Source organism: uncultured Psychroserpens sp. (assembly GCF_947494225.1).
Classification (GTDB): Bacteria; Bacteroidota; Bacteroidia; order Flavobacteriales; family Flavobacteriaceae; genus Psychroserpens.
Genome location: NZ_CANLUG010000001.1, coordinates 230,686 through 346,028, shown reverse-complemented (window position 1 = coordinate 346,028; position 115,343 = coordinate 230,686). Strand labels below are relative to the sequence as shown.

Genomic DNA, 115,343 nt, shown 5'->3' with positions numbered 1-115,343 from the left:
CTAGGAGTAGAAAGGCGGACTTTAGCATAATTTATTATAGTTAGGTTGCAAATATTAGTTATATAAATGTATTAGTGTTGTAGTATTTTAATTTTTTTTTAAAAGTGATAATTTGTTCCGTGTAAAACTAAGTAGGTGTGATTTAATAAATGTCAAAAAACTGCAAAAGAAATGTCAATTATTTTAAAACGTGTCTATAATCTACTTAGATGTTGTTTTGGAGTTTTAATAATGGGCTTAATTTGAAATACTAGGGATTAATCCTCTTAGTCCCATATCTACTACCTGTTCTCCAGCTTGGGGTTCGTATTTTCCGTCTGAATTTACTTCAATCCATTCAAAACTATTGTTTATAGAGAATGATAGTGTTACTACAACATCTTCGGTTTCTGCTCCAGAAATGCTTAATCCATTTTGAAATTCACCTGTAACTACACAAGATCCTTGTGGTATTGGAGATGAATTAAACAAAGGATTAGGTACTGTTGTTGCGCCTTCTGGAGCTTGACCTTGCGAGGTAAACCCTAAGGCTTCAAAGACCCAAAACCCTTGAGCTTTATTTTCATTTACAGCGATAGTATTTCCATTGAGATCAAATGATGTGATGTATGAATTGTATCCTACAAAACTTGCTAATGTTCCAGAAATATCTTGATTGTCTACTAAGACATTGATAGTGCCTTCTTGGTAGGCTAAAGACACCCTTACCCATTTATAATTTCCTGCAGAAACAGTACTTAATGGAAGGGTTAGAAATGTTTCATTATGACCAGCAAAAACGGCATTTTGAAAATCAATGGCTTGATCACCTCCGGCATTTGTTTCATTACCTTCAAAAATAATTTCGCCAGTTCCTAATGCGGTTGTTGCTAAAGGAGCAAACTCAATATAATTAGCACTCATTCTATTAATTGTAGGTGATTGTGCCGCATTGCCATCTGCTACAGATACTGGTTGACCAAGATTACCTAAGCGTTCTTGATTAGGGTTAAATTCTAGTTTAATGATGAGGTTTGGGCCAGTAACTTGTGCGGTGTCATCTTGGTCTTCACTACATGAAAAGACTAAAAGAAATACCAAGGCACAAATTAATCTTGATGTATTCATATATTTCTGTTAGAGTTTCTAGTATAACTCCTAAGCCCAAGCTTTATTTTATTTCGAATCTTGTTTTTTCGCCGTCAACTTGAATGGTGTATAGCCCTTTTGGAAGGTAATACTTACCATTTTTTGCTTTATTTATTATGATTCCAGAATTTTCTTTTAGAAGTGCTTTTCGACCTTTTTGATTGAGAGACAAGTCGTAACTAGTATAGTTAAACCCTTTATCTGCTGTCATTTTTATTTCGTTTAATACTGCACCTTTTTCTGAAAGTACTTTCATTGTTTTTTCTCCTGAAACATTAGAAAAGAACGATATTTCTATTTCCGGTTCAAAAGGGCTAGACCATTGACTAAATGAATCTCCCCATCGTGATGAATACCTAGTGTCATTAACCTTAAACAGCGTGATTGGTTGAGACATCATTTTAGTGTCCATTTGTTGAAGAGGAGCAATATCAACTTTGTAAATACTTCTTCCATGGGTTCCTATTAGCAAATGTTTTGCATCGGGTTGTACTACAATATCGTGCACAGCAACGTTTGGAAGTCCGTTACTAAACGCTTCCCAGTGTTGTCCCTGATTAAAAGAGACATAAGCACCATTATCTGTTCCTAGGTATAAAATGTTTTCATTTTCAGAATCCTCCCTTATAACATTAACAGGAGAAGCAGGAATGTTTGAACTAATGTCTTTCCATGTTTTTCCATAGTCATCGCTCATATAAGTATAAACTTTAAAATCGTCCCAGCGATAGCCATTAAGTGTAACATAAACACGTTCTTTTTTATGTTCAGAAGCGACAACACGACTCACCCAAAGATCTTTAGGTAATGTACTAGAAATGTTTTCCCAGCTTCCTCCAGCATCTTTGCTAATATAGACCAGGCCATCGTCACTTCCTGTATAAATTAAACCAAATTGAAAAGGAGATTCGCTTAGTGTTGTTAAAGTACCATAGGCAACGTTCCCTTTTTTTCCTCCATTAGTTAAATCATCACTTATTGCTGTCCAGTCTGAACCTTGATTCATAGAACGCATGAGTTTATTCCCTCCTAAATAAAGAATGTCTTGATTATGGGGAGACAATAATATAGGTGTTTGCCAATTAAAACGATATGGATTTTCTCCCAGTTCATGTTTCGGTTGTATGTAGCTCTGTTCATCAGTTTCTAGGTTTAATCTAAAATAATTTCCAAATTGAAAACCAGTGTACACAACATTGTGATCTCTATTATCTATTTGAATTTGCATACCATCACCTCCCATTATACTTTCCCAAGGATACTGTCCGCTTTGATGCCATCTTTTATTTTCTCGGGCATTATTAGCACCAACCCAAACCCCATTATCTTGAAGTCCGCCATACACGTTATAAGGCTTTGCGTTGTCAACATTAATTGCATAAAATTGCCCTACAGAGGGTGAATTATTTTTAATCCAGTTCTCACCATCATCATAGGTGATATTTACCCCACCATCATTACCATTAATGAGGTGATTAGGGTTTTTAGGATTAATCCAAAGTGCGTGGTGATCTGCATGAACGTTTTCAGCACTAATAGATTTGAACGTTTTTCCTCCGTCTTTAGATTTTACAATAGGTACGCCGTAAATGTAGATATTGTTCGCGTCATTTGGCGCCACATAAATATGCCCAAAGTAATAGCCATAACTGTAATAAATATCATCTAGGTAACCATCATGGGTTTTCTTCCAAGTTATTCCCCCATCGGTACTTTTATACACTTCTGTTCCAATAACAGGGGTGTCAAACAATAATGAATTGGCGTTTTCCAAATATTTTGCAAGGTCAATAGGTTTCACATTTCCACTACGAACCATGTGTTTAACATTGTCTGCTCTATACTTTTCTTGGAAACCGTTTCTTTTTAAGTACGCGTTTAGCTTTTTATTATCTAATGTTAAAAATGTTTCGGTAGACATGGTTTTGAAATCTTCCTTAGTTAAACTATTAGGAGTCTCTTTTTTGTCTTCGGAAGCGCGTCGAAATTGACTATCATGAATAGCATAAATAATGTCATTATCAAAAACTGCTAGACCAATTCGGCCTACACCTTTACCTGTTGGGAAACCACTTTTTTCGACAGAAACTTTTGCCCAAGTATCTCCACCATTGGTACTTTTGTAAATCGCAGAATTATTACCACTTCCGTCGAAATTCCATGCTTTACGATCTTTTGTCCAAGACGACGCGAACATAAGATTGTAATTATTTGGGTCGCGCTGTACATCTATAATGCCGCTCATGTCGTCAACAAATAATTTTTGAGACCACGTTTTTCCGCCATCTGTAGTTTTATAAATACCTCGCTCTTGATTTGGAGAATATAAATGACCGGTAGCACCAACTACAACTTCATTTGGATTGTTAGGGTTTATTAAAATTCGACCAATGTGATGAGAGTCTCTAAGTCCCATATTTTGCCATGTCTTTCCGTTATCAGAAGACTTTAAAATTCCAATTCCAGCATAACTTGATCGGGATGAATTGTTCTCTCCTGTTCCAACCCAAATAGTTCCATTGTTCCAGTCTACTGCGATATCACCTACATTTTGGGTGTTTGATGAATCTAGAATAGGCTTAAATGTTGTACCATTATTGGTTGTGTGCCAAACACCTCCAGAGGCATAGCCAACATAGAACTCTGTTGGGTCTTCTGGATTAACATCTAAATCTGTTACTCTACCGCTCATAATTGTTGGTCCGATATTTTCGAGCATAACATTTTTAACTAAAGACGTTTTTGAGAGTTGTTCCTTTTGGGCAATAGCATTCTCAATGGTTTGTGATGAGGTTGCAGGTTGTTGAGCAATTACTGTAGTAGTACTAAGAATAAGCGCAAATGAAAGAAATCTTGAATAGAACATATTGGTTAGAATTTTATTGGCATGAAATTACCAATTTTTTAAATAACAACTATGATTTTGGACTGTATTTAACGCTTATGCATTATAAATATTTAGAACACTTTAAAGCTGTCTTTTGTTAATAGCTTCAAAGAATTTTTTCCGATAAGTGTTGCCTATTGGTAGTTGTTTTGCACCAATCCATACACTATCATTATCAATCTTATCTATATGAGAAAAAGCAATAATATATGACTTATGAATTTGAATAAATTGGGTTTTAGGCAATCTATCTGATAGATGCTTTAAGGTAGAATAGGTTATAATTTGTTGACCACTTAACTGCACTGAAACATAATTTTTTAAGCCTTCAATAAACAGAATATCTTCAATAAAAACCCGATTAAAATTATGCTTGCCATCCGTTTTTATAAAGATGTAACCCTCTTCATTGTCTTCAGTTTTAGAAGGATGCAAAGCATGTTTTTGCGCTTTTAGAACTGCTTTGTAAAAACGTTCAAAGGCGAACGGTTTTAATAGGTAATCTGTAGTGGCTACGTCATAGCTATCTAAGGCAAACTCTGAATATGCCGTAGTGAATATAATTTGGGTGTTTGGTGTAATTATTTTTGACAATTGAATGCCTGTGATTTGTGGCATCTGAACATCTAAAAACACTAAATCTATTGTATTAGACTCTAAAAAAGCTAGTGCTTCCAAAGGTTTGGTAAATGTCTCTTGTAACCTTAAAAAGGCTACATTAGACACATAGCGCTCTAGCAACCGTACAGCTGCTGGTTCGTCATCTATAATAATACATTTTAATTGTTGCATTAAAGCGGTATTTTTAAATAAGCGAAGTACATATTGTTTTCGTTTTCGGTATTCAATGTGTAGTTTTTATCAAATAAAAGCTCTAAACGTTTTTTAATATTATGAGATCCAATTCCCTTGTCCATATAATTTTCAGAAGCATTTACTTCATTTGTGGTTTGAATTTCCAAAAATTGATCTTCCACATTAATTTTAATAGATGCTGGGTGTTTTGAATCGTTTATGATGCCATGCTTACATAGGTTTTCGACAAAATGAATAAGCATGAGTGATGGGACTTTTTGGGTGCTTACGTTTCCTTTTATTGATAAATCCACATAAAATTCGTCTTCATATCTCCGTTTATAAAAGTAAAGATAATCTTGAATGAAATTGACTTCTTTAGCTAATGGCATAAAATTATCTTTAGAGTCATACGTGACATATCGTAATAATTTAGACAGTTTTAGAATATCATCTGCGGTTTCGGTTTGTGTTTCATATAATTCTGAGTAAAAACTATTTAAAGTGTTGAAAAGGAAGTGTGGGCTTATTTGAGATTTTAGCATTGCCATTTGAGCTTCTTGATGCTGTAATTCTAATTGATGCATTCTAGATTTATTTTCTGCGAATCTAAAGAACAAAAACATTAGACTACTAAATAGACAGGGCCTTAAGGCGTACAAAGCGCTATCTGTGAGATAAATGGCTACGATATTTTGTCTTTCTAGGTTATAATTATGGAAATTAAACAACTCTAAAATTAAAACCTCTTCTAAAAGAAACCTAACAACAGCAAAACATAAGGTCATTATAACAAATGAAAACAGGTATTGCACAATTTTATTAGGCTTTAGAAATCGCGGAGCGAAAATCAGATAATTTAAAATGTAAACAGTAAAATAGGCAATGTTATAGGTAAAAAAGAGTATAACTGATCCTGGTTTAAACCAAGTTGTTCTTCCTTGATTAAAAATTAAGTCGTTAGAATATTCCCAGGTTTGCCCTATTAAAATGAGTAATAACCCAAAAATAATATTGTATTTAAGTTCTTTAGATAACCGCATGCAACGAATTTAATACCATTCTATAGAGTTGTTTGTTTAATTATACGAACAGGTTGTTTTTTTACACCAATACCGATATTTATGGGATCACTTCAAAAATAGAATAAAACAAGGCATTGACATAATCTACATATGCGTATATCATATTTTGAAAACCCTCAAAACATAACGTACTAATATTACAATAGCGTTTAACATAAACTTTTTATCACATGAAAAATACTTTTATATTATTGCTTGCTATTATTGTATGTCACACTGTAGAAGCTCAAAACGAACCACCCAATTTAGATACAGAGATTTTAAGATCATACACTCATTATTTCTCCATTAAAGACAATACAATTTCTGGAGAAGGTAAATCGGTTATAGAAGCTATTGCTAATCAATCACAATTTGTGGTTTACGGTGAAATGCATGGTTCAAATCAAACTTCAATTTTTAATAAAGCATTTATTCCTTTACTTTCTGATGCTGGATTTAAGTATTTTGCCATTGAGGTTGGACCACATTCTGCAACTAAACTCGCCGAATTGTCTACACCAGCGTCCAAAACGGTTGAAAACTTAAACTCCTTTTATTCAAAGTATACGGTAGTTCAAGGCGAAGAGGTTGCCGAGCCCATTCCATTTTTTACGAGCATCTCAGATGCCGAATTTCTAAAAGAAGCACGTGTTCGAAATATGCAACTTTGGGGATTAGATCAAGAATTTTATTTCTCGGCTTTTTTCTTAATGGATGAGCTAACAAAAACGGCAAAAGAGCATCCAAATTACAGCAACATAGTTTCGCTTCAAAACCAAGCTAAAGCAATTATGTTTAAGCACTTTTTAGCCGAATTTAAGAACGAAATCGATGGCGCCTATAGTCGCATTAAAAAAGAAAAGGTAGTTAGGGACTATTTTGATGCATTTGATAAGTCTAATGAAAAGGCACAAGCTCTTATTAAAGATTTAATTATTAGTTGGGATATTTATATTAATTGGAGAAATGACTCTCATGTAGATCGAATTAGCTACATGCGTAATAATTTTATGAGCCATTATAATCAAGCGACAAAAAAAGAAAGACAACCAAAGGTTTTTACGAAGATAGGGAGTCTACATGCTAAAAAAACATTTTCAAATGGTGCATATGACATAGGTGAACTTGTAGAATCTTTAGCACAGAAAAACGGAACCGTTGCAACAACCATTAACTCATGGAAACCATATGAAATTGGAAGTGACGGAAAAATCATCGACAATTTTGAAAGGTATAAAAGAGGGTATAAGCGCTATAAGGTATTTATGCCATTGGCAAAACAAGATTCTTGGGGTATTATTAATTTGAAAGCAATAAGAGAGGCACTAGAGAACAATGAAATTCAGCTACCTAAAACAGGAGATTATCATAAATTGAAAAATCTCATATATGGTTATGATTTTCAGCTTTTATTGCCTGTAGATGAAGATCCAGTACCAAATAGATCAAATTAAGTCCATTAAAAACAATAGAATTAAATGGGTCATTGTTTTTAAATTTGTAATAAAAATGTTAATTAAATTGAATGGTTTTTATTTTTTTAACTAAAAAAATCACTATTTTTCAAAATATTAACTAATAACTTTATTAAAAATGGAAGAGTATTTACCTTTAATTATCCAATTAGTCAGCGGTGCTGTTGGTGGAAATCTGGCAGGATCACTAATGAAGAAGTTTTCTTTAGGAACACTTGGTAACTCAATTTTAGGACTCCTTGGAGGAGGGCTTGGCGGTCAACTTTTAGGAATGTTAGGATTAGGAGGCGCAGAAGCAGCCGCAGCTTCAACTAGCATGGATTTATCAAGCATACTTGGTAGTGTTGCTGGAGGTGGTGTTGGAGGTGGCGTTCTCATGGCAATCGTGGGAATGATAAAGAATGCTATGGGTAGTAAATAACTCTATAGTAATACTATAAAAAGGCGTTCAACATGTAATTTGAACGCCTTTTTTGTGCTTTAGCATTATTTAATTTATTCTACAATGAATTTTTTGCTTATCGTTAAATGGTCCATTTGTATTTTAATAAAATAAACTCCCGAATTTAACTGACTTACATTAATAGTGTTTAAGTTATTCGATGTATCTCCACTTTCAGTAAGTATATGTCTTCCTCTAACATCATAAATACTCATATTTTCTATCGAAATACTAGACGCATTACGAATATTTAAACTGTTTTTAGCTGGATTAGGAAAAACAGATATATTTTCGATTAAAACACTTTCGTCTACGCCAAGTGTAGAACATGCCGAATAGGTCATTTGAGGTTGAGAACATACCGAAGTATTGATGTTAGTATTCATAACATTAGTTCCTCCTGCTAAGTCGCTTGCACCAAGATCTCTACTGTTTTGACCATTTGCAATGGAGTAATGCATTACTTCTCCAGAATCAATAATATGGGCTAATTGGTGACCATGTCCTAATTCGTGTACGGCAACACTTTCAAAATCTACTTCAAAACCAGTAGCAGTACCAGGACCATACTCCCAAGAGAGAGCAGATAAACTTCCAGTAAATGTATCGTTAAACACAATATCCAATTCGGTAACAACCGCTTCGAGTCCACCACAAGAACCAAATCTTGATGTACAACGTCCAAGAACACCTTGAGGTAATTCTGTACCATTATCAAAACGAATAATGTTTATTCCATCTGATGCAATAACATCTGTTGTTGTAACTGCGCCAATTTCCCAATTAATACCTGTGGTACAAACCCATGTATCAAAAGCTCTTAAGAACGAAGCCTTAGCACTCGCATTGGCATCAAAATCTGTAAACATTTGCCATGTGTATCCGCCATTTCCATTAGTGTCAAAATGTTGAGAAGAAAAAGCGTTAGTCCCATTAGAAGGGTTGATTTGAGAATAAAAGACTGTTAATGTTTGACTTGATACGTCAGAAGACCCACCACCATTAGTAGTTACTCTAATGTCACCAGTTCCAGCTCTAGAAGGAACTTCTACGATGATTTCAGTATTTGACCAGCTTACAATTTGAGTAGAAAGGGCAGCATAATAAACAGGAGTTCCCATATTGTCTTCCCCACCAGCATTGGCATCTCTAAATTCTACTGTACCTTCTGTAGCTCCAAAACCAGCTCCAGTAATTGTTAATTGATCTTTTACACCTCCATTTAAAGTTGTAGGAGCGAAACTTGTTATTGAAGTCGTACCATTTACATTTCTGTTGGCATTATTACTTTCGAAAATAGCATCCACATCAAAATCAGCAACCTCGAGAATAGCTGTATGATTCGTTAGGGTTCTAATTTGATTATAAAAAGTACTTGTAATACCTTCTTTAGCTTGAAAAGGATTATGAACGGTATTGTTATTTAGATTATACTTATAAAACCCTTGCGATGATGCAAATGGTTTAAACGTGGCTTGGGTACTATTATTAGTTAAAGACACATCGTTATTGTGAAGCATAAAAACACCAAGATCTCCAATATTTAATGTTAAACTAGGAGTTACGATCTCAGATTCTGACCCAACTGTACCTCCTGGAGTAATAATTTCGATGGTTTCAGTTATAGATTGACCTTTAAAAATTTTATAGACCTCTACAGTATTCACAGTATATATATTGTGATGGTCATTATCCCAAAAAGAAGCCTTCGAGATTACTTTTCCTTCTATAATTTTTGAAGAAGATTGTACTTGTGTCTGCAATGGAACCTCATATAAAAGTTCTTGAGCATTGGATGTGTTTACTACTAATAGGGATAAGCATACTGCTAATAACACAGTGGTTAGTGTAGTTTTTTTCATGTCGTAAATTTAGGGTTAGTAATCGAAATTTGCATTTCAACGAACAAATATAACATTTTAACGACAAAATAAAAGAATTAGTTAATCTATTTATCTTTACGTCACTTTAGGTTTCATCCTATCAATATATTGGAATAAAAATGTCAAAAGCCAATTTCGAAAATTATTTAAGACTTGTTATGAACGACAATCGGTTAGAAGACGGGGTTTCTGAAATATCTGGGGTTTTTCAAAAGATAAGTTTAAAACGAAATGATTTTTTCGTTAAAGAAGGTGAGGTCTGCCCTTATTTCTGTTTTATAGAAGCAGGTGTTCTACAACATTCTATTTTAGTGTCAGGCGAAGAAAAGACAACGTATTTAGCTATGACGAACTCTTGTACATCGGCATTAAAAAGTTTTATCAACAATGAGGCTTCAAGAAAAAGTATAAAAGCGATTAGTGCGTGCGAACTTTGGGTAATTAATCTTGATGGATTCAACTATTTATTAGAAAATAACACTGGGTTTTATAAGTTTTATTACAATCTAATTGAAAATCAAATTTACCTTATAGATGATTATCGAATTGATTTGTTGACACTTTCTCCAGAAGAACGATATAAGAAGTTATTGAGTAATGACTCCAAATTACTACAACAAGTTCCTTTACACTATTTGGCGTCTTTTTTAGGGATTTCAGACCGACATATGAGTAGAATTCGGAAAAATATAAATTAACGCCATTTGGCTGGTTAAATACATTTTTCTTTAATTATTTTTGAAGAAATAAGTATTCATTGATTCCTGCTTTGTTGGGAATATAAATTCATAACCTCATGAAATATCACAAAATTGATCGTAACCTTTTTATTAAAAACCGAAAAAACTTCATGTCAAAAATGAAGCCAAATAGCTTAGCGGTTTTTAACTCTAATGATATTTATCCGATAAGTGCAGATAGTACAATGCCATTTGAACAGCATCGTGATATATTTTATTTAAGCGGAGTGGATCAAGAGGAAAGTATTTTGGTTTTGTTTCCAGATTGCCCAAAAGAACAACATAGAGAAGTTTTATTTTTAAAAGAAACTAACGAGCATATAGCAGTTTGGGAAGGTGAAAAATTAACCAAAGAGTCAGCCTTAGAAACAAGCGGGATTAAAACGGTGTATTGGCTTCAAGATATGGAGAAAATCATGTTTGAACTTATGACACAGTGCGATACTGTTTATATTAATACTAATGAACATTATAGAGCTTCAGTTGAAACAGAAACAAGAGAAGATCGCTATACAAAATGGTTACGAGAAAAATATCCTGCACATAGCGTAGCAAAGAGCAACCCAATATTACAACGACTACGTTCTGTTAAAGACACTATAGAATTAGACTTATTACAACAGGCCTGTAATATCACCGAAAAAGGATTTCGTCGCGTTTTAAATTTTGTTAAGCCTGACGTTTGGGAGTTTGAAATTGAAGCTGAATTCATGCATGAATTTCTAAGTAATCGTTCTAAGAAATTTGCATATACACCGATAATTGCTTCAGGAAATAATGCCAATGTCTTACACTATATTGAAAACAATCAGCAATGTAAAGCAGGCGATTTAATCCTAATGGATGTTGGAGCCGAATACGCTAATTATGCTAGTGATATGTCTCGTACAATACCAGTTTCAGGTCGTTTTACAGATAGACAGAAAGCCGTATATAATGCAGTAAATCGCGTGAAAAATGATGCCACGAAGTTGTTGGTCCCAGGAACAATATGGGCAGATTACCATGTTGAGGTTGGGAAGTTAATGACTTCAGAACTATTAGGATTAGGTTTATTGGATAAGGCCGATGTTCAAAATGAAAATAAAGATTGGCCTGCCTATAAAAAGTATTTTATGCATGGTACGTCTCATCATATGGGATTAGATACACATGATTATGGAATTTTAACAGAACCAATGCAAGCCAATATGGTATTTACTGTAGAACCTGGAATTTACCTTCCCGACGAAGGGTTTGGTATTCGTTTAGAAGACGATGTTGTGATTCAAGATTCTGAAGAGCCATTTAATCTTATGAGGAATATTCCAATTGAAGCCGATGAGATAGAGGAACTTATGAATTAAAATATGGAGATATATTGATGCTGGTTTTATGTTTGCGATTATTTAGCAATGTATGAATCTTAAGCGTAGAAACACAACTCAAAATGATTAGGCCATAATAATAGTTTAGATATCAGTTGTAACATTTTCTTCACCTTAGCGTCTTAAATATATAACATCTTGTAACAGTCGTTTTTCAGCATGAGGAAGAAATAGGAAAAATGACATCGTTAAAATTTGTGTAGTAAAATGCACATACCTCTTTTTTAGGAAGAGGTATGTGCATTTTTTTTGTTTAAAAAGCTATTGTATAATTTAAAATAAAAGAAAAATGAAGAATGTATTAATTACCACGTTTTTAGTAGTAACATCTTTGTCCTGTAGCGGGCAATTGAATGTAAAGGAACTATCAAAAACCTATAATGTAACAACAAAAAAGGAATGTGATAATAACAACGGTTATTGGTATAACAATAAATGTTGGGCAAACTTTGAAGATGAAGGCATATCAAAAAAAGACATAGATCGCGTTGCAAAAGAGCAATTTAAGCTGATAAAAAACACAAAGATAAAAATCAATGGGAAGAACTATCCTATAATCTTTTTTATGCCAGAGGAAGACGGAAATGAACTCTTTTTAATTACAGTATTTAAAGAAGGAGATAACGAAAAAACGCTATTACAGATTGCAGAAAATGTGTCTATATTTAATGATAAAAACTTCGAAACGCATGGTTTAATATTTAATGGAAACCTTGTTAAACTATCTGAAGAGGAGAGTCCAATTTTAGAAGATTTGTACAATAATCCAAAAGCCATTGGAAACATTAATGTAATCGTAAATGACATAGAAGAATTAGATGTATCATTTAAGGGGAATCTTAACGATGTAACTTCAGATTCGACATATGATATTTCCTTTACCACAAACGAAGCCATTATGGGAGCAGGTGATAGCACCATAGAGATTAAGGATAATGAAGCACATATAAATGGAACTTTAGGGACGCTTACTTTTATACAGCTAAAAGACGTCATCAAGAATCACCCTAATATCAAAACTTTAGTTTTAGGAAACATCTCGGGTTCAGTAAATGATGAGGTTAATATGCATACTGGACGTTTGGTTAGAGAACATGGCTTCACTACAAAAGTATTGAGCAATAGTGTTATTGCTTCTGGTGGTGTCGACTTATTTTGTGCAGGTAAAGAACGTATTGTTAATAAAGGTGCAAAAATTGGTGTACATTCTTGGGGAGCTGGAGCATATACAGCAACAGATATTCCAAAAGATCATCCTGCCCATCAATATCAAATAGAGTTTTTCACAATGTGTATGGGTAAGGAAGATGGTCCAGAATATTATTTCTATACCTTAGATTCTGCTAGTTTTGATGACATACATTGGATGAGTGATAATGAGATTAAAAAGAGGAAAGTAGCCACAAAATTTATAAATTAAGAAACAAGTTTAACTATAAAAACAAATCCTTAAAAAAGGTAAAACACATGAAAAAGATAATTGTATTAAGCGTATTTGTATTAGCCTCAATCTTTGGTTTAGATGCTCAAGAGCAGGATACAGCAACAAAAACCACCCCAAAATGGGAAGTAAAGGTAATAACAAGTGTAGAGTCTATAGTACCAAATGGCCTTGGTAGATCAAGATTGATTTCTGCAAATGAAAACAGAGATTATAAAAAATTCACATCAACGCAAACGGAAGATGATAATGGGAGGAATAAATCGAAACGGAAAGACATTCGAGTTAAAGATTTTGAAGAAACCAAATTGTTAAATTTTTATAACCTTGGTGGTATTCGTTTTCAAAATATTGCTGCCAATGACGCCGTGATTTCATCAAAACTAACCTCTATGATTGCAGAAGGTTGGGATCTGGTTTTTGTCACGAGCGCAGTAGAAAGTGACGCGGGAGGAGAAGATGGCCAAGGCATCTTTATAACACGTTATATTTTTAAAAGGAAACTTTAAGCATTTTTAAAAGCCGTATAATGATTTATACGGCTTTATTGTTTTTAGACAACAAGCCTACACCTAAGCAAGTCACAATAGCAGGTAAAACCCAGCCCAATTGGTGTTTTGCAAACGGAATATATGGAGTGACATTTGATAAACCATCTGACGGACTTACTTGTCCTAATACGTCTGGAATACTAAATATAAAAGTGATTATAACAACGGCTCTAAATACTAGTGGTGTTGCAAAGCGTTTAGGCAGTATATTCAGAATAATCAAGACAATAGTTATGGGATAAATAAACAGTAATACAGGATAAGCGATAACGATTATAGAATGAAAATCTAACTGACCAACAATAACACCAAACACACAACTAATAATTGCTGTCATAATATATACCAATTGCGAGTTACCCAGCAAGCCTTTAAAATAATCTGCAGTTCCTGCAACAATACCAACAGCAGTTGTAAAACAAGCCAATGCTAGTAAAATACTTAATACAGTGTTTCCAAAACTTCCTAACGCGTCAATACTAATTCCTCTTAACAAATTGGCACGTTGCATATCACTGCTCAATTCAGAATTAATAATAATCTCAGAGCCATAATAGGCACCAACCGAAATTAAACCTGCATAAATAACAAACAAACCTAATCCTGCAATCCAACCAGATTTTGCAATAAGAGATCTTTTCTCTTCAAAGTTTCCTTTATTTCTAAAGTTAACAGAGATAATAACAACAGCGCCTACAACAACAGCACCAATGGCGTCAAAAGTTTGGTATCCTTCAAGAATACCACTTACTATTGGAGTTTCAAACTGGGCGGCGCTTGTGGCCATTTCAGAAGAAAACAAACCTATGCCAATAACCATTAACAACATAATAACGATTAATGGAGTTAAAAACTTTCCTATAAAACTCAATATTTTAGAACGGTTAAGTACAAACACTAAAACTAAGGCGAAATAAATGGCGCTGGTAAGTAAAGGACTAGTGCCAAATGTTGGATGAATAGCTATTTCGTGCGTTGCTGCCGCTGTTCTGGGAGAAGGTATAGCAATAGAAATGATATAAACTAGAACACAATAAATAAGACTAAATTGAGGAGAAACCTTTTTCCCAAAGTCATATAAAGTGCCTTGCAATTTTGCATGCGCCAATATCCCAATAATTGGAATGACAACAGCAGTGATCATAAAACCGACTGCTACCCAAAGCCATTTTTCGCCCGCATTATATCCTAATAAAGGCGGCAGTAACAAATTACCGGCTCCAAAAAACAAGGAGAATAATCCAAAGCCTGTAATAAAAAGTTCTTTTCGAGAATTCAATTAGTTAGTCTTTTTAAGGTTAAGGTCGTGAAAATCAAAACTAAAATCTGTAATTGGTGCAATATAAGACATCGTCGCTCCTGTGGCATTGCTAGATTCATCAAAAGAAAAATGCACATAAACATCAGCGTCATAACTCCTATTGTCCCATTTGGCTACATATGTGGTCGCATTATAAGGCAATAATTCTCCAGACAAATAAGGAGAACGTTCACAAGTGATTGTATGGCGTTTTCCGTCGTGAGCTATGAGTACATTTCCAAACCAATCATCGGTATAGGTTCCTGTTATTTGCGATGGTTGAGGTAAGTTTTGATTTTGTTTCGCAAGCGCTACTTTATTATATACTGCAGTTTTAATACTGTCATTGTATTTAATATAGTCTGAGTTTCTCGTACCATAACGTTGAAGCCAGTTTCTATTGTCATAACCTAAATAGCTATCTTTTATCGTATTTGTAATGGTATTAAATGCAGAGCCAACCATCTGATTGGTTAAGACAACAATAGCCAAATCTAAATCAGGAATCATTGTAAATTGAGTTACTGTACCAATTAGGCCTCCAGTATGATAAACTTGTTTGTGACCTCCTTTAACATCGGTTAAAAACCAACCTAATCCGTAACCTCTAAAATTAGAATCGTAAGCATCACCTTTCCTAACTCGTAAAGGCGTTTGTAATTGCCAAAGTTCATGCATTTGTCGTTCACTAATAAGGCGCTTGCCATTTGCAGTAACACCATCGTTCATTAAAAATTTTGCCCAGATTAACATATCTGGCACATTACTCATAATACCTCCGGCTGGATTAGCGGTAGCGCTCCAATCATGTGGGATTTGAACAACTTTTCCGTCAGCTCTGGTATGAGCATCTATAATATTTGATTTGTCAGTAACACGATTATAGGATGCTTTGCTGTGTGTCATCCCAACAGGTTTCATAATTTTGGTTTCAATAAATTCTTCCCAAGACAACCCACTTACTCGTTTTAGAACTTCGCCTGCAATGATGTACATGTTATTATTATACTGAAACGTGCTTCTAAAAGAGCTTTCAGGCTTTAAATACTTTACATTAGCAATCACGTCATTAACGTCAAAATCATTGCCTTCTGGAAAAAACATCAAATCACCAGCACCAAGCCCTAAACCACTTCTATGTGTTACTAAATCCCTTACTGTAAAGGCTTCTGTAACCCAAGGATCGTGCAGTTGAAACTCTGGAATATGTTGGCGAACTTTGTCATCCCAATTAAGTTTTCCTTCATCAACTAACATGGCCAAGGCAAAGCAAGTAAACCCTTTACTGTTTGATGCCACACCAACTAAAGTATTAGAATTCATGTCTTTTTCGCTGGTTAGTGATCTTATACCATGACCTTTAGAATAAGTAATCACACCGTCTTTTAAAATGCCTACAGAAATTCCTGGAACGTCAAATGTTGTTAATGTTTCTTTTATAAGAGCGTCAAGTTTTTCCTCTTCAATTTGTGCATAGGACGAAAAACAAAAAACACAACTAACTAATAGTGCAAGGCTTTTAAGGCGCATGAGATTAATTTTTATTTGATTATGCTCAAATATAGTAAATACTTACATGCAAAATATATTCAAATAGTATCTTTGCAATCTATGGTTTTAAGGTATAAAAATGTTCCGGTATTTTATGAAGATGAAGGTCATGGACCTCCTGTCATTTTGCTTCATGGTTTTCTTGAAAACTCAACAATGTGGCATGCAGTCAAAGCCGAACTTTTACAAAATCATAGGGTCGTGAGTGTCGATTTGTTGGGTCATGGCCAAACGGGATGTCTTGGGTATATACATACCATGCAAGATATGGCAGATGCTGTATTGGCAGTTGTAAATGATTTGAAATTAAGCAACTATAGTTTAATTGGTCACTCAATGGGTGGTTATGTGGCGTTGGTAATTGCTCAACGTTTTCCAGAACGTGTACTTGGTTTGTGTTTAATGAACTCCACCTATCATGCCGATGACGCCCAACGAAAACAAATTAGAAAAAGAGCCAACATTATGGTGCAATCTAACTATGAGGCTGTAGTACGAATGTCATTTGTTAATTTATTTTCGCCTGAAAGCAGAAGTACATTTAAGATCGAACTCGAGGAGGCCCTAAATGAGGCACTGCAAATTCCATTACAAGGATATATCGCTGCGCAGGAGGGAATGATGGTTAGAAGCGACATGTATAGTTTTTTTAAGGCTTTGGATGCTAAAAAATTAATAATTATTGGTGCAAAAGATCCAGTTATACATCGCCAACGTATATTGAAAGAGACCATAGGTTCAGATATCGTTTGTAGAGAATTGTCAAATGGACATATGAGTCATATTGAAAATAAATCAGAATTAACCTACATTTTAAAGCATTTTATCGAATAAAAATACTTTTTGACGCATTTAATAACTTTTTTTTCTAAGTTTACTGTCCCCAAATCTAACAGCCATGAAAAAAACTACATCTACCAAGACTTCAAGTCCGTTAAGAATCTACTGTGATATATTTGGTCATAATTATGAGATGACGAAAAAGGTCACCTCTCATGTTAAAGAATATACTTGCAAATGCTGTAAGCGCCAATTAACGACTAACGGTAATGGCAAACTCACAGAGCTCACACCGAAGTATAAAGAAATAAATGCCATTTTAGAGCAAATTTACACCCGCCGAATGATGCGTTTAAAGAAGAAAACACTCAGTTCATCGATATATTAGCGTAAAATCTCACGTTATTGCGTGGTTTTCATATATTTAGTCATCCTCTAAATTAATAACTAAATATCGCAATACGGTGAAAAGTCTCTACTGCTCTCTCTTTGGACACCAATACGAAGTTTCCAAAAACATCACATATCACGTGAAAGAATATAAATGTTGTCATTGCAATACTCAAGTAACGACAAATGGAAAAGGTGGATTAACATTATTAACACCTAAGTACAAAGAAATCAATTCAGTTTTAGAACGTATCCATAATAGAAGAATTTCTCGGATAAAGCAAAAAACAGAAGTAAAGGCTGAAGAAAATACATTCTTAGACTTTACGCCTCATTTTTCATAGCATTCCAACCTTTTGCAATAATAGGAACAGCTTGTTCACCTCGTGTGATTAAGAGCATACCCCTTGCTTTTTCAGTAATATAGCCAATTACAGTTAAATTTGGATTGCCCTTTATCTTTGGGAAGTCTTCCTGCGAAACTGTCATTAACAACTCGTAATCTTCACCACCATTTAAAGCAATTGTTGTACTGTCTATGTTAAATTCTTCACATGTAGAAATAACTTGAGGGTCTAACGGAATTTTGTTTTCATAAATTTCTACACCAACATCACTTTGCTTACAGATATGCATGATTTCTGAAGATAACCCATCGCTAATGTCAATCATAGACGTAGGTTTAACTTCTAATTGTTTAAGTAATTCAACAATGTCTTTTCGAGCTTCTGGTTTTAGTTGGCGTTCAATAATATAAGTGTAAGGATCGAGATCAGGTTGATTTTGCGGATTTACTTTGAATACTTCTTTTTCCCGCTCCAGAACCTGGAGTCCCATATAAGCTGCACCAATGTCGCCAGTAACAACCAGTAAGTCGTTTGGTTTAGCGCCAGCTCTAAGTACTACATCATCCTTATGTACTTCTCCAATGGCTGTGACCGAAATAATGAGCCCTGTAGTTGATGACGTCGTATCACCACCAATAACATCAACATTGTAAAGTTTCGCAGCAGTTTCAATACCTTCGTATAATGCTTCTAGAGCTTCTAATGGAAATCGATTAGATACAGCGATAGAAATAGTAACCTGAGTTGCCATGGCGTTCATTGCATAAACATCACTCAAGTTTACAATTACTGCCTTATAGCCCAAATGCTTTAAAGGCACATAACTCAAGTCGAAATGAACATTTTCAACCAGTAAATCTGTGGTAACAACAATTTGGCTGGATGTATGATCTAAAACAGCCGCATCGTCTCCAATACCTTTTACAGTAGAACGCTGTGTTACATCAAAATTTTTAGTCAAATGTTCAATAAGACCAAATTCTCCAAGTTGCTCTAAAGAGGTGCGTTGTGGGTTTTTATCTTCTATCATGCTGCAAAAATAAGTAGCTTTTTTTGAAGAACACGACCAATAGATACATTTTTATCATCTTTAAAAAACAAAAACAATGCATTTCATCGAAAAAATTAGTGTTTCATCGGTTAAATAAATTAAAACCTTTAAGTTAGTCTCCCCAAATCTTATTAACCTACTATGCAAACCACTACGACTAACGATTTATCGTGTTCGGTATTTGGACACAATTTAGAGCGCTCAACTGAACCATCGGCTTATCGCAATGAACTTACTTGTAAAACATGCCATTCTAAAGTTGCTGTTAATGATCAAGGTGAGTTTAGAACACTTCCGTATGAAAATCGTGATATCAATACTGCTCTAAGGCAGTTATTTCTTTTAAAAAACCAATATTTTCGCCGTAAAATTTCGGCATAGTAAAAAATTCACTTTCCTAGTTTATATCGCGCCATAAACGCTAGATCTTTCTATTGCATCTACCTATGTAGTCATTTGCTAATATAATGTTAGGTTCTATGGAAAAAATGGACTTATATCGTATATTTGCAATCTATTTAGATAAAACATTCAGATCAAGATTTTTTGTTCGGAATATGAAGTATTTAGATAGATGTTCAATCTGACATTTAAAAACAAAAATTAAAAACAGATTAAATCTATAATTAAGACATGATTAAAGTATCAGAAACAGCAAAAAATAAAGTCATCGAATTAATGACTGATGATGGCTTCAATGCTACTACCGATTTTATACGCGTTGGTGTAAAAAGTGGCGGTTGCTCTGGTTTGTCATACGACTTGAAATTTGATAAGGAACAGAAGGAAGATGATAAAGTGTTTGAAGACAATGGTGTTAAAATTATTGTCGACAAAAAGAGTTTTTTATATTTAATAGGAACAACCTTAGAATATTCGGGAGGTTTAAATGGAGCTGGGTTTGTATTTAATAATCCTAACGCCAATAGAACTTGTGGTTGTGGTGAGTCATTCTCACTTTAAAAAAGAGGTATGAGCAATAAATATACAGAAGATGATCTTCGTGAAGAGCTGAAGACGAAGGAATACGAGTACGGATTTTATACAGACATAGAATCGGAAACCTTTCCAGTAGGTTTAAATGAAGATATTGTAAGAGCTATTTCAAAAAAGAAGGAAGAGCCAGAATGGATGACTGAATGGCGACTTGAGGCCTTTAAGGTTTGGAAAGAAATGACAGAACCTGAATGGGCTAATGTGCATTATGAAAAACCAAATTTCCAAGGCATCTCTTACTATTCTGCTCCAAACAGCAAGCCAAAATATGATAGCTTAGATGAAGTAGATCCAGAGCTTTTAGCAACATTTGAGAAATTAGGAATTTCTTTAGATGAGCAAAAAAAATTAGCTGGTGTGGCTATGGATGTTGTTGTCGATTCTGTATCTGTCGCAACAACTTTTAAAAAGACTTTAGCTGAAAAGGGGATTATCTTTATGAGCATCTCTGAAGCAATTAAAGAACATCCAGAATTAGTTAGAAAACACATAGGAACTGTTGTTCCTCAAAAAGATAATTTCTATGCGGCATTAAACAGTGCTGTATTTAGCGATGGTAGTTTTTGCTATATACCAAAAGGGGTTCGTTGCCCGATGGAATTATCAACATACTTTAGAATTAATCAAGCAGGAACAGGTCAATTTGAACGTACTTTAGTGATTGCAGATGAAGGTAGTTATGTAAGTTATCTTGAAGGTTGTACAGCACCTAGTAGAGATGAAAACCAATTACACGCGGCCGTTGTAGAATTGATTGCTCTAGATGATGCAGAAATTAAATACTCTACAGTTCAAAATTGGTATCCAGGAAATGCAGAAGGGAAAGGTGGTGTTTATAACTTCGTTACCAAAAGAGGTTTATGTGAAACCAGCGCTAAAATATCTTGGACACAAGTAGAAACAGGTAGTGCTGTAACATGGAAATACCCATCTTGTATATTAAAAGGCGATAATTCTGTTGGAGAATTTTACTCGATTGCCGTGACCAATAATTATCAGCAGGCCGATACTGGAACAAAAATGATTCACTTAGGTAAAAACACTAAGTCAACCATTATTTCGAAAGGAATTTCGGCAGGAAAATCTCAAAATTCTTATAGAGGTTTAGTACAAATAAGCTCAAGGGCAGATAACGCACGTAACTTCTCTCAATGCGACAGCTTATTAATGGGTAATGAGTGTGGTGCTCACACTTTTCCTTATATAGAAGCTAAAAATAAATCGGCTCAAATAGAGCACGAAGCAACAACTAGTAAAATTGGTGAAGATCAAATTTTCTATTGCAACCAACGTGGTATTGATACCGAAAAAGCAATTGCACTTATTGTCAACGGATTTAGTAAAGAAGTCCTAAATAAACTGCCAATGGAATTTGCAGTAGAAGCTCAAAAATTATTAGAAATTAGTTTAGAAGGGTCAGTCGGATAATAAAAAATCAAGATTTAAATCATGAAAAGAGTAGTCTTACTATTAACAATACTTTTAGCTCTAACAGGCTGTAAAGATGAAAAGAAAATGGAGGTTGATGCGATTTCAGAAGAACAACCTATTGTTGCCGAACCAGGTAAAACATTAAAGCAAAGTGATGGGTTAATTGCCATTCAAGGTGATTTTCTTTATGTGGAATCAGATAATGCAGCTGTTTTTAAAACACCTACACAAATGTATGGTGTCGTAGTTGATGATAAAATGAATGAATTAAAGACTTTGGTTGCATCACATAAAGCAGATCAATATACTATGGTTCCTGTAACTTTAAGAGTTCGTTTGATTGAGAATGATGTTAAAAACGAATGGAAACAGAAAATTGAAATTAAAGAAATTTTGAAGGTGTCAAAACCAAGTCCAGAAGATAATGATGTTATAAAATTAGGAAGTAAGTAATTATGTTAAAGATAAATGATTTACACGCAAGTGTTGAAAATAAAGCCATTCTAAGAGGTATTAATTTAGAAGTCAAAGCAGGTGAAGTTCATGCTATTATGGGACCAAACGGTTCTGGAAAAAGCACACTAGCTTCTGTTATAGCTGGTAAAGAAGAGTATGAAGTTGAGAAAGGTGAAATTCTGTTGGAAGGTGAAGATATCGAAGAATTAGCCGCAGAAGAGCGTGCTCATAAAGGTGTCTTTTTATCTTTTCAATATCCAGTTGAAATACCAGGAGTTAGCGTGACTAACTTTATGAAAACGGCGATTAACGAAACAAGAAAAGCTAAAGGCTTGGACGATATGCCAGCAAATGAAATGCTGAAAATGATTCGTGAAAAATCAGAACTTTTAGAAATAGATAGGAAGTTTTTATCGCGTTCTTTAAATGAAGGATTTTCAGGTGGTGAGAAAAAAAGAAATGAAATTTTCCAAATGGCAATGCTAGAACCAAAATTGGCCATTTTAGATGAGACAGATTCTGGTTTAGATATTGATGCTTTACGTATTGTTGCCAACGGTGTCAATAAGTTAAAAAGTAAAGATAATGCCGTTATTGTAATCACACATTACCAGCGTTTACTGGATCATATTGTTCCAGATTTTGTACATGTATTATATAATGGACGTATTGTAAAATCGGGAACCAAAGAATTGGCTCATGAGTTGGAGGAAAAAGGTTACGATTGGATTAAAGAAGAAGTGAACGCTTAAACAGGTTTAAGATAGGTTGATTATTGCTAAAAAAAAAGCAAATATGAACTACTTATAACTAAAGATTGAAGATTGAGAAATGGATTTAAAAGATAAATTAGTATCATCATTTATAGCATTTGAAAACATGGTGGACGTGGAATCAGCCGTTCATGATGTTCGTAGCGAAGCTATTAAAACATTTGAAGATGAAGGTTTTCCTTCAAAACGTGATGAAGATTGGAAATACACGTCCTTAAACAGTGTGCTAAAACACGATTATAGCGTGTTTCCAAAGCAAGAAAATGCCATAGAATATAGTGATGTTAAAAAATACTTTATCCATGATATAGATACGTATAAGATTGTGTTTATAGATGGGAAGTATTCATCACATTTGTCACAAACTACTCATGATAGTATGGATGTTTGTTTGATGTCTTCGGCTTTAGCAAAACCTAAATATCGATTGATTATTGAGAACTATTTTAATAAAGCAGCCGATAAAAATAGCTTATCTTCTTTAAACACAGCTTTTTCTCAAGAAGGAGCTTATATCCATATACCTAAAAATAAAGTGGTTGAAAAGCCAATTCAGATTATACATTTTTCTACCGGAAATGAATCTGCACTTATGTTGCAGCCTCGTAATTTAATTGTGGTAGACGAAAACTCACATGTTCAAATTATAGAACGTCATCAAAGTCTTACTCAAAACCCAGTGTTAACCAATAGCGTTACCGAAGTATTTACAAATAAGAGAGCTATTGTAGATTACTATAAAATTCAGAATGATAGGCAAAGTGCGTCTCTAATTGATAATACGTTTATTAAGCAAAAACGAGAAAGCCATGCATCTGTTCATACCTTTTCGTTTGGAGGTCAGTTAACACGAAATAACCTTAACTTTTATCAAAACGGAGAGCGTATAGATTCCACTTTAAAAGGGGTAACTATAATTGGTGATAAGCAGCATGTAGACCATAATACATTAGTGCATCATATTGAGCCTAACTGTGAAAGTCACCAAGACTATAAAGGCATTTTTGGCGATAAATCTACAGGTGTTTTTAACGGAAAAGTAATCGTTGATAAAATTGCTCAAAAAACGAATGCCTTTCAAGCCAACAATAATATATTGTTGAGTGACAAGGCGAGCATTAATACAAAACCTCAGTTGGAAATTTTTGCCGACGATGTGAAATGCTCTCATGGTTGTACCATTGGACAATTAGATGATAGCGCTATGTTTTATATGCGATCGCGCGGAATTCCCGAAAAAGAAGCTAAAGCCTTATTAATGTTTGCATTTAGTAATAACGTGTTAGATTCTGTAAAAATACCTGAGATTAAACGACGCATTACAAAATTAATCGCAAATAAATTAGGCGTTAGTATTGGCTTTGACCTTTAATTTAGCCTGTCTATATTTTTGATAAAAATAGGCTGGAATTAAACCAAAATTCAGGAGTAGAAGTCCAATAAAAACAATGATACCTCGATAAGGCCAAGATAAGAATTCGAACATAATTCCTATGCCTAGTACAAAAAAGGTTAGGAAGCCTAATACATAAAATGATTTCGTCATAACGTGTGATTTAAGAAAATTTGTGAATAGATTTTTTAAAGCGAACATAAAAATGAATAGGAATCATGATGAAGGCGAAAATAAGCACAGCCGAAATCATCATAACATTGGCATATGGCCAATGCATCATTTTAAATAGCAAACTTACCACTAAAAGAAGGCTTGCAATGCTTCCAACAGAAAACTTCAATCGGTTGAAGACCATGATGTTTTTTTCATATTTCTGATAGTTTGTTTCTAATTGTAAGCGTTGAAAATTGGCGTAACCACCAAATTTCTGCAACGCTTCTTGGTATAGAGATTCAAAATCACCACTAGTTTTACTTTCTATATATGAACACATATGATCAAGTAAATCTTCACGTAGCCCTTGCGATTTAACACCATACAATTTTAAACTGTTTTCTATAAATTCGATTTGTTGGTCAGATAATATCATGTGTTTTGAGTTTCAGAATTAAAAATAATACCTAGCGTGTCTATAAAATCATGTATCTCTCGTGTGACCTCAGAAACCATTTCTTTGCCTTCCTTAGTTACCTTATAGTATTTTCTAACGCGTTTGCCAATAAATACTTTTTCGGTCGTTAGTACACCTTTGGCCTCAAGTTTATGAAGTATGGGATATAAAGCGCCTTCCGAAATATCTATTTTTCCGGAAGTTATTTTTTTTGCTTGTTGTGTGATTTCGTAACCGTACATTTTTCCGTTGCTACTAATTAGTTTCAGAATAATAGGTTGTAATGTTCCTTTTGTGAGTTCTTTACTATACATATGACAAATATACATTTTATTTAAATGTATTTGAATAAAATATTAAAAATTTTATAAGTTTCTTTTTCTGAATATCATTTTAATCAAACATCTCGTAAATTTGCACTTATGATAAACGTCAATAAAATCAGAGAAGATTTTCCAATTTTGAATCGAATGATAAATGGAAAACCACTAATATATTTTGATAATGCAGCGACCTCTCAAACACCAAGACAAGTGATTGACGTAATTGTTGATTATTACACGAATTATAACGCTAATATTCATAGAGGTGTACATACACTGAGTCAAGAAGCAACAGACCTGTATGAGCAAGCTCGAGCAAAAATCCAGAAGCATTTTAATGCAAAACATAGCCATGAGATTATATTAACTTCTGGTACAACTCATGGCATTAACTTGGTTGCAAACGGATTCTCTAGCTTACTCAATTCAAATGATGAGGTCTTAGTCTCAGCCCTAGAACATCATAGTAATATTGTCCCATGGCAAATGCTGTGCGAACGTACAGGAGCAACTTTAAAAGTTATTCCTATGAATGAGAAGGGTGAACTTATTATGAGCGATTATAATGACTTACTCTCTAAAAACACAAAATTGGTCTTTGTCAATCATATTTCAAATGCTTTAGGAACCATAAACCCAATTGCTGAAATCATTTCGAAAGCTCATGCAGTTGGTGCAGCAGTTTTAGTAGATGGAGCTCAATCTTGCCCGCATGTACAACCAGATGTTCAGGCTTTAGATGTTGACTTTTATGTGGCTTCGGCTCACAAAATGTGTGGTCCTACTGGCGTTGGATTGCTCTACGGAAAAGAGGAGTGGCTAAACAAATTACCACCTTATCAAGGCGGAGGAGAGATGATAGACGAGGTTACTTTTGAGCAAACAACCTATGCTGGATTACCACATAAATTTGAAGCTGGAACACCAAACATTTGTGGGGGTATTGCTTTTGGCGCAGCTGTAGATTATATGAATGCCATTGGATTTGACGCTATTGCGACCTACGAGCATGAACTTTTAGAATATGCAACAAACGCATTATCAGAAATAGAGGGCTTAAGAATTTATGGGACAGCTAAAGAGAAAACATCGGTTATTTCTTTTAATATTGAAGGGATTCATCCATACGACATTGGAACTATACTCGATAAAATGGGTATAGCGGTTAGAACAGGACATCATTGTGCACAACCCATTATGGATTTTTTCAAAATCCCTGGAACTGTAAGAGCATCATTTGCATTTTATAATACAAAAGCAGAAATCGATGCGTTGGTTAATGGTGTTAATAAAGCAAAAATGATGTTAAGCTAATTCGTAACAATCACTTTATCTTTACCTTAAATCTTTTCAAGAAAGAATTACCTGACTTTAAATTACGGGTTTTCCGTAATTTTTTCAATTAAAAACAGTTTTTGTTAATATCTTAATATTTTCTTAAAGAATTATTCAATTTTATGTGTTAAAAATTATATATTCAGCAAAATTTTTAACCAAAAACACATAAAAAATGAAAAAAATGTTTCTGAGCCTCGCAGCTCTAGCCCTAATTTTTACTTCATGTGAAAATGACAAAAATGAAATTTCTGAAGAACAAAACAAAGTTGATATGAGCGACTTTTTTGTACACACAGAATCTGAGACTAATGGTGGAAAAGCAAGAAATGGTAAAACACAGTGTTATTCGATGACCAACTTAAACCGACTTTTAAGTGAGGACCCACAGCTTTACAAAAAAATGTACGACATCGAATACCAAACCAGAGCCAATATCTTATTAAGACCAGGGAATGGAAATGGAAATGGTAATAACGGCGGCGGCGGTGACGGCGGTGGCGATGGAGGTGGTGATGATAACTTAGGTGTTATCAATATCCCTGTTTATGTTCATGTTATTTATAGTAACTCACAACAAAATATTAGCGCAGGACAGATTCAATCTCAAATTGATGTTTTAAATGAAGATTTTAGAGCAACAAATGGTGATGCTAATCAAGTTCCAGGAGAATTTTCTGGATTGGTAGCGGATAGTGAAATTGAGTTTACACTAGCAGGAACGTTTAGACATGCAGATTCAAGAAGCTCTTGGGGAACTAATGATGCAATGAAAGCTGCGTATCCACCTGTAACACCTGAAACACATTTAAATATTTGGGTATGTAATATTGGGGGAGGAATCTTAGGATATGCACAATTCCCAGGAGGACCTACATCTACAGATGGTGTTGTAGTGTCTCCGCAATACTTTGGAAATACTGGATTTGTATCTGCACCTTTTGATGGAGGTAGAACAACAACTCACGAAGTAGGCCATTACCTAAATTTACGTCATATTTGGGGAGACGGAAGATGTAATAGAGATGATTTTGTCGCTGATACACCTAAGTCTGATGCACCAAACTATGGTTGTCCATCATATCCTACCGTAAACTGTAGATCTAACGATATGACAATGAACTATATGGATTATGTTGATGATGCATGTATGTATATGTTTTCTGAAGGACAAAAAACGCGTATGAGAACGCTTTTCGCATCTGGAGGACCTAGAGCAGCAATGGCAAACTAATTTTCAGTTTTTATAGAAATAAAAGGGTGTCTTTTTAGGCATCCTTTTTTTATTAATTGTATTTTAATTCTATCTCAGTACCATCAATGACGAGTGTTTTTATAAGCTCTTTTTTTGGAAGTGGCGGGATAAATTGAGCTATAATTTTTCGTTTTTTATTAGCTTTTAATTTTTGCTGAAACTTCTTTATTGAGGTGGTAAGTTTCATTGACATTACGACTAAATCTACTTCATGTAGATTTCCGTCTTTATCTTTAATAAATATCTTCTCGAAGTCTATAACCTGCGCTTCAGAGCTTTTGTTTTTAAATTCAAATACTATAGTAAAAAATCGTTGTCCCTTTTCTGCAACGAAAACCTCTTGATTTCTATCGGCAGTCCTACTTTTTTGTATGGCATAAATTCTAAATTCTACGTCGTCAGAATAAGAATACATTTGTTTTCGATCTAGTTTTTGTGCCGATGCAGTAAAAGAGATAAGAAGAAAAAGAGATATTAATGTTTTCATAGTTAATGTATAAGGTTAATGAATTGTATTAAAAGTATTGTTTTTTTTTAAATTAAATCCGAAAAGTTCTTTGAATCCTAAACTTTGGCTTCTTTTTTGTAATATTACTATAAACAACTAAAAACACAGCGTTATGAAACTAATTATATGCTTTGCATTTATGCTTATTTCAGCAAAAGAATGCGATAAAAATAAAACACAAATGTCAGATAATATGGCGCCTGAAACAACTTCAGAACTTGCAGAAATGAGAATGCAAGAGCAGGTTAAAGTGGCCTATCGTGCCTCTACAAGAGGTTTTTTTCAACTCATAGAAATTGAAGGAGATTCTATTATGATCACCTATGATTATAATTTAAAGGATGTTAACAAATATGCGCTTCCACAAGAAGAAAAAGAGGCTGTCTCAAAACTAATAAGCGAGTTAGACGTATCTAAACTTGCAGATATAGAAGCCCCATCCAAAACCCATCAGTATGATGCGGCTCCAGCTGCTTTTTTAAAGGTGACCAAAGGCGATGAAGTCTATATGACTCAAAGTTTTGATCATGGTAAACCACCTAAAGCACTCGATGGTCTTATTGAGAAAATATTAGCACTTAAAACAATGTTTGAGAAACAATAAGATGACGTATCTTTGTGTCATTAAAATGAATATCAAAACGAAAAAAGATGCTGATGACAATTGCTGAGATACAAGAAGATATTATCGATGAATTTTCAATGTTTGAAGATTGGGAGGAGCGTTATCAATATATGATAGATCTTGGAAAAACACTTCCTCTAATAGATGAGCAATATAAAACAGACCAACACATTATTAAAGGCTGTCAAAGTAAGGTTTGGGTTCATGCTGAAATGGATACAGATAAGGTGAAATTTACAGCAGATAGTGACGCTATTATTACAAAAGGCATTATAGCTATTTTAATCCGAGTGTTTTCAAATCAACATCCAAAAGATATCATTGAAAGTAATACCGATTTTATCGACAAAATTGGTCTTAAAGAACATTTGTCGCCAACACGTGCAAACGGATTGGTAAGTATGATTAAACAAATTAAAATGTATGCAATTGCATATCAAACCCAGTTAAATTAGTTGGATATGAGCGAGACAACAATAGATACAAACGTATTAGGTGAAAAAATAGTTAGAGTTTTAAAAACCATTTTCGATCCAGAAATACCTGTCGATATTTACGAACTAGGACTTATTTATGACGTATTTGTAAATGAAGATTACGACGTTAAGATTTTAATGACACTAACAACACCAAACTGCCCTGTTGCCGAAACACTGCCACTAGAAGTTGAGGAAAAAGTGAAATCACTAAATGATGTAAAAACAGCCGAAGTAGAAATTACTTTTGATCCACCTTGGAGTCAAGATTTAATGAGTGAAGAAGCTAAGTTAGAATTAGGGATGTTATAATATGGCCGAAGAAATCATAAATAGAGTAGCACAGAGTAAATTACAGGTGATAGATTTAGAAGACTATTATCCTGAAGGTGTGCGTTTCGTTTTTGATATTAAAGATTGGCTACACGAAGGTTTTGTATTAAGAGAACGAGAATTTAGGCAATTTGTAAAAGATTACAATTGGTCTCAACATCAAGACCAGTTTGTGGCATTAAACTGTTCTACAGATGCCATAATACCAGCATGGTCCTATATGTTGTTGACTCTAGAATTACAACCTTATGCTAAAAAAGTGTGTGTAGGTGATTTGCAAACATTGGAAACCTCACTTTACCAAGATGTTATAGGAGCATTGGACGTTGAAATATATCGAGATAAACCTTTAATTATTAAAGGTTGTTCAAACAAACCAGTGCCTACAAATGCTTACCTCATGTTGTCTAGCAAATTAAAGCCCGTTGCTAAATCTATTATGTACGGCGAAGCCTGTTCTTCAGTGCCACTTTTCAAAAGAAAATAAATGCAACTTTTCCTGTGACTTTATTAAAACAATAGAGTCCTATACTAGGATTGCTTATGTGCGAATTTTCATTTTCCGCTAATTTATTGGTGTTCAAATACCTAATGATTTATATTTGTACTTTAATCAATCAGTTAAAAACTATTAAAACTAAAACTATGACTAAAAAATTACTTTTTACGACAGTATTGATGTTATCAATATCTTTTGGTTTCTCTCAAACAAAGGAGGAATTAGAAGCACAAAAAGCAGAAAAACAAGCAGAGGCAGATGCTGCTCAAGCTGAAGCAAATGCGCTACAAGCACAAATAGATGCGCTTCCTGGTTGGAGAGTTGGTGCTTTTGGTGTAATTGGAGGGAGCTTATCTAATTTTAATAATTGGTATGCGCAAGGTGCTCCTAATAATTCATCGGGAACTATTGGGTTTACAGTTAATGGTTATGCCAATTTAATTCAGGATAAATTTTTCTGGAGAAATGCGTTAAACACCAATTTAAACTGGACAAAACTTGATAACAAAGACGACCCAACAGATAGCGACGATTTTGAGCCAACAACAGATGTATTTAATATTTCTTCTTTATATGGAAGAAAATTGAGCGAAAAGTTTGCGATCTCTGGATTAATGGAGTATAGAACTACAATTTTAAATAACTTCAACGATCCTGGATATTTAGATGTAGGTGTTGGTGCAACTTGGACACCAATCGAAAACTTAATTGTTGTAATTCATCCATTAAACTACAACTTTGTTTTTGCTGAAAATGATGCCGTTTTTGAATCATCATTAGGTGCAAAAATAGTTGCAGATTACACACGCCAAATTGGAGCGATAGCGTTTAAATCTAACTTATCAATGTTTCAAAGTTATAAAAGTGGAGACTTGTCAAACTGGACATGGACTAACTCATTTAGTTACACACTATGGAAAAGCATTGGTGTAGGTTTTGATTTTGGTCTTAGAAACAATAAACAAGAAGCCTTAAACTTTGCTTTAAGTCAGTATGACCCAATGGGAACAGCTGCTCAACCAACATTTGACAATGTTGATAACGACTTACAGAGTTATTATACTTTAGGATTAACGTACCAATTCTAAAGATTTAAAATGACTATAATAAAAAAAGCATCCTGAGAATTTCAGGATGCTTTTTTTATTATGTATATACTCTGCTATTATGTTTCCTCGGTATAATCTGGATATAAGAAGTGATTATAAGGAAATCGCGTAATATGAATATCTCTAACCTCGTCATAAACACGTTTTTTAAATGCATCTAAGTTCTTTTTGTTTAATGCCGAAATAAATAAAGCATTGTTCCCTACTCGATTCATCCAAGTGTTTTTCCATTCTTCTAATGAATAATGAGATGAAGTTCTTTCGGTAATTAAATCGTCATCATCAAAAGGAACAGCTTCATAAGCATCAATTTTATTAAATACCATAATAGTGGGCTTATTTGAACTGTCGATTTCACCAAGAATCTTATTTACAGATTCTATGTGTTCTTCGAAATTTTGATGAGAGATGTCAACAACGTGAAGTAGTAAATCAGCCTCTCGTACTTCATCAAGTGTACTTTTAAAAGATTCAACTAATTGCGTTGGAAGTTTTCTAATAAATCCTACAGTATCAGTTAATAAAAAAGGTAGGTTTTGTATAACCACTTTTCTAACGGTTGTATCTAGGGTTGCGAATAACTTGTTTTCAGCAAAGACGTCACTTTTACTAACAACATTCATAAGCGTCGATTTCCCTACATTGGTATATCCAACTAAAGCCACTCGAACCATTTTACCTCGGTTACCTCGTTGAACAACCATTTGCTTGTCAATCGTTTTAATTTTTGCCTTTAATAAGGCAATCTTATCACGTACAATACGTCTGTCTGTTTCAATTTCGGTTTCACCAGGACCACGCATTCCAATACCACCTTTCTGACGCTCAAGGTGTGTCCACATTCCTTTTAATCGCGGAAGTAAATATTCGCATTGCGCCAATTCTACCTGTGTTCGCGCATAACTCGTTTGAGCACGTTGAGCAAAAATGTCGAGAATGAGATTCGTTCTGTCTAATACTTTGCAGCCTAAAATTTTACTAATATTACGTTCTTGTGCCGCAGATAACTCATCATCAAAAATAGCGGTGCCAACCTCATTGTCTTCTATATACTGTTGTACTTCATTCATTTTTCCAGACCCAATAAATGTTTTCGGGTTAGGCATGTCCATCTTCTGTGTAAAGCGTTTTAAAACATCACCTCCAGCTGTATAAGTCAAGAACTCTAACTCATCTAAGTACTCTTTAGATTGAGCTTCGTTTTGATCTCGTGTTACTACGCCAATAAGGACGGTCTTTTCTAGAGCTATATCTTTTTTTTCAATCATAAATTCAAATAAAAGGCAAAGTTACATAATTGAATGTTCGTCTATTGCATTTTAAAACTTAAATTTGTGAAGTGAATTCCGAAGAAAACAAAACTAAAACATATACGGTAGCTTTTTATAATCTCGAAAACCTCTTCGATATTTATAATGATCATTCCAAGCATGACGACGATTTTTTGCCCAAAGCAGATAAGCGATGGACTAAAAAGCGTTATGATCGAAAACTTTTTAAGCTAAGCCAGGTTATTTCAAAAATTGGTTTTGAGAATACACAACAGCCTCCTTCTATTGTAGGCTTAGCTGAGGTCGAAAATAAAAACGTACTTAGAGATTTAATAGATAGTAAAGACTTAGAGTCATATGATTATGGTATAGTTCACTATAATTCTCAGGACGAACGTGGTATTGATGTCGCCTTGATCTATGATAAAACGGTATTCACAGTTGTCAATTCCAAAACCTTTTCTATTTACATTGAAGATGAATTTGGAGAGCAAGATTATACAAGAGACATATTATTAGTGTCTGGTGTTCTTCATTCTGAAAAAGTACATTGCATTGTAAACCATTGGCCTTCTAGGCGAGAAGGAGAAAAGGAATCTATGCATAAACGATTGAAGGCAGCTCAAAAGGTTGTTGAAGTTATTGACACTATAAAAGAGGAAGATCCCAATGCTAAATTATTAGTGATGGGAGATTTCAATGATAATCCGAGTAACGAAAGTATAAAGTTTCTTTCTGAAAAAGGAGCCTTATACAACCCTATGGAAACCATGTTGTCCTATAGTCGAGGGAGTCTAAATCATAAATTCAAATGGAATCTCTTTGACCAAATTTTGTTTTCTACCAACTTTTTTGAAATCCAAAAAGATAAGTTGAGATTTGATGAGGCCAATATCTTTGATGAAAAATTTCTAACCGAATATAAAGGTAAATTTAAAGGGCAACCATTTAGAACATATGTAGGTAAAAAATATAAGGGTGGATACAGTGATCACTTTCCAGTTTATATACAATTAAATGTCTCCGAAAAATAAGTTCTTAACGTCTTTTCCTTTTTGTCGATGATAAATGCCTTTTATCTATTATAACAATGTTAACAGTTCGTTAATTGCCATTTTTTTTATCTTCGGATACTTATATGAGTCTTGTTGAGAGACTTATATTGTCTAAATGAATCTGTTCTCCCCTTTGAACGGTAATTTAAGACATTAACTATCAATAAAATAAAATAATTTAATAGCTATAAATTGATATGAAAAAAGTTTTACTCTCGTTAACATTTTTATTTGCTTTTTCGTTATGGAGTGCCAGCGCACAGATAACGTCATATCCTTACGCCGAAGATTTTGAATCTGGCGATGGAGGTTGGGTAGCAGATAATACTACTGCAGGGACATGGGCATTAGGAACTCCAGCCGCAGCAGTGATTAATACAGCCGATTCAGGAACCAATGCCTGGGTTACCAATCTAACAGGAGAATACAACGTTGATGAAGATTCATTTGTTGTAAGTCCTGTTTTTGATTTATCATCATTAAATGCACCTTCTATTGAGTTTAGCATTTGGTGGAATTCAGAATTTAGTTGGGACGGTCTGGTTTTACAATCATCTATAGATGATGGAAATTCTTGGCAAAATGTAGGAGCTCAAGGAGATCCAAATAATTGGTATAATGATGGAACTATCGGTGGAAACCCTGGTGGGCAGCAAGTAGGATGGACAGGAAGAGGAGCAACAGGCTCTGGAAACTGGGTCGTTGCTAGGCATGCCTTAACAGGACTAGAAGGAGAAGCCAATGTGATTCTAAGATTTGCTTTTGGATCTGATGGATCTGTTCAAGATGAAGGTGTCGCTTTTGATACGGTTTCTATTTTTGACGTTAGTTGCCCTGAACCAGCAGGAATTACAGTAAGTAATATTACAGCAACTTCAGCAGATATTAACTGGACAGCAGGTGGTTCTGAGACGAACTGGGAAGTCGCTGTTCAGCCTATAGGAACTGGAATTCCTTCAGGACCTGGAGCAATGACAACAAATAATCCTTATGTTGCGCCAGGCTTAACTGCCGTAACAGATTATGAAGTATATGTAAGAGCAGATTGCGCAACAGACGGTTTTAGTAACTGGGTAGGTCCAGTTAACTTTTTATCTGGTTGTGCTGTATTCGTTCCAGATTATTTAGAAGGTTTTGCTACAATTACCCCGAATTGTTGGGATGAAGCAGCAGACGGCGATGCTACTACAGGGCCAACCGGCTTAGGTGGTGGAGACTGGGGAGCAGACGGATTTTTAAATAATGGTTTTGATGGTGCTTATAAGATTAATTTATGGCAGGCTGCCAAAAGTGATTGGATATTATCACCACAGTTTGATTTAACTGGTGGACCATTTCAAGTAGATTTTGATTTCGGAATCATGCAATTTGCTAGTAGCACAACTGCAGGAACATTAGGATCTGATGATACCGTACAATTATTAATAAGTACAGATAACGGCGGAAGTTGGACAAGTTTAATAACTTTTGATAATACTACAGTTGTTCCTGTTACAGGAACTCAAGTGGTCTATGATCTAACAGCTTATGCTGGGCAAATAGTTCAGTTTGGAATCCTTGGATCGGAGGGAACAGTTGACGATGCTGAAGATAATGATGTGTTTGTGGATAACTTTAGAGTTAGAGCAATTCCTTCTTGTCAAGAACTCACAGGTGTAGTTGTAGATAATGTTACAGATACATCGGCCGACGTAAGTTGGACAGCAGGAGGTTCTGAAACATCATGGGAAGTTGTAATTCAACCACAAGGAACAGGAGTTCCTTCTGGAGCAGGAACTGCAACAACAAATAATCCTTATACAGCAACACCATTAAACCCAAGTACAGCATATGAGGTTTGGGTTAGAAGCGATTGTGGTGTTGATGGGTTGAGTAGTTGGGTTGGTCCAATCGACTTTACAACATTAAATACTCCTCCTCCTCCTCCAGTAGGCGTAACTTGTGCATCAGGTTCGTCTTCATTTATTTTTACTGAAAATTTTGACCAAGATCCTCCGGCAGGTTGGACTGGTACTGGTTTTGACGGTTCAAATGGAAATTGGGATATTACTGCTGCTGGTGCGAATTCGTTCGGAACGGGTCCAGCAAATGCTTTTGATGGTGGTACAGGAAATCACTTAGAATATGAAGCAACAGGAGACGCAACTGATATTGCATCGGCTATAAGTCCAGGTATTGATTTAACAACTGCTGTTGATGGAGCCGAATTATCATTCTTTTTCCATGCTTTTGGTGACGATATGGGTACTCTAAATGTTGGAATTGGTAATGACGCTGCCGGGCCTTTTACTAATGTATTTACATGGGTTGGTGATTTACAAATAACTGATGATGAAGCTTGGGTTCCTGTGGGGATTAACTTAGATGCCTACTTAGGACAAGTTATTTACTTAGAATTTAGTTACGGTGGAGCCGGAACTGGATTTGAGGGCGATATGTCTATAGATTTTATTAGAGTAGAATCTTGTGGAAACTTCTGTATCCCTCCAAGTGGAATAACTGTAGCTAATATTACAGGTACAACCGCTGATATAAGCTGGACACCTAATAATGGAGAAACATCATGGGAATATGTTGTTGTTCCATCTGGTACTGGAGAACCAACTGGTCCCGGAACTACTGTTGGAACACCTTCGGCTAATATAACTGGTTTAAATTTTGAAACAGAATACGAAGTTTGGGTAAGAGCCGATTGTGGTAGTGAATTTAGTATATGGTCTGGACCAGTAACATTTACAACAACAATTCAAACAAACTTTGATGTAGATTGTGCCGTAGGACCTGTTAACAGTTTCTTATGTTACGGAAATAATGATTCAGAAATATTTACTTATACAAGCTCTGATGGTTCTCCGCTTAATTTAACAATTAATGTTGGAGAAATTGAAGGCGCACCATTTGATTTCTTATTGGTTACAGATGGAAATGGTACTGTACTATATAATGACGAAGGAAATGACGGTGTTTTAGACGGATTATCTTTTCAGTCAATTACAGACACTATTACAATTCAAATTTTATCTGATGGATCAGTAAGTTGCCAATCTGGTAGTGGATGTTGTTTAGATGGCATCGACTTCACAGTGGCTTGTGCTACTTGTATAAATCCAGTTGCAACATATCAAGTGGTTGACGATTGTGATAATGGAGATCAATTTTTGATTGATGTTAATATAACAAGTTTAGGTGATGCTACATCACTTACGATTTCTAATAATATTGATGCCACAACAGTTCCTGTAACTGCAGTTGGTACATATCAAATTGGACCATTCCCATTTTTAGTGGATGTTGTCGTATCGGTTAGTAATGATCAAGACGTTAATTGTGTTATTAATAGTAGCCCAATTCAACTATTAGCTTGTCCACCAGAAAATGATAACCCTTGTAACGCTACTGTAGCTGTTGTAAATAATGATGAATCTTGTGACTTAGTTACACCTGGAACATTAGTTGAAGCGACAGAATCTGGTGTGCCAAGTGGATCATGTGCTGGAAATCCTGATGATGATGTGTGGTTCGAATTTGTGGCATTAAATGAAGTACAATTAATATCTCTAGTTAACATTGCTGGTGGCGGATTCAATACAGACCATGCCCTTTATGAAGGAACTTGCGATGGTCTAGTAGAAATAGAATGTACAGACGGAACAGCTAGTGTAACACCGCAATTAGTGGTTGGAAATACATATTATATAAGAGTGTTCTCTGGAGGAAATGATTCTGAAACAACGACGTTTGATTTATGTATCAAAGAGGCACCAACAAACATTATATGTGAAAATGCAGAAAACTTCTGTGCTGAGCCAGGTGGAGCTTTAACTACATCTAATATTATTGGTATTCCTGATCCTACAGATATTGCTTGTTTATTCTCTGCACCGAATCCAACTTGGAATATCATTCAAATTGGAGATCCTGGTTTAATCGAAATAGAAATTTCTCAAGTTGATGATAATGGAAATGGATTAGATGTTGATTTCGTGCTTTGGGGACCTTTCGATTCAGTAGAAAATGCTTGTGGTAACTTAGACTTAGGATGTCCTAATCCTGGTGGAGATTGCCCTAATAATACGGCAGATCCAAACTTCTATCCTTTCGGAAACATTGTAGATTGTAGTTATTCGTTTATTTCAACAGAAAACTTGACTATAGACAATGCACAAACAGGAGAGATCTATTTATTATTAGTTACCAATTTCTCCGATGATCCTGGAACAATCTCAATTAGCCAAACAAATACTGGTGGAGATGGTGATGGTGATATCACTGCAGAAATTGAAGTAGATTTAGGTGCAGATCAAAACTTCTGTGGTTTCCCAGATTTCGTCTTAAACGCAGATTCACCATTCGCAGATACTTATGAGTGGTATGAAGATGGATTTATTATAAATGGAGAAACAGGACCAACATTAACAGTTTCAACATCTAGTACATATACTGTAATTGCTTATGACGAACAATGTGATGCTCAGGCTCAAGATTCGGTAACTGTTGTATTTGGTTTAGAACCGGTTGCAAATGCAGTTGCAGACATTGTAACTTGTGATGATATTTCAGCAGATGAAATTGAAGACTTCGATTTAGATATTCAAACTGCTGGAGTGTTAGGAACACAATCTGCTACAGATTTCAATGTTTCATATCACTTAACATTGGCAGATGCCCAAGCAGATGTAAATCCGTTACCTTTAAATTATACTAACACCTCTAACCCACAAACTATCTTTGTGAGAATAGAGGATGCCAATGCAGAATTCTGCTTTGCTACAACAACGTTCGATTTAATTATATCTGGACCAACTCCAGATGCTACTAGTGTGCCGATTGAAGCGTGTGATGATGATACAGATGGTGTAACATTATTTGACTTAGCAGGACATGATGCAAATATTTTAAATGGACAAAGTGCAACAGACTTTACTGTGACCTATTACGAAACTGAAGCAGATGCCGAAGCAGGAACAAATGCTATTGACACTTCTGTTTTATACAGTAGTGCATCACAAACGATTTATGCAAGAGTTGAAAGTAACGTTGCTTTTGATTGTTACTCTACAACACCTTTTGATTTAATAGTTAAACCGTTGCCAAGTACAACATTTGCAACAGATTTTGATTATGAAGTATGTCCTAATGCAACAGTACCTATTTTAATTACGGCGACGGCAAATAACTATACCGAATCTGAAGTGTCGATTGTATGGTATCAGGATGGTGGTGTTATTGCAGGAGAGAACGGATTAACCTTACCAGTATTAGAGGCCGGACTTTATGAGATTGAAGTGACCTTTAACGATGCAACACAATGTTCTAGTATTACAGCTCAGAACATAATTGAATTAGAAAGTTGTGTTATCCCTCAAGGTATTTCTCCAAATGGAGATGGTATGAATGATACTTTTGATTTAAGTAGCTATGATGTAAGTAAACTTGAAATATTTAATCGTAATGGAACTTTAGTATATTCTAAAAACAACTATACAAACGAATGGTATGGACAAACCAATGATGGTGATGAACTGCCTGTAGGTACCTATTTCTACACGATGGAATATGAAAATGGTAAGCAAAGAAGTGCCTGGGTTTACATACAACGACTTAACTAGTAACCAATTAAAATCTTAAATAGAATTCTAAGAATTCAACCAAACTAAAACAAACAACTAACAAATGAAAAAATTTTATATCATTATTGTATTGCTTATCGCAACACAAGTGTATGGACAGCAAGATCCACAATATACACAGTACATGTATAATATGAATGTAATCAATCCTGCATATGCAGGTTCTAAAGAGAATTTATCTTTTGGATTACTTTACCGTACGCAATGGACTGGAATTGATGGAGCTCCAAAAACAGGAACATTTTTCGGACACCTTCCAGTAGGCGAGAAAGTAGGGATAGGTTTATCTATTATCGCTGATGAAGTTGGGCCAATTAAAGAAACGAATGCGTATGCTGATTTCTCATACACATTGCAACTAGGTGGAGCACACAGATTAGCTTTTGGTGTTAAAGCAGGAGCTACGTTTCACGATATTGGATTGGCAGGAATTGATTTAATAGATCCAAACGATCCGTTCTTTCAAAATATAAATACAACCACTCCTAATATTGGAGCTGGAGCCTTTTACTATACAGATAATTATTATCTGGCACTCTCTGTTCCGAATATCCTAAACTCTGTTCATTTAGATGCAAATGGAAATAAATTAGGTTCAGAAGAAGCACATTACTTTCTTACTGGTGGATATGTTTTTCAATTATCTCCAAACGCTAAGTTAAAACCTTCGTTTTTAGTGAAATCTGCCTTTAGTGCACCAACATCATTTGATGTTAACCTAAACGCATTATTTTATGAGAAGTTTGAAATAGGTGCTTCGTATAGATTGGATGATTCTTTTTCTGGATTAGTCAATTTTGCTATTACACCATCGTTAAGAATTGGATATGCATATGATAATGTAACTTCTGATATTAGAAGGTATGCTCCGGCATCTCACGAATTTATGTTATTATTCGATTTAAACTTTCCGAAGAAAGTTTCACGTTCACCAAGATATTTCTAATCAGTTAAGCTAAAACAATCATGAAAAAATTATTGACACTTTTTACAATAGCAGCATTAAGTAGTTTCAGCTTAATTGCTCAGAATAAAGACACTAAAAAAGCAGATAAACATTTTAATAAATTTGAATTTGTTGAAGCTGCTGAAGATTACGCTAAATTAGTTGAAGATGGTAAAGGAAGTCCTTACGTTTATAGTCAACTAGCAGAATCATATTATAACGTATTTAACACTCAAGAAGCAGAACGTTGGTATGCAAAAGCTCTTGAAAGTGCTGATAACCCTGAGATGATTTTCAAATACTCTCAAATGTTAAAAGCCAATGGGAAATACGAAGAATCAAATGCTCAAATGAGAAAATTTGCAGGAATGCGTCCTAGTGATGATCGAGCAATAGCATTTAATAAGAACCCTGATTACTTACCTAAAATTTTAGAAAAAGGTAAAAAATTCAACATTCAAAACTTAGGGTTTAATACAAAATATTCAGATTTTGGAGGAACACTTCAAGATGGTAAACTTTACATTACTTCAGCAAGAAATACGTCTCGTAAAACTTATGGATGGAACGAAGAACCATTTTTGGATATTTATGAGTTGACTAAAAATGATGATGGAACTTACCAAGCAGGTGCTCTAGTTGAGGACAAAGTAAATACGAAACATCACGAAGGTTTAGTCTCGTTCTCTCCAGATGGAAATACGATGTATTTTTCGAGAGAAAGTTTCTTTGAGAAAGAATACGAAAAAGATTCTATTACAAAATACAGATACAGTTTATTACACCTTTTCAAGGCAACGAAGTCTGGAGGAAAATGGGGGAATGTTGAAGGCTTTCCAATGAATAGCGAGAACTACTCTGTTAAGAATCCTTCTGTTAGTGCTGATGGAAAAACACTTTATTTTGCTTCTGATATGCCAGGAGGATATGGTTTGTTTGATATTTACAAGGCGTCTATAAATGATGATGGATCTTTAGGAGAGCCTGAAAATATGGGCCAAAAAGTAAATACTCAAGGACAGGAAATGTTCCCATATATTAGCAGTAACAATACATTATACTTCTCATCTAATGGTCATTTAGGACTTGGAAATTTAGATGTTTTCTATACGAAGGAAGTTGATGGGAAATTGGCTCCAATACGTAATATAGGAATCCCTATTAATAGTAATGCAGATGATTTTGCCTTTAGCTTAGATGAAGAGACAGAAGAAGGATTTGTTTCTTCCAACAGAGATGGTGGTTTAGGAGGTGATGACATTTACGCGATAAAGAAACTTCAACCATTATGTGATGTTTTAATTACAGGTATTGTTACAGACTCTAAAACTGGAAACCCTATTAATGCAGCATCTGTCACAATGTATGATGATCAAGGAAATAGTGTATTATCTAAGGTGACCAATTCAGATGGTACAGTAGAGTTTATCGTTGAATGCGGACAAGGATCAGAGTTGGAAGTGACTATGGATGGATACGAAAGCAGAAAAGTTACAGTTAGCGCTACAGACGAAGAAGAAGTTGAAGTAGCGATTGCACTCGATCCTATTGAGGTTATAGTAGGCCCTGAAGTTGTTAACCTTGATCCAATTTATTTCGAATTTGATAAATCAAATATTACTGCTCAAGCGGCCTTTGAACTTGATAAGTTAGTTCAGATCATGAATAAATATCCAGATATGGTTATTAATGCAACGTCACATACAGACAGCAGAGGTTCTGCCCCTTATAATGAAAGGTTATCAGATAGAAGAGCAAAAACTACAGTTCAGTATGTTATTTCTAAAGGAATTGACAAAGCCAGAATATCTGGTATGGGTAAAGGAGAAAGTGAGCCTAAGGTAAATTGTGGCTCGAATTGTACAGATGAAGAACATCAACTGAATAGAAGATCCGAATTTATTATAGTAAGTGGAGGTCCACAAGCGCAATAATATAAAACAAATATAAAAATGACTAACTAACCAATATAAAGCCCTGAATTAATCAAACAGGGCTTTTATTGTTTATATCTAAAATTGCTACATGAACTACATGTAAAAGAAAAAGTTTAAAAAAACAACCGACACACATGAAAAAAATAATCTTTCTCTTTGCGCTCATATTTGCCTGTTCTTGGGCTGAAGCGCAAACGTATTTACAAGAAAATTTTGATACGGAAATTCCTGCAACATGGACTGTTACCGACGAAGGAGGTGCAACAGGTGATTCTTGGATTTCTGGTCAGCAAGGAGGCGGAAATAGCCTAAATGGGACTAACTGTGCTATAGTAGATAGTGACTCTAATGGAAATGGAACAGAATTAGTAGAAACATTAACCTCGCCAGTATTTGATACAACTGGTGCAACAGCTTTGTTTTTAGATTTTGATCAATTCTATAACAATATAGGTGATGATACCGCTGTTGTTGAAGTTTTTGACGGAACCAATTGGGTTGAAGTACTTAATCAAACGGCAGATGCCGGAGGGTTTGATGCTCCTGATGAACAACATATTGATATTACTGCGTATTCTAACGCTGCAATGCAAGTCCGATTTATTTATAATGACGGTAATGTATGGGCTTGGTACTGGTTAGTAGATAACGTTCAAGTTTACAACTCTACTTGTAACTTCCCTTCGGGAATTACAGTTACAAATATTACTTCTACATCTGCCGACATAAGCTGGACAGCAGGAGGAACAGAAACAGAGTGGGAAGTTGTAGTTCAACCGTTAGGTACAGGAGAACCAACGGGTTCAGGAACGGCTACAACAGATAATCCTTTTACGGCAACAGGCTTATCAGCAATTACAGAATATGAGGTTTTTGTAAGAGCCAATTGTGGCGCTGATGGTTTTAGTATTTGGTCTAGTGTTGGAAATTTTGAATCTGCTTGCGATGTATTCGTACCAGAATACCTAGAAGATTTTACAACAATTATACCTAATTGTTGGGATGAAGCAGCTGATGGAGATGCAACAACAGGACCTATGAACCTTGGAGGAGGTGATTGGGGACCAGATGGATTTCTAAATAACGGATTTGATGGAGCTTATAAGATTAATTTATGGCAAGCAGCTAAGAGTGATTGGATAATATCACCTCAGTTTGACTTAACTGGAGGACCATTTCAAGTAGACTTTGATTTTGGAATTATGCAATTTGCTAGTAGCACTACTGCCGGAACTTTAGGGTCTGATGATACCGTTCAATTATTTATTAGTACAGATAATGGAACAAGTTGGACCAACTTAATAACATTTGATAATACTACTGTAGTTCCTGTTACTGGAACACAAGTGGTTTCCGATTTAACAGCTTATTCAGGACAAACTGTGCAATTTGCAATATTAGGGTCTGAAGGAACTGTTGATGATACCGAAGACAATGATGTTTTTATAGACAACTTTAGAGTTCGATTAATACCATCTTGTCAAGAACCAAGTGGTTTAACCGTAGCTAATGTTGGAGGAACTACAGCCGATATAAGCTGGACAGCTGGTGGCGCTGAAACAAGTTGGGAGTACGTAGTACAACCTCTTGGAACAGGTATGCCGTCAGGACCAGGAACAACGGTTGCAATGACATCAGTTAATGAAACAGGATTAACATTCCAAACAGACTACGAAGTTTGGGTTAGAGGTAATTGTGATGCAGATGGCTTTAGTAGTTGGATTGGTCCAGTTACATTTACAACAACGGTACAATCAGATTATACTATAGATTGTACGCAACCACCAACACAAATTAATTATTGTTATGATAATAATGACACAACTAACTGGACATTCACGTCCACAGATGGAAGCCCAATTAGATTAACGTTTAATGCAGGTGGAATTGAAAGTTGTTGTGACGATATATTAGTATATGATGGAGCAGATAATACAGCACCATTAATTTACCAAGGAAATAATGGCGGAGATCTTTCAGGATTACAATTTGATTCGACAGGAGATACAATGTTTATGGAAATTGATGCTGATGGATCTGTAAGTTGTGCTTCAGGAAGTTTCTGTTGTACAACTCAATGGGATTTTACTGTGGCTTGTGCAACTTGTGTGCAGCCTGAAGCAACTTATAGCGTGGTATCTAACTGTACAGTTGGACCAGAATTCTTTGTCGATGTAGACTTAACTAGTTTAGGTTCGGCGACATCAATTACACTTAGTGACGATCAAGGAAGTGCTGACCAAACAGTTAGTGCTACTGGTATTGTAACATTTGGACCTTATGATAATAATACTCCAGTTGTTATTTCTGTGGCTAATGATGACGATCCTAACTGTATGCTTACGAGTGAATCGCTAACACAAGAGTTTTGTATTGATAATATTGTTGATTGTTCAGCAGGACCTTTAAATGCTTTCTATTGTTATGAAAATAATGATGCAAACCAATTCTCTTATACAAGTTCAGATGGTTCGCCAGTAAGAATTACAATCAACTCTGGTGAAATTGAAGGAGATCCTTTTGATTTCTTAGTTGTTTTAGATACTGATGGTGTAACAGAATTGTATAATGGAGAAGGTAATGATGGTGTTCTTGACGGATTGGTATTCCAATCTACAGGAGATACGATTTTCTTCCAAATTACTTCAGACGGTTCTGTAAGTTGTTCATCTGGAAGTTTCTGTTGTTCTGATGGGATAGATTATACAGTGACATGTGCAACTTGTGTAAATCCTACAGCAACTTATCAAGTTATTGACGATTGTGATAACGGAGATCAATTCTTAATTGACGTTAATGTAGCATCTTTAGGTGATGCAACGTCATTGACAATCTCTAATAATATTGATGCTAATACAGTGGCTGCAACAGCAGCTGGTGTTTACCAGGTTGGACCATTTCCATTTGGTGTAGATGTTGTTGTTACAATTAACAATGACCAAGATGCTAACTGTGTTATCAATAGTGATGCAATTCAATTATTAGCATGTCCTCCAGACAACGACAATCCTTGCGATGCTACAGTTGCAGGAGTTAATGCTGACGATAGTTGTGATATTATTACTCCAGGAACCTTATTAGAAGCAACGCCATCGGGTATTGCAGACGGAAGTTGTGCTGGAGATCCAGATGATGACGTTTGGTTTGAATTTACAGCAGTAGATGAATTTCAAATTATTCAATTTTTAAATATTACTGGAGGAGGTTTCTTCCAAGATTTAGATCATGCAGTTTATGAAGGTACTTGTGATGCACCTGTAGAATTATACTGTTCTCCTGATACTGCAAGTTTAACACCAGCATTAACGATAGGTAATACGTATTATATTAGAGTGTTCTCGGCAGGAGATGATGGTGTTGATTATACATTTGATTTATGTATAAGACCAGGTACTGGAAATGTATCGGTTGATCAAGATACATATACTGTAGAAGAACTGGTTGTAGACATATTAATTGATAGCCCTTGTGCTCAAATTACAAATATTACATTCTCGACAGGTACAGATTTCGGCGATGTTAATGGTATTGGATACTTCACATCAGATGAGGGTAGTTTCCCTTTTGAAGATGGTATTATATTAACTTCTGGAGATGCTAGTAGAGCTGGTGGACCAAACTTTAATGCCATGAGTGATGGTGGTTTTGGATGGCCTGGAGACCCTGAGCTGGATGCAGAAGTAGGAATAAATTCTAATAATGCGTCTATTATTGAATTTGATTTCGTGCCATTATCTGACGAAATCAGCTTTGATTTCTTAATGGCTTCCGAAGAATACAACGGAAGTACAGGTGGTACATTTGAATGTACGTTCTCAGATGCATTCGCATTCTTGTTAACAGACGAAGACGGTAATACAACTAACTTAGCAGTATTGCCTGGTACAAACACACCAATTTTGGTCACTAATATTCACCCTGAAAACCCAGGATGTCCTGCAATAAATGAAGAATATTTTGGCGGTTATGTTCCTCAGAACCTTCCTCCAATTTCATTTGACGGTAGAACCGAAGTATTTACGGCATTCTCTGAAGTAAATATTGGAGAGAACTATCACATTAAACTTGTTATTGCTGATGCAACAGATGCTGCTTTAGATTCTGGAGTATTCTTGAAAGCTGGAAGTTTTGATATTGGTGAAGTAGAACTAGGTGAGGACATTACGATTGCTTCTGGAACAGCAGCTTGTGTGGGAGAACAGATCGTTTTAGAAACGCAAGCGTTATCTGTAGACCATGTATGGTTTAAGGATGGGTTTGTTATTGAAAATGAAACGTCTAACACCTTAGTTGTTACTGAAGATGGTACGTATACAACTCAAATTATTTTCTCTCCATCATGTATTATATCTGATGAGATTTTAGTTGAGTTCTTACCTCTACCAATTGCAAATATGCCACCAGATTTAGTTGGATGTTCAATTGGAAATGATACGGCAGTATTTAATTTATCGGATAATGATTTAGCCATTTTAGGCGATACGCAAAGTCCTGATGATTTTACAGTAACGATTCATTTAACAGAGCAAGACGCCATTGATGGTGTTAATCCGTTAGTGAGTCCTTATACGAGTTTATCTAACCCTCAAACGGTTTATGCTCAAGTAACCAATAATGCCACAGGTTGTACAAACACAACAAGTTTTGATTTAGTCTTAGGTACAGAACCTGAAACTACATTTACACAAGATTTCGATTACGAAGTGTGTCCTAATGCAACTGTGCCAATTATTATTACGGCAACACCTGTTAATTATAACACGTCTGAAGTGACGATTAATTGGTATTTAGATGGTGTATTACAAGCTGGTGAAAATGGATTGACATTCCCAGTATTACTTGCTGGAGATTACGAAATTGAAGTCATCTTTAATGATACTGGTTGTTCTAGTATAACAAGTCAAACTGTTATTGAATTAGAGAGTTGCGTAATACCTCAAGGAATTTCGCCAAATGGAGATGGTATGAACGATACGTTTGATTTAAGCAGTTACCGCGTTACCAAGTTGGAAATATTCAACAGGTTAGGAACACTAGTGTATTCTAAAACGAACTATGTTGACGAATGGCATGGACAAACCAACGATGGTGAAGAATTGCCTGTAGGTACTTATTTCTATACTATGGAGTACGAAGATGGTACAAAGAGAAGAAGTGCATGGGTTTATATTCAACGTTTGAATTAAAGCCTAATAGTTTAATACATAAAAAAAGCCTCCAACGATATTTACGTTGGAGGCTTTTTTATTTGATCTTACGATTAAAACACAGTGCTTAGTAGAATAATGGATAAACCAATAGAACCGAATAATAAAAACCACAATAACCATATATTATATTGTTGAGGTGTTTTTTTACTATTTCTTTTTACGTTTATTACTGCTCTCTTTTTACCACTATACTGAATCCAGTTTTTAAAGTAGATAAAAATACTTATCATTATAAAGAAGGCCCATGCTTTACCCGATGAAATTGTAATTGAATTCATCTCATTTAAAAATGCAGACAACAAGATACCTGAGAGCAATATTAAACTACATTGTAATGTGGAAATATAAAATAAGGCTATAGTGTTGGCTTTCTTTTTATGTGTTGGTTTGTAATGTTGGAATACGGTAAAGAAAAAAGAATCGAAAGTGGTCATATACAAATGTATTGATAAAAGAAAAGCCACATCAATATTGATGTGGCTTTTCTTTATATAAGTTTTGTTTTATTGAGCGTCTATACTCACGAAATCTAATTCGTATGTTCCATCAAAATCACCTTGTCCACTACCTACATATTTAAATGCGATGTAGATTTGACCAGATCCGCAAGAAAGATCAACATTTCCTGAAGGGAACCAATCTCCAAAGAAATCACTGTCTTGTGTTACATAAGCATCTGTGATGATTCCCCAAGTAGCGGTTGTAATACCAGCTTCAGTACCATCCCAATCGTTTGAGAATAGTATTTCTAAAGTACTACCATCAGAGAAACTATTAGATGTTTCAAAATTTAAAGTCACATCAGGATTAGCATCTAAATCTATTTGAGGCGTAATTAACCAGGCTACTGAGCTTGCATCACCAGAATTAAAAGATCCTACTCTAGCTGAAACACCTTGAGATGAATTAGCACCACCTTGAGTGTAAGCTTCCCATCCTTCAGTACCAGCTTCAATATAGTTAGTCCAGCCGTTTCCAGAAATTGGAGAGTTTGTAGATTGTCCTTCAAAATCATCTTCAAATAAGTTGGTACTACCAGTTGTTGCAGCTAATCCACAAGATAATTCTATTGGATCACAACGCATTTCATTTGTGAAATTGATATCTTCTGGAGAATTAATTACTAACGTGTAAAAATCATCAAAGAAATCTCTTGTTAAAATCCCATCAATTGATCCTCTATTTGCAGGCAATAAAAGCGATTTAAAATCAGAAAAGGTACTTGTACTTAATATCACATTAGAACTACTTGCACAACTCTCTAAAAGACGTTCTCCATCAAATTGGTCTGTGTCTTCAGCAGCAAATGTTTTTAAATCATCACCTAAAACGTCATTTCTATTAAATTGAACATCACTTAAACGGATGAATAAATTTTCCAAATCATTAGAAAAGTCACTAATACTAACCTCAAGAGGTACTATAGTTGCTACTTCAGATGTACGAAGAATTGTTTCAGACATTTCAGACGACGCAATTTTTGCCAATTCGTTTCCTTCTCTTCTTCCTATTTGTACAACACCATTATCAACAGCAACAGACAATCCATCTAATTTAACGTATACTTTTCTTCCGAAATCGTATATTGTAAATAAAGGGTTTACATCTATTTGAACAACAATACCTGCTGTTGGGTTTTCTGCTTTATCTTGTAGTACTAACTCTTCAAAGAAGTTTCCTCCTTCATCACTAGAAATCACATAACCTTCCATGAAGTTGTTTGTTCCTTCAAAGGTAATGATGTCTTCACCAGATTGTGTAAGGTTACCAATAACAGCATCTATATCAATAATGTTTCCAGTAATTACAGGGTCTGTAACGTCAACATTAGGTGTGTCAAAATCATCATCCTGAACACAAGCACTAAATACTAATAAGCCTAAAGCTAATAGTACGATTTTGTTTAAATTAATTGTTTTCATTTTTTTCTTTTTTATCTTATCCTTATCAAAGGACATTATTTTGAAATTTGTTTTTTTAGCGTTTTAGAATCGAAGGTATACATTTAAGTAATAAGTTGTTCCATTTCCGTTGAAATAACGAGAACCAAATACAGGTCCTGTAGATCTAGATTGATCTTCTAATAACCTTGTATACTTTGGTAACCTTGATTGCTCAAATCCTCCTGTTTTATATTCTTGATCGAAGACGTTATTAATTGTTGCAAAGAATCCAACAAAGTAATCACCAACTCTCCATGATTTTCCACCTACAATGTTAACAAGAACATAGTCGTCAAACTCTTCTTGTTTTAATAAATCTCTAGCGATATCTTCGTCATAACCAACTATTGGTTGACCATCAAAATCTGTAGTAAAGTTTGCAGATCTAGCAAGGTTACTTACATCAATGTATGCGTTTGAGAAATAGTTTGTTGTTAGACCAACATTCCAGAAATCTGGGTCGCGGTATTCAAATCCAATTTGATAAGCACGTTCTGGACCTCCAGCTACATGGTAATCTTTAATATTTGTAGTACCATCTCCAAAGGTTAATGGACCATCAAAATCATCACTTGTTAAATATAAGTTTGGATTATTATCAAATGTGTATTGACCAACAGAAGCTGCTGCTTTTAATTTTATCGTTGGTGTTACTTGAGCTTCAAACCCTAATTCTACTCCAATATGTCTTTTTTCAACGTTGGTAAGGACCTCTTGTACAAATGCATCTCCAGTATCTAAACCAAGCCCAGCTAAATCTTCAGTAAAGAAGAAACCGATATCTGTTCCATCTTGAAATCCAGAATAGAACCCTGTAAGTCTAGCTTTAATTGTTGGAGATCTGAAAATATAACTTACATCAACAGATTGAATTTTTTCACTTTCTAAACCAATAACAACATCATTGTTTTGCCTTGCATTATTGAATGAATTTCTAATTGTTGGTGCTTTAGTAAAGTAACTTGCATTGAAATCAATAAGATGACGACCAGTAACTTTATAAGTACCTCCAGCTTTAACACCGTAGTTAGAAAAATCTAATTTTTCACTTTTCCCAAAAGAACGTGAACCAGAAAAGTTTCCATTTTCAAACAAACCATTTCTTTGGTATGTAGTTTGAGAAATGTTTGCTCCTAAGTAGAAATCTATCTTGTTGTATTTAAATTGAGCCTGCGCAAAACCAGTAACAACGTTTGCATCTATTTCGTAATTGTATTTGTAACGATCACCTTCTCTAACAATTCTATTAGGATTGTTTAAATCACTCTGCGCCACATCTTCTAGAGACTCGATAACGTTAGCATCTTCTTCTGCGAAGAAATCTACATCTAAGTAACCTGTTCCACCTAAAAGGTCTTTTAGGTTAGCAAAGTTTTCACTTTTTAATCGTCTATAACTTACCATGGCATTTAATCTCACACGCTCAGATAACTCAGTATCTAATATAGAGTTAATCGTAAATTGTGAATCGTCATTTCTATCTTCTTGAATAGCATAGATAGAATTTCCTCCTTGAGCTCTCACCGTAGCATTGGCACTGTATAATGCGTTCCAATCTAACTGACCGTTATTTCTGAAGTTTTGAGCAGCCAAAAATGCTTGTTCGTAATCGTAAGCTGTTGGATTTACATCTCTCAAATGGTAGCTAGGTAAATTTTGGTAGTAAGAAGGATCTGGATTTCTAGCACCACCAATATAACTTGCTTGACCGTTAAAGGTTACTAGTCGTGTTCCTCCATTATCAATTCTAGTATTACCTATTTTTCCAAATTGGTAAGCAACATTTGTGTTTAATTTTGTTTTAGGTGAAATATCCCAAAAGTGATTTAACATTAAAATAGGTTCTTCTATTTCTCGTACTCTTGAGTTTCTAATATCACCATCTTGCTCGCCCCAGAATGGGTTATATTTTCTTCCTTTTAAAGCAAGAATTTCATCGGTTATAGCCGTAGAACGCCCACGTCTGTTTTGGGCATAAATTCCTGTAAAGTTAATGCTGTGTTTATCGTTGATTTTCTTTTCAACAGCAGCAAAGAATGAGTTAGAGTCGTAGAGTGTTCCATCTACATAACCCTCATTTCCAAAACGTCTTGAGGCCAACACAGAATAAGACCAACCGCCTTCAAGGATTCCAGAATTGTAGCTAGCCATAACACGACCAGTATAACTTCTGTTTGCAGAAGCATAAGATACTCTTCCACCTTCTCTATATCTAGAGGCTCTCATTACAATATTATTAGTACCTGCAAGATCACTAAATGTATAATCGTTGGCAGACATACCAATAGTAAATTCTTGATTTCTTTGAACATCATTTAGTCCACCCCAATTTCCCCATTGCGGTCTACCACTAAATTGCTTGTTCATTTCAACACCATTAATAAGTACTTTTCCGTTGGCATTATCTAAACCTCTAGGTCTAAAAAACGTGGCGCTAAAATCAAACGCAGCTGCACGTAGGAATTGATCTCTAGATGCTTGTAGTAATCCAGAAATATTGTCTGTTAAACCATCATCTTCACTATTTAAATTGTCATCAGAAATTGAAATAACGAAAGAATCTGTCTTGTCACTATCGAAGTCAAGAGTCATACCGCTTATATCTACGGTTTGCCCTTCATTAACAACAATAGGGTAACGTTTTGTAACATAACCATCCTTTTCAACTCTAAGAACTTGTTCGCCTAAAGGAACAATGGTTTGAAATTGAAATTCACCGTTCGCATCAGTTTTAACAGATTGCGAAGTTTCTTCAATTGTAATTGTTACATCAGGAATTGGTTCACCTGTTGTTCCATCTAAAACACTACCTTTAACAATAGTCTCTTGAGCGAAGGATGTCAACATGGAAAACATTCCGAATAAAAAAATAAAAAAACTTTTTTTCATGCCTTATATTAAGATTAATAATTCTTATGCATTAAATAATAGTAATTTAAGTTATTTAAAGCGTGCAAATTTACATTATTTATAATAAATACATACTTTTGGCTCGACATTTGTAATCATCATAACGATAACATAATATATAAACTATGAAACCACTACATTTTTCTTTAGCAATTATTTGTTTTTTAATGACATTTAATGGCTTTTCTCAAGATGGGAAAAAAGAAAAACGATTTAAAATTCACACTGTAGCATTCTACAATTTAGAGAATTTATTTGACACTATCAACGACACCACAAAGTTTGACGAGAGAAGTCCAATTATGGAAATCAAAGCAGACCGAGAAGGAATTTATAAAAAGAAAGTGAACAATATGGCAAGAGTTATTGCCGATATTGGAGCTGATGTTACTGGAAATACACCTGCCTTAATTGGTGTTTGCGAAATTGAAAATAGACAAGTATTAGTTGACCTTGTTAATCATCCTTTATTGTTGTCTAAAGATTATGGTATTATACATTACGAATCTCCTGACGTTAGGGGAATTGATGTAGCATTATTATATCAAAAGTCATTGTTTAAACCAACAAGTCATGACTCTTTTGAATTGTTAATTTATGATGATGTAAGTAGAAAGCGTGTCATTACAAGAGACCAACTTTTGGTGAGTGGTGAACTAGACGGAGATCCTATTCACGTGATTGTGAATCACTGGCCATCACGAAGTGGAGGAGAGGCAAGAAGTAGATCAAAACGTGTTGGAGCGGCGAAGCTAAATAAACGTATCATTGATTCGATACAGTCTAAAGATCCTTATGCTAAAATATTTACGATGGGAGATTTAAATGACGATCCTACAAATGAAAGTGTAAAAGATGTACTAAAGGCGAAAGCAGATAAAAAGGATGTAGAATTAAAAGGTATTTACAATCCTTTTGAAAATATGTTTACTGAAAAAGGCTATGGAACAACAGCATGGAGAGATGCATGGAGTTTATTTGACCAAATAATGTTCACCAAACCACTTATTGAGAAAGACGATTATTCATCTTACAGATTTTACAAAGCAGGGATCTACAACAAGTTGTATCTCGCTAATAAAAGAGGCCGTTATAAAGGATATCCTTTTAGAAGCTTTGCTGATGGTGGATTTACAGGTGGATTTAGTGATCACTTCCCAGTATATGTATACCTTATTAAACAAGTAGAAGATTAAACATAACTTATCACAATAAAAAAATGCGCTATTAGATTATAATAGCGCATTTTTCTTTTTATGATAATTCATTAAAACCAATTTGTCCAAGGTATTCTAGATAAGACTAGAAGAAGTCCCAATGTGTAAAAAATGGCTAACATCTTAAACTTTGGTTTCGACGTTAATTTCTTTTTATGTTTTGAGTACCCCATTGTAATGAGGACAACGGCTAAAATTCCAACAAACGGATGCTCAACAGCTAAAAGTCTAGAAAATGGATCCAATCCACCCATACCATTGTTTTGTATGTTTTTTAATCCGAAAGGTGATGTGAAATATAATACCAACCCTATTAATAATTGAATATGGGTAACGATGAGCGCAAATAGAGAAATTCTGAAATCTACCGCTTGAAATTCTTTATTCCCAAAAAACTTGATTAAGGCATTAAATGTAGCTAATACTAGCATAATAAGTACTAGGTAAGCCCAATAAGAATGGAGCATTTTAACAATATCGTACATCGGTTATAGTTTAAAAATTACAAAAGCAAAGGTAAGAATTTAATACAATTTGGTGTGTTAATTCTGGTTCTGCACTTTAAAGTATTAATTAAGAGTAATATAGGTAGACACCTATGACAATAATGATAATAATGACACCAACTGCTTTTGCATATTTCCATGGTGTAATATTGACGGCGTTAGTAAATACTTGTTCATAAGCTACCTTTCTTGGTTTAATGCGTCCAATAAGTAACATTATTATAACATTGAGCACGAATAAAATAGCCATGATATGTAAAAAATGGGGGTAGGCATTAGTCTCTATAATGTTCAAATCTGATGGTGATGTTATTTTCATAAAAGAGGCCTCCTCCAAGGCTGCATTTACACGCATTGGTCTTATCACAAATTCGCTAATAATGTATAATATGGAACCTGATAATAATCCAATTTTTGCAGCGATGGCAGGCACTCTTTTAGTCATAAAACCAACAAAAATAATGGTTAGAATAGGAATGCTATATATCCCGTTTACACGCTGTAAATAGTCAAAAATACTATCTAATTCTGATAGAAAAGGTGCAATGAGCATAGCTCCAATAGCAAGGGCAATTCCAAAGCGTTTTCCATATTTTACGGTGGTTTTTTCATCTGCTGAAGTATTTATATGTTCTTTGTAAATATCTACACCAAACAACGTTACGGCACTATTTAGAACACTATTAAAGGAACTCAAAATGGCGCCAAATAGTACAGCGGCAAAGAATCCTAAGAGTTCAGGAGGAAGTACTTTTTTAACCAATGCACCATAAGCCTGGTCGGGCTCAGATACAGATAACATCTCGTTTTGATGCATGTAAAAAGCAATAATACCTGGCAACACAACAATTAGAGGTCCAAGTATTTTAATAAAAGATCCTAGTAGTAAGCCCTTTTGACCTTCCTTAAGGTTTTTTGCACCCAAAGCACGTTGAATGATTTGCTGATTAGTACCCCAATAAAATAGCTGTACTAGCATCATTCCGGTAAAAATAGTGGCAAAAGGAACAGATGATGTTGAGCTTCCGATAGCATTAAACTTCTCGGGGATATTAGTTTGAAGTGTAGATATACCATCCGTCACGCTTCCCTCTCCAATAATTAGCAGTCCGAAAACAGGAATTAAAATACCACCAATAAGTAAACCAATAGCGTTTATCGCATCGGAAACAGCGACAGCTTTAAGTCCGCCAAAAATGGCATAAATAGAACCAATAATTCCAATACCCCAAATGCAAATCCATAGTGCCGCATTTTCTGAAACACCGAGTACATTTGAAACATCAAACATACCACTTATGGCTAAAGACCCTGAATAGAGAATTGTAGGTAAAAGCACAACAACATATCCCGTTAAAAACAGAGCAGAGGTTAATGTTTTTGTAGTCACATCAAAGCGATTAGCCAAAAACTGCGGAATAGTAATCAATCCACTTTTTAGGTAGCGCGGCAATAAGTACAAGGCAGTCACTACCATGGCAATAGCTGCTAAAGTTTCCCAGACCATAACGAGAATCCCTTCTGTATATGCCGAGCCATTTAAACCCACTAATTGCTCAGTGGATAGATTGGTCAATAATAAAGAACCTGCAATAACTCCTGCGGTAAGGCTTCTACCTCCTAGAAAATAACCATCAGATGACGACTCGTCTGTTTTTCGGGTAGCGACATAAGAAATGATTGCTACTAAAGCAGTAAAACCAACAAAACTAAGAATACCAATCATGCTATTGTTTTAGTACTGTAAAATACTAAAAAGGATCTTAATATGGCGAGCTTACTCCGAAATAGAAATATGTCGTTTCGCCTCATTGCCAAATTCGTCAACCACAGTAATGAGGTGCTTTCCTTTTTCTGGAATAATGGCGATTTCATGAATGTCTTTAGTAGTGCCAACATAGGTCTCATCAAGATACCAATATACCGTAGCTTCAGGTTTTGAATGGGCAATCTTCAAGACAAGATCATTGGTATTGCCATCGAAATCTTTTGGGAGGAATACAGAGTTTTTGGCTTTCGGATAAATAAAATCCATGCTTAGTTGTAACTCGCCCATACAGTCCATTCTCAATTTCGGAAGTGGTTTGTAAAACGGGTTTTTGGTTTTGTAGTAATAGGCTTTTAAAGGTGATAAAACAAACCATGGCTTGTGTTTGATATCCTTTAAATTTTCGCAAGATGAATTCACTTGATAGGTCTCGGTGGCATCGACGTGCGCTAAAATATGATATGGACAAGGCGATGTTTTTAATCCGCTTGCCTGAATATAACGATCTTCTGTATCGTCACAAATTGGAGACGCGCGATGTCCGCTTTTTGAGCAAATACTCACTTCTTGCATTTCGTCATATGGTTTGGCAAACCAGTCGCTATGTGGTAATATATCAAAAACATCAAATAAAATTGGAGCCGCCGTTTGAACACCTACCAAGCCTGGACGACCTTCACCATCTGCATTTCCAACCCAAACACCAACTACATAATCTTTTGTCGTGCCAATAGCCCAAGCATCGCGAAATCCAAAACTTGTTCCTGTTTTCCAGGCAATCTGTTTAGAATCATCAAAAAACTCCCAACTTTCGTCGCCTTCAGGGCGATTTACTTTTTTTAAACTTTCATAGGTAAGGTAAATGGAAGCAGCATCAAATAGTGTTTTTTCAGTAGACTTTTTTCCAAAGTTTACAGTTTCCGAAGTCATAAACGTTGGCTCTACAAATTCATTAGTGTAGTATTCGCTTGAGGTTTCAGAAAAATGATTTAGTGTAGATGACATGGAAGCATAGCTTTTACACAAATCCCATAAGTTGCTTTCGGCACCACCTAAAATAAGTGACAGCCCATAATGATTGGCGTTGTATTTTAAATCTTTAAGGTGTAATTGTTTTAAATATTGATGAAATCGATCTAGTCCAAAACTTTGTAACATTCTTACGGCAGGAATATTTAGTGATCGTGATAACGCCCGACTTGCTGGGATGACACCATCAAATTCTTTGTTGAAATTGGTTGGGTTATAGCTCCCAAATTGAGATGGCACATCTGCGACCAAAGTATTTGGTAATAAATCCCCAGCATCTAACATGGCGGCATATAAAAATGGTTTTAGAATACTACCTGTACTTCGTGGTTTATCAATAATATCTACATCTTTTTGATGCGCTCTATCTGTTGGTGTATTCCCAACATACGCTAAAACCTCACGTGTATGGACATCTAATACCAAAACAGATGCATTATGAATTTCATTTTGCTTTAAAAGATTGTACTGATTTTTTACGATAAGATTGACGCGCTCCTGAAGTTTGGTGTCAATGGTTGTTTTAATACGTTCCCCTCGATTTGATCGCACTATTTTCTGTAAAAGATGAGGTGCAATTTGAGGTAAGGCATAGGGTTTTTGGGGTAAATCTTCGGCAATGGATAATTCGTAGGTTAAGGAGTCTATGATTGTATTTTCAAGAAGTTTTAGTAACAGGCGGTTGCGTTTTTCTAGTAAACGTTTTTGGTTTTTTCCGGGATAAATTAAACTAGGCGCATTAGGTAAAACGGCTAAAGTAGCACTTTCAGCCCACGAGAGTTGGTGTGCATCTCTATTAAAATAACGCCAAGCAGCAGCATCCAAACCAACAACATTTCCACCAAAAGGAGCATTACTACTATAGTAGGCAAGAATATCGTCTTTAGAATCTCGAAGTTCTAATCGTGTAGCCAGAATGATTTCTTTAATTTTTTCGATATAGGTTCTAGATTGCCCTTTTCGAGATAAACGAATTACCTGCTGCGTCAAAGTACTACCACCACGCTTTACTTCACCAGCGCTTATATTGTCTTTTAAGGCTTTAAAAATGGAGATGGGATTAAAACCAGGATGATTGTAAAAATATTCATCTTCAAACTGAACTATGCAGGTTTTAAATTTTTCAGGAATGCTATCGTTATGCGGAAATCGCCATTGGCCATCTTTAGCAATTTGAGCACCCAAAAGCTCATTATTTTTACTTGTAATTACAGTCGCTGTAGGATCTATAAATAAGTCACTAGGTAAACAAAAAGCATAAATAATAAGGCCTATCGCTAATACGACAAATCTCTTTTTACGCTTTTTTATGTAGTTTACTAGTTTCATTTATTTTACAAATTCATAATCACGTTCTACTTTACAAATTCTCACTCTATACCAACTGTACCAGTCTTGACGCCCTTTTTGTTGTGCCACTAAATGGTCGGTTTGCTGTTTCCAGTTTTTAATAGCCTCAAGACTTTCCCAATAGCTAACAGTAATTCCTATGGTATCTCTGGCACTTTCAATACCTATAAAACCCTCTTGTTGTTTCGCTAAGGCTTCCATTTGGTTGGCCATTTCTTCATAACCATCTGTAGTATCCGATTGTGTTGAGGTGAAAATCACTGCGTAGTATGGTTTGTTATTTTGCATGGTACTTACCAGTTTTATTGTTATCAATCTTTTTTATAATCAACACTTGGCTGTTATCAAACCGTTGAATTGAGGATACTTTAATAGCCACAGGAATTTGGTTTCTAAAAATGGTATCATTTTCAATTTTGAAACTATCAATTTCCTGATGTTCATATAACGATTTAGTTTTTGAATCATCGATGCCACAAGCATAACATAGCGGTAGCATCAGTAAAAATATATTATACTTTTTCATCTGTTCTATTTTTTAACTTCAATCCAACGTCCTTTATTTCTCACAAAGAAATCATTATCATACATAGCCTCCACTTGCGTACCTGGTAAATAGTAGGTGCCTAGGTAAGCTGCATTGAGCATTACGGTAAACACTCTAGTGCCGCGCTTTCCTTTTGGAGGTAAGTCGAAATAAAAATTCACACGATCATCTCTAATATCTGTATATCTGGCATTACTTGTTGTTGTATCACCATAATCTGTAAAACGTGTATTTACAATCTCCCATCCCGAAGGGAAAATCTGAGTAAGTGCCACATCTCGTAGCGACTCATTTTTTAGGTTACTCACACTAATTCTTGCCACAATATCTTGCCCTTGCTGCAATTCGGATACGTTAAGACGATTTCCTTTTAAATCTTGGTAGATAACAGAAACACTTAAACCACGTTGCTCTGCCAATTCTTGTCCTAAAGGAAGTTTTCCTGAATTTAAAACACGTACATAAACCAAGTTGCTAATAGCATTCTTTAAAGTTAAGGTGTTAGAACCGTCTTTAACGGCAAGTTTGCGCTGCGCAATAGTGCTTTTGGTGTCTATTGTTTCTGTCTTTCCATTAAAGGTATAACTGAAATTCATATGCTTTCCACCATTGGCTTCTACCATTTTTGCCATAGCTAATAAACTGTAAGCTGTTGTTTGTGTACTCATCCATTGCGTACTTGATAAATCTTTAGCGATGTATTCTGCAATTTCTCGAGCTTTAGGGTTTTTAGTAATAATCATGGTTTCTAAAGCCATAGCTCTATTTCGATCTACTGAACCATAAGTATAATAATTATATTTAGGCGGTTTGAAATCGATGTTAGCTGTTTTCGATAACTGTTCACTTGCTTCCTTTTGACCAGCTAGAGCGTATGCTGCTGCTAATCGCCATTTGGCCTCGTTTGAAATTTCGGTGAATTCTCGTAATCTATTCATAGAGGCAAGGTCTGGGCTTCCAGCTAAGGCCAAAGTGTATAATCGGTAGGCCTGAGCCAAATCCGAATTATAACGTCTATAGCTTGGTCTCCAGTCTCTAGCGGCTTCTTTTTGGTAACGTAACCAGTTGCTTTTAAAGGTTAGAGGTAATACAAAGCCTTTCTTTTCGGCTTCAATCATAAAATGTCCGGCGTAACTTGTTCCCCAGTCGTTGGCCGTATTTTCACCAATCCAATAACTCATGCCTCCATTGGGTCTTTGGAAATTCCCTAAACGTTTTATGCCATTTTCTATATTTGATTGAATTTGCTGGCGCTTTTCGTATTTAAGATCGAAAATATCACTTAAGTATAACTGCGGAAACACACTCGACGTCGTTTGCTCAACACATCCATGTGGATATTGAATGAGATATTCCAATCGTTTTGAGAAATCCATTGGAGGTAATGTTGAAAACTCAACAGTTGCCGAATTTGTTCCAGGAACTCCAAAGGTTGAAAAATCTAGACTTTGCGATGCATTTGCTTCTAATTGCGCATTTTCAAATTTTGAAGTTATAGGATTTGGATTCACAACATCTAGTTCTACTTTATATGTTGACTTCTCACCATTTCCTGTTGCAATCACTTCAACAGTATTGATACCTTTTGCCTTGCTAACGTCTAATTGGAAATAAGCCATTTGCTCATCTGGTTTTGCAAAAGACAATTTTTGAGAATTATTACCTACCACAGAAATACCATCACTTAATTTTAAACTTAAATTGACATTTTTTACTTTAGGTTCCATCGCAAACACGGTCACAGGAAGGGTTACTTTTTCTCCCGGACTTAATTTTCTTGGTAAGGTTGCCAACACCATTAATGGTTTTTTTACTTCAACAGATTTGTCTGTGCTTCCATAGGCTTCTGTTTGATTATTTCCTGCTACAACCATAGTTCGAACGGCTCCAACATAATTTGGCATTTTAATTTTGTGAGATTGTCTTCCACCAGCTTCTAGCTTAAAAGGTCCTAAATAGGTAACAACAGGTTTAAAGCGATTGGCTTTTTTATTTTTACCCTTAGCTGCACTTCCGTCACCACCAATTGCAAATACCTGATCGATACTGCCAGAATATGCACCAATAACATCATCAAAAATATCCCATGTTTTTACACCCAGTGCTTCGCGAGAATAGAAAGTGTTCCACGCATTAGGCGTTTTAAATCGGGTTAAATCGAGCAGTCCTTCTTCAACCATTGCAATAGTATAGGTCATGGCCTTTTTATTCTTTTCAGAAACATAGACCTCAAATTCTTGCTCTGGTCTTAAAACACTTGCCATGCGTAATTCTGGTTCTAGAATGGTTTTTGGATCTTCAACTAAGATTGGAATAACACCATATAACCTAATAGGTAAGTCATTACTTGTAATAGCATGCGGTTGCAATAAAGAGATATTAACAAACACGTTTGGCGCCATTTCCGAAGTAATAGGTATATTAACCGTTGTTTCTCCTTTTTTAGTTTTTACCCATTTGTGTTCAATCACGTCAGAACCATTTTCTATACTAATCAAGGCACGACCTTCGTTCCCAGATGGGAATTTTATTTTTGCCGTTTCACCAACGATATATTTATTTTTATCAGAGGCAAACACTAACATTTTAGCTGCTTCTTTATTGTTTCCTGTAGACATTCCAGACCAATTTCTATAGAAATATGCCGTACGTCCAGTAGCATGACCACTTACAGGATCATATACTCTAATAAGGTAACGACCTCTATCGTTTTCAGGAATTTTAATAGTAAATGATGTTTTACCATTGGCTCCCGTTGAAGCCTTTTTTGTTAATATAGGTCTATGGTAACTACTCGATACATAATTAGATAGGTTATCATATGATGAGTTCCACCACCAACGCCATTCAATTTTATAAACTTTAATTTCGAGGTTTTCGCGTTTTACAGGTTTTCCGTCTTTATCAACAACGGCTAAATCGAAAGTTTGATTAGTATCTGTAAAATAAGAACCATAATAATTTCCTTTTGGAGATTTTAAACCAACGTAGGATTCGTATGGAGAATACGTTTTTGTAAAGGCGTCTAGAGAAAAGTCCCCACCATTCTCAAATGCTCTTACCAAAAATTGTGCATTAAGCATACCTGGCGCATTTTTTCCAATATCAAGGTTAGTGTCGATCGTTGCTTTTCCTTCTTCGCTTAAATTTCCTTCAAAAACATTTAATTCTTCAGTACTAAACTGGCGTGTAGGATCGCTAAACACATAACCTTTAAAATTTTTAAAACTAGTATAAGAGCTGCTAAACTTAGCTTTTATTTCGGCCTTTATATGTTTTGCAGGAGCACCATGTAGCCATTTTACATCTAATGTTCCGTCTAGAGGTACTTCACTAGATAGTATATCTTGTTTGAAATCGACTTTAATTTTGAGTCGGTTGGGCTTTACTGTTTCTACCTTTAATGCTTTATAAAATTGTGCGCCTCCCACAGACACTTTAGCATTGTAGTTTCCTGTTTTTCCTTCTGAAACTGTAGGAACAATAAACTTATAGAAATTATTGACATTATCGGATGTCACATGTTTGTAGATGAGTTTTCCATTGGGATCGGTAACCTCCATTTTTACAGGGTGACCTTTAGGCAATTCGTTGGCTTTGTCATTTAACATAAATGTTAAGAATAACGAATCTCCAGGGCGCCATACACCACGCTCACCGTAGATATAACCTTTGAGCCCACGTTGTAATCTATTTCCCGAAACATCAAATTTGCTTAATGATAAAGAGTTACCATCTGTAAGTCTTAAATAGCTTGTGTTATTTCCCTTAGAAACAATAGCAAATGATGCAAACTTATTGGCATCATATGATGCTAATCCTTCACTATTTGTTGAAACTGTGCCTATTTCTTGTTGCTGAAAATTGTACAATTTTATGGTTGCATTTGCCTCCGGATTAGTATTTAAAATATTAGTTACAGCAAAGTAATAGTTGTTGCCAGCACCTTGCTTTACAATAACACCAAGATTAGAAGCCAATAGGTTTTGTGCGATAATTTTACCGTCACCATAATAGGCGTCATGACAAGGATTATTGCGTTGTCTCCAATTATAGGTGTGATTTCTGTATCTATACGTTCGGTTATCCCAATATTCTTGCTCTCTTAATTCGTCATCTTCCGTATTAGAATCGGCATACTCATCATAATAGTAGTCTTCTTCGTAATAATAATCGTCATATTCGTCATTTTCATTGAGCGCACTATCAGGATTAGCTTCACAATCATAGAGTGAGTATTTCCTAGAATAGCTAAGTTCAACTCTATAGATAGCACCAGGGTCTGCTTTAAAATATTTAGAAAGATCAATGCTATAGGCTTTCCATTTTCCAGAGTTTTCGGCAGCAGATTGTAGTTGAATTGTTTGCTTAGCAATACGACGACCAACACGTTTTATTTCATTGTCGTTGTTGCTACTCATAACATTATCTTGAAGAAATTGTAATACATTATCCTCGAATATTTTGATAATTCTAATATCAACAGCACTTAAATTTACGGCTTCGAAATTGAACTTTAACTCCTTAGAGTTTGGTAAAATGGTTCCGTTACTTACTAAACGAACTTGGGGTTTTATTTCTTCGAATGAGATGGCTTCTGAAAACGGACTTTTAAGTTTGTAACCATCTGTATTCTTTATGCCTTGGAATACATCAACTTGAATGTTTCCAATGAGTTTCGTGTCTGGATAGACTTTTAAGACATTCCCAACAACAACAAACTTTGGATCTTTAACATTCTGAATTGTTACCAAACCGTCAAAATTTTGTTGGGTTTTTATCGGGTCTGAAAAATTAATATATAAGAATTGTTCTGGAGATTTGTAGGCTTCAACATTTACTATTTTGAAATTGTTAATACCAGGAATTTGAATCGTATTCTCACCTTCATTTTCTGCGTTTATGACCTTTCCATTCCATTGTATTAGAATTTCAGAATCATCAACAAAACGGTTTATACTATCTATTCTAAAATCAAAATATTTAGCATCCTTTTCGAGTTCGTTAAAATGTAGCTTAAGTTGCTTTCCGTTTTGAGTGGCTTTCACCAATTTTTTTGCATCCTCTAGCGAAATTATATCTGCCGATTTAATAGATGCTTCTAGATATTGCCATTTTTTACTATACGACTGTAGTGCATTCGTAGCTATATTGAAATTTGGTGTTATGGTTTTAAACTGAAAAGTATAGTCCTTATAATCTTTAGGCATGTCTTTATAAATCTTATCTAACTTAACAACCACAGTATATTCTGTTGCGGGTTCTAAATGCTCATCTGGCGTAAAAACCATTGTGTGTTTGTTTACAGCTTTTAAAGTACCTTCAACATGAGGAGATATTCCAATAAGATCATCTGTAATTTCTTTGTTGATGTCCCAATCAGCAACATCATTAGATAGATTGATGGTTATAGGATTAACTACAGATTGCAAGCCAGAAGATGTATAACTTATATAATCTCTAAATTTAAAGAGGTTATCAGTTTCTTGAGTAGAAGGCTCTTTTTTCTTACATGAAAAAACGATGGCGAGACATAAAATTAAGGCGAACAGATGTTTTGGTTTCATGGCGATGGACATGTTATTATTGGTTTAGACTATAATTTTCAACTACCGGTTTGACAGTTGAATACTATAAAATTACATGATTAATAGGGCTTAATGATGTGGTTTTAGTTATTTGTTACAGACAAAGTAGTATTCGTTACGAATTGAATAGAATTCGTTTCTATAAAGAAATAGCACCAAATATGCGTACGCCTATTCTTTGTAAATTCCAACAGTTAATTCTCCTTTGTCATTCATTGACGCTCTGTACATACCTGCTGTATTAAATTCGGCAACCATGTTGCCCTCTTTATCAACCGCAACAATTCCACCATCACCTCCAAGTTGAGGTACTTTGTTTTGAATAACTTCTTGAGCCGCCTCTTTTAAGGACAACCCTTTGTATTGCATTAATGCAGAAATATCATGAGCAACCATAGCACGAATAAAATATTCGCCCCAACCTGTGCTAGACACAGCACACGAGTTATTGTTTGCATAGGTTCCTGCTCCAATAATTGGTGCATCTCCAACGCGTCCATAACGTTTATTGGTCATACCACCTGTAGACGTTCCAGCAGCTAAGTTTCCATCTTTGTCTAAAGCCGCACAGCCAACAGTTCCGAATTTATAATTTTGAATTTCGGCATCGTAGAAAGCGGTTTTATCATTATGATCTAACTCAATGTTTTCCTTTTCCTTTGCCCGTTTAACCCCGTTTAGTCGTCTTTCTGTATAAAAATAACTAGGCTCTACTATGGTTAGACCTTGCTCTTTAGCATAAGTTTCGGCACCCTGTCCAGCCATCATTACATGTGGAGATTTGTCCATAATAATTCGTGCTAAATCAATCGGATTTCTAACCGTTGTTGTTCCTGCAGATGCTCCGGCATTTAATGTCTTTCCATCCATGATGGATGCATCCAACTCATTAGTTTCAGCGTTTGTATATACGGCACCTTTTCCTGCATTGAATAACGGAGAATCTTCCATGACATTAATAGTCTTTTGAACTGCGTCAAGGCTCGTTCCTCCATTTTTTAATATGTCGTATCCTACCTTAATTGCCTCTTCTAATTTTGCTTTATAAGCAGCTTCACGCTCAGGAGTCATGTTTTTTTTCAAGATGGTTCCTGCACCTCCATGTATAATAATGGCAAATTCTGGTTTCTCGTTTTTAGCATCATAGGAAGAATCTGTTGGTGCAGTTTCAGGTTCTGAGGCCACTTTTTGGGTTTTTTCACCGCAGCCAAAAAAAATGAAGAGTGCTAAAAATAATACAATAGAATGTTTCATGGTTATGTGTTATATATAAGAGCATTAAAGTTACATCATTCACCAAATTACATCAAGTAAAAATGACTTTTTATTAGTAACTTCGCGTCAAAATTTAATAATTCTTAAAATATAAACATATATGGAAGCTACTGCTACCGATTTTGGTATAAAAGAGGCCTTAGAACAATTAGGTGTTCATGACGTTAATGAAGGAACATCTACAGGCTCTAATAATTTTTCTAATGGAGAAATTATTGAATCGTACTCACCTGTTGACGGACAGTTAATTGCTAAAGTGAAATCATCTACGAAAGACGATTATGAAAAAGCAATGACTGCTGCTACTACAGCTTTTAAAACTTGGAGAACAATGCCTGCTCCACAGCGTGGTGAAATTGTACGTCAGTTTGGTGAGAAATTAAGAGAGAAGAAAGAAGCGCTTGGTAAATTAGTGTCTTACGAAATGGGTAAATCATATCAGGAAGGTCTTGGAGAAGTTCAAGAAATGATTGATATCTGCGATTTTGCCGTGGGATTATCACGTCAACTTCATGGTTTAACAATGCACTCTGAACGTCCAGGACATAGAATGTATGAACAATATCATCCTTTAGGTGTTGTTGGAATTATTTCAGCTTTTAATTTTCCTGTGGCTGTGTGGTCTTGGAATACTGCTTTAGCATGGATTTGCGGTGATGTATGTATATGGAAGCCTTCTGAAAAAGCACCTGTTTGCGGTGTGGCTTGTCAAAACATTGCAGCTGAAGTTTTTGCAGAAAATAATTTACCTGAAGGGATTTCTTGCCTGATTAATGGTGATTATCGCGTTGGAGAAATGATGACTAAAGACAAACGAGTTCCATTGGTTTCTGCAACTGGATCAACAAGAATGGGTAAAATTGTAGCTCAAGAAGTTGCTGCACGATTAGGAAAGTCTTTACTAGAATTAGGTGGAAATAATGCAATTATCGTAACACCAGACGCTGATGTTAAAATGACTGTTATTGGAGCCGTATTTGGTGCTGTTGGAACTTGTGGTCAACGTTGTACATCAACACGTCGTTTAATTATTCATGAGAGTATTTATGATAAGGTTAAAGATGCCGTTGTAGACGCTTACAAACAATTACGAATTGGTAACCCTTTAGATGAAAATAATCACGTTGGGCCATTAATAGACAAGGATGCAGTAAAAATGTACCAGCATGCTTTAGAAAAGGTTGTTGAAGAAGGTGGAAACGTTGTTGTTGAAGGCGGTGTTTTAGAAGGAGAAGGTTATGAAAGTGGCTGCTATGTGAAACCTGCAATCGCTGAAGCACAACCTCACTATGAGATTGTTCAACATGAAACATTTGCACCTGTATTATATTTATTAAAATACTCTGGTGATGTAGAAAATGCAATCGATATTCAAAATGAAGTTGCTCAAGGATTATCATCTGCAATAATGACTAATAATTTACGCGAAGCAGAACGTTTCTTATCTGTTCAAGGTTCTGATTGCGGTATTGCAAATGTAAATATTGGTACTTCTGGAGCTGAAATTGGCGGTGCTTTTGGTGGTGAGAAAGAAACTGGAGGAGGACGAGAATCTGGTTCTGATGCTTGGAAAATTTACATGAGACGTCAAACAAATACGATTAACTATACGACCGAGTTACCTTTAGCTCAAGGGATCAAGTTTGATTTATAAATAAAATTTTTAATACTAAAAAGGCCGCATCATTCGATGCGGCTTTTTTTTGCTTAAAACACAAGGTAATGGCTTGATAATGTGACTTTTTTAAGATTTGTGTTTCATATATAGGATAAAAGATGTTAATTTTTTTGACATCTCAATAATTCTTAACTAAAACACTAACCACATGAGTAAAAAGACTACTTATCTTCTTGGTATTTTATTTACGATTATCATTGGTACATTATTGTATTGTTATTTATGTAACGATTGTCACTGTTCCTTGGGAGGAGAAACGACAGAAACAACTACTGATGAAACTATCGAAATAGAACAGCAAAAAATAATGCCTACTACTAAAAATGCATTTACAATTTATGATGCTGATGGCGATTTCAATATTGAAATGAATGATAATTTCAACTTTAAAACATCGAGCTTCTCAATTTTGGATCCAATTGCACCAAATGTTGCAGGTGGTGTTCTAAAACTTAAGGACTATCTTATAACTAATCCATTAAAAACTATTGATATCGTTGGATATTATAGAAGTGATGAAACTAATAATTCGGCTTTTCCTAATTTAGGTTTAGCGCGTGCAAATGCTGTTAAGAATTATTTGGTGACTCAAGGTGTTTTGTCTAAACAAATAAATACTCAAGGAATACTTAATGATGGTATTAACCCAGATGATTCAAATACGCTGTTTGGACCATTAAAATTTGGCATGGTTACGTTGGAAGAAGGTATAATTGATGAAGCTTTAGAAGCTGCATGTGAAGCCATAAGAAAAAGCCCATTAGTACTTTATTTTGAAACAGGACAGGCCCAAATTAGTCTTAGCGCTGAGCAACGTCAAAAATTTGCAGATATTTCTAGATGTGTTGACAAGCTTGGTGTTAAAGTACAAGTTGTTGGACATACGGATAATACGGGAGACGCGGGCACTAATGTCATTTTGGGGCAACAGCGTGCCGATTTTGCCAAAAGCTATCTCATTAGAAATGGTATTCTAGGCAACCATATCGATGCTACATCTAAAGGGCAAACGGAGCCTATAGCAGATAATAACACTGATGAAGGACGTACTAAAAATAGACGTACAGTAATTACCATAAACTAAATTAACAAACTTAAAAACATATAAAATTATGAACTGGTGTATATTAATTCCATTACTTGTAGGTGCTATTTGCGCACTGTTAGGCTACTTACTAGGGAGACTTCTTGGAGGTACTAATAATCATGATAATGGCAATGACAGAATTGCAAAACTTGAAGCAGATTTAGAGGCTTGCGAAGCAAGCAAGTCAAATATTGTATCTTCATTCACAGCAGGAGCTACTGCTATTGCATTTGACGCAGGAGCGGCTAAAGCTGTCTTTGGGAAAACAGTTAAAGAAAATGATTTAACGATTGTTGAAGGAATAGGCCCTAAAATTCAGGAATTATTTCATAACCATGATGTTAAAACTTGGAAGAGCTTATCAGAGTGTAGCGTTGATAAATGTCAACGTGTCTTAGATAGTGGCGGGGAACGTTTTGCTATTCATAAGCCTGGAACTTGGCCAGAACAAGCAAGAATGGCTTATGAAGGTCTATGGAGCGAGCTTTTAAAATGGCAAGATGAATTAGATGGAGGCAAGTAAATATAGCAACCTAAAATAAAGATTATTTAAAAACCGTTTTACTTATGAAACGGTTTTTTTGTGTCATTTTTTTACACTTCTATTAAACCGAACATTAGTTTTTTAGTCTTATTGCATATGACACAGCAGGATATTCAACATTTATATTGGAGAGCTGGTTTTGGATTAACTCCAAAACAGTACGCTTTAAAGACTCAAGATAATCGGGACACCATTATTGACGGGCTTTTCAAGGCATCGGAGATTACGACGATGTTGGATATTGATACCTCAGATTTTGAGGAGCTTTTAACTCCGGCGCTAGCTAAAGATGCTGCTAAACGAAAATTAATAAGACAGATAAGTACTAAAAAACTCAAAACTTATAATAGGCTTTGGCTAAATCGTCTCGAGACTTCAAATCAAATCTTAAGGGAAAAAATGACGTTGTTTTGGGCTAATCATTTTGTGTGCCGCGACAATAACATCCTATTTGTAAAGACCTTTAACAATACACTTAGAGCCCATGCTTTAGGTAATTTCGGAGACTTTGTAAAAGCCATTTCAAAGGAAGCTGCCATGCTTAAGTATTTGAATAATAAACAAAATAGAAAGTTAAAACCAAATGAAAATTTTGCAAGAGAATTGATGGAATTATTTATGCTTGGAGAAGGGCATTACACCGAAAGAGATATTAAAGAAAGCGCTCGTGCATTTACAGGTTATAATCATACAGTTAAGGGACAATTTGTACTTAGAAAGCGTCAGCATGATTATGGTATTAAGACTTTTTTTGGGAATACTGGACGATTTAGTGGTGACGACATTATAGATATTATTTTACAACAAAAACAGTGTGCTCGTTTTATCTGTCAAAGTATCTATAAGTATTTTGTAAATGAAACCATAAATACTGAAAGGCTAGAAGAATTAGCAACGGTTTTTTTTAAAGATTATAATATTGAAAACCTCATGCGACATCTCTTTATGTCTGATTGGTTTTATTCTGAAGAAAATATTGGTGTAAAAATAAAATCTCCGATTGAACTTTTAATAGGAATAGGCAAAACAGTGCCAATTAAGTTTAATGACGAAAAAGATCAGTTAAAAATTCAAAAGCTTTTAGGACAAATACTTTTAAACCCTCCAAATGTTGCTGGCTGGAAAGGTGGTAAAAACTGGATTGATAGTAATACCTTGATGTTGCGTTTAAAACTACCATCAATCTTACTGGCAAACGCGCATATATCTATTAAAGAAAAAGGTGAGTTTGAAGATTCATTTGACATCTATAATTATAGAAAAAGACCAAGTAGATTTGCTAATGTTAGCGTTGATTGGAACAATTTCGAGGAACAATTTTCGGGATATTCATCGCAGGAATTAAAGACATTTTTAATGGCTTCTAAACTGAATAAAGGCACAGAAAATTATTTAGAGACCTTAAATAAATCCTCGCATATGGAATTGTGCGTTCAATTAATGTCATTACCCGAATATCAAATGTGTTAGTTATGGATAGAAGACATTTTTTAAAACAGTCAACCTTAGCGAGTAGCTTATTTTTCGTGCCCAATTTTGTAAAAGCATTTGAGAATATTGCGCCTAGTAGTTTAGGATATAAACGTTTAGTAATAATTCAGCTGTCGGGAGGTAATGATGGTTTAAACACAATCATTCCGTTTAATAATGATATCTACTATCGAAATAGGCCTAGTATTTCAATTTCAAAAAATGATGTTTTGAAAGCCAGTGATGAGTTGGGGTTTCATAAAAGTCTACTTCCTCTAAAAAAATTATTTGATGAGGGGCATTTAACCATTATTAATAATGTAGGCTATCCCAACCCAAACCGCTCCCATTTTAGAGCAACAGATATTTGGCAAACAGCGAGTGATTCAAATCAATATTTACAAACGGGTTGGATTGGTCGTTATTTAGATCATTTCGGAACTAAACCTTATAACGCTATTGAAATAGATGATAGTCTGTCGCTTGCTTTAAAGGGGCAACAAATTAATGGCATTGCGGCTAAAAACCCTCAGATTTTATATAGAACCTCTCAAGATCCTTATTTTAAAAACGTACTTAAATACTATGAAGATGAGCATTTAAGCGAACATAATTTAGGCTATTTATATAAAACTATGATTGCAGCCGAATCTTCGGCCAAATATATTTTTGAAAAACATAAAGGCTCCGAAACGAGTCAAGATTACCCTAATAATGAATTTGCTAAGCAATTACGAACGACATCGAGGTTAATAAAATCGGGCATCGAAACAAAAGTGTTCTATGCATCTCTTGGTGGGTTTGATACACACGCAGGACAGCTTAATAGTCAGTCGAGATTGTTAAAAGTATATGCTGAAGGAATCGAAGCATTTATTAAAGATTTAAAGCAACAAGGGACATTTAAGGATACACTTATAGTTACTTTTTCAGAATTTGGAAGGCGTGTTAAACAGAATGCAGCCAATGGAACAGACCATGGAGCGGCGAGTAATGTTTTTGTTATAGGAGATCAATTAAAAACTGCCGGATTCTATAATGACTTAGCAAGTTTAAGAGATTTGGATAGTAATGGCGATTTGAAATATACAATAGACTTTAGATCAATTTATGCCACTATTTTGAATACATGGTTAGCGGCCGATGATCATACCATTTTAAATAAGACCTTCCCAAAATTAAACTTCATTTAGTCTTAAAAAAACAAAAACCCTGTTTCACATTCGACACGTCGACATTGAAACAAGGTTATATGTAATTGATTAATAGCAAGGCAAAAATCGTAAAAATTAAAGTTGATTTCTAAAAAAAACTATAAGTGGTCAAAAAAACTGTATGAATGGTAAATATGAGATTTTAAAAAAAGGAATTTGACTTTTTTAAGAAGAAAATGAGCCATTATATTCTATGAAAAAACAAAAACCTTATTTCGTTATTGACATGTCAACATTGAAATAAGGTTATATGTAATTGATTAATAGCAAGGCTAAAATCGTAAAAATCAATGCTGGTTTTGAAAAAAAACTATGAGTGGTTAAAAAAACTGTATGAATGGTATTTTTTTGATAATTTCTTAGATTAACGACGTTTCTAAATTTATAATAGAACAGTTCAATAGTATGTAAACAAGTAAGGGTTTTCATATAAATTGTAAGAAAACAGCTTAAAAATATGTATAAACATAAGATTTTCAGTGTATTAAATACAGATATGTTAAAATATTGATTAACTTATGGGTGCTATTAATCAATACCAATTCAATTATGAAAACAGTTTTTAAGTTAATTATTTTGACCTTATTTGTTTCACTTTATTCTTGTGAAACGGAAGATGTAACAATCGAAAATGACCTTAATCGGGAACCTGTAAAAGGTTGCGAAACCGCCTTTGCGTATGGGAAAGATGACGAAGCTATTTGCTTTATAGATGATGATGAGCTTGACTCTAATCGTTGGGGCTGGTCTATTGGCCCTATATATGCAGATCACTACGAATCGTATCTCATCTATCAAGGAGCTGGTGGCTGTAATTTAAATAACGGAGAAGTTATCGGGACCTTAAATGTTGTTTATGAAAGCGATTATGTTTTAGTCGACTTTGTAGCTAATGAAGGCTATGGTTTTTATGAAACTCATCTGTATATAGGAGATGAAAAATATCCAAGAAAGCGAAATGGCCAGTACACCGTTGCTCCTGGACAATACCCTTATAGCAATGACATTCCCGGTGGAGCATCGGATGATAGTTATAAAATTGATGACGTAGAAGGCGGAATCTATATTATAGCTCATGCTGTAGTTTGTCCTTATAAAAAAGATAAGCCGAATTAATATTTAGAGTATAGTTAGCAGTAGTTTAATACCCTAAATTAGTGCTAACTATATTTAACCTTTCTTAAAATCCTAATGGCTTCTTGATAAGCGTTATATGCGTATTTACTATGTTTTTTTAAATATGGTTTTGCTTCATTGAGTTTGTTTATGGCATCTGGAAAATCATTTAAATAACAAATAAGATATGTGGCAGGAAGGTTTTTTAGGTCTAACTCTTCATTTTTATTTAAAGCTAATCCTTTCTTCAATTTTTCTAAAACGGCGTTGTTAGAATTATTGATATGATGGAGTTGTTTTTTTTCAAACTGCGGAGGTTTAAATAATAACGTAGTTTCAATGGTATAATTTGCGTTGTCTTCAAAATGAATAATGGTTTCTTCTAATTGATAATATTTATTTTGATTGTGAAGACCTAAACTCACATACTCTATAATTTTGAATGTATTGTTATCATATGAAATAGATACTTCGTCTAATGTGGAAAAAAACAGTCTAACCTGCTCATTAATTAATTCTATATCTACACGTGAATAAAACTCTTCATCTTTGACAATTTTTTTTTGTCCAGACCAACATAAAACAAAGTACTCTTTAAAGACTTTGTATTGCGGATTGTAATCTTTGCGCTTATTCATAAAATCAAAAACACCATCTAAGGTGTATTCAATATTATTTTGTGCATGGGATTCTATGGCCTCAACAATTTTAGAATTAACATCTTTAATTTCGATGTCGAAAACCTTGGGCATACTCATGCTCCCATCTCTAAAAAATACGGTGCCTCCATAGTATTTCCAGATGTTTTTACGTAGAGATGTGAGGTCATCAATTGGCCTAATAGTGACTAAACCAACCACTTTATCATCAGGAAGGTGTGGAAAAGGAATATTTTCATATTGTACAATAGGCGGATTTGAAAGGTAGGCATTAATCAGGTTTTGAATTTTACTATCATCAAAAAAATTAACACCAATAATATTGTTATCCTCGTCTTCAACACCAATAACAATGTAGGAGTTGTTTTTGGGATTACTGTTTGATAGCGCGCAAATGTGTTTTAAAAACTTAGCTTTCCCTTCTTTATGTGTAATATCGACTTTACGTTTTTTATCATAAAAACTGTTCTCATCATTATGAGCCAACAGGTTTTTAATAAGCAGTCGTTTATTAATCATTCTTTAATCTCAGCAATTATAACTCCAAAATTACCATCTAATTGTTCCCAGTTTTTTTCTGGAAGATATGTTCTAGACACAAAACCATCAAGGTATAAGGCATTTTTACATCCTACACTTTTAAAAAAATCAGCAAAGTCATAGAGGTTGATAAGATCTTTAGACATAGCAAACAGTAAGTTTCCGTTAGGCAAAATACCAACACCGTTTCTAATATGTAAATTATTTGAACCTTTAACAAATTTTGAATGCAATGCTCCATTTATAACTAACATTGGTCCTGACTGGGTTGCATATCTTATATTAGAAGTAGATTTGAAAGCGGAGGTTTCAACAACGACGCCTTTATTGTCCTTTGTAATGCAAAAGATACCGTTGGGTTGTAAATAAAAATTGCCATAGGCCTCTTTTGTAGTATCGATTGCTGTTTTAACTATTCCTTTTTCAATATACAAACCTTGAGGAGAACTATCTTTAAGGTACATGCCTCCATTCATAGCAAAACGCAGTGTTTTACTATTGGTTTTTAGGTGTTTTTTTAACTTTTCAATGCTGCCATAATTGGTATTGGTAGAATCTTTCCAATACAATTTTAAAGTTTGGGTTTTTAAATCAACGACATGGCTTATAAATCTAGGGTCATCTATAGTTTGAGCGCCAGATGTACATGAGACACATAAAGCTAAAACCATAAGAATCAAAAAGAAATTATGATATAGTTTACGATTGCAATAATCTAATTTCTTTTTCAATATTTTGTCGTGCTTGTTCTTCAAATTTGTTTTGATATAATGTGGTAAAATAAATCGATTTACGATTTAGGAATTGAGTCATTGCTTTCTTTCGACCTTTATTATATAGAAAATCAGGATAAACAGCGTATTCCATTCTTATGTATTTAGTATATAATTGATACTGTTCCCAAGATGTTCCTAAGATAGATAAATCAATATCTAAAAGATACGCATTGTCACTATTTTCTTGCAATACAATATCGTGATTTTGTGTTGATTTTATTAAAAAACATACATTTTTGATGTATTTTTCTTCGATTTTGAACAATTTTAGGCGCTTTTCAGCGAATTTTGCGCTTTTTATTTCATTGTTCTTTTTTGTGGCGTTATAAATAATATCATGATACCAAATGGCAAATAGGAACGCGTCATAATCTACAATATCATGTTTAAGATGTTCTGTCTGCTTGAGCATGTGGTAGATGTGATCTAAATTGTGATAGTGTCTTTTTGTTGAAGTGTAGTGCTTTTCAATGTCCATCCAACACTTAGAAATTAGCAATTGATCCTCGGTATGTATTGAAGCTAATTGAAACCAAGCATCTTTTAACCAGAGTGTCATAGTTGCTTTTTTACAATAGTATTATTGGCTTGTGCTGTACAAAACATGAGCACGTCTGCAATGTTAACATGTGCAGGCCTCGATACCGCAAATTGAATGACTTCTGCTATATCTTCAGCCTGAAGTGCTTTATAGCCTTTATACGCTTGATCTGCAATGGGATCGCCTTTGAAACGAACTTTTGAAAATTCGGTTTCTACGAGTCCAGGGTTAATAGCCGTTACTTTTATTCCGAAGGGATTTAAATCAATTCGCATCCCTTCAGTAATCGCCAAAACGGCATGTTTACTTGCGCAATAAACATTACCCTTAGGATAAACTTCTTTCCCAGCCGAAGATCCAATATTAATGATGTGTCCGTTTTGTCGTTCTGTCATTTGAGGAATAATGGCTTTACTTACATAGAGCAACCCTTTTACGTTAATATCCATCATGGCGTCCCAATCTTCAAGATTCCCAGTTTGAATAGGGTCTAGGCCATGAGCATTTCCAGCATTATTTATTAAAATATCTATCGTTTTGAAGTTTTCGGGAAGAGAGTCAATAGCTTTAAACGTGGCATTTTTATCCCTTACATCAAAATTGAGTGTATGAACTTTGGTTTGTTTGCTTAGGGCTTTTTCAATAGTATCGAGACGTTCTTGTCTTCTTCCGCATAAAATTAAATGAATACCGTTTTTTGCGAATTCATGTGCCGTAGCTCTTCCAATTCCACTGGTCGCTCCTGTGATTAATGCTATTTTATTCATTACTGTTTTTAATTATTTATGGGACTTTATGACCTTGACAAGCTACTAATATTTTAAACCAATCTTCGAGTTCGAGTTCAATAGCTGCGGCTTTGGCTGCATCTGAAATTCGTTTTGTATTTGTTGTGCCAATTACGGGATGAATTTGAGAGGGATGTTTTAAAATCCAAGCTAAGAGCAACTGATCTTCGGTAGCTTTGTATTTATCTAATAAATCACCCAGTTGTCTATGAATGCGTCTTGTTTGTTCGTTGTCTTCTCTAAAAACACTGCCTAAAGGCGACCAAGCCATTGGTGTTATTTCATTGGTCATCATGTAGTCCAATAATCCGTTATGCATGGCGTTATGATGTGTTAGTGAAAACTCAATTTGATTTACCGAAACGTCAACAGATTTTGACAAAAGTTCCATTTGAGAAGACGTAAAGTTTGAGAGCCCAAATGTTTTTATCAAACCTCTTTGTTTTAGTTCTAATACGGCTTCAGCTATATCATCTGGATGCATTAACGGACTTGGTCTATGTAATAATAATACATCTAGATAGTCTGTTTTTAAATGTTTTAAAGACGTTTCAACAGACCAGATAATATAGGATTTACTATAGTCATAATGCTTCACAGTATTCGATCTATTGTCGCTTAAATATTGAATACCACACTTGCTAATTAATTGAATAGTATCTCGTGAAATGCCACTTTCAGAAAATGCATTACCAAAATCAGATTCCGTAGTATAGCCACCATAAATGTCTGCATGATCAAACGTTGTAATATCTTCTTCTATGCACTGATGCATAAGTTTAATCATATCCTTTTTGAGAAGCTGTTTTCCCCAAACTCCCCAGGTCATACAACCTGCTATTAATCGAGAATATTTCACTTTTTTTTCTGTTTATATGGATTTTTTTGCAATTCACGTATAAAAATAGTCAAATCTAGATGAAGAAAGTATACTTGCTAAGTATTAATTAACCTACCTAAGTCATGAAATTTTTAAGTCGTTCCAAAACAATAATCTACAGTGTGTTTTTTCTGTTCATAGTGAGTAGCTGTTCTAAAGAAATAGAAACAGAAACCTTTGATAACAGCAGTTTAATTAGTGTAAAACTTCAAGGTACTCAGAGTCTATTGAATAGCGCGAATATTGAAATACTTGACGTTCAAATTAAGGTTTTGGAAGAGGATTCGAATCCAAATGCATGGGTGAGTCTAAATACGATTAATACAGGAATTCATGATTTGGCAAATATAACAGACGATGAAGTAGTTACTTTAGTTGATTTTGAAGAAGTACCTGCTGGGTTTGTTTACAATATCAAATTGGTTTTAGGAGATAGAAATGCTGTTGTTAAGAATGGTGTCGAGTATGTACTTGAAATTGCTCCTGAACACGAAAATGCTTCAACAAATATTGTTGGAAAACATTTGAAAACTAATGTGTTATATGATTTTTTAATTGAGTTTGATATCGATCGTTCTGTCGAATTTTCTTCGGAAGGCACTGTCAATCTTAACCCTAGAATGAGTACGCTTTTAAGACGTTTCGAGTTGTTTTAATTAATTAGACAAGACATCTTAAAGTGAAATTTGAACGTATATAGTTTATACGAACTCAAAAAATACTGTTATGAATTCCCTAAAATTGAAATCTTTTTTTTTACTCATTATTTGTTCATTTAGTTTATATAATTGTAATGATGACGATGCATCTTCAAATAGTCAAGGAACATCAAAATTAACGGTTAAACTTGTTGATGAACCAGGCGATTATGAACATGTTTATGTTGAAATTATAGACGTGCGAGTAAAGATTAACAATGATTCAGAAGATGATAACTGGCAAAGTCTTGAAGCTATTAATACAGGAGTTTATGATTTATTAGATTTAACAGGAGGTGTTAATGTCCTTCTGGCTGACGATTATGAAATTCCCTCTGGAACATTAAACCAGATTAGATTAGTGTTAGGGGAAGATAATTCTGTTGTTATTGATGGAGAATCATTCCTGCTATCAACACCAAGTGCTCAACAATCAGGACTAAAAATTCGAGTTAATGAAGAGTTAGCTCCAAATTTTGAATATACTTTTTGGCTAGACTTTGATGTAGATGAATCTATCGTTATGTCTGGTAATTCTGGGAACATAATTTTGAAACCTGTACTAAGGGCGTCGGCTGAAATTTCTACTGGGACAATTAGTGGTAGTATTTCTCCAATTGATGTCCAAACTGAAATTAGTGTGACAGTTGGAGATGATATTGTTTCTACTTATGCAGATGAGAATGGTGCCTTCTTATTAGTAGGGTTGCCTGGAGGTGTATATGACATTACGATAACACCTGATCCAGAATCGGAGTTTTCAGAGGAAATAATTGAAAATATAGAAGTTGTCGTTGGAGAAAATACTGTTGTTGAGACAATCTACTTAGAATGACCAATAGACGATACAAAAGAACAAAGGGCAATACAATCTGTATTGCCCTTTGTTCTTTTGTACGACACAATCTTAATAGGGTTTAACTTTTAACCAATTATTAACAGCAACACAGGAAAAATTTTAACAATTTGCAGAACTAAATTAAATAGACATATTCACAGCGTTTAAAACATATAAATAATGGAAGAAACAGGAACAATTGACATTAAGAGCATTAATGAAAAAATAGAAAAAGAAAGTGCTTTTGTTGATTTGTTAATGATGGAAATGAACAAAGTCATCGTTGGACAAAAACACATGGTAGAACGTTTACTCATTGGACTTTTGGGGCAAGGACACATTTTACTAGAAGGTGTCCCAGGACTTGCAAAAACACTTGCAATTAATACGTTGTCTCAGGCTGTAGATGGTAGTTTCAGTCGAATCCAATTCACACCAGATTTATTACCAGCCGATGTTGTGGGAACACTTATCTATAATATGAAGGTTAATGACTTTTCAATTAAAAAAGGTCCAATATTTGCAAATTTTGTTTTAGCAGATGAGATTAACAGAGCGCCAGCTAAAGTGCAATCGGCTTTACTGGAAGCTATGCAAGAAAAGCAAGTAACCATTGGTGATGAGACGTTTATTTTAGATAAACCATTTTTAGTAATGGCAACACAAAATCCAGTTGAACAAGAAGGAACTTACCCTTTGCCAGAAGCACAAGTTGACCGTTTTATGTTGAAAACTGTTATAGATTACCCTAAACAAGCAGAAGAGCAACTTATCATGAGAGCCAACTTGAAAGGTGCTTGGGATAAAGTAAATCCAGTGGTTTCAGTTGCACAAATTTTAAAAGCGCAAGAGGCTGTAAGAGATGTTTATATGGACGAAAAAATTGAGAAGTATATTCTTGATATCATTTTTGCAACACGCTATCCAGAACAATATAAATTAGCAGATTTAAAACCACTTATTTCATTTGGAGCTTCTCCTCGTGGAAGTATTAATTTGGCAACAGCTGCGAAATGCTTTGCCTTTATAAAACGTAGAGGATATGTGATTCCTGAAGACGTTAGAGCTGTTGTTCATGATGTCCTTCGTCATAGAATTGGTATCACTTATGAAGCCGAAGCAGAGAATGTAACTTCTGAAGATATCATTAATAAAATTGTAAACGAAATAGAAGTGCCTTAGTAGATGTGATACATCATAAAACACACAACTCTAACATCAATAATTATGTGTTAATCGTGTGTAAACTAAGTTATACTAAAAGGGAGGAAGCAATTATAAATGGATACTAAGGAATTACTAAAAAAAGTACGAAAAATTGAGATTAAGACACGTCGCTTGTCTGATCACATATTTGGGGGTGAATATCATTCGACATTCAAAGGTCGAGGTATGACTTTTTCTGAAGTTCGTCAGTATCAATTTGGTGATGATGTTCGTAACATTGATTGGAATGTTACAGCACGATATAATGAGCCTTTTGTAAAAGTTTTTGAGGAAGAACGTGAATTAACCATGATGCTAATGGTTGATATTTCAGGATCTGAATTATTTGGTACAGACGTTCAGTTTAAAAATGAAATCGTAACCGAAATAGCGGCGACCTTAGCCTTTTCTGCAACTCAAAACAACGACAAGATAGGATTGATTTTGTTTTCTGATAATATTGAACTTTATATTCCTCCTAAAAAAGGACGTTCCCATGTCTTGAGAATTATACGAGAACTCATTGAATTTAAGCCAAAAAGTAAATTAACTAACGTTGGTGAAGCATTTAAGTTTTTGTCTAATGTGATGAAAAAGAAAGCTATTGTATTTGTGCTTAGTGATTTTATAGCTGATGATTACAAACAAAACTTGAAAATTGCCGCAGGAAGACATGACATTACCGGAATACGTGTATATGATAAAGGAGAAGAGGCTATTCCTAATCTTGGAATGGTACAAATGGAAGATGAGGAAACAGGTGAACTTATATTAGTAAATACGGCATCAAAATCTGTAAGACAGAATTATAGTAATTATTATAATGATAAAGTGAATTATTATAAAGACACGTTTACAAAATCGGGTTCTGGAACAATTAACTGTAGGGTTGATGAAAGCTATGTAAAAAAACTACTAGGATATTTTAAAAGAAGAGGATAATTAAGTGAAACATCTAAATTTCATACATGTAATTAATAGTTATGGCAAGCGCGTAATCTTGTTCTTAGCTTGCTGTCTCTTTTTTGTTTTGACATCAAATGCTCAAGTGACATCTTCAATTGATACAACGAAAATCAAAATAGGAGAGCAAATTACTTTTAAAGTTGAAGTTGATGCAGATACTACAGATTTAGTTGTTTTTCCAGAAGGTCAAACGTTTGGGCCTCTTGAAATGATAGAGTCTTATAAAATAGATACAACCAAAAATGAGGCAAAGTTTAAGCTCATAAAGACGTACGGTTTAACGCAATTTGATTCGGGTTCATATAAAATTCCGAAGCAGAAAATAATTGTTGGTACTAAAACATATTTTACAGATTCTTTGCATGTTGAAGTTTACACTGTTGCTGTAGATACAACCAAACAAAGTCTCTATGGTATCAAACCAATGATTGAAGTAGAAAAGGCCTCAAGCGATTGGTGGATATACCTTCTTATAACCTTAGTTGCGCTAGGTTTTATCGCTTTCTTATTGTATTGGTTTATATGGCGAAAAAAACCATTAACAGAAGAGGAGGAAATTGCCATGTTGCCGCCATATGATAGAGCGAAACTGGCACTTAAGAAATTAGATGAGAGCAATTACCTTCAGCGTTCAGAGCTAAAAGATTATTATTCAGAACTCACCTTTATTATTAGGAAGTATCTAGATGAAAAAGTGTATGATCGAGCGCTTGAAAGTACGACAGACGAACTGGTAGGTCGACTTAACTTACTTCGTGATGCCAATCAGATCGAACTGAGTACGTCAGACATCAATAATATTGAAACCATATTGAAACGTGCCGATTTGGTGAAATTCGCAAAGTCTGCCCCAGATATCGAGCTTGCAAAAATTGATAGAAATACCATAGATGTCGAAATTGACCAAGTTAAAGAAGCGTTACCTGAACCTACAGAAGAAGAAAAGCTCCTAGATAAACAGTATAAAGAAGAGCAAGAACTTAAGAAAAAACGAAGAAAAATTATCTTGACGGTTGGCGCTAGTATCTTGATTTTAATAGCAACTTATGTTGGTTTCGGACTCAAATACGGATTCAAATATGTTACTGATACCATTATTGGAAATGAAGCCAAAGAGCTTCTAGAAGGGGATTGGGTTCAAAGTGATTATGGTGTACCACCAATTATGATATCAACACCTGTTGTTTTAGAACGTATAGAGTTACAAGCTATAGACTCCACACAACAACTAAAAAGAACAGCATTTGCCTATGGAGATGTCAATAGTAGCTTTAATATAGGAGTTGGAACAACTAAATATAACCTTCAGGAAGGAGAAGAAATTGATATTAATGGTGCAGTAGAAGAAACAATTAAATCGTTTGAAAACAATGGCGCAAGAAATATTGTTGTGAAACGCGAGCAATTTATTACACCAAATGCTGCAGAAGGCTTAAAAGTTTTTGGAACAGGAGAGTTTCCAACCGATGTAGAAGGGCAATATAGGTCTGGTGAGTATGTCATCTTAATTTTTGTGTCAGATGATAAATCGGTCATGCAAAAAATAGCACTTGTTTGGAATAATAAAGACGAGTATACCAACGATATTATGGATCGTGTCTTAAATTCAGTAGAACTTAAAAAAGTAGAAGAGTAATGTTTGAAGGAATAGAGTTCTTAAATAAAGAGTTTTTCTGGTTGTTTTTACTACTACCATTTGCTATCCTTTGGTATGTTTTAAAAAGAAAACGCCAAACGGCAGAGTTTAAGATATCAAGTATAAAAGGATTTAAGGTTGGTAATGCTATACTACCTAAGTTACGCCCATTATTATTTGCGTTTCGTTTGTTGGCCTTGGCATTTTTAATTACGGCTTTAGCTCGACCAAGAACGTCTGATGAAACCACCAAGACAAAAACAACGAAAGGTATTGATATTGTCATGGCTATAGATGTTTCGGCTAGTATGCTTGCCAAAGATTTGTTGCCAAATCGGCTTGAAGCTCTGAAAAAAGTAGCATCAGAGTTTATTCAAGGTCGACCTAACGATCGAATAGGTTTAGTAGAATACGCAGGAGAAAGCTATACTAAAACTCCAATAACTAGCGATAAAGCCATTGTATTACGCTCACTTCGAGATGTGAAGTACAATGAAATTATTGAAACAGGAACAGCTATTGGTATGGGATTAGCAACAGCCGTAAATAGGTTAAAAGATAGCAAAGCCAAAAGCAAAATCATCATTTTATTAACTGATGGTGTCAATAATTCTGGTTTTATAGATCCGAAAATCGCTAGCGAATTAGCTGTAGAATATGGTATTAAAGTTTATACAATTGGATTAGGAACCAATGGTATGGCCTTATCGCCTTATTCTATTAATAGAAATGGGACATTTCAATACAGACGAGTGCAGGTAGAAATCGATGAGGATTTGCTTAATGAAATTGCAGATGTTACTGGAGGAAAATATTTTAGAGCTACTAATAACAAGAAATTAAAAGAGGTTTACAACGAAATTAATAAACTAGAAAAAACAGAAATCGAAGAAATCAAATACACCACGTACGATGAAAAATATCGACCACTAATTTTGATTGCATTAGGTCTTATCCTTTTGGAAGCACTTCTTCGATTAACCGTTTTTAGAAGTTTTGTATAGTATTATGTTTGATTTTCAATTAGAAGAAAAAATTTGGTTTTGGGTATTACTGATTATTCCAGTAATTATCTTCTTATTTGCTATACTTCAGTTTTGGAAATATAGAACACAAAAACGATTTGCTAATAGCAAGTTGCTAAAGCGATTGAGTCCAAACCAATCCTTGTTTAAGTCCATTTTAAAAATAGTCGTACTCAGTTTAGCATTTGCTTGTCTTGCTATTGCCTTAGTTAATCCTAAAATTGGAACCAAATTAGAGACTGTAAAACGTCAAGGCGTCGATATTGTCTTTGCAGTTGATGTTTCAAAAAGTATGTTGGCCGAGGATATAGCGCCAAACCGATTAGAAAAATCGAAGCAATTGGTGACGCAAATTATTAATAACTTGGCTAGCGATCGTGTTGGTATTATTGCCTATGCAGGGAAAGCATTTCCGCAGTTACCTATAACTACAGATTATGGTTCGGCAAAAATGTTTCTTCAAAACTTAAATACAGATATGTTGTCCTCTCAAGGAACCGCAATCAACGAAGCTATTGAGTTGGCCAAAACCTATTTCGATGAAGAAGAAGACACCAACCGTGTGTTAATTATCATTTCAGATGGTGAAGATCACAGTGATGTTGCAAGTAATGTAGCTGAAGAAGCCGGAGATGAAGGTATTCGCATCTTTACAATTGGAGTTGGCGATGAAAAAGGAGGCCCAATACCTATCAAACGAAATGGTGTACTTTTAAATTATAAAAAAGATAGCAAAGGCGAAACTGTAGTCACCAAGCTTAATGAAGAAACACTAAAAGAAATTGCAGACGAAGCCAATGGCGCATATATAAAAGGTAATAATACAGACGAGGTGATTGATGAAATAAAAGACATTTTAAATCGAATGGATAAAACAGAATTTGAATCCAAAGAGTTTGCCGATTTTAAGGATCAATTTCAATGGTTTTTAGGCTTTGGAATTTTCTTTTTATTCATAGATATTTTTCTACTCGAGCGAAAAACAGGATGGCTAAAACGTCTTAACCTGTTTAATGAGAATATATAATCGTTTGTCTGTTAGATATTTTATAAATTCTTTAACTATATCAAGTCTTACAGTTTTTTATCTTGCTATTTACAAAACATGAGAATGAAGTTAATAAAGATTATCGTCCTATCGTTATTGTTTCCAATGTTAAATTTTGGTCAAAACCAAGATTTAGCTCTATTCGATAATCTTATTGATAAAACATGGAGTGCTGAAGGACGATGGAAAAATAATGGTCCAAAATTTAAACAAGAAATTAAATTTAGTTATGATTTGGAAGGTTCTATTATTCTTGTAGACTCAAAAGGATATATAAATAAAGAACAAACTAAATTTGGCAACAGAAACCATGGCATAAGACAATACGACCAAACATCTAAGACAATTAAGTTTTGGGAATTTGATGTCTTCGGAAATGTAACTAAAGGTAAGGTGTATGCCGAAGGTAAAAATATCATTTACCAATATCAATATGGCGATAGCGTTATTACTGATATGTGGGAATATGTTGATGATTCAACTTATAATTTTAAAGTAGGTAGTTATCATAATGGCACTTGGAAACAAGTGTATCTTAATACCGTTTTTAAAGAACAGAAATAAAATGAAGAAACTCAGTATCATCTGTGCAGTCTTAATGACAACATTGGCTTTTGCTCAAGACAAGGATAAAGAACGTCAAAAGAAATTGACGCTTGAAACAGCTACAGATTATGTATATGAAGGCAATGAGTTGGTAGATGCCGATAATTATATTTCGGCCGAAATGGAATACAGAAAAGCTATTTCAAAGGCACCATCTGTTGTGGCAGGCTCGTATAATTTAGGAAATAGTTATTACGAAAAGGAAAACTATGAAGAAGCTCTATATCGCTTAAAATTAGCTGCCGATAACTCAAATTCAAAATCAGAAAAGCACAAGATATTTCATAATATTGGAAATATCTTAATGAAAAAAGAACTGTGTGAAATGGCTGTTGAATCTTTTAAAAACGCCTTAAGAAACGACCCAACTGACGATGAGACACGTTACAATTTGGCCATAGCTAAAGAGTGTGCTGAGCAACAAAAGAAAGAGGAAGAAAAAGACGAGGAGAAAAAGGACGAAGAAGAAAAAGAAGAGGAAAAGAAAGACGAAGAAAAGAAGGAAGACGAAGAAAAAAAGGACGACCCTAAAGATGAAGGTGATCAAGAGAAAAAGGAGGGTGACGACCAAAAAGATGATGAAGGGAAGCCTAAAGATGATAAAGATCAAGGCAAAGATGAAAAGAAAGAAGATAAAAAGGAGCAAGGAAAGCCCAAACCGCAACCTGGACAATTGTCTCCTCAACAAATTAAAAACTTGCTAGAAGCAATGAACAATCAAGAACAAAAAGTTCAAGAAAAAATAAATGCAGAAAAGCAAAAAGGAGTGAAAGTCAAACCCGAAAAAGACTGGTAACTTAAAAGTACAACCAAAATCCTAACGATATGAAGTCCATTAAACTTACACTGTTTCTATTGAGCATTTTTTCAATAAGTGTCGTATTTGCACAAGTGAATTTCGAAGTTAAAATAAGCAAGGATAAAGTAGCGCCTAATGAATCTATTCGTGTTGATTTTGAAATGGATACCGAAGAAGAAGAGTTTACACCACCTAGTTTTGATGATTTTGAAGTTGTAAGTGGGCCTCAGAAAAATATAAGTAGAACTTGGATTAATGGGGAACAGAGTTATAAGAAAACAATTACCTACTATGTGGTTCCTCAAAAACAAGGAGACTTAACAATTGATGAAGCTAGTTTGAGTGTAGATAATGAGACATACGTCACAAAATCATTAGCTGTAAAGGTTGATCATATGTATCAAAGCAAAGAAGAGACCGCACAGTTTTTAAAATTCAGTGAAAATGTTCATTTAATTGCTGAAGTTTCAAATAATACACTGTCAGTAGGGAAATCTATTGAAGTTACCTATAAATTGTATGTATCTCAAAATGTAGGGATTTCAAATTGGAAAACGTTAGAAATGCCAGAATATAAAGGATTTGAATCTGAAACAATTGATGTTAAACCAATGAAAGTTCAATCAGGAACGTATAAAGGAGAGGATCATCGCTTTGTATTGTTGAGTAAAACAAAACTAACTTCAAAAGAAAAAGGAGAATTTCAATTACAACCACTACAACTTAATGTTACTGTGGAGATGCCAACAGATAAGAAAGATATTTTTGGAGGTCCAGTAATGCAAATAGTAAACAAAACCTTAACTACAGATACGATTATCGTAACTGTTAATTAATAAACCTTAGGTATTTTTCAAAATGAAAACCGTTAAACATACCATTCTTTTGTGTGCAATACTTTTTTCAAGTGTGACTTTTGCACAAGTCAAATTTGAAGCTAAAGTAAGTAAGCAGAAGCTCGGCGTAAATGAGCGTTTACGAGTGGATTTTGTTATGAATAAAGATGGGGATAATTTTAATCCCCCAGATTTTGCTGGTTTCAATGTTGTGGGAGGTCCAAATACTTCAGTGAGTAATTCTTGGCTTAATGGACAGCATTCTTACACTAAAACGTATAGTTATTTCTTGGCACCAACTAAAAAAGGAAAAATTAAAATTAAAGAAGCTAGTATTGAAATAGAAGGTGTTATTTATCAAACCAAAGCAGTGGCTGTTAATATAACTAATGCAGTAAAGCGTCCAAATGACCCTTATAATGTTGAGGGAGTCGCTGAAGAAAACATTCACTTAGTTGCTGAGGTATCTAAGTCAGATCCTTATCTTAACGAAGCCATTACTGTGGTGTATAAATTATATGTATCTGCAAATACAGGTGTTAGTAATTGGAGGGAAGTTGATAACCCGAGATATAATGACTTTTGGAGTCAAAAAATTGATACTAGAGGTTATCGTATACAAAATGGTAAATATAAAGGGGAAGATTATAGATATGTTGTACTTCGCAAAACGATATTATATCCTCAAAAAACGGGTAAGCTTGAAATTGAACCATTAACACTTGATATTACGGTTGAGGTACCAACAAATAGACGTGATATTTTTGGAGGAAGACGTATGGCGCAAACCAATAGAACGGTATCTGCAGGTAGCCGAACAATTAATGTAAAAGCATTACCAGAGGAAGGGAAACCCGAAAATTTTACCGGAGCTGTTGGCGATTTTGAATTTAACGTTATTACTTCAAAATCTGAGTTAAATGCTTCTGAGTCTTTAGAAGCTAGAGTTGAAGTTACTGGACAAGGTAATTTAAACTTGTTTCAATTGCCAAAGCTAACAGTACCAAGCTCTCTGGAGGTTTATGAACCAGAACATAATGAAAATATAAGAACACGTACTGATGGCATGCAAGGTTCTATTTCAGATAATTATACTATTGTTCCGCAATATAAAGGGAAGTACCCTATTCCGAGCATGTCGTTCTCATACTTTGATTTAAAAACAGAAACATATAAAACAGTAACATCTGGAGAAATTATTATTGATGTTATCGAAGGACCAGTTAATAACACATCTGGCGACAATAACATTACCGATATTAATGCCAATAAAAAGGATGTAACGGCCAATAGCGCTCAATTTGCGTTTGTAAAAACAAATGCGAATCTCAGGCCTATTTCAAATGAAAATTTCTTTAAATCTAAGGGGTTTTGGAGTTCTTTATTATTGCCTTTATTGGCTATTCCATTAGCTATGGTGTATCGTAAGAAAAAAGAAGAACGCCATGCTGATGTCTTTGGAAATAGAATTAGAAAAGCAGACCGATTGGCAAGGCGATATCTTAGTGAAGCGAAAAAATCATTAGGTCAAAAAGAAGCGTTTTATATCGCATTAGAAAAAGCACTGCATAATTATTTAAAAGCCAAAATTCATATTGAAACGAGTGATTTTAGCAAAGAAAAAATAGAACATATATTGATTGAACGAGAAGTAAATGAAGTTACTGTTAAGGAGTTTATTAGCATTTTAGAACACTGTGAATTGGCAAGATATACGCCAATCACAAATGTAGAAATGCAACAGGATTATGAAAATGCAGCTTCGACCATTTCTATAATAGACAAAGATATAAGATAGTTATGAAACAACTGTTTTACATATTTTTTGTGCTGGTAAGCACGACGATATTTGCTCAAAATGAAACACTTTTTGATCAAGCAAATACATTTTATAATGAAGGGAATTATACCGAAGCTCTAGATAAATATGAAGCGGTTTTAGATTCTGGAGAACATTCGGCAGAATTATATTTTAATATTGCTAATGCCCATTATAAACTAAACCATATTGCACCAAGTATCTACTATTACGAAAAAGCATTATTGTTAAAACCTAATGATAAGGACATACAAAACAATATTGCTTATGCAAGAAATATGACCATTGATGCCATTGAAGTTGTGCCTGAAGTTGGGTTTTCAAAACTCATCAAAAATGCAACTAATACGCTTAGCTTTGATCATTGGGCAATGCTATCTGTAAGTATGGTTATGCTTTTCGTGATTTTATTTTTAATGTATTACTTTTCTTTAAGCACAGGAAAAAAGCGATTTGCATTTGTAACAAGTATTTCTTGCTTACTCCTAGCCTTTGTGACTGTTGCTTTTGCTTTTCATAAATTTGATTTGGATGAAAAAAACCAACCAGCTATTGTTTTTGCACAGGAAGCTCAAATTAAGAGTGAACCCAATTTGAGAAGCGTAGAATCATTTAAACTTCATGAAGGGACTAAGGTCCAAGTGTTAGACACTGTATCGAAATGGAAGCAAATTAGAATAGCCGATGGTCAAACAGGATGGGTTTTAAATGATGACATTAAAATGTTGAAGAATTTTTAAAGATTCTTTAACAAAAAAATCAAAAATCTAGACTTATATTTGTTCCTTCATTTGAAATTATGAACAGAAACCTACTAGCCATATTTTTTTCATTGTTTTTTTTAACGCTTGTTACAGCGCCTACAATTCTCGTATTTGTTGAGGATTCTGTTGACATAGCATTTTTCTATGATATTTCAGAAGAAGAGGAAGAAAAAAGTAATAAAAAGAATAAAGAGTTTGAAAAATTTGTTGTCGATTTAGACACCGAATCGGATAACTTACTTACTTCAAAAGCTAGTATAGATTTGGAATATTCGTATAAAACTTATCCGAAACCGCACCTTAATTTAATTTCTCCACCCCCCGAATTCATTTAATAATTTTAAGAATAACTGGATATACTATATCCAAAAAAATTATTAAAAATAGCTATTGAGTTTCTCTTTAGCCTAAATGAATTTATATATGTTTAAAACTATTAAGACTGACTTGCCAGCGAGTATAGTCGTATTTTTTGTTGCACTACCTTTATGTTTAGGTATTGCATTAGCCAGTGGAGCGCCTCTTTTTTCAGGACTTATAGCTGGTATTATTGGGGGAATTGTTGTAGGAAGTTTAAGTGGGTCTAAAATTGGAGTTAGTGGTCCAGCTGCAGGTTTAGCGGCAATTGTTTTAACCGCAATTACAACGCTAGGAAGTTATGAAAATTTCTTAGTTGCAGTTGTTCTAGGAGGTATTATTCAATTAATTTTTGGTCTTCTTAAGGCCGGAATTATTGGTTATTATTTTCCATCTTCAGTTATTAAAGGAATGCTTACAGGAATTGGGATTATCATTATCTTAAAGCAAATTCCTCACTTTTTTGGTTATGACAAAGCCTTTACACTTTTCAAAGGAAGTGGAGAAGGCGCAGTTAGCCAAATCCTAAGCATTTTTGATCATATCCAAATTGGATCTACCGTTGTTGGAATAATAGGACTATTAATTTTAATACTTTGGGATAAAGTTTTATCTAAAAAAGGAAAGATATTTAGTATAATTCAAGGGCCCTTAGTAGCCGTTGTATTTGGAATTGTCTTTTTTTTACTAACGAAATCTAATGAAAGTTTAGCCATTGCCGAAGCACATTTAGTTAGTGTGCCAGTTCCTGATGGATTTGATTCTTTTATAGGTCAGTTTAGCTTTCCAAATTTTTCTGCAATTACAAATCCAGATATATGGATTGTAGCTTTTACAATTGCATTAGTTGCAAGTTTAGAAACCTTATTATGTGTTGAAGCTACAGATAAATTAGATCCACACAAAAATGTAACACCAACAAATCGAGAATTATTAGCTCAAGGAACAGGAAATATATTATCTGGATTAATAGGTGGATTACCAATTACCCAAGTAATTGTAAGAAGTTCGGCTAATATTCAATCTGGCGGTCGTAGTAAAATGTCTGCCGTTATTCATGGTTTTTTATTGTTGATTTCAGTAATCTTAATACCAAAATTGTTGAATATGATTCCTCTATCAGTACTAGCTGCAGTGTTATTAATAGTTGGTTTCAAGTTAGCAAAGCCTTCATTGTTTAAAAAGATGTACAATTTAGGGTGGAAACAGTTTGTTCCATTTATGGCAACAGTTTTACCAATGGTGATTACTGGAGATTTATTAATAGGAATTGGTATGGGATTAGCAATTGGAATCATTGTGATTTTAATAAAAAGCTACCAAAACTCGCACTTTTTACACATTGAAGATAAGAGTAATGGCAAGCATAAAATTAAAATGACACTTGCCGAAGAAGTTACATTTTTCAATAAAGGAGCAATCTTAAAAGAGCTTGATAGCTTACCTAGAGACACGTATCTAGAATTAGATGTAAGGAAAACAAGATACTTAGATAATGATATTATTGAGATTCTTGACGACTTCGCTTTTAAGGCAAAAGAGAGAAATATTGACATTCAACTTATTTCAGAACGTGGTGTTGTTGAAAACCCAGATAGCTTTATAGAATTTTTTAAACTAAGACCAAAAACCGCCTAAAATTATAAAATATGAAGACAAATAAATATAAAATACTTGTGCTTTCTGATATGAAAAGTACAGCGACAAGAACCATAAAAAACAGTATTAGCCTTTCTAAGATGATTGATGGAGACATCCATTTTTTTCATGTGAAGAAACCAACAGAAGTTGTAGAAAAAGAGAGTCAATTGTCTGCTATGAGAACAATTAATAAGGCTCATGTGTCTATTTCAAGTGATATTCAAAATTTGATAGAACCTATAGCTAAAGATTATAATACTACGATCTCCTATAGTCATACGTTTGGTAACGTAAAAAATGAAATTTTAGATTGCATTAAAAAACAAAAACCAGATATTATAGTCTTAGGAAGACGTAAATCAAAGCCAATTAATTTATTAGGAGATAAGCTTACAGATTTTATAATCAAGAATTATAATGGAGCTATAATGATTGCGTCAGATGAGGGTTTATTAGAACCAGAAAAAGAACTATCTCTTGGGTTATTTAATGATGCTAATACAACATTTAACTTAGAATTCGTTGATGCCTTATTTAATCATACACAAAAGCCATTAAAGTCCTTTAGAACAGATCAGGAATTGGTTGAGACCAATGGAAAAAATAACATTGCAAAAGAAGATACAGTGGAGTTGGTTTTTGATTATGGAGATAATTCTATTAAGAGCTTATCTAACTATTTAGCAAAAAGTGATGTTAATTTATTGTGCTTAAATAGAGACAGCAGTAAAACCGCAAATAATAAACCTAGAATTAAAGATGTAATAAACAATGTGAATGTGTCGTTGCTCATTTCCGAAGAGCAAAAACAATAGTGATAAATTCGTGTTAATTGGAGAAGCTAAGGCCTAATATATTTTTTTTTAATTTAAAAAATTATATTTTTAAGGATAAACCAACACTTAAATTATGAAAAACTTATTTTCAAATATCAAAGGCGATGCTTTTGGAGGTATTACAGCCGGAATTGTAGCTTTACCCTTAGCCTTAGCTTTTGGAGTGTCATCTGGTCTTGGACCTAGTGCAGGATTATACGGAGCCATTTTTATTAGTTTCTTTGCAGCATTTTTTGGCGGAACCAGTACACAGATTTCTGGTCCTACAGCGCCAATGACTGCAGTAAGCATGGTAATTATAGCAGGAATTATTGCTACTAATGATGGAAGTGTAGAAAAAGCACTGCCGGCAATTCTAACTGTGTTTTTATTGGCTGGTTTGATGCAAATTGGATTAGGTGCCATAGGACTTGGTAAATACATTCGGTATATCCCTTATCCTGTTGTTTCTGGATTTATGACTGCCATTGGTGTCATTATTTTAATTACACAAATTTTGCCTTCGCTTGGATACTATCCTAAAGAAGACATGGATTATGTCAACCAGTTTAAACCGCAGGCCGAAGAAGTTATTTTAGAAAATATTTTAAAAGATGAAGCCGGAGAAGGTATTCTAGTTTTAGAAAATTTTAAGGTAACTATAGATAGAGCAAATAAAATCACTCAGGACGATATTTTAAAAGAGTCTCAGACGCTTGCGGCGAAAAATGCTTCAGGTGTTTTAGGAGCGCTTAAAGTGTTGCCTAGAGCACTTAAAAATATTAGCTGGCTCGAAGTGATACTGGCCTTGGGTACTATATTCATAATTTATGGGTTTAAACGGATAACCACCAAGATTCCAAGCACGCTTGTTGCTCTGGTTGTGATGTCGGCCATAGCAATCTTTGGGAATTTAGATTATAAACCTATTCCTGAAATTCCAGAAGGTTTACCAGTGCCAAACTTAGAAATTATCACAAGTTTTAATTTAAGCTCTATAACGCCTTATATTTTTACAGCTTTAGCCTTGGCATTATTAGGAGCTATAGATTCACTATTAACAAGTATAGTGGCAGACAATATGACCAAAACCAAGCATAAACCTAATAAAGAACTGGTAGGGCAAGGTATTGGTAATAGTATTGCCGCTTTATTTGGAGGTATTCCTGGAGCAGGTGCCACTATTCGTACTGTAGTAAATATTAACTCGGGTGGAAAGACTAAACTATCAGGTATGATTGCTGGGGTATTACTATTTAGTATTTTAATGATTCCTGGATTACCAAATTTGGCGTCTCAAATACCTGCAGCTGTTTTAGCAGGAATATTAATTACAGTAGGTATTGGAGTGATGGATTATAAAGGTTTGAGGGCCATTCCTGCCCTACCAAAAGACATCAAAATTGGACCTTTAAAATTGAGTTCAGAGGTGGTAATAATGCTAGTTGTATTAATACTGTCTTCTTTTTGGGATTTGGTATATGCCGTAGGTATTGGCCTTGTCATTGCCTCATTAATGTTCATGAAAAAAATTGGAGACCTTACAGCAGAGCGATCCGATGTGAAATCTTTAAAAGAAGAAGCTTGGGCAGATGAAGGCAATTTTCCTGTCAATTTACAAGAAGAAGTTTTTGTAAAGCACATTAAAGGACCTCTGTTTTTTGGTTCAACTAGCGACTTCCAAGCTCTTGCTCAGCAAATTCCAGATACAGCCGTTACTGTAATTATGCGATTAGACCGTATGCAGTACATGGATCAGTCTGGATTATATGCTATGGAAGATATGTTACAAGACTTAAAACAAAAGGACGTTACAGCATTATTTGTTGGCTTACTCAAGCAACCACGATATATGATGGAGCGTATTGATATCATTCCAGATTTTATTTCCGAAGACCATATTTTTAATTCGTTTGATGAGTGTATCGAATGGATTAAAACCAACGTAAAAGATCAACATTAACAATAAAAATTATAACAAATGAAAAATATAGCAATAACAAAAGATGTTCAAACCGCATTAACACCAAATGGTGTATTAGAAGATTTATTACAAGGTAATAATCGTTTTACTAATGGAAATTCTCAAGCTACAGATAATTCGGCTTTAGTAAATCAAACTACAGGCGGACAGTTTCCTAAAGCGGTAGTGCTATCGTGTATAGATTCTCGTGTACCTGTTGAAACGGTATTGGACCAAGCCATTGGTGATATATTTGTGGCGCGTGTTGCAGGGAATTTCGAAAATGTAGACATCCTTGGAAGTTTAGAGTATTCTTGTAAAGTGGCAGGGAGCAAATTAATTCTTGTACTAGGACATGAAAGTTGCGGAGCTGTTAAAGCAGCTTGTGATGGTGTAGAGTTAGGAAATATTACAGCCATGCTAGATAATATCTTACCAGCCGTTAGAAAATCTGCCGAAGAGGTTGAAGGTGAGGCTAATTCATCTAATGGCGCCTTTGTCGCTAAAACAGTAGAAAATAATGTTAGATTAACTATTGATCGTATTCGTGCTAAAAGCCCGATTTTAAAAGAAATGGAGGATAATGGAGAGATTAAAATCGTTGGTGGTGTGTATAACTTACACACAGGAAAAGTAGAAATGCTTTAAGACAATTAGTTTCAAACCATACAAAAACTGTCTATATTTCAATAGGCAGTTTTTTTATGCCTCATCATTAGTATCATCGTTATCATCAAGGTCTTCTTTGCCTTTGTTTAAGATGCTAGGAAAAATCATAGGAGCTAAAGATCTTACAGGCTTATAAAGCACAGAGTCTTCAAGGTCTTCTTTATCTGCAAATGGAATCGAATTATTCATAGTATCAAAGACAATAAGTAACACGCTAAGAATTAAGCCAATTTTTAAAGCGCCAAATACGCCTCCAAGCAGTTTGTTTAATACGCCAAGTGCTGCAAAATCTGCTAATTTCGTCAAGGCTTTTCCAGCAAGGGCAATAGCCAAAACAATAATGACAAACGTAATAGCAAAGGCCACTATATTAATGTACTTTTCATCCCAGTCAAGTCGGCTATCTAAAAACCCAGCGGCAAAATTACTAAAGTGAATGGCACCATAAACACCAGCAATAAGTGCTACTAAAGAAGCTACCTCTACAAAAAGCCCTTTCATAAAACCCCTAACGAGTCCAAATAACAAAAGCGCGCCTAATATGATATCAATTACAGCCATAGTCTAGTTAATTTTAACAAACCTACATAAATTTTCCCATTTTAAATTAATAACGCTAAAGTTGATGTTATAGTTTACTAACTTTGCAAACTAACTATCTTTGATTAGAATATATGGCTAGAGATGAGCAATTAAAACAGCGTTGGGAAGAAGTGGTAGAGAAATTATCTGCGCGATTTTCAGATGGTGATCCTTTAGATTTAGATGCCATTATTTATCTAATAGGTGTCCAAGAACTAGGGCAATTAGACCGTCGATTTAAAAAAGACCACAAGTTAGATCTTATGCATATTGCCATTTGTAAATTGCTTACACCTTACGGATTTTATGAATTCGATTTTGTAGATGACGATGGTTGGCCGCATTACAAGGTAAAAGAGCAACTACCACCATTAAAAGCAGGAGAACAAAGTATTTTAATGAAAGACGCTATTGTCAATTACTTTATAGAAACAAATTTTATAGATTAAATCTGGGCGTTCCACGCTTCCGCCAAGCGCTACAGCGTGTCAGGCTCTCGGCAGTCGCTTCCCGATAGCCATCGGGAGAGCTTCAACAAATGCCTCCATCCTTAACGCAAATCTCGATAAATTGATTAAATTTGCGTTTCATTTTAAGTTAGCAAACCAAACGCAGCACAGGCATGATAGATAAGATAAAAGAACTCATAGCAGAAGCCGAAGCTTTTACAACCCAATCTAAAGAAGAGGTTGAAAATTTCCGTATAAAATATTTAGGGTCTAAAGGGCTCTTAAAGCAATATTTTGCAGAATTTAAAAATGTGGCAAATGAGCAAAAAAAGGAGTTTGGTCAAACCATTAATCAACTCAAAAAAACCGCCGAAGAGAAAGTTAATGCTTTAAAGGAAGAGTTAGAGAATAAGGAAGAATCGGCAGGAATTTATGGCGATTTATCACGTCCTGGTGAACCTATCGAAATTGGTGCACGCCATCCCATTTCCATAGTTAAAAACCAGATTATCGATATTTTTTCACGCATTGGTTTTAACGTCAGTGAGGGTCCAGAAATTGAAGACGATTGGCATAATTTTACTGCATTAAACTTACCAGAATATCATCCTGCTCGTGATATGCAGGATACATTTTTTATTCAAACCAATCCAGATGTGTTACTACGTACGCATACCAGTTCGGTGCAGGTACGATATATGGAAAATAACAAGCCACCCATTCGTACCATTTCTCCTGGCCGTGTGTTTCGTAATGAAGCTATTTCGGCACGTTCACATTGCTTTTTTCATCAGGTGGAAGGTTTATATATTGATAAGGATGTAAGTTTTGCCGATTTAAAGCAAACCCTTCAATATTTTACTACCGAAATGTTCGGGAAGTCTAAAATTCGTTTACGACCGTCATATTTCCCGTTTACTGAGCCAAGTGCTGAGGTAGATGTGTATTGGGGTTTAGAAACTGAAACCGATTATAAGATGACCAAAGGAACAGGTTGGTTGGAAATTATGGGCTGTGGTATGGTAGATCCTAATGTACTAGAAAACTGTGGTATAGACTCTAAAGAATACTCTGGTTTTGCATTCGGTATGGGCATCGATCGTATTGCCTTATTACTTCACCAAACTAGTGACATCAGATTACTTAGCGAAAATGATGTACGTTTCTTAGAACAGTTTAAGAGCGCGCTTTAATTAACGTCTTTGGAATTAAAAAGCTTTGTTTTGTCAAATTCGTCTAGGTCTATAACATATAAACTTGATGATGCCTTTTTAGAATACTCGTTTAACAAATATCCACCAATGATATAAAGTTTATTTTGGTGATAATGCATTTTAGGCCGGTTGAGATCTAAATCAATTTTATAAGATTCTAAGACTTTGGTTTTTGTATTATAGTTAAGAAGTCGCCTATTATTAAATATGTAAATCATATGCTTATGAACAGCTAAAGCAGGATATTCCATGGCGTTGAATAGGGAGCCTTCTGTATTCCATACTCCAGTTTTTATAGCAAAAGATTCAATAGTATTCAACTTTTTCCCATTACTACCACCAATTAGATATATAACATCATCAATGATGACACCCTGGGTTTCTTTTTTAATTGTCATTTTGGGAAGTTCATACCAATGCCCAGAGCTTATATTGTAAATGTGAGACGCATCGGTAAACATTTTTTTTCCTTTTTTATTTTTCGAAAAAGAACCGCCCATAACAATAATGTTATCGTTGTATGTAAATGATGCAAAGTTTATGGCTTGATGCGGATTGGTATGATCAATTGTAATTTGTCTGGAACCCATATCAAAGACTTCAATCTTATCATCCAAATATTCCTTTTTTCTATTTATAGATAATCGTTTCCCTCCCAAACTATAAAGTTCATTTCCGTAGCAATTGAGATTATGGTATGCTCGATTTCTAAATTTGGTTTCAGAAACAGACCAACTATTATCTTCGATATTATAGATTTGAAGCTTGTCTGTATAGTTTTCAAAAGAAAAATTTTGGTTCATCTCCTTTATAAGATCAGCAAAACTACCTCTAGGTAAATTACTCACTGCTAATAGCGCTCTTTTTCCAGAATCTTCAATTTGCGATGAGTTTCCACTAATCACATATATGTTATTCCCTACAACCTGAGAGTCAAATGCAAATACGCCTGTCTTTAGAGGTTTCAGCCTTTTAAAGTGTATTCTAGATTTTAATTTTTTAGATGAATTAATGACAACTTCATTAAGATTTTCTAGCTTTTTAGACAGATAAATCTTGTTATTTGTAGGTAACAACATTGTTAGTGCTATAGCCTTACTATGATAACCCATTAACGAGAATTCTAAGTAATCATTTTCAGTTGGGCGAGAATTTACTTTAATATTGAAAACTCCATTAGCATCCGAAACAGAACCAGTATTATATTTTTCGAAATAAACAGTTACATTTTCAATAGGTTCATTAGTTTCAGAATCTAAAATTAGTCCACTGATATTTTGCGCAATAATCAACTGTGAAAAAATGAAGAATATCAATGTTAATCTCATAAGGTTTATCATTTGTAACAATAATCTAAGTTCGATTATTTTTATGAGAGTATCAAAATCTTAACTTTATGTTTTAGTTTTGCACCATGAAAAAGGACATTCATATCCCAAAAGTAGAAGATGTATTTGTTGCTGTAGTGCAAGAGCAACACCCAGAGTATAAAACCGATGATTGGAATGCTTATATCATCAATAATAAAGACGTTGATCTTGATACGGTTTTAATTGTGTCTAAAGGCTACTCAGAAGACAAGGTTACTCCTGTGATGCGTCATACGATAAAACTCCTCCCAGCCAGAAGTTATGCTAAAATAGAGTTCATGCAAAACGATGTCTTGCAATTAAACAACGAGTTTAAAGTCACCTTCTTTGAAGGCAATGCGATGTTAGATAAAACCTATTTGTTTAGAAAAAACACCATTAATACAAAGGCATTGCAAAGCATTCCGCTCATGCAATTAAAAGGTGTTTTGGTAAAGTGATGGTTTGTCATTGCGACAGAATCTGAGCTGTTTTTAACGTAGTTACTGTTATAAAAACGTTGATTTTAAATTAACAAAGATTTCTCGACAAGCTCGAAATGACAATTGATTGTTATTCACATGTGATGTATTGTCATTCCGACCAAAGTGGAGGAATCTATCATTTAGACAGTATCATTTAGAAATAACCATTCTGGATTATTCGAATTTATTAGAGTTTCTTTTTTGTTCCTATTCCACTTTTTTAATTGTTTCTCTCTTTTTATAGCATCTTCAACCTCAAAAAAATGCTCGAAGTAAATAAGATATTTGCATTTGTATCTATGTGTAAATGATTTAGAATTCGAGGAAGGAGTATTATGATAATAAAGTCGATCACGAAGATTATTGGTCATTCCAATATATAATACAGTTCGATGCTTATTCGTTAAAATGTAGATGTAATAATTATGATTACCGATTAATTTCGCCATGAAATAAATTAACAAAGGTTTCTCGACAAGCTCGAAATGACAATTGATTGTTATTCACATGTGGTGTATTGTCATTCCGACCAAAGTGGAGGAATCTATCATTTAGACAGTATCATTTAGAAATAACCATTCTGGATTATTCGAATTTATTAGAGTTTCTTTTTTGTTCCTATTCCACTTTTTTAATTGTTTCTCTCTTTTTATAGCATCTTCAACCTCAAAAAAATGCTCGAAGTAAATAAGATATTTGCATTTGTATCTATGTGTAAATGATTTAGAATTCGAGGAAGGAGTATTATGATAATAAAGTCGATCACGAAGATTATTGGTCATTCCAATATATAATACAGTTCGACGCTTATTCGTTAAAATGTAGATGTAATAATTATGATTACCGATTAATTTCGCCATGAAATAAATTAACAAAGATTTCTCGACAAGCTCGAAATGACAATTGATTGTTATTCACATGTGATGTATTGTCATTCCGACCAAAGTGGAGGAATCTAATCCAATTTTTCAGTCAGTTTCTTAAACACCTTTTTTGGGTTCTTATTCTCATACAAAATACTGTAAACGGCATTAATAATAGGTAAGCGCGTTTTCTTAACATTTTTGAGATTAAGCTCATGTGCACTCTTGGTGGCGTAATAGCCTTCGGCCACCATATTCATTTCCATTTGTGCAGACTTTACAGTATAACCTTTACCAATCATATTCCCAAACATACGATTACGAGAAAATGTAGAATAGCCCGTTACTAACAAGTCACCTAGATAAGCCGAATTATTAATGTTACGCTTCATTTTGTGCATCTTTTTAATAAAGCGTTTCATCTCTCTAATAGCATTACTCATCAATACACTTTGGAAGTTATCACCATAACCTAAGCCATGTGCAATACCAGCAGCAATGGCATAAATATTTTTTAGCATGACTGCATATTCGGTACCAATAATATCATCACTAATTTTTGTTCTAATATAGTTGCTAGATAAGGCATCGGCAATGGCCTGAGCTTTATCTGGATCTGCACAAGAAATAGTTAAATAAGACAGACGCTCTAATGCGACTTCTTCGGCATGACAAGGTCCAGCAATTACTGCAATATTTTGGAAAGGAATATTATAAATATCATGAAAATGCTCACCTACTAATAATCCAGATTCGGGCATTATTCCTTTTACTGCAGATACCACAGTTTTCTGTGAGATGTCTACCGTTAATTTTTGGAGTTCACCATGAATAAAAGCAGACGGAATTACAAATATGAGCACATCTGCCCATGCAGCAATTTCATTAATATCATTACTAATTTTAAGCTGCTCGGTCTTAAACTCTACAGAACTAAGGTAACTAGGGTTGTGCTGTTCTTTGAGTAAATGTTCTTTAGTATACACACTACGCATATACCAACCAATTTCATCTAGGTTTTCAGAAAGCATTTTTACAATGGCAGTGGCCCAACTTCCTGCACCAAAAACAGCATATTTTAATGGTTGACTCATAAATGGATTATAATTAGTGTCATTCAAAAATACATAATTTATACGCTTTTCCGAAGGGAAAACCATAGACTTTAAATTTTTGGCACGTGTTTTGAAAGTTAAGAAAGTGTAACCCTAAAACGAACGATTATGAAAACGATAAAAATACTCTTAGGCTTTGCTTTAACAGCAACATTATTAACGTCTTGTTATACAGACGAGGTGATTATCACAGATAACAATCCTGGTATTTCATTAAACCAGTTGTTAAACTCATATGAGTTATGGTATGTTGATATCAATCAAACCTTAGGAAATGGAGAAACACCGTTTTTACAAATTGCGTTTACGGTATCATTTAGAAATGGCGTTTTATATGCGAATAACAATTTGGTAGGTTTTGGAAGCCAAGGCAATGGTTATGGTATTGATGTTGGAACCTATGATGCTTATAATATGATTTTAGATATCAATCACGACATTGATGGGTTTGAAACTTTTGATGTTTATCAAATTGATAATAATACAATCGAGTTGTATAATCCGTTTAATGACACATCATATTTCTTAAATGGATACCAGAGAAACAGCTTTGATTATGACTTTGTATTCTATGACAATATTCACTATTTCTTACAGGAGTATGAGGCTTGGGAAAAGACATATACAAGTGAAATGGGTGTGTTAAATGAATTTGATAATGAAAATTACCTTCAGTTTTTAGCTGGTGGAAATGACTCAGAGTTTAGAAGTTCTCAAGATGTAAATATCTCAAACCCAGATAATATCTATTGGGATTACACAGGTGTTTATGGTGTTGGAGACATTAGTAATAATATGTACTTAAAAACATTAACACTAGATTATGATTTCTTTGACAATGAATACTTCGAATTGAGCGTTATTAATGATCAAAGGATAGAATTATTTCATCCATCGTCTGAAACGGTATATGAATTTACAGGACGCGGATACATTCAATTCTTAAGAGAAGCAGATGCTTCAGGAAAGCGTATTGACGGTACGAAAAAATTAAAAAAACGTAAGCAGAAAACTGCTAAAAAAGATAACCCTCGGGTAAGTACAAGGAGCTAGATTTTGGTTGGTTATTTAGACTCCATAAGGCGCCCATCTCATGCATTTGAGATGGGCGTTTCTTCGTTTAATAGGCATTAAGTGACTTATAATGAGATCTTGTGTCTTAGTTATGGAGTTGGTTGTATAATTGGAATTGCTAAGAAATTTCACCAACTTTACAAGTACTACATTATTAACATTAAAACAATTAACTATGGGACTATTTTCATTTATTAAAAACGCGGGCGCAAAGGTCTTCGGAATAGGAAAAACAACAGAAGAGGAAGCAGCAGAAGCAAGAGCAAAAGCAAGGAGAGAAGCAGATGCAGCAGAGTTAAAATTGGAGGAAGCAGCAGCACGTAATTTAGAAGAAACAATTAACGATTTACAATTGCGAGTAGACAATCTATATGTAGTTGTTGATGATGAAATGGCTAGAGTTTCTGGTATGGCTTATGATCAAGCAACTAAAGAGAAAGTAGTGCTTGTTATAGGTAATACTGCAGGAATTTCTACGGTTGATGATCAAATGACAGTAGAGCATGTAGAGCCAGAAGCACAATTTCATACTGTAGCTAGTGGTGATACTTTAGGAAAAATTGCAAAGCACTATTATGGTAATGCGATGAAATATCCTGAAATATTTGAAGCTAACAAACCAATGCTAACAGATCCTGATAAAATTTATCCAGGACAAGTATTACGTATACCACATTTAGACTAAGGTTTAGATGGATGATAAAAAAAGCGCAACCAACGGTTGCGCTTTTTTTATGATTGGTGATGTATTGATCTCATTGTTATTCTCTTTATTGCAAATACTTAAGTGCTTTTGAAAACCCAACTTAAAAATCACCAGGCTTAATCTGGTGAATTTCATACCATTTATTGGCTCTCTTTTCATAAATAATTATGTATGGATAAATTCCGTTTGGCTTAACAAACCCATACAATAATGCGTATTTTTTATTTATGGTATACATTGGTTTCGACATATACCACGCCCTTTTTGTTTCTGAATTTGGCGGATGTATCGTTTTAAATTTTTTGTAAACAATAGAATCCCATTGTCCATTAGACAATTGTTTTTTATAATTTGCATACTCTGCATCAGCGTACACTTTATGAACTATAGAGTCTAATTTAATATTAATCCAAGGTTTATTTAATTCACTTTTATAAATGCTATCACCTTTTACAATATCTACGAAAATCATTTTACCATTTACGATCTTAGATGTACTCTTTGGCATTTTAAGAAACGAATCTTGCTTTAACTCTAAATATTCTTTGCATTTATTGAGTATAAAACTATTAGTATTACTTAAACCAAATACTAGGGAGTCGTTTTTGGGATTATTAGCTTTTTGACTAGCAATCTGCTCTGACACATATAAGCTCAAAAGCTTATAATCATCATTATCTGGTTGTGATTCTTTTGGAGCGCAGTTTAGCATTAATGCTAAAACTAATGCGATTTTTAATTTATTCACACTTTGTGCCTTTAGCTTGTTCTGTTCCATTTTGTTCATTTACTGCTATTATTGAATAGGCTGGGTTGCTTTTATTGTAGCAACAAAATCACGCACATGTTTATAATCTGAGAGTTTTCCTTTTCTGAATACATCATTATTAACGCCTTTTTCTTGAAGATTAGTAGTATCGTTGCTAACATCTTCCTTTTGACAAGAAAAGGTAATGACAAGAAGCCCTAAACATAGAAACACACATTTACGTAGGTATTTCATAAGGTATAAATAGTTTTAAATGACGCCTGTTGTTTACAGCACGATGAAACTATTAATTAATATAGGGAACTCAAATATAGAGAAAATTTTCTAAAACATAATGGTTTTAATAAACATTATGACATAACAACCTTTGTATTTGTTTTAATTATTTCAAAATTGCTTCTAAAGCCTCAACATCATAAGGTTTAGCAATAATGGTTTTGTTTTTATCTAATAGGAAAAAGGAAGGGGTAGAACTTACGCCATATTGGTTTACAACGGCATTATTCCATTTGCTTAAGTCTGTTGGATCGCCACCTGCTCGTGCTGCACCCAATCCTAAAACATGAATAAAGTCTGGGTAGTCTGCAATGACTTTTTGCCAATTTGTAGGATCGTCATCTTCCATTCCAAAGGCAATCACTTTAACATCGTTTGAGTTTGCCATAAGTGTCTTTAATTTAGGAAGCTCGTCTAAGCAATGTCCGCAAGTACTGCTCCAAAATACCAGTAGGTATTTGCTCGACAAATCTAGGTCGTGCAATGTTGTACTTACGGTGTTTCCGTCTTTAGTAATGGCCAAATCAAAATTGGCTGCGGTATTACCAATTGTATTGTTTTTATAAACAATAAGCTGCTCTGTAAGGGCATCGTAGTTTACTTTTTTAGACAGTTCTAATAAATGATTATCGGCAACGTAATTAGCCAACTCTGGGTTGTCTGTCTCCTTAAAACGTCTCCAAATCATTTCAAATAAAATGGTTTTAATTTCAATATTACCATCGCCAATAGTGCTCATTAAGTGATCTACATCTTTTTTATAGGTGTCATTATTTGTGTTGACCGTCATTCCGAAGATAAAGGCTAACACACGATCTATCAAAAAATCAGAACTTTGTAATACAGGACTTCCAAAGTCAACATGATCTAAATATGTATGTTTTAAATTTTTGGAATAGGTAGATAGGTCTTCAAACTGTTGAGGAATATATGGTGTATTCGCTTTTATAAATTGTGATGCTAAGGTGCCTTTAGAAGAATCTTCGTAGGCCTTTTGAGTGTCACTCATTGTTTTTATAATATCTAGATAGGCTTTTTTATCGGTGCTTTCTTGCGTGTAAAAATTACTTAGAGTTCTATTTACCAGATCCATACTTTTCATATAGCTAGCCCATAGTTTATTTTCATTACTATGGGTAAATTCTAACCCTTTATCAAGGTCGAATGTGAATTTAACCGATTCTTTTCCGTCGTAAATAAAATCAAAGTTGTTCTCTTCTGGAGGTAAGGCATAAACAATTTTATAGATGCCAGGTGTTGCGTTTTCATTTAATGTAATACTAAAACTACCATCATCGGCAAGTTGTGCTCTGTTTATATAATCTGAGCCTGTAGGTGTAGCGCGATATAGAAAAGCATATGTAAATTGCTCTGCTGGCGTAAACACGCCGCTAATACTATTTTGAGCGCAAAGGATTGTAGGAATTAGAGTAAGAAGAAGTAAAAGTCGTTTCATTGGTATTTAATTTATTTTAAACACGTTATCAGTTTCAAATATCAAGCCAAATATCAGGATTTTTTTCTTTTTGATCGCATACTTTCAATAAGCACTGTAGAAATAATAAGTGCGCCGCCTAAATAAGTGTTCCAAGATGGGATTTCATTTAGGAAGAAAAAGGCAATAATAATCCCAAATACAGGTTGTGTGCTGGCAATAATACTTGCGGTACTTACCTTAAAATACTTCAGGCTATTGATAAACATGGTATGGCCAATGGCAGTGGTGAGCAGCGCTAATAAAATGACATATGGAAATTGAGTTTCTATGGCTGAGGTTCCTAGCGTAAATAGAAAGGGTACCAACACAGCAGATAAAATCAAAACCTGATAAAACATAAGCATGGTACCATTATATTTGGGCGTATGTTGTTTTAACATGAGTGTTCTAATAGCAAAGCAAATGGCCGAAAGTATCCCAAACAATACACCTTTGAGTTGGGCGCTTTCCAGATCAAATTCTGGAGCGAGAAAATAGATGCCAACAAGAACCAAACCACCAAGAATAATATGGATTGGATCAAATTTTACTTTTGAAAATAGCGGTTCTAAAACAGCTGTGATCACAGGAAATGTAAATAGGGACAACATACCAATAGCCACATTAGATAATTTAAGCGCGTAAAAATAAGTGATCCAATGAGCGCCTAAGAGTAAAGCCGAAATGATAAAAGTGATACGATCCTGACGCGTATGAACCTTGAGGCTAATCTTTTTGTACTTACAAAATATAAAGAGTAGACCAGCCGCTAAAGCAGAACGCCACCATATGATCACAGGGATAGGCATTTCTATAAATTTACCTAAAGCGCCAGATGTACTTATAAAAACAGTAGCAGCTGTAAGCCAAAGCACATGTTTAAAATGCGAGTCTTTCATATCTCCTGAAGCCTAATTAAGGCTTGTTTAACCGATTTTATATGTTCAAAGGTAAGCAACAAACGCAGGCCATTTCTGGTTTGTTTTTCTTTCATCTTACAATCTTTTGGTCTGCTTTGAATGTATTTAAGCACTTTGGTAAAGTTGTCACTTTGATAGAACGGACTTTGTTGATCGTTGATAAAATACCCAACAAAACGCCCTTGTTTCATGATGATTTTTTCAAGTCCGATTTTGGTTGCAATCCACTTCACACGAACACTATTTAATAAATCACTAACCTGAATTGGCAGCTCTCCAAAACGGTCAATAATTTCGGTTTCGAAGGTTTGTAATTCAGCTTCAGTTTTGAGTGTGTTGAGTTTCGTATACAGATTTAGGCGTTCTGTAATACTATTTACATAATCGTCTGGGAAGAGTAATTCAAAATCAGAATCTATGGTAATATCCTTTACATAATCTTTTGGCTTACCATCATCTTGATATAAGTCTTTAAACTCCTTTTCTTTAAGCTCTTCAATGGCTTCATTTAAGATTTTTTGATAGGTGTCAAATCCAATATCGTTAATAAAACCACTTTGCTCACCACCTAATAAATCGCCAGCACCACGAATTTCTAAATCCTTCATAGCAATATTGAAACCGCTACCCAACTCTGTAAATTGCTCTAGTGCAGTGATACGTTTTCTGGCATCTGTTGTCATTGCAGAGTATTCTGGTGTAATAAAATAACAGAAGGCTTTCTTATTACTTCGACCTACACGACCACGCATTTGATGTAAGTCACTAAGTCCGAAATTATTGGCGTTATTAATAAAAATGGTATTTGCATTGGGCACGTCTAGACCACTTTCAACAATGGTTGTACTCACTAAAACATCAAACTCACCATTCATAAAGGCTAACATGAGCTGCTCTAGTTTTTTTCCTTCCATTTGACCATGACCAATACCAATTTTAGCATCAGGAACAAGGCGTTGTATCATACCAGCAACCTCTTTTATATTTTCTATGCGATTATGGATAAAAAATATTTGACCACCACGTTGAATTTCATAAGTCACGGCATCTCTAATGGTTTCCTCATTAAATCGTATCACATGACTTTCAATAGGATAACGGTTTGGTGGTGGTGTTGTGATGACTGATAAATCGCGTGCAGCCATTAAACTAAACTGCAAAGTTCTTGGAATAGGTGTTGCTGTAAGCGTTAATACATCTACATTATCTTTAAGCGTTTTAAGCTTTTCTTTTACGGCAACCCCAAACTTTTGTTCCTCATCAACAATAAGTAGCCCTAAATCTTTGAACTTTACATTTTTATTCACCAATTGGTGTGTACCAATAATGATATCAACATGTCCTTTTTCTAGTTTTTCAAGGGTAATGCGTTTTTCTTTTGCTGTTCTAAAGCGATTGAGATAATCTACAGTAACCGGAAAATCCTTAAGACGATCTGTGAATGTCTTATTGTGTTGGTAAGCTAAAATAGTTGTGGGCACTAAAACAGCAACTTGTTTTCCATTATCTACAGCTTTAAAGGCAGCTCGAATAGCCACTTCGGTTTTACCAAAACCCACATCACCACAAACAAGACGATCCATAGGACGTTCACTTTCCATATCGGCTTTGATATCTGCTGTAGAAGTGATTTGGTCTGGAGTGTCTTCATATATAAACGATGCCTCTAACTCATGCTGAAGGTAACTGTCTGGTCTATATTGGTATCCCTTTTCTAGTTTACGTTTTGCATACACCTTAATGAGGTTAAACGCAATTTCTTTAACGCGAGACTTGGTTTTTTGCTTGAGTGTTTTCCAGGCCTTACTTCCTAGTTTATACACTTTTGGAGGTTTTCCGTCCTTACCATTAAACTTAGTGATTTTATGTAAGGAGTGGATACTCAAATAGAGCACATCACGTTCGCCATAAACCAATTTAATCGCTTCTTGTTTTTTTCCTTCGACATCAATTTTTTGGAGTCCACCAAATTTTCCGATCCCATGATCAATATGTGTCACGTAATCACCAACATCAAGATTGGTGAGTTCTTTAAGTGTAATGGCCTGTTTTTTTGCATAGCCATTTTTAAGATGAAACTTATGATAACGTTCAAAAATTTGATGATCTGTATAACAGGTGATTTTCTGGTCGTGATCTATAAAACCTTGGTATAAGGATAGTACGATGGTTTTATAATGAACATCCTGTTCAACATCTTCAAAAATATCATGAAAACGTTTGGCTTGTTGTTCGCTTGCGCAAGCAATATAGTTGGTATAACCTTTATTGTGATTTATGTTTAAGTCGTCAATTAATAGATTAAACTGTTTATTGAAAGACGGTTGCGGTGTTGTATTAAATACAATGTGTTCTTCTGAAAATAGGCGAGACGTTCCAAATTCGATTAAGCTAAAATCTAGTAATTGACGTTTTAGTAAATCTGAATTACAAAAGAGTTCTTCAGGTTCAGAATGTTTTAATTCTGAAGATAGCGTTTTAAATGTTTCCTCGGCCTTTCCGAAGAAATCATCAATACGCGAAAAAAGTAGATCGGCATTTTTAGCAAAAACCACTGTTTTTTGTGCAATATATTTTAGAAAACTCTGTCTACTTTCCTCTAAAAATTTATTGGCAACATTTGGAATAATTCCAATCTTTTTAATTTGCTCTGTAGAGAGTTGCGTTTCTACATCAAAGGTTCTAATGCTATCAACTTCGTCTCCAAAAAATTCAATACGGTAAGGTTCATCGTGTGAAAAAGAAAAGACATCAACAATACCTCCACGTACCGAAAACTCACCAGGTTCGGTCACAAAATCAACACGCTTAAACTGATATTCAAATAAGACTTCGTTAACAAAATCGATTGATAACTCATCATTAACCGCAATTTTCAATGTGTTTTTTTCTAGTTCACGACGCGTTACAACTTTTTCGAAAAGTGCATCAGGATAAGTGACAATGATGGCTGGTTTTTTTCGAGAGTTGATACGATTTAATACTTCGGCTCTTAGTAGAACGTTGGCATTATCGGTTTCTTCAATTTGATATGGTCGTCGGTAACTTCCTGGATAAAAGAGAACGTCTTTATCATTAAGTAAGACTTCGAGGTCGTTGAGATAAAAAGCGGCTTCCTCTTTATCATTAAATATTAATAAAAAAGGACGTTCAACTGTTTTAAAAATTTCACTAATTACGAGTGATAATGATGACCCAACAAGGCCTTTTAAATGAAGTTTACTTTGAGTTTGAGCAATAGTAATTTGCAGATTTTGCATTTGCAAAGCCTGTACATACGTTTGCGAGAGAATGGATTTACTCAAGGCATTTTATTTTGTGCAAATATAAATTTTTTGTCTTATTTCTTATTGTTAAAATGTATTAATAAAACTATCTTTGTGGCACTAAAACAATAATATATATGTCATTTTCAGATTTATTTGATAGCGGATTTAAGAAACGTAACGAAGACCACTTTGCAGCCATTGTTAGAGTTGCTATGGATGATGGGATTATTTCAGAAGAAGAACAAGCGTTTTTAGATCGTTTGGCTAGAAAATTAGATGTTACCGAAACAGAATACAAGCAAATACTTAAAGATTATAAGTCGCACCCAATTAATCCTCCAACATCGTATGATAGACGTTTGGAGCGTTTGTATGATTTAGCACGAATGGTGTATGTTGATCATATTAAGGGAGATCATGAAGAAATCGTATTACGTAAAATTGCGATTGGCTTAGGATTTTCTACAGAAAACGTAAAGTACGTTGTAGATAAAGCCTTAACATTAGTAAGTAATGGTGTGGATTTAGATACGTTTACAGAAGAAATAAAAACAATGAACAGATAGAAATATCTGTTATACGTCATAAAAAAAAGCCACTATCTAGTGGCTTTTTTTATGTTTAATTATGCATTACGCATAAACTCTTCAGCTTTTTCAACCATGTTTTTGCTTCCGCAGATAAAAGGCACACGTTGATGTAATTCTGTAGGTTCTATATCCATAATTCTATTAAAGCCGTCACTAGCCTTACCGTTGGCTTGCTCTGCTATATAAGCCATTGGATTACATTCATATAATAAACGCAATTTCCCATTAGAATTTTTAGAGCTTTTAGGATACATATAAATACCGCCTTTAATCATGTTCCTATGAAAATCGGATACTAGAGAGCCTATATAACGGCTTGTATAAGGCCTGTCTCCTTCTTCCATTTGACAGTATTTGATATAGTTTTTTATACCCTGAGGAAAGTGAATATAATTACCTTCATTTACAGAATATATTTTACCGTTTTCAGGAAATTTCATGTCGGGATGTGACAAATAAAAAGTTCCAATGGCTGGGTTTAGCGTAAATCCATTTACACCATCTCCAGTGGTATAAACAATCATAGTTGAGGTACCATAAATAATATATCCAGCAGCCACTTGCTGATTTCCTTTTTGAAGAAAATCATCAATAGTTGCAGGTGTTCCTACAGGTGTTACACGTCTGTAAATAGAAAAGATGGTTCCTACTGAAACGTTCACATCAATATTAGATGAGCCATCCAAGGGGTCAATTAAAACCACATACTTGTTTTGATGGTTTTCATCCTGACTATTAATGGAAATAAAATCGTCTTCCTCTTCACTAGCAATACCACAAACAATATTACGTTTGGTCATGGTTTGGATGAACTTATTATTGGCATAAACATCTAGTTTCTGTTGGTCTTCACCTTGGATATTAGTGTCGCCAGCAGCACCAATAATATCTACTAAACCAGCTTTATTAACTTCGTGATTAACTACTTTTGCGGCTAATCTTATAGAATTGATAAGACGCGATAATTCGCCAGAGGTGTATTTAAAAGAAGACTGATTTTCTATTATAAATTCACCTAGCGTTTGATTTTTTCGAGACATGTAGTGTGATTGTTTATGCAAATATCTCATTTTTTTAATCAACTACAACGATTTCGTAGTATAATTATGTGATTAAATTCTCAAGTTTTAAACTATATTTGAGGTAAAGAAAAAACCATGACATTTTCCATTAGAAAAGCTACAAAAGAAGACATGCCCAGAGTGTTAGAACTCATTGTGGAGCTTGCTGTTTTTGAAAAGGAACCAGATGCTGTAAAAGTGACGGTTGTCGATTTAGAAAAAAGCGGTTTTGAAGACCCTAAACAGTTTGTGTGTTTTGTAGCCGAATACGAGGGATACATTGAAGGTATTGCCTTGGTCTATAATCGTTTTTCTACTTGGCAAGGTCAGGTGCTTCATTTGGAAGATTTAGTGGTGAGCCAAAGTAAAAGAGGAACAGGTTTAGGTACAGCCCTATTAGATGAGGTTGTAAAGTATGGATATAGTTTAGGCGTTAGACGCGTGAGCTGGGAAGTGATTGATTGGAACGAACCTGCAATTAAGTTCTATGAGAAGAAAGGAGCTCTTGTTAAGCGCGACTGGTTTGTTGTTCAGCTTAATGAAGACGGAATAAAAAATTATATAGCAAATATTTAGCATGCAAGTATTCAAATTTGGTGGCGCTTCGGTAAAAAATGCTGAAGGTGTCAAAAATTTAGCATCAGTTTTACAACAAGTAGGTTATGATAATACACTTGTTGTGGTTTCGGCAATGGGGAAAACAACAAATGCCCTTGAAGTTGTCATAAAAAACTATTTTGAAAATAAGGCAGCCTTACAGAGCTCTATTCACGACGTGAAAACTTATCACAATGAGATTTTATTGGATCTTTTTGAAAACACGCAGCATCCAATTTTTAAAAAAATAGGCTCTATTTTTGAGGACTTAGATTATTTTTTAAATCGTAATAAATCTCCAGATTATAATTTTGTTTATGATCAGGTCATTGGTTTTGGAGAACTTACATCAACAACTATTATTAGTTCATATCTCAATGAAATAGGATTAACAAATACATGGTTAGATGTGCGTGAGTGTATCAAAACAGATGATTATTATCGTAGAGCAAATGTAGATTGGGAGCAAACACAAACTAAGATAAAAACTGAATTTGACGCGAAAGTTCTAAATATTACTCAAGGTTTTTTGGGAAGTGATGCCAATAACTTTACCACGACATTGGGACGTGAAGGGAGTGATTATACAGCAGCTATTTTTGCGTATTGTTTAAATGCCGAAAGTGTAACCATTTGGAAAGATGTACCAGGTGTTTTAAATGCCGATCCACGCTATTTTGAAAACGCACAATTATTAAATAGTATTTCATATCGCGAAGCCATAGAGTTAGCATTTTATGGTGCATCAGTTATTCATCCTAAAACCTTGCAACCACTACAACAAAAAGAGATTCCGCTGTTTGTAAAGTCGTTTTTAAATCCTTTAGAAGCAGGCACACGCGTTGGTAAAGGTTTTGGAATAGAACCCAATATCCCGTGTTTTATAGTTAAAAAAAATCAAGTATTGATATCATTGTCCTCACTAGACTTTAGTTACATTGTTGAGGAAAATATTAGCGAAATATTCAAACTATTACACTTATATAAGATGAAAGTTGATGTGATTCAAAACTCAGCTATTAGTTTTTCGGTGTGTTTTGATAATAACTATAATAACCTCGATCGCTTACTTCAGCATTTAAAAGCAAAATTTAAAGTAACATCTTACGATAATGTGAGTCTATATACTGTAAGACATTATAATGAGCAAGCTATTTCTTCTATAGAAAAAGGTAAAGAATTGCTATTAAAACAGTTAACTCAAGAAACGATTCAAATTGTAACTAAATAACAATTTAGTACTTTTACACTCATGACTAAACAACAAGATACAGGATTGGTAACCGCAAAAGAAGTGGCTAAAGCTATTAAAGCTGATAAGTATGGATTTATAGGTACATTCTTTGGATGGTTGTTGATGAAAGTATTAAAAATATCAACGCTTAACAGAATTTATAAGCGTAACAAGCACTTGAGTGATGTTGACTTTTTAGACGGTATATTGGATGATTTTCAAATTAAGTTTGAAATTCCTGAAGAAGATTTAAAGCGATTACCTAAAGATGGCGCTTATATTACTGTATCAAATCATCCACTTGGAGGAATTGATGGTATTTTATTGCTGAAGTTAATGATAGAGCAGCGCCAAGATTTTAAAATCATAGCGAATTTCCTATTGCATCGTATAGAGCCTTTAAAGCCATATATAATGCCTGTTAACCCTTTTGAAGACCGAAAGGATGTGAAGTCTAGTATTGCAGGATTTAAGAACGCTATTTTACATTTACGAGAAGGTCATCCTTTAGGGGTGTTTCCAGCGGGTGAAGTCTCAACATATAAAGACGGTAAATTAGTTGTTGATAAACCTTGGGAAGAAGCGGCCATGAAGCTCATAAAAAAGGCAGAAGTGCCAGTTGTTCCTATTTATTTTCATGCTAAAAACAGCAAGTTGTTTTATAAATTATCGAAGATTAGTGATACCTTTAGAACAGCAAAATTACCTTCGGAATTACTCACACAAAAAAACAGAATTATAAAGGTTAGAATAGGAAAAGCTATTTCTGTTAATGCTCAAAAAGAACACGAAACGCTTTCTGATTTTTCAGAATTTATACGTCGGAAAACATATATGTTATCTAATGCTTTTGAGGACAAACCTAAGATTTTAGACAACTTATCAAATACACTTAAACCGCCAGCAAAGCCGCCAAAACGAATTGTAGGATCTGTAAGTACCGAAAAAATGGCAGCAGAAGTTGATGCCTTAAGGGAAGGAGATTATAGACTTTTGGTTAGTAAAAACTACGAGGTGTATTTAACAGATGCCGATCATATCCCAAACATACTTCATGAAATTGGAAGATTGCGTGAGATTACTTTTAGAGCTATTGGAGAGGGTACAAATGAAGCGATTGATTTGGATAGTTTCGATACCTATTATCATCATATGTTTTTATGGGATACTGAAGCCAAACAATTGGCAGGCGCATATAGAATGGGCTTAGGGTCTAAAATATATGCACGCTATGGTATTGATGGGTTTTATCTTCAAGACCTGTTTAGATTTGAACCTGAATTGTATAAAATGATGAGCGAATCCATAGAAATGGGACGCGCTTTTATTATTAAAGAATATCAGCAAAAACCAATGCCTTTATTTTTGCTTTGGAAAGGAATCGTACATACAACATTGCGTTACCCAGAACACAAGTATTTAATAGGAGGTGTAAGCATTAGTAATCAGTTTTCAAATTTCTCAAAATCATTGATGATTGAGTTTATGAAATCGCATTACTATGATCCTTATGTAGCTCAATATGTGCATCCAAAAAAGGAATTTAAAGTAAAATTAAAGGATGCTGATAAAGATTTTGTGTTTGATGCTGCCGAGGCCGATTTAAATAAGTTCGATAAAATTATTGATGAGGTTGAACCTGGAGCTTTACGCTTACCTGTATTACTCAAAAAGTACATTAAACAAAATGCAAGACTGGTAGCATTTAATGTAGATCCTTTATTTAATAATTCGGTAGATGGGTTGATGTATATTAAAATAGCCGACTTACCTGAAAGCACTGTGAAACCTGTGATGGAAGAGTTTCAAGCCGAATTAGAACGTAAATTCTCAAATAATAATGAAGAGTAAGACTTTAGGTTTTTTCTGTTCATTTCTATTAACGTCATTACTTTACGCCCAAACCCTTTCGGGAACCGTTATTGATTTTAAGACCAAGCAACCGCTAATGGCTGTATCAGTCTATTTTGATAATACAACCATTGGAACAACCACTGATGATTTAGGACGATTTTCTATTGATTATTCTGACGCGATTCAGTCGCAGTTAATTGTATCATATTTAGGATATGAAACGATAATTGTATCAGACTACAGGCAAAAGACAGAGCTCTCGATTGCATTGAAAGAATCTTTAAATCAGTTAGATGAAGTTGTTGTAAATACAAATGACGGTTTCACTCGGAAACAAAAATTGAAATTATTTAGAAAGGAGTTTTTGGGCTTTTCTGAGTTTTCGAAATCGTGTAAGATTCTTAATGAAGATGATTTAATTTTGCGGTTTAATAAAGCAGATAATGTGCTATCTGTTAGTGCCAGAAAACCTGTGTTGGTTAAAAACAAGAGTTTGCAATATGAAATTGCATATGATATTCAAGATTTTGAAATTACCTTCAGATACGTTGATGCCAAACAGGACCAGTTTGGGATTCATTCGGTATTATATACAGGAACTTCGTTTTATAAAGATTTAAACAACGGAAAGAAGAAGGCATTAAAGCATAGAAAGAAAGCCTATGAAGGTTCGATTCAACATTTTATGCGTTCATTATATCATATGAATCTGAAAGATGCTGGGTTCGATATTTTTCACAAAAAGTTTAAGGTTAACGAATGGGAGTTTTTCAAGGTTGAGGATATTAATGACTCTGCCTTTAAAAAAGTAACTTTTGAAACTAAAGTAAACATTCTTTTTAAAGGCAAGGATCAATCTGTGTTAACACCCTTAGTTTCTCAATTTTATATTGACGAATATGGCAATTATACCCCTATCCCAGGACTACTTTTTAGCGGTGTTATGGGAGACCAGCGTATTGGTGATTTGCTACCAAC

At 34.5% G+C, this 115,343-nt stretch carries 101 protein-coding genes (2 of these 101 only partly in view); 61 read left to right on the top strand and 40 right to left on the bottom strand.

From position 1 onward, the window contains the following. The 5 genes from Q0893_RS01455 to Q0893_RS01435 all read right to left on the bottom strand — a co-directional run. On the bottom strand, positions 1–28 hold the 5' end (the start) of the coding sequence (locus Q0893_RS01455) for a hypothetical protein (RefSeq protein WP_299272011.1). Its footprint begins 1,208 nt before the window's first position; 28 of the gene's 1,236 nt are visible here — the first part of the coding sequence; the start codon lies at positions 26–28; its stop codon lies off the left edge, out of view. Positions 29–237: 209 nt separating this feature from the next. Next, on the bottom strand, positions 238–1,107 hold the full coding sequence (locus Q0893_RS01450) for a hypothetical protein (protein WP_298901312.1): 870 nt from the start codon (positions 1,105–1,107) through the stop codon (positions 238–240). 43 nt (positions 1,108–1,150) lie between these two features. Further along, complete coding sequence (locus tag Q0893_RS01445) at positions 1,151–3,994, bottom strand: sialidase family protein (protein ID WP_299272008.1); 2,844 nt, start codon at positions 3,992–3,994, stop codon at positions 1,151–1,153. Positions 3,995–4,096: 102 nt separating this feature from the next. After that, complete coding sequence (locus tag Q0893_RS01440) at positions 4,097–4,807, bottom strand: LytTR family DNA-binding domain-containing protein (protein WP_298901314.1); 711 nt, start codon at positions 4,805–4,807, stop codon at positions 4,097–4,099. Beyond that, positions 4,807–5,853, bottom strand: coding sequence for a sensor histidine kinase (locus Q0893_RS01435; RefSeq protein ID WP_298901315.1), 1,047 nt, complete (start codon positions 5,851–5,853; stop codon positions 4,807–4,809). The genes Q0893_RS01440 and Q0893_RS01435 overlap by 1 nt, the downstream gene beginning before the upstream one ends. Before the next feature lie 212 nt (positions 5,854–6,065). Between Q0893_RS01435 and Q0893_RS01430 the strand changes: the two genes are divergently transcribed. Continuing rightward, positions 6,066–7,331 (top strand): hypothetical protein, encoded by a 1,266-nt coding sequence (locus tag Q0893_RS01430; RefSeq protein WP_298901316.1) that lies wholly within the window; start codon positions 6,066–6,068, stop codon positions 7,329–7,331. A 139-nt stretch (positions 7,332–7,470) separates the two neighbouring features. After that, positions 7,471–7,773 carry a hypothetical protein gene (locus Q0893_RS01425; RefSeq protein ID WP_298901317.1) on the top strand — a complete coding sequence of 101 codons (303 nt, stop codon included), beginning with the start codon at positions 7,471–7,473 and terminating at the stop codon, positions 7,771–7,773. A gap of 74 nt (positions 7,774–7,847) precedes the next feature. Here the strand turns inward: Q0893_RS01425 and Q0893_RS01420 are convergent, their stop codons facing one another. Continuing rightward, on the bottom strand, positions 7,848–9,656 hold the full coding sequence (locus Q0893_RS01420) for a T9SS type A sorting domain-containing protein (protein ID WP_299272004.1): 1,809 nt from the start codon (positions 9,654–9,656) through the stop codon (positions 7,848–7,850). Between the two features lie 140 nt (positions 9,657–9,796). Between Q0893_RS01420 and Q0893_RS01415 the strand changes: the two genes are divergently transcribed. The 4 genes from Q0893_RS01415 (at position 9,797) to Q0893_RS01400 (ending at position 13,734) form a co-directional block, all read left to right on the top strand. Further along, complete coding sequence (locus Q0893_RS01415; RefSeq protein WP_299272002.1) at positions 9,797–10,375, top strand: Crp/Fnr family transcriptional regulator; 579 nt, start codon at positions 9,797–9,799, stop codon at positions 10,373–10,375. A gap of 98 nt (positions 10,376–10,473) precedes the next feature. Continuing rightward, on the top strand, positions 10,474–11,763 hold the full coding sequence (locus tag Q0893_RS01410) for an aminopeptidase P family protein (protein ID WP_299272000.1): 1,290 nt from the start codon (positions 10,474–10,476) through the stop codon (positions 11,761–11,763). A 310-nt stretch (positions 11,764–12,073) separates the two neighbouring features. Continuing rightward, positions 12,074–13,204 carry a hypothetical protein gene (locus Q0893_RS01405; RefSeq protein ID WP_299271998.1) on the top strand — a complete coding sequence of 377 codons (1,131 nt, stop codon included), beginning with the start codon at positions 12,074–12,076 and terminating at the stop codon, positions 13,202–13,204. A 47-nt stretch (positions 13,205–13,251) separates the two neighbouring features. Further along, positions 13,252–13,734, top strand: a complete 483-nt coding sequence (locus Q0893_RS01400) for a hypothetical protein (protein ID WP_299271996.1) — start codon at positions 13,252–13,254, stop codon at positions 13,732–13,734. A gap of 25 nt (positions 13,735–13,759) precedes the next feature. Here Q0893_RS01400 and brnQ read toward each other — a convergent pair whose 3' ends face one another. Beyond that, a complete protein-coding gene (gene brnQ / locus Q0893_RS01395; RefSeq protein ID WP_299271994.1) occupies positions 13,760–15,055 on the bottom strand; it encodes a branched-chain amino acid transport system II carrier protein in 1,296 nt (431 codons plus the stop codon). Continuing rightward, positions 15,056–16,606 (bottom strand): serine hydrolase, encoded by a 1,551-nt coding sequence (locus tag Q0893_RS01390; protein ID WP_299271992.1) that lies wholly within the window; start codon positions 16,604–16,606, stop codon positions 15,056–15,058. 21 nt (positions 16,607–16,627) lie between these two features. Between Q0893_RS01390 and Q0893_RS01385 the strand changes: the two genes are divergently transcribed. The 3 genes from Q0893_RS01385 to Q0893_RS01375 all read left to right on the top strand — a co-directional run bounded on the left by Q0893_RS01385 (position 16,628) and on the right by Q0893_RS01375 (position 18,141). Continuing rightward, on the top strand, positions 16,628–17,461 hold the full coding sequence (locus Q0893_RS01385; protein ID WP_299271990.1) for an alpha/beta hydrolase: 834 nt from the start codon (positions 16,628–16,630) through the stop codon (positions 17,459–17,461). 64 nt (positions 17,462–17,525) lie between these two features. Continuing rightward, positions 17,526–17,795 (top strand): hypothetical protein, encoded by a 270-nt coding sequence (locus Q0893_RS01380; protein WP_298901328.1) that lies wholly within the window; start codon positions 17,526–17,528, stop codon positions 17,793–17,795. A gap of 76 nt (positions 17,796–17,871) precedes the next feature. Continuing rightward, positions 17,872–18,141 (top strand): hypothetical protein, encoded by a 270-nt coding sequence (locus Q0893_RS01375; protein WP_298901329.1) that lies wholly within the window; start codon positions 17,872–17,874, stop codon positions 18,139–18,141. Here the strand turns inward: Q0893_RS01375 and thiL are convergent. Beyond that, entirely contained in the window at positions 18,122–19,174 is a 1,053-nt protein-coding gene (gene thiL, locus Q0893_RS01370; protein ID WP_298901330.1) for a thiamine-phosphate kinase, read from the bottom strand. The two genes, Q0893_RS01375 and thiL, sit on opposite strands and share 20 nt — an antisense overlap. 162 nt (positions 19,175–19,336) lie before the next feature. Here thiL and Q0893_RS01365 point away from each other — a divergent pair, with 162 nt between their 5' ends. The 6 genes from Q0893_RS01365 to sufD all read left to right on the top strand — a co-directional run bounded on the left by Q0893_RS01365 (position 19,337) and on the right by sufD (position 24,223). After that, positions 19,337–19,576, top strand: coding sequence for a hypothetical protein (locus Q0893_RS01365; RefSeq protein ID WP_299271987.1), 240 nt, complete (start codon positions 19,337–19,339; stop codon positions 19,574–19,576). 252 nt (positions 19,577–19,828) lie between these two features. Further along, positions 19,829–20,158 (top strand): iron-sulfur cluster assembly accessory protein, encoded by a 330-nt coding sequence (locus tag Q0893_RS01360; protein ID WP_298901332.1) that lies wholly within the window; start codon positions 19,829–19,831, stop codon positions 20,156–20,158. Between the two features lie 9 nt (positions 20,159–20,167). After that, positions 20,168–21,619 carry a Fe-S cluster assembly protein SufB gene (sufB, locus tag Q0893_RS01355; protein ID WP_298901333.1) on the top strand — a complete coding sequence of 484 codons (1,452 nt, stop codon included), beginning with the start codon at positions 20,168–20,170 and terminating at the stop codon, positions 21,617–21,619. 21 nt (positions 21,620–21,640) lie between these two features. After that, the gene (locus tag Q0893_RS01350; protein WP_298901334.1) at positions 21,641–22,075 is read left to right on the top strand and encodes a hypothetical protein; all 435 of its coding nucleotides are present in this window, start codon (positions 21,641–21,643) and stop codon (positions 22,073–22,075) included. A gap of 2 nt (positions 22,076–22,077) precedes the next feature. Next, on the top strand, positions 22,078–22,830 hold the full coding sequence (gene sufC, locus Q0893_RS01345) for a Fe-S cluster assembly ATPase SufC (protein ID WP_298901336.1): 753 nt from the start codon (positions 22,078–22,080) through the stop codon (positions 22,828–22,830). A 79-nt stretch (positions 22,831–22,909) separates the two neighbouring features. Then, complete coding sequence (gene sufD / locus Q0893_RS01340) at positions 22,910–24,223, top strand: Fe-S cluster assembly protein SufD (protein WP_298901337.1); 1,314 nt, start codon at positions 22,910–22,912, stop codon at positions 24,221–24,223. Here the strand turns inward: sufD and Q0893_RS01335 are convergent. The 3 genes from Q0893_RS01335 to Q0893_RS01325 are packed head-to-tail and all read right to left on the bottom strand — an operon-like array spanning position 24,194 to position 25,171. Beyond that, entirely contained in the window at positions 24,194–24,397 is a 204-nt protein-coding gene (locus Q0893_RS01335; RefSeq protein ID WP_298901339.1) for a hypothetical protein, read from the bottom strand. The genes sufD and Q0893_RS01335 overlap by 30 nt on opposite strands. Positions 24,398–24,407: 10 nt before the next feature. Continuing rightward, positions 24,408–24,836 carry a hypothetical protein gene (locus Q0893_RS01330; RefSeq protein WP_298901340.1) on the bottom strand — a complete coding sequence of 143 codons (429 nt, stop codon included), beginning with the start codon at positions 24,834–24,836 and terminating at the stop codon, positions 24,408–24,410. Further along, on the bottom strand, positions 24,833–25,171 hold the full coding sequence (locus Q0893_RS01325; RefSeq protein WP_298901341.1) for a PadR family transcriptional regulator: 339 nt from the start codon (positions 25,169–25,171) through the stop codon (positions 24,833–24,835). Before Q0893_RS01325 ends, Q0893_RS01330 begins: the two co-directional genes overlap by 4 nt. 108 nt (positions 25,172–25,279) lie before the next feature. Here Q0893_RS01325 and Q0893_RS01320 point away from each other — a divergent pair, with 108 nt between their 5' ends. After that, a complete protein-coding gene (locus Q0893_RS01320) occupies positions 25,280–26,494 on the top strand; it encodes an aminotransferase class V-fold PLP-dependent enzyme (protein ID WP_298901342.1) in 1,215 nt (404 codons plus the stop codon). 196 nt (positions 26,495–26,690) lie between these two features. Beyond that, positions 26,691–27,749, top strand: a complete 1,059-nt coding sequence (locus Q0893_RS01315) for a zinc metalloprotease (protein ID WP_298901343.1) — start codon at positions 26,691–26,693, stop codon at positions 27,747–27,749. 52 nt (positions 27,750–27,801) lie between these two features. On the opposite strand, the gene Q0893_RS01310 is transcribed toward Q0893_RS01315, so the two are convergent. After that, positions 27,802–28,257: a hypothetical protein gene (locus Q0893_RS01310; protein ID WP_298901344.1), complete on the bottom strand. Its 456-nt coding sequence runs from the start codon at positions 28,255–28,257 to the stop codon at positions 27,802–27,804. 133 nt (positions 28,258–28,390) lie between these two features. Between Q0893_RS01310 and Q0893_RS01305 the strand changes: the two genes are divergently transcribed. From Q0893_RS01305 to Q0893_RS01285, 5 genes are all read left to right on the top strand, one after another. Then, on the top strand, positions 28,391–28,882 hold the full coding sequence (locus Q0893_RS01305; protein WP_298901345.1) for a hypothetical protein: 492 nt from the start codon (positions 28,391–28,393) through the stop codon (positions 28,880–28,882). A 53-nt stretch (positions 28,883–28,935) separates the two neighbouring features. Next, the gene (locus Q0893_RS01300; protein ID WP_298901535.1) at positions 28,936–29,358 is read left to right on the top strand and encodes a SufE family protein; all 423 of its coding nucleotides are present in this window, start codon (positions 28,936–28,938) and stop codon (positions 29,356–29,358) included. Between the two features lie 6 nt (positions 29,359–29,364). Beyond that, on the top strand, positions 29,365–29,691 hold the full coding sequence (locus Q0893_RS01295; RefSeq protein ID WP_298901346.1) for a DUF59 domain-containing protein: 327 nt from the start codon (positions 29,365–29,367) through the stop codon (positions 29,689–29,691). A gap of 1 nt (position 29,692) precedes the next feature. Next, positions 29,693–30,199 carry a DUF2480 family protein gene (locus tag Q0893_RS01290; protein WP_298901347.1) on the top strand — a complete coding sequence of 169 codons (507 nt, stop codon included), beginning with the start codon at positions 29,693–29,695 and terminating at the stop codon, positions 30,197–30,199. Between the two features lie 158 nt (positions 30,200–30,357). Beyond that, a complete protein-coding gene (locus Q0893_RS01285) occupies positions 30,358–31,299 on the top strand; it encodes a DUF3078 domain-containing protein (RefSeq protein WP_298901348.1) in 942 nt (313 codons plus the stop codon). 77 nt (positions 31,300–31,376) lie between these two features. Here the strand turns inward: Q0893_RS01285 and hflX are convergent, their stop codons facing one another. Next, on the bottom strand, positions 31,377–32,588 hold the full coding sequence (gene hflX / locus Q0893_RS01280; protein WP_299271981.1) for a GTPase HflX: 1,212 nt from the start codon (positions 32,586–32,588) through the stop codon (positions 31,377–31,379). 71 nt (positions 32,589–32,659) lie between these two features. Here hflX and Q0893_RS01275 point away from each other — a divergent pair, with 71 nt between their 5' ends. The 5 genes from Q0893_RS01275 (at position 32,660) to Q0893_RS01255 (ending at position 47,345) form a co-directional block, all read left to right on the top strand. Next, positions 32,660–33,625, top strand: a complete 966-nt coding sequence (locus Q0893_RS01275; RefSeq protein WP_298901350.1) for an endonuclease/exonuclease/phosphatase family protein — start codon at positions 32,660–32,662, stop codon at positions 33,623–33,625. A 218-nt stretch (positions 33,626–33,843) separates the two neighbouring features. Next, on the top strand, positions 33,844–39,255 hold the full coding sequence (locus Q0893_RS01270; protein ID WP_299271979.1) for a gliding motility-associated C-terminal domain-containing protein: 5,412 nt from the start codon (positions 33,844–33,846) through the stop codon (positions 39,253–39,255). 64 nt (positions 39,256–39,319) lie between these two features. Beyond that, entirely contained in the window at positions 39,320–40,222 is a 903-nt protein-coding gene (locus tag Q0893_RS01265) for a type IX secretion system membrane protein PorP/SprF (protein WP_298901352.1), read from the top strand. A 20-nt stretch (positions 40,223–40,242) separates the two neighbouring features. Further along, a complete protein-coding gene (locus Q0893_RS01260) occupies positions 40,243–42,156 on the top strand; it encodes an OmpA family protein (RefSeq protein ID WP_298901353.1) in 1,914 nt (637 codons plus the stop codon). A gap of 137 nt (positions 42,157–42,293) precedes the next feature. After that, on the top strand, positions 42,294–47,345 hold the full coding sequence (locus tag Q0893_RS01255) for a choice-of-anchor L domain-containing protein (protein WP_298901354.1): 5,052 nt from the start codon (positions 42,294–42,296) through the stop codon (positions 47,343–47,345). A gap of 74 nt (positions 47,346–47,419) precedes the next feature. On the opposite strand, the gene Q0893_RS01250 is transcribed toward Q0893_RS01255, so the two are convergent. From Q0893_RS01250 to Q0893_RS01240, 3 genes are all read right to left on the bottom strand, one after another. Further along, positions 47,420–47,803 carry a hypothetical protein gene (locus Q0893_RS01250; RefSeq protein WP_299271976.1) on the bottom strand — a complete coding sequence of 128 codons (384 nt, stop codon included), beginning with the start codon at positions 47,801–47,803 and terminating at the stop codon, positions 47,420–47,422. Between the two features lie 69 nt (positions 47,804–47,872). Continuing rightward, a complete protein-coding gene (locus Q0893_RS01245; protein ID WP_298901356.1) occupies positions 47,873–49,291 on the bottom strand; it encodes a DUF5689 domain-containing protein in 1,419 nt (472 codons plus the stop codon). Positions 49,292–49,354: 63 nt separating this feature from the next. Beyond that, a complete protein-coding gene (locus tag Q0893_RS01240; protein ID WP_298901357.1) occupies positions 49,355–52,201 on the bottom strand; it encodes a TonB-dependent receptor in 2,847 nt (948 codons plus the stop codon). 146 nt (positions 52,202–52,347) lie between these two features. Between Q0893_RS01240 and Q0893_RS01235 the strand changes: the two genes are divergently transcribed. Continuing rightward, positions 52,348–53,418, top strand: a complete 1,071-nt coding sequence (locus Q0893_RS01235; RefSeq protein WP_299271973.1) for an endonuclease/exonuclease/phosphatase family protein — start codon at positions 52,348–52,350, stop codon at positions 53,416–53,418. Positions 53,419–53,489: 71 nt separating this feature from the next. Here the strand turns inward: Q0893_RS01235 and Q0893_RS01230 are convergent, their stop codons facing one another. From Q0893_RS01230 to Q0893_RS01200, 7 genes are all read right to left on the bottom strand, one after another. Beyond that, positions 53,490–53,924 (bottom strand): hypothetical protein, encoded by a 435-nt coding sequence (locus Q0893_RS01230; RefSeq protein ID WP_299271971.1) that lies wholly within the window; start codon positions 53,922–53,924, stop codon positions 53,490–53,492. A gap of 88 nt (positions 53,925–54,012) precedes the next feature. Then, positions 54,013–55,671, bottom strand: a complete 1,659-nt coding sequence (locus Q0893_RS01225; RefSeq protein ID WP_299271969.1) for a solute:sodium symporter family transporter — start codon at positions 55,669–55,671, stop codon at positions 54,013–54,015. A 51-nt stretch (positions 55,672–55,722) separates the two neighbouring features. Further along, positions 55,723–58,071, bottom strand: a complete 2,349-nt coding sequence (pbpC, locus tag Q0893_RS01220; RefSeq protein WP_299271968.1) for a penicillin-binding protein 1C — start codon at positions 58,069–58,071, stop codon at positions 55,723–55,725. After that, positions 58,072–58,380, bottom strand: a complete 309-nt coding sequence (locus Q0893_RS01215) for an antibiotic biosynthesis monooxygenase (protein ID WP_299271966.1) — start codon at positions 58,378–58,380, stop codon at positions 58,072–58,074. Next, positions 58,370–58,618 (bottom strand): hypothetical protein, encoded by a 249-nt coding sequence (locus Q0893_RS01210; RefSeq protein WP_299271964.1) that lies wholly within the window; start codon positions 58,616–58,618, stop codon positions 58,370–58,372. Before Q0893_RS01210 ends, Q0893_RS01215 begins: the two co-directional genes overlap by 11 nt. 5 nt (positions 58,619–58,623) lie before the next feature. Then, entirely contained in the window at positions 58,624–64,206 is a 5,583-nt protein-coding gene (locus tag Q0893_RS01205) for an MG2 domain-containing protein (protein ID WP_299271963.1), read from the bottom strand. A 192-nt stretch (positions 64,207–64,398) separates the two neighbouring features. Then, entirely contained in the window at positions 64,399–65,481 is a 1,083-nt protein-coding gene (locus Q0893_RS01200; protein ID WP_298901366.1) for an isoaspartyl peptidase/L-asparaginase family protein, read from the bottom strand. 121 nt (positions 65,482–65,602) lie between these two features. Here Q0893_RS01200 and Q0893_RS01195 point away from each other — a divergent pair, with 121 nt between their 5' ends. The 6 genes from Q0893_RS01195 (at position 65,603) to Q0893_RS01170 (ending at position 72,611) form a co-directional block, all read left to right on the top strand. Next, complete coding sequence (locus tag Q0893_RS01195; RefSeq protein ID WP_299271961.1) at positions 65,603–67,156, top strand: aldehyde dehydrogenase family protein; 1,554 nt, start codon at positions 65,603–65,605, stop codon at positions 67,154–67,156. A 172-nt stretch (positions 67,157–67,328) separates the two neighbouring features. After that, complete coding sequence (locus Q0893_RS01190; RefSeq protein WP_299271959.1) at positions 67,329–68,264, top strand: OmpA family protein; 936 nt, start codon at positions 67,329–67,331, stop codon at positions 68,262–68,264. A 28-nt stretch (positions 68,265–68,292) separates the two neighbouring features. Next, positions 68,293–68,790: a hypothetical protein gene (locus Q0893_RS01185; RefSeq protein WP_299271957.1), complete on the top strand. Its 498-nt coding sequence runs from the start codon at positions 68,293–68,295 to the stop codon at positions 68,788–68,790. Between the two features lie 117 nt (positions 68,791–68,907). Continuing rightward, positions 68,908–70,281: a DUF1800 domain-containing protein gene (locus Q0893_RS01180; protein WP_299271954.1), complete on the top strand. Its 1,374-nt coding sequence runs from the start codon at positions 68,908–68,910 to the stop codon at positions 70,279–70,281. 2 nt (positions 70,282–70,283) lie between these two features. After that, complete coding sequence (locus Q0893_RS01175; protein WP_299271952.1) at positions 70,284–71,474, top strand: DUF1501 domain-containing protein; 1,191 nt, start codon at positions 70,284–70,286, stop codon at positions 71,472–71,474. A 570-nt stretch (positions 71,475–72,044) separates the two neighbouring features. Next, the gene (locus Q0893_RS01170; RefSeq protein ID WP_298901372.1) at positions 72,045–72,611 is read left to right on the top strand and encodes a hypothetical protein; all 567 of its coding nucleotides are present in this window, start codon (positions 72,045–72,047) and stop codon (positions 72,609–72,611) included. A gap of 44 nt (positions 72,612–72,655) precedes the next feature. Here the strand turns inward: Q0893_RS01170 and Q0893_RS01165 are convergent, their stop codons facing one another. The 5 genes from Q0893_RS01165 to Q0893_RS01145 are packed head-to-tail and all read right to left on the bottom strand — an operon-like array spanning position 72,656 to position 76,774. Continuing rightward, the gene (locus tag Q0893_RS01165) at positions 72,656–73,789 is read right to left on the bottom strand and encodes an ATP-binding protein (protein ID WP_298901373.1); all 1,134 of its coding nucleotides are present in this window, start codon (positions 73,787–73,789) and stop codon (positions 72,656–72,658) included. Then, positions 73,786–74,541 carry a phosphodiester glycosidase family protein gene (locus tag Q0893_RS01160; protein ID WP_299271948.1) on the bottom strand — a complete coding sequence of 252 codons (756 nt, stop codon included), beginning with the start codon at positions 74,539–74,541 and terminating at the stop codon, positions 73,786–73,788. Before Q0893_RS01160 ends, Q0893_RS01165 begins: the two co-directional genes overlap by 4 nt. After that, positions 74,510–75,145, bottom strand: a complete 636-nt coding sequence (locus Q0893_RS01155) for a hypothetical protein (protein ID WP_299271946.1) — start codon at positions 75,143–75,145, stop codon at positions 74,510–74,512. The genes Q0893_RS01160 and Q0893_RS01155 overlap by 32 nt, the downstream gene beginning before the upstream one ends. Continuing rightward, positions 75,142–75,894: an SDR family NAD(P)-dependent oxidoreductase gene (locus tag Q0893_RS01150; RefSeq protein ID WP_298901376.1), complete on the bottom strand. Its 753-nt coding sequence runs from the start codon at positions 75,892–75,894 to the stop codon at positions 75,142–75,144. Before Q0893_RS01150 ends, Q0893_RS01155 begins: the two co-directional genes overlap by 4 nt. Positions 75,895–75,910: 16 nt before the next feature. Further along, entirely contained in the window at positions 75,911–76,774 is an 864-nt protein-coding gene (locus tag Q0893_RS01145) for an aldo/keto reductase family oxidoreductase (protein WP_298901377.1), read from the bottom strand. A gap of 104 nt (positions 76,775–76,878) precedes the next feature. On the opposite strand from Q0893_RS01145, the gene Q0893_RS01140 reads away from it, so the two are divergent. The 17 genes from Q0893_RS01140 to Q0893_RS01060 all read left to right on the top strand — a co-directional run bounded on the left by Q0893_RS01140 (position 76,879) and on the right by Q0893_RS01060 (position 94,460). Beyond that, positions 76,879–77,451 carry a DUF4382 domain-containing protein gene (locus Q0893_RS01140; protein ID WP_298901378.1) on the top strand — a complete coding sequence of 191 codons (573 nt, stop codon included), beginning with the start codon at positions 76,879–76,881 and terminating at the stop codon, positions 77,449–77,451. 70 nt (positions 77,452–77,521) lie between these two features. Further along, positions 77,522–78,328: a DUF4382 domain-containing protein gene (locus Q0893_RS01135; RefSeq protein WP_298901380.1), complete on the top strand. Its 807-nt coding sequence runs from the start codon at positions 77,522–77,524 to the stop codon at positions 78,326–78,328. A 183-nt stretch (positions 78,329–78,511) separates the two neighbouring features. Then, entirely contained in the window at positions 78,512–79,513 is a 1,002-nt protein-coding gene (locus Q0893_RS01130) for a MoxR family ATPase (protein ID WP_298901382.1), read from the top strand. A 99-nt stretch (positions 79,514–79,612) separates the two neighbouring features. Continuing rightward, on the top strand, positions 79,613–80,479 hold the full coding sequence (locus tag Q0893_RS01125) for a DUF58 domain-containing protein (protein WP_298901384.1): 867 nt from the start codon (positions 79,613–79,615) through the stop codon (positions 80,477–80,479). Positions 80,480–80,483: 4 nt separating this feature from the next. Then, a complete protein-coding gene (locus tag Q0893_RS01120; RefSeq protein WP_299271941.1) occupies positions 80,484–82,139 on the top strand; it encodes a BatD family protein in 1,656 nt (551 codons plus the stop codon). Then, positions 82,139–83,143: a VWA domain-containing protein gene (locus Q0893_RS01115; RefSeq protein ID WP_298901387.1), complete on the top strand. Its 1,005-nt coding sequence runs from the start codon at positions 82,139–82,141 to the stop codon at positions 83,141–83,143. The genes Q0893_RS01120 and Q0893_RS01115 overlap by 1 nt, the downstream gene beginning before the upstream one ends. 4 nt (positions 83,144–83,147) lie before the next feature. Then, complete coding sequence (locus tag Q0893_RS01110; RefSeq protein ID WP_298901388.1) at positions 83,148–84,191, top strand: VWA domain-containing protein; 1,044 nt, start codon at positions 83,148–83,150, stop codon at positions 84,189–84,191. Positions 84,192–84,275: 84 nt separating this feature from the next. After that, a complete protein-coding gene (locus tag Q0893_RS01105) occupies positions 84,276–84,776 on the top strand; it encodes a hypothetical protein (protein WP_299271939.1) in 501 nt (166 codons plus the stop codon). Position 84,777: 1 nt separating this feature from the next. Then, positions 84,778–85,614 (top strand): aerotolerance regulator BatC, encoded by an 837-nt coding sequence (locus Q0893_RS01100; RefSeq protein ID WP_298901392.1) that lies wholly within the window; start codon positions 84,778–84,780, stop codon positions 85,612–85,614. Between the two features lie 29 nt (positions 85,615–85,643). After that, a complete protein-coding gene (locus Q0893_RS01095) occupies positions 85,644–86,453 on the top strand; it encodes a BatD family protein (protein ID WP_299271936.1) in 810 nt (269 codons plus the stop codon). A gap of 22 nt (positions 86,454–86,475) precedes the next feature. Then, a complete protein-coding gene (locus Q0893_RS01090; RefSeq protein WP_298901396.1) occupies positions 86,476–88,251 on the top strand; it encodes a BatD family protein in 1,776 nt (591 codons plus the stop codon). Positions 88,252–88,253: 2 nt separating this feature from the next. Further along, entirely contained in the window at positions 88,254–89,012 is a 759-nt protein-coding gene (locus Q0893_RS01085; protein ID WP_299271933.1) for a tetratricopeptide repeat protein, read from the top strand. Positions 89,013–89,071: 59 nt separating this feature from the next. Then, on the top strand, positions 89,072–89,371 hold the full coding sequence (locus Q0893_RS01080; protein ID WP_298901398.1) for a hypothetical protein: 300 nt from the start codon (positions 89,072–89,074) through the stop codon (positions 89,369–89,371). A gap of 88 nt (positions 89,372–89,459) precedes the next feature. Continuing rightward, on the top strand, positions 89,460–91,031 hold the full coding sequence (locus Q0893_RS01075) for a SulP family inorganic anion transporter (RefSeq protein WP_299271930.1): 1,572 nt from the start codon (positions 89,460–89,462) through the stop codon (positions 91,029–91,031). An 11-nt stretch (positions 91,032–91,042) separates the two neighbouring features. Continuing rightward, positions 91,043–91,849 (top strand): universal stress protein, encoded by an 807-nt coding sequence (locus Q0893_RS01070; RefSeq protein WP_299271928.1) that lies wholly within the window; start codon positions 91,043–91,045, stop codon positions 91,847–91,849. A 94-nt stretch (positions 91,850–91,943) separates the two neighbouring features. Continuing rightward, positions 91,944–93,812, top strand: coding sequence for a SulP family inorganic anion transporter (locus Q0893_RS01065; RefSeq protein WP_298901403.1), 1,869 nt, complete (start codon positions 91,944–91,946; stop codon positions 93,810–93,812). Positions 93,813–93,830: 18 nt separating this feature from the next. Beyond that, positions 93,831–94,460 (top strand): carbonic anhydrase family protein, encoded by a 630-nt coding sequence (locus tag Q0893_RS01060; RefSeq protein ID WP_298901404.1) that lies wholly within the window; start codon positions 93,831–93,833, stop codon positions 94,458–94,460. 54 nt (positions 94,461–94,514) lie between these two features. Here the strand turns inward: Q0893_RS01060 and Q0893_RS01055 are convergent, their stop codons facing one another. Next, the gene (locus Q0893_RS01055) at positions 94,515–95,042 is read right to left on the bottom strand and encodes a CvpA family protein (protein ID WP_298901405.1); all 528 of its coding nucleotides are present in this window, start codon (positions 95,040–95,042) and stop codon (positions 94,515–94,517) included. A gap of 113 nt (positions 95,043–95,155) precedes the next feature. Between Q0893_RS01055 and Q0893_RS01050 the strand changes: the two genes are divergently transcribed. After that, on the top strand, positions 95,156–95,512 hold the full coding sequence (locus tag Q0893_RS01050; protein WP_298901406.1) for a hypothetical protein: 357 nt from the start codon (positions 95,156–95,158) through the stop codon (positions 95,510–95,512). 173 nt (positions 95,513–95,685) lie between these two features. Then, positions 95,686–96,705 (top strand): phenylalanine--tRNA ligase subunit alpha, encoded by a 1,020-nt coding sequence (gene pheS, locus Q0893_RS01045; protein WP_298901407.1) that lies wholly within the window; start codon positions 95,686–95,688, stop codon positions 96,703–96,705. Here the strand turns inward: pheS and Q0893_RS01040 are convergent. Beyond that, entirely contained in the window at positions 96,702–98,054 is a 1,353-nt protein-coding gene (locus Q0893_RS01040) for a carboxypeptidase-like regulatory domain-containing protein (protein WP_299271923.1), read from the bottom strand. The two genes, pheS and Q0893_RS01040, sit on opposite strands and share 4 nt — an antisense overlap. An 86-nt stretch (positions 98,055–98,140) precedes the next feature. On the opposite strand from Q0893_RS01040, the gene Q0893_RS01035 reads away from it, so the two are divergent. Next, positions 98,141–98,536 (top strand): hypothetical protein, encoded by a 396-nt coding sequence (locus tag Q0893_RS01035; RefSeq protein ID WP_298901411.1) that lies wholly within the window; start codon positions 98,141–98,143, stop codon positions 98,534–98,536. A 164-nt stretch (positions 98,537–98,700) separates the two neighbouring features. On the opposite strand, the gene Q0893_RS01030 is transcribed toward Q0893_RS01035, so the two are convergent. The 3 genes from Q0893_RS01030 to Q0893_RS01020 form a co-directional block, all read right to left on the bottom strand. Further along, the gene (locus tag Q0893_RS01030) at positions 98,701–99,009 is read right to left on the bottom strand and encodes a GIY-YIG nuclease family protein (RefSeq protein ID WP_298901413.1); all 309 of its coding nucleotides are present in this window, start codon (positions 99,007–99,009) and stop codon (positions 98,701–98,703) included. Positions 99,010–99,111: 102 nt separating this feature from the next. Then, positions 99,112–99,420, bottom strand: coding sequence for a GIY-YIG nuclease family protein (locus Q0893_RS01025; protein WP_298901414.1), 309 nt, complete (start codon positions 99,418–99,420; stop codon positions 99,112–99,114). 95 nt (positions 99,421–99,515) lie between these two features. Continuing rightward, positions 99,516–100,517 carry an NAD(P)H-dependent glycerol-3-phosphate dehydrogenase gene (locus Q0893_RS01020; RefSeq protein ID WP_298901536.1) on the bottom strand — a complete coding sequence of 334 codons (1,002 nt, stop codon included), beginning with the start codon at positions 100,515–100,517 and terminating at the stop codon, positions 99,516–99,518. Between the two features lie 129 nt (positions 100,518–100,646). On the opposite strand from Q0893_RS01020, the gene Q0893_RS01015 reads away from it, so the two are divergent. Next, complete coding sequence (locus Q0893_RS01015; RefSeq protein WP_298901415.1) at positions 100,647–101,591, top strand: nicotinic acid mononucleotide adenyltransferase; 945 nt, start codon at positions 100,647–100,649, stop codon at positions 101,589–101,591. Positions 101,592–101,787: 196 nt separating this feature from the next. Then, complete coding sequence (gene lysM, locus Q0893_RS01010; RefSeq protein WP_298901416.1) at positions 101,788–102,297, top strand: peptidoglycan-binding protein LysM; 510 nt, start codon at positions 101,788–101,790, stop codon at positions 102,295–102,297. A 121-nt stretch (positions 102,298–102,418) separates the two neighbouring features. Here the strand turns inward: lysM and Q0893_RS01005 are convergent, their stop codons facing one another. From Q0893_RS01005 to mfd, 5 genes are all read right to left on the bottom strand, one after another. Further along, entirely contained in the window at positions 102,419–103,096 is a 678-nt protein-coding gene (locus Q0893_RS01005) for a hypothetical protein (RefSeq protein ID WP_299271919.1), read from the bottom strand. 18 nt (positions 103,097–103,114) lie between these two features. Further along, positions 103,115–103,321, bottom strand: coding sequence for a hypothetical protein (locus Q0893_RS01000; protein WP_298901418.1), 207 nt, complete (start codon positions 103,319–103,321; stop codon positions 103,115–103,117). A gap of 148 nt (positions 103,322–103,469) precedes the next feature. Further along, complete coding sequence (locus Q0893_RS00995) at positions 103,470–104,819, bottom strand: TlpA disulfide reductase family protein (RefSeq protein WP_299271916.1); 1,350 nt, start codon at positions 104,817–104,819, stop codon at positions 103,470–103,472. A 53-nt stretch (positions 104,820–104,872) separates the two neighbouring features. Further along, complete coding sequence (locus Q0893_RS00990; RefSeq protein ID WP_298901420.1) at positions 104,873–105,739, bottom strand: DMT family transporter; 867 nt, start codon at positions 105,737–105,739, stop codon at positions 104,873–104,875. Continuing rightward, on the bottom strand, positions 105,736–109,065 hold the full coding sequence (mfd, locus tag Q0893_RS00985; RefSeq protein WP_298901421.1) for a transcription-repair coupling factor: 3,330 nt from the start codon (positions 109,063–109,065) through the stop codon (positions 105,736–105,738). The genes Q0893_RS00990 and mfd overlap by 4 nt, the downstream gene beginning before the upstream one ends. 98 nt (positions 109,066–109,163) lie before the next feature. On the opposite strand from mfd, the gene Q0893_RS00980 reads away from it, so the two are divergent. Then, on the top strand, positions 109,164–109,595 hold the full coding sequence (locus tag Q0893_RS00980; protein ID WP_298901422.1) for a TerB family tellurite resistance protein: 432 nt from the start codon (positions 109,164–109,166) through the stop codon (positions 109,593–109,595). A gap of 59 nt (positions 109,596–109,654) precedes the next feature. Here the strand turns inward: Q0893_RS00980 and fbp are convergent, their stop codons facing one another. After that, positions 109,655–110,659 (bottom strand): class 1 fructose-bisphosphatase, encoded by a 1,005-nt coding sequence (fbp, locus tag Q0893_RS00975; protein WP_298901423.1) that lies wholly within the window; start codon positions 110,657–110,659, stop codon positions 109,655–109,657. A 117-nt stretch (positions 110,660–110,776) separates the two neighbouring features. Here fbp and Q0893_RS00970 point away from each other — a divergent pair, with 117 nt between their 5' ends. The 4 genes in view from Q0893_RS00970 to Q0893_RS00955 are tightly spaced (at most 21 nt apart) and all read left to right on the top strand, a layout consistent with a single transcriptional unit that may run on beyond the window. Next, positions 110,777–111,256: a GNAT family N-acetyltransferase gene (locus Q0893_RS00970; RefSeq protein ID WP_299271912.1), complete on the top strand. Its 480-nt coding sequence runs from the start codon at positions 110,777–110,779 to the stop codon at positions 111,254–111,256. A gap of 1 nt (position 111,257) precedes the next feature. Next, positions 111,258–112,508, top strand: coding sequence for an aspartate kinase (locus Q0893_RS00965; protein WP_298901425.1), 1,251 nt, complete (start codon positions 111,258–111,260; stop codon positions 112,506–112,508). A 21-nt stretch (positions 112,509–112,529) separates the two neighbouring features. Continuing rightward, a complete protein-coding gene (locus tag Q0893_RS00960) occupies positions 112,530–114,362 on the top strand; it encodes a lysophospholipid acyltransferase family protein (protein WP_298901426.1) in 1,833 nt (610 codons plus the stop codon). Continuing rightward, positions 114,352–115,343, top strand: the 5' portion of a protein-coding gene (locus Q0893_RS00955; protein WP_299271909.1) for a carboxypeptidase-like regulatory domain-containing protein. It continues 25 nt past the right edge of the window; only the first 992 of its 1,017 coding nucleotides appear in the window; its start codon is at positions 114,352–114,354; its stop codon lies off the right edge, out of view. Before Q0893_RS00960 ends, Q0893_RS00955 begins: the two co-directional genes overlap by 11 nt.

Bases quoted from the DNA above. Each gene is read 5' to 3' on its own strand.
- Q0893_RS01030 (WP_298901413.1), bottom strand. From the start codon at position 99,009: ATGGCGAAATTAATCGGTAATCATAATTATTACATCTACATTTTAACG.
- Q0893_RS00965 (WP_298901425.1), top strand. From the start codon at position 111,258: ATGCAAGTATTCAAATTTGGTGGCGCTTCGGTAAAAAATGCTGAAGGT.
- Q0893_RS01125 (WP_298901384.1), top strand. From the start codon at position 79,613: ATGGATACTAAGGAATTACTAAAAAAAGTACGAAAAATTGAGATTAAG.
- Q0893_RS01320 (WP_298901342.1), top strand. From the start codon at position 25,280: ATGATAAACGTCAATAAAATCAGAGAAGATTTTCCAATTTTGAATCGA.
- Q0893_RS01085 (WP_299271933.1), top strand. From the start codon at position 88,254: ATGAAACAACTGTTTTACATATTTTTTGTGCTGGTAAGCACGACGATA.
- Q0893_RS01430 (WP_298901316.1), top strand. From the start codon at position 6,066: ATGAAAAATACTTTTATATTATTGCTTGCTATTATTGTATGTCACACT.
- Q0893_RS01040 (WP_299271923.1), bottom strand. From the start codon at position 98,054: ATGAGATTAACATTGATATTCTTCATTTTTTCACAGTTGATTATTGCG.
- Q0893_RS01200 (WP_298901366.1), bottom strand. From the start codon at position 65,481: ATGAAACATTCTATTGTATTATTTTTAGCACTCTTCATTTTTTTTGGC.
- Q0893_RS01000 (WP_298901418.1), bottom strand. From the start codon at position 103,321: ATGAAATACCTACGTAAATGTGTGTTTCTATGTTTAGGGCTTCTTGTC.
- Q0893_RS00970 (WP_299271912.1), top strand. From the start codon at position 110,777: ATGACATTTTCCATTAGAAAAGCTACAAAAGAAGACATGCCCAGAGTG.
- Q0893_RS01205 (WP_299271963.1), bottom strand. From the start codon at position 64,206: ATGAAACCAAAACATCTGTTCGCCTTAATTTTATGTCTCGCCATCGTT.
- Q0893_RS01420 (WP_299272004.1), bottom strand. From the start codon at position 9,656: ATGAAAAAAACTACACTAACCACTGTGTTATTAGCAGTATGCTTATCC.
- Q0893_RS01100 (WP_298901392.1), top strand. From the start codon at position 84,778: ATGAAGAAACTCAGTATCATCTGTGCAGTCTTAATGACAACATTGGCT.
- Q0893_RS01070 (WP_299271928.1), top strand. From the start codon at position 91,043: ATGAAGACAAATAAATATAAAATACTTGTGCTTTCTGATATGAAAAGT.
- Q0893_RS01285 (WP_298901348.1), top strand. From the start codon at position 30,358: ATGACTAAAAAATTACTTTTTACGACAGTATTGATGTTATCAATATCT.
- pbpC (WP_299271968.1), bottom strand. From the start codon at position 58,071: ATGAAACTAGTAAACTACATAAAAAAGCGTAAAAAGAGATTTGTCGTA.
- lysM (WP_298901416.1), top strand. From the start codon at position 101,788: ATGGGACTATTTTCATTTATTAAAAACGCGGGCGCAAAGGTCTTCGGA.
- Q0893_RS01250 (WP_299271976.1), bottom strand. From the start codon at position 47,803: ATGACCACTTTCGATTCTTTTTTCTTTACCGTATTCCAACATTACAAA.
- Q0893_RS01380 (WP_298901328.1), top strand. From the start codon at position 17,526: ATGAAAAAAACTACATCTACCAAGACTTCAAGTCCGTTAAGAATCTAC.
- Q0893_RS01115 (WP_298901387.1), top strand. From the start codon at position 82,139: ATGTTTGAAGGAATAGAGTTCTTAAATAAAGAGTTTTTCTGGTTGTTT.
- Q0893_RS01415 (WP_299272002.1), top strand. From the start codon at position 9,797: ATGTCAAAAGCCAATTTCGAAAATTATTTAAGACTTGTTATGAACGAC.
- Q0893_RS01210 (WP_299271964.1), bottom strand. From the start codon at position 58,618: ATGAAAAAGTATAATATATTTTTACTGATGCTACCGCTATGTTATGCT.
- Q0893_RS01180 (WP_299271954.1), top strand. From the start codon at position 68,908: ATGACACAGCAGGATATTCAACATTTATATTGGAGAGCTGGTTTTGGA.
- Q0893_RS01065 (WP_298901403.1), top strand. From the start codon at position 91,944: ATGAAAAACTTATTTTCAAATATCAAAGGCGATGCTTTTGGAGGTATT.
- Q0893_RS01225 (WP_299271969.1), bottom strand. From the start codon at position 55,671: ATGATTGGTATTCTTAGTTTTGTTGGTTTTACTGCTTTAGTAGCAATC.
- Q0893_RS01060 (WP_298901404.1), top strand. From the start codon at position 93,831: ATGAAAAATATAGCAATAACAAAAGATGTTCAAACCGCATTAACACCA.
- Q0893_RS01300 (WP_298901535.1), top strand. From the start codon at position 28,936: ATGACAATTGCTGAGATACAAGAAGATATTATCGATGAATTTTCAATG.
- Q0893_RS01055 (WP_298901405.1), bottom strand. From the start codon at position 95,042: ATGGCTGTAATTGATATCATATTAGGCGCGCTTTTGTTATTTGGACTC.
- Q0893_RS01335 (WP_298901339.1), bottom strand. From the start codon at position 24,397: ATGACGAAATCATTTTATGTATTAGGCTTCCTAACCTTTTTTGTACTA.
- Q0893_RS01315 (WP_298901343.1), top strand. From the start codon at position 26,691: ATGAAAAAAATGTTTCTGAGCCTCGCAGCTCTAGCCCTAATTTTTACT.
- Q0893_RS01290 (WP_298901347.1), top strand. From the start codon at position 29,693: ATGGCCGAAGAAATCATAAATAGAGTAGCACAGAGTAAATTACAGGTG.
- hflX (WP_299271981.1), bottom strand. From the start codon at position 32,588: ATGATTGAAAAAAAAGATATAGCTCTAGAAAAGACCGTCCTTATTGGC.
- sufB (WP_298901333.1), top strand. From the start codon at position 20,168: ATGAGCAATAAATATACAGAAGATGATCTTCGTGAAGAGCTGAAGACG.
- fbp (WP_298901423.1), bottom strand. From the start codon at position 110,659: ATGTCTCGAAAAAATCAAACGCTAGGTGAATTTATAATAGAAAATCAG.
- Q0893_RS01235 (WP_299271973.1), top strand. From the start codon at position 52,348: ATGAAACCACTACATTTTTCTTTAGCAATTATTTGTTTTTTAATGACA.
- Q0893_RS01020 (WP_298901536.1), bottom strand. From the start codon at position 100,517: ATGAGTCAACCATTAAAATATGCTGTTTTTGGTGCAGGAAGTTGGGCC.
- Q0893_RS01310 (WP_298901344.1), bottom strand. From the start codon at position 28,257: ATGAAAACATTAATATCTCTTTTTCTTCTTATCTCTTTTACTGCATCG.
- Q0893_RS01230 (WP_299271971.1), bottom strand. From the start codon at position 53,924: ATGTACGATATTGTTAAAATGCTCCATTCTTATTGGGCTTACCTAGTA.
- Q0893_RS01095 (WP_299271936.1), top strand. From the start codon at position 85,644: ATGAAGTCCATTAAACTTACACTGTTTCTATTGAGCATTTTTTCAATA.
- Q0893_RS01450 (WP_298901312.1), bottom strand. From the start codon at position 1,107: ATGAATACATCAAGATTAATTTGTGCCTTGGTATTTCTTTTAGTCTTT.
- Q0893_RS01190 (WP_299271959.1), top strand. From the start codon at position 67,329: ATGAGTAAAAAGACTACTTATCTTCTTGGTATTTTATTTACGATTATC.
- Q0893_RS01170 (WP_298901372.1), top strand. From the start codon at position 72,045: ATGAAAACAGTTTTTAAGTTAATTATTTTGACCTTATTTGTTTCACTT.
- Q0893_RS01110 (WP_298901388.1), top strand. From the start codon at position 83,148: ATGTTTGATTTTCAATTAGAAGAAAAAATTTGGTTTTGGGTATTACTG.
- thiL (WP_298901330.1), bottom strand. From the start codon at position 19,174: ATGATAGAAGATAAAAACCCACAACGCACCTCTTTAGAGCAACTTGGA.
- Q0893_RS01175 (WP_299271952.1), top strand. From the start codon at position 70,284: ATGGATAGAAGACATTTTTTAAAACAGTCAACCTTAGCGAGTAGCTTA.
- Q0893_RS01295 (WP_298901346.1), top strand. From the start codon at position 29,365: ATGAGCGAGACAACAATAGATACAAACGTATTAGGTGAAAAAATAGTT.
- Q0893_RS01435 (WP_298901315.1), bottom strand. From the start codon at position 5,853: ATGCGGTTATCTAAAGAACTTAAATACAATATTATTTTTGGGTTATTA.
- Q0893_RS01330 (WP_298901340.1), bottom strand. From the start codon at position 24,836: ATGATATTATCTGACCAACAAATCGAATTTATAGAAAACAGTTTAAAA.
- Q0893_RS01075 (WP_299271930.1), top strand. From the start codon at position 89,460: ATGTTTAAAACTATTAAGACTGACTTGCCAGCGAGTATAGTCGTATTT.
- Q0893_RS00960 (WP_298901426.1), top strand. From the start codon at position 112,530: ATGACTAAACAACAAGATACAGGATTGGTAACCGCAAAAGAAGTGGCT.
- Q0893_RS01105 (WP_299271939.1), top strand. From the start codon at position 84,276: ATGAAGTTAATAAAGATTATCGTCCTATCGTTATTGTTTCCAATGTTA.
- Q0893_RS01155 (WP_299271946.1), bottom strand. From the start codon at position 75,145: ATGACACTCTGGTTAAAAGATGCTTGGTTTCAATTAGCTTCAATACAT.
- Q0893_RS01365 (WP_299271987.1), top strand. From the start codon at position 19,337: ATGCAAACCACTACGACTAACGATTTATCGTGTTCGGTATTTGGACAC.
- Q0893_RS01165 (WP_298901373.1), bottom strand. From the start codon at position 73,789: ATGATTAATAAACGACTGCTTATTAAAAACCTGTTGGCTCATAATGAT.
- Q0893_RS01305 (WP_298901345.1), top strand. From the start codon at position 28,391: ATGAAACTAATTATATGCTTTGCATTTATGCTTATTTCAGCAAAAGAA.
- Q0893_RS01150 (WP_298901376.1), bottom strand. From the start codon at position 75,894: ATGAATAAAATAGCATTAATCACAGGAGCGACCAGTGGAATTGGAAGA.
- Q0893_RS01195 (WP_299271961.1), top strand. From the start codon at position 65,603: ATGGAAGCTACTGCTACCGATTTTGGTATAAAAGAGGCCTTAGAACAA.
- Q0893_RS01400 (WP_299271996.1), top strand. From the start codon at position 13,252: ATGAAAAAGATAATTGTATTAAGCGTATTTGTATTAGCCTCAATCTTT.
- Q0893_RS01005 (WP_299271919.1), bottom strand. From the start codon at position 103,096: ATGGAACAGAACAAGCTAAAGGCACAAAGTGTGAATAAATTAAAAATC.
- Q0893_RS01050 (WP_298901406.1), top strand. From the start codon at position 95,156: ATGGCTAGAGATGAGCAATTAAAACAGCGTTGGGAAGAAGTGGTAGAG.
- Q0893_RS01260 (WP_298901353.1), top strand. From the start codon at position 40,243: ATGAAAAAATTATTGACACTTTTTACAATAGCAGCATTAAGTAGTTTC.
- sufD (WP_298901337.1), top strand. From the start codon at position 22,910: ATGGATTTAAAAGATAAATTAGTATCATCATTTATAGCATTTGAAAAC.
- Q0893_RS01255 (WP_298901354.1), top strand. From the start codon at position 42,294: ATGAAAAAAATAATCTTTCTCTTTGCGCTCATATTTGCCTGTTCTTGG.
- Q0893_RS01015 (WP_298901415.1), top strand. From the start codon at position 100,647: ATGAAAACGATAAAAATACTCTTAGGCTTTGCTTTAACAGCAACATTA.
- Q0893_RS01240 (WP_298901357.1), bottom strand. From the start codon at position 52,201: ATGAAAAAAAGTTTTTTTATTTTTTTATTCGGAATGTTTTCCATGTTG.
- Q0893_RS00980 (WP_298901422.1), top strand. From the start codon at position 109,164: ATGTCATTTTCAGATTTATTTGATAGCGGATTTAAGAAACGTAACGAA.
- Q0893_RS01360 (WP_298901332.1), top strand. From the start codon at position 19,829: ATGATTAAAGTATCAGAAACAGCAAAAAATAAAGTCATCGAATTAATG.
- Q0893_RS00995 (WP_299271916.1), bottom strand. From the start codon at position 104,819: ATGAAACGACTTTTACTTCTTCTTACTCTAATTCCTACAATCCTTTGC.
- Q0893_RS01130 (WP_298901382.1), top strand. From the start codon at position 78,512: ATGGAAGAAACAGGAACAATTGACATTAAGAGCATTAATGAAAAAATA.
- Q0893_RS01035 (WP_298901411.1), top strand. From the start codon at position 98,141: ATGAAAAAGGACATTCATATCCCAAAAGTAGAAGATGTATTTGTTGCT.
- Q0893_RS01080 (WP_298901398.1), top strand. From the start codon at position 89,072: ATGAACAGAAACCTACTAGCCATATTTTTTTCATTGTTTTTTTTAACG.
- Q0893_RS01410 (WP_299272000.1), top strand. From the start codon at position 10,474: ATGAAATATCACAAAATTGATCGTAACCTTTTTATTAAAAACCGAAAA.
- Q0893_RS01405 (WP_299271998.1), top strand. From the start codon at position 12,074: ATGAAGAATGTATTAATTACCACGTTTTTAGTAGTAACATCTTTGTCC.
- sufC (WP_298901336.1), top strand. From the start codon at position 22,078: ATGTTAAAGATAAATGATTTACACGCAAGTGTTGAAAATAAAGCCATT.
- Q0893_RS01440 (WP_298901314.1), bottom strand. From the start codon at position 4,807: ATGCAACAATTAAAATGTATTATTATAGATGACGAACCAGCAGCTGTA.
- Q0893_RS01445 (WP_299272008.1), bottom strand. From the start codon at position 3,994: ATGTTCTATTCAAGATTTCTTTCATTTGCGCTTATTCTTAGTACTACT.
- Q0893_RS01185 (WP_299271957.1), top strand. From the start codon at position 68,293: ATGAACTGGTGTATATTAATTCCATTACTTGTAGGTGCTATTTGCGCA.
- Q0893_RS01385 (WP_299271990.1), top strand. From the start codon at position 16,628: ATGCTCAAATATAGTAAATACTTACATGCAAAATATATTCAAATAGTA.
- Q0893_RS00990 (WP_298901420.1), bottom strand. From the start codon at position 105,739: ATGAAAGACTCGCATTTTAAACATGTGCTTTGGCTTACAGCTGCTACT.
- Q0893_RS01390 (WP_299271992.1), bottom strand. From the start codon at position 16,606: ATGCGCCTTAAAAGCCTTGCACTATTAGTTAGTTGTGTTTTTTGTTTT.
- Q0893_RS01265 (WP_298901352.1), top strand. From the start codon at position 39,320: ATGAAAAAATTTTATATCATTATTGTATTGCTTATCGCAACACAAGTG.
- Q0893_RS01140 (WP_298901378.1), top strand. From the start codon at position 76,879: ATGAAATTTTTAAGTCGTTCCAAAACAATAATCTACAGTGTGTTTTTT.
- pheS (WP_298901407.1), top strand. From the start codon at position 95,686: ATGATAGATAAGATAAAAGAACTCATAGCAGAAGCCGAAGCTTTTACA.
- Q0893_RS01215 (WP_299271966.1), bottom strand. From the start codon at position 58,380: ATGCAAAATAACAAACCATACTACGCAGTGATTTTCACCTCAACACAA.
- Q0893_RS01425 (WP_298901317.1), top strand. From the start codon at position 7,471: ATGGAAGAGTATTTACCTTTAATTATCCAATTAGTCAGCGGTGCTGTT.
- Q0893_RS01270 (WP_299271979.1), top strand. From the start codon at position 33,844: ATGAAAAAAGTTTTACTCTCGTTAACATTTTTATTTGCTTTTTCGTTA.
- Q0893_RS01135 (WP_298901380.1), top strand. From the start codon at position 77,522: ATGAATTCCCTAAAATTGAAATCTTTTTTTTTACTCATTATTTGTTCA.
- Q0893_RS01025 (WP_298901414.1), bottom strand. From the start codon at position 99,420: ATGGCGAAATTAATCGGTAATCATAATTATTACATCTACATTTTAACG.
- Q0893_RS01245 (WP_298901356.1), bottom strand. From the start codon at position 49,291: ATGAAAACAATTAATTTAAACAAAATCGTACTATTAGCTTTAGGCTTA.
- Q0893_RS01090 (WP_298901396.1), top strand. From the start codon at position 86,476: ATGAAAACCGTTAAACATACCATTCTTTTGTGTGCAATACTTTTTTCA.
- Q0893_RS01325 (WP_298901341.1), bottom strand. From the start codon at position 25,171: ATGTATAGTAAAGAACTCACAAAAGGAACATTACAACCTATTATTCTG.
- Q0893_RS01350 (WP_298901334.1), top strand. From the start codon at position 21,641: ATGAAAAGAGTAGTCTTACTATTAACAATACTTTTAGCTCTAACAGGC.